80 protein-coding genes (1 of these 80 only partly in view) are annotated in these 109,385 nt (G+C 60.3%); 31 read left to right on the forward strand and 49 right to left on the reverse strand.

Going from position 1 to position 109,385, the window contains the following annotated elements; all coding sequences use genetic code 11:
• From IG168_RS03790 to IG168_RS03800, 3 genes are all read left to right on the forward strand, one after another.
• Positions 1 to 394 carry the final stretch of an alpha-amylase family glycosyl hydrolase gene (locus IG168_RS03790; protein ID WP_193161876.1) on the forward strand. Its footprint begins 1,265 nt before the window's first position, so the window shows 394 of its 1,659 coding nt (coding positions 1,266–1,659); its start codon lies off the left edge, out of view; the stop codon is at positions 392 to 394.
• Between the two features lie 174 nt (positions 395 to 568).
• The gene (locus tag IG168_RS03795; RefSeq protein ID WP_193161878.1) at positions 569 to 961 is read left to right on the forward strand and encodes a MerR family transcriptional regulator; all 393 of its coding nucleotides are present in this window, start codon (positions 569 to 571) and stop codon (positions 959 to 961) included.
• Positions 962 to 1,028: 67 nt separating this feature from the next.
• The gene (locus IG168_RS03800; protein ID WP_226876505.1) at positions 1,029 to 1,418 is read left to right on the forward strand and encodes a carboxymuconolactone decarboxylase family protein; all 390 of its coding nucleotides are present in this window, start codon (positions 1,029 to 1,031) and stop codon (positions 1,416 to 1,418) included.
• Between the two features lie 42 nt (positions 1,419 to 1,460).
• On the opposite strand, the gene IG168_RS03805 is transcribed toward IG168_RS03800, so the two are convergent.
• On the reverse strand, positions 1,461 to 2,741 hold the full coding sequence (locus IG168_RS03805; RefSeq protein ID WP_226876506.1) for an SGNH/GDSL hydrolase family protein: 1,281 nt from the start codon (positions 2,739 to 2,741) through the stop codon (positions 1,461 to 1,463).
• Positions 2,742 to 2,795: 54 nt separating this feature from the next.
• Positions 2,796 to 3,587, reverse strand: coding sequence for an SDR family NAD(P)-dependent oxidoreductase (locus IG168_RS03810; protein ID WP_193161883.1), 792 nt, complete (start codon positions 3,585 to 3,587; stop codon positions 2,796 to 2,798).
• 177 nt (positions 3,588 to 3,764) lie between these two features.
• On the opposite strand from IG168_RS03810, the gene IG168_RS03815 reads away from it, so the two are divergent.
• A complete protein-coding gene (locus IG168_RS03815) occupies positions 3,765 to 4,652 on the forward strand; it encodes a LysR family transcriptional regulator (protein WP_193161885.1) in 888 nt (295 codons plus the stop codon).
• 50 nt (positions 4,653 to 4,702) lie between these two features.
• On the opposite strand, the gene pdxR is transcribed toward IG168_RS03815, so the two are convergent.
• Complete coding sequence (pdxR, locus tag IG168_RS03820) at positions 4,703 to 6,157, reverse strand: MocR-like pyridoxine biosynthesis transcription factor PdxR (RefSeq protein WP_193161888.1); 1,455 nt, start codon at positions 6,155 to 6,157, stop codon at positions 4,703 to 4,705.
• A 134-nt stretch (positions 6,158 to 6,291) separates the two neighbouring features.
• Between pdxR and IG168_RS03825 the strand changes: the two genes are divergently transcribed.
• Together IG168_RS03825 and IG168_RS03830 are read left to right on the forward strand one after the other, a co-directional pair.
• A complete protein-coding gene (locus tag IG168_RS03825) occupies positions 6,292 to 7,227 on the forward strand; it encodes a redoxin domain-containing protein (protein ID WP_193161890.1) in 936 nt (311 codons plus the stop codon).
• Positions 7,228 to 7,246: 19 nt separating this feature from the next.
• Entirely contained in the window at positions 7,247 to 7,747 is a 501-nt protein-coding gene (locus tag IG168_RS03830) for a cupin domain-containing protein (RefSeq protein WP_193161892.1), read from the forward strand.
• 68 nt (positions 7,748 to 7,815) lie between these two features.
• Here the strand turns inward: IG168_RS03830 and IG168_RS03835 are convergent, their stop codons facing one another.
• The 13 genes from IG168_RS03835 to IG168_RS03895 all read right to left on the reverse strand — a co-directional run bounded on the left by IG168_RS03835 (position 7,816) and on the right by IG168_RS03895 (position 20,110).
• Complete coding sequence (locus IG168_RS03835) at positions 7,816 to 9,078, reverse strand: MFS transporter (protein WP_193161894.1); 1,263 nt, start codon at positions 9,076 to 9,078, stop codon at positions 7,816 to 7,818.
• 365 nt (positions 9,079 to 9,443) lie between these two features.
• A complete protein-coding gene (gene cyoE, locus IG168_RS03840; protein ID WP_193161896.1) occupies positions 9,444 to 10,340 on the reverse strand; it encodes a heme o synthase in 897 nt (298 codons plus the stop codon).
• A gap of 2 nt (positions 10,341 to 10,342) precedes the next feature.
• Positions 10,343 to 10,720 (reverse strand): cytochrome o ubiquinol oxidase subunit IV, encoded by a 378-nt coding sequence (cyoD, locus tag IG168_RS03845; RefSeq protein ID WP_193161898.1) that lies wholly within the window; start codon positions 10,718 to 10,720, stop codon positions 10,343 to 10,345.
• Positions 10,720 to 11,355, reverse strand: coding sequence for a cytochrome o ubiquinol oxidase subunit III (cyoC, locus tag IG168_RS03850; protein WP_193161900.1), 636 nt, complete (start codon positions 11,353 to 11,355; stop codon positions 10,720 to 10,722). Before cyoC ends, cyoD begins: the two co-directional genes overlap by 1 nt.
• Positions 11,352 to 13,337, reverse strand: coding sequence for a cytochrome o ubiquinol oxidase subunit I (gene cyoB / locus IG168_RS03855; protein WP_193161902.1), 1,986 nt, complete (start codon positions 13,335 to 13,337; stop codon positions 11,352 to 11,354). Before cyoB ends, cyoC begins: the two co-directional genes overlap by 4 nt.
• 8 nt (positions 13,338 to 13,345) lie before the next feature.
• Positions 13,346 to 14,281 carry a ubiquinol oxidase subunit II gene (gene cyoA, locus IG168_RS03860; protein WP_193161904.1) on the reverse strand — a complete coding sequence of 312 codons (936 nt, stop codon included), beginning with the start codon at positions 14,279 to 14,281 and terminating at the stop codon, positions 13,346 to 13,348.
• A 221-nt stretch (positions 14,282 to 14,502) separates the two neighbouring features.
• The gene (locus IG168_RS03865) at positions 14,503 to 14,922 is read right to left on the reverse strand and encodes a hypothetical protein (RefSeq protein ID WP_193161906.1); all 420 of its coding nucleotides are present in this window, start codon (positions 14,920 to 14,922) and stop codon (positions 14,503 to 14,505) included.
• Between the two features lie 1,127 nt (positions 14,923 to 16,049).
• Positions 16,050 to 16,484 (reverse strand): GNAT family N-acetyltransferase, encoded by a 435-nt coding sequence (locus tag IG168_RS03870; RefSeq protein WP_193161908.1) that lies wholly within the window; start codon positions 16,482 to 16,484, stop codon positions 16,050 to 16,052.
• An 88-nt stretch (positions 16,485 to 16,572) separates the two neighbouring features.
• Entirely contained in the window at positions 16,573 to 16,968 is a 396-nt protein-coding gene (locus IG168_RS03875) for a cupin domain-containing protein (RefSeq protein ID WP_193161910.1), read from the reverse strand.
• Between the two features lie 134 nt (positions 16,969 to 17,102).
• Positions 17,103 to 17,537 (reverse strand): GFA family protein, encoded by a 435-nt coding sequence (locus IG168_RS20960; RefSeq protein ID WP_404931986.1) that lies wholly within the window; start codon positions 17,535 to 17,537, stop codon positions 17,103 to 17,105.
• Between the two features lie 395 nt (positions 17,538 to 17,932).
• The gene (locus IG168_RS03885; RefSeq protein WP_193161912.1) at positions 17,933 to 18,661 is read right to left on the reverse strand and encodes a hypothetical protein; all 729 of its coding nucleotides are present in this window, start codon (positions 18,659 to 18,661) and stop codon (positions 17,933 to 17,935) included.
• Positions 18,662 to 18,922: 261 nt separating this feature from the next.
• On the reverse strand, positions 18,923 to 19,720 hold the full coding sequence (locus IG168_RS03890) for a flavin monoamine oxidase family protein (RefSeq protein WP_193161914.1): 798 nt from the start codon (positions 19,718 to 19,720) through the stop codon (positions 18,923 to 18,925).
• Between the two features lie 105 nt (positions 19,721 to 19,825).
• Positions 19,826 to 20,110 (reverse strand): hypothetical protein, encoded by a 285-nt coding sequence (locus IG168_RS03895; RefSeq protein WP_193161916.1) that lies wholly within the window; start codon positions 20,108 to 20,110, stop codon positions 19,826 to 19,828.
• Between IG168_RS03895 and IG168_RS03900 the strand changes: the two genes are divergently transcribed.
• Both IG168_RS03900 and IG168_RS03905 read left to right on the forward strand, forming a co-directional pair.
• Positions 20,110 to 20,427 carry a hypothetical protein gene (locus tag IG168_RS03900; RefSeq protein ID WP_193161918.1) on the forward strand — a complete coding sequence of 106 codons (318 nt, stop codon included), beginning with the start codon at positions 20,110 to 20,112 and terminating at the stop codon, positions 20,425 to 20,427. The two genes, IG168_RS03895 and IG168_RS03900, sit on opposite strands and share 1 nt — an antisense overlap.
• Before the next feature lie 179 nt (positions 20,428 to 20,606).
• Positions 20,607 to 21,215, forward strand: a complete 609-nt coding sequence (locus IG168_RS03905) for a L,D-transpeptidase family protein (protein WP_226876507.1) — start codon at positions 20,607 to 20,609, stop codon at positions 21,213 to 21,215.
• 68 nt (positions 21,216 to 21,283) lie between these two features.
• On the opposite strand, the gene IG168_RS03910 is transcribed toward IG168_RS03905, so the two are convergent.
• The 8 genes from IG168_RS03910 to IG168_RS03945 form a co-directional block, all read right to left on the reverse strand.
• A complete protein-coding gene (locus IG168_RS03910; protein ID WP_193161920.1) occupies positions 21,284 to 22,702 on the reverse strand; it encodes an alanine/glycine:cation symporter family protein in 1,419 nt (472 codons plus the stop codon).
• A gap of 85 nt (positions 22,703 to 22,787) precedes the next feature.
• Positions 22,788 to 23,879 carry a LacI family DNA-binding transcriptional regulator gene (locus tag IG168_RS03915; protein WP_193161922.1) on the reverse strand — a complete coding sequence of 364 codons (1,092 nt, stop codon included), beginning with the start codon at positions 23,877 to 23,879 and terminating at the stop codon, positions 22,788 to 22,790.
• Between the two features lie 87 nt (positions 23,880 to 23,966).
• On the reverse strand, positions 23,967 to 24,662 hold the full coding sequence (locus IG168_RS03920) for a DUF6445 family protein (protein ID WP_193161924.1): 696 nt from the start codon (positions 24,660 to 24,662) through the stop codon (positions 23,967 to 23,969).
• On the reverse strand, positions 24,662 to 26,170 hold the full coding sequence (locus IG168_RS03925; protein WP_193161926.1) for a tryptophan halogenase family protein: 1,509 nt from the start codon (positions 26,168 to 26,170) through the stop codon (positions 24,662 to 24,664). Before IG168_RS03925 ends, IG168_RS03920 begins: the two co-directional genes overlap by 1 nt.
• Positions 26,171 to 26,273: 103 nt before the next feature.
• The gene (locus IG168_RS03930; protein ID WP_193161928.1) at positions 26,274 to 27,305 is read right to left on the reverse strand and encodes a cupin-like domain-containing protein; all 1,032 of its coding nucleotides are present in this window, start codon (positions 27,303 to 27,305) and stop codon (positions 26,274 to 26,276) included.
• 15 nt (positions 27,306 to 27,320) lie between these two features.
• Entirely contained in the window at positions 27,321 to 28,073 is a 753-nt protein-coding gene (locus IG168_RS03935) for a SapC family protein (protein WP_193161930.1), read from the reverse strand.
• Positions 28,074 to 28,314: 241 nt separating this feature from the next.
• Complete coding sequence (locus tag IG168_RS03940) at positions 28,315 to 31,326, reverse strand: TonB-dependent receptor (protein WP_193161931.1); 3,012 nt, start codon at positions 31,324 to 31,326, stop codon at positions 28,315 to 28,317.
• Positions 31,327 to 31,667: 341 nt separating this feature from the next.
• Positions 31,668 to 33,812 (reverse strand): alpha-glucuronidase family glycosyl hydrolase, encoded by a 2,145-nt coding sequence (locus IG168_RS03945; RefSeq protein ID WP_319024655.1) that lies wholly within the window; start codon positions 33,810 to 33,812, stop codon positions 31,668 to 31,670.
• Positions 33,813 to 34,076: 264 nt separating this feature from the next.
• Between IG168_RS03945 and IG168_RS03950 the strand changes: the two genes are divergently transcribed.
• The 7 genes from IG168_RS03950 (at position 34,077) to IG168_RS03980 (ending at position 46,700) form a co-directional block, all read left to right on the forward strand.
• Positions 34,077 to 36,473: a glycoside hydrolase family 3 N-terminal domain-containing protein gene (locus IG168_RS03950; RefSeq protein ID WP_319024656.1), complete on the forward strand. Its 2,397-nt coding sequence runs from the start codon at positions 34,077 to 34,079 to the stop codon at positions 36,471 to 36,473.
• Between the two features lie 88 nt (positions 36,474 to 36,561).
• A complete protein-coding gene (locus tag IG168_RS03955; RefSeq protein ID WP_193161935.1) occupies positions 36,562 to 37,647 on the forward strand; it encodes a glycoside hydrolase family 43 protein in 1,086 nt (361 codons plus the stop codon).
• Between the two features lie 46 nt (positions 37,648 to 37,693).
• Complete coding sequence (gene manD, locus IG168_RS03960) at positions 37,694 to 38,905, forward strand: D-mannonate dehydratase ManD (protein ID WP_193161937.1); 1,212 nt, start codon at positions 37,694 to 37,696, stop codon at positions 38,903 to 38,905.
• Between the two features lie 393 nt (positions 38,906 to 39,298).
• Entirely contained in the window at positions 39,299 to 41,905 is a 2,607-nt protein-coding gene (locus IG168_RS03965) for a glycoside hydrolase family 9 protein (RefSeq protein WP_193161939.1), read from the forward strand.
• Positions 41,906 to 42,014: 109 nt separating this feature from the next.
• The gene (locus IG168_RS03970) at positions 42,015 to 44,012 is read left to right on the forward strand and encodes a sialate O-acetylesterase (RefSeq protein ID WP_193161941.1); all 1,998 of its coding nucleotides are present in this window, start codon (positions 42,015 to 42,017) and stop codon (positions 44,010 to 44,012) included.
• Positions 44,013 to 44,109: 97 nt separating this feature from the next.
• A complete protein-coding gene (locus tag IG168_RS03975) occupies positions 44,110 to 45,087 on the forward strand; it encodes an aldo/keto reductase (protein ID WP_193161943.1) in 978 nt (325 codons plus the stop codon).
• A complete protein-coding gene (locus tag IG168_RS03980) occupies positions 45,087 to 46,700 on the forward strand; it encodes a GH35 family beta-galactosidase (protein ID WP_193161945.1) in 1,614 nt (537 codons plus the stop codon). Before IG168_RS03975 ends, IG168_RS03980 begins: the two co-directional genes overlap by 1 nt.
• Positions 46,701 to 46,793: 93 nt before the next feature.
• Here IG168_RS03980 and IG168_RS20900 read toward each other — a convergent pair whose 3' ends face one another.
• The gene (locus tag IG168_RS20900; protein WP_193161947.1) at positions 46,794 to 47,546 is read right to left on the reverse strand and encodes a FadR/GntR family transcriptional regulator; all 753 of its coding nucleotides are present in this window, start codon (positions 47,544 to 47,546) and stop codon (positions 46,794 to 46,796) included.
• Between the two features lie 300 nt (positions 47,547 to 47,846).
• Between IG168_RS20900 and IG168_RS03990 the strand changes: the two genes are divergently transcribed.
• The 12 genes from IG168_RS03990 to IG168_RS04045 all read left to right on the forward strand — a co-directional run bounded on the left by IG168_RS03990 (position 47,847) and on the right by IG168_RS04045 (position 68,650).
• Entirely contained in the window at positions 47,847 to 50,339 is a 2,493-nt protein-coding gene (locus tag IG168_RS03990; protein WP_193161949.1) for a glycoside hydrolase family 95 protein, read from the forward strand.
• Between the two features lie 66 nt (positions 50,340 to 50,405).
• On the forward strand, positions 50,406 to 53,309 hold the full coding sequence (locus tag IG168_RS03995; protein ID WP_193161951.1) for a TonB-dependent receptor: 2,904 nt from the start codon (positions 50,406 to 50,408) through the stop codon (positions 53,307 to 53,309).
• A gap of 99 nt (positions 53,310 to 53,408) precedes the next feature.
• Positions 53,409 to 55,097, forward strand: a complete 1,689-nt coding sequence (locus IG168_RS04000) for a DUF5597 domain-containing protein (protein WP_193161953.1) — start codon at positions 53,409 to 53,411, stop codon at positions 55,095 to 55,097.
• 30 nt (positions 55,098 to 55,127) lie between these two features.
• Positions 55,128 to 58,049: a TIM-barrel domain-containing protein gene (locus IG168_RS04005; RefSeq protein ID WP_193161955.1), complete on the forward strand. Its 2,922-nt coding sequence runs from the start codon at positions 55,128 to 55,130 to the stop codon at positions 58,047 to 58,049.
• A 111-nt stretch (positions 58,050 to 58,160) separates the two neighbouring features.
• On the forward strand, positions 58,161 to 59,675 hold the full coding sequence (locus tag IG168_RS04010; RefSeq protein WP_193161957.1) for a tryptophan halogenase family protein: 1,515 nt from the start codon (positions 58,161 to 58,163) through the stop codon (positions 59,673 to 59,675).
• A 31-nt stretch (positions 59,676 to 59,706) separates the two neighbouring features.
• Complete coding sequence (locus IG168_RS04015) at positions 59,707 to 62,007, forward strand: beta propeller repeat protein (protein WP_226876508.1); 2,301 nt, start codon at positions 59,707 to 59,709, stop codon at positions 62,005 to 62,007.
• On the forward strand, positions 62,004 to 62,768 hold the full coding sequence (locus IG168_RS04020) for an SDR family NAD(P)-dependent oxidoreductase (RefSeq protein ID WP_193161959.1): 765 nt from the start codon (positions 62,004 to 62,006) through the stop codon (positions 62,766 to 62,768). The genes IG168_RS04015 and IG168_RS04020 overlap by 4 nt, the downstream gene beginning before the upstream one ends.
• Entirely contained in the window at positions 62,768 to 63,712 is a 945-nt protein-coding gene (locus IG168_RS04025; RefSeq protein WP_193161961.1) for a 2-dehydro-3-deoxygalactonokinase, read from the forward strand. Before IG168_RS04020 ends, IG168_RS04025 begins: the two co-directional genes overlap by 1 nt.
• Positions 63,693 to 64,337, forward strand: coding sequence for a 2-dehydro-3-deoxy-6-phosphogalactonate aldolase (locus tag IG168_RS04030; protein WP_193161963.1), 645 nt, complete (start codon positions 63,693 to 63,695; stop codon positions 64,335 to 64,337). The genes IG168_RS04025 and IG168_RS04030 overlap by 20 nt, the downstream gene beginning before the upstream one ends.
• 55 nt (positions 64,338 to 64,392) lie before the next feature.
• Positions 64,393 to 65,970 carry a sodium/sugar symporter gene (locus IG168_RS04035; protein WP_193161965.1) on the forward strand — a complete coding sequence of 526 codons (1,578 nt, stop codon included), beginning with the start codon at positions 64,393 to 64,395 and terminating at the stop codon, positions 65,968 to 65,970.
• An 87-nt stretch (positions 65,971 to 66,057) separates the two neighbouring features.
• Positions 66,058 to 67,629, forward strand: a complete 1,572-nt coding sequence (locus IG168_RS04040; protein WP_193161967.1) for a GH39 family glycosyl hydrolase — start codon at positions 66,058 to 66,060, stop codon at positions 67,627 to 67,629.
• Between the two features lie 10 nt (positions 67,630 to 67,639).
• Positions 67,640 to 68,650: a DUF4380 domain-containing protein gene (locus IG168_RS04045; protein ID WP_193161969.1), complete on the forward strand. Its 1,011-nt coding sequence runs from the start codon at positions 67,640 to 67,642 to the stop codon at positions 68,648 to 68,650.
• A gap of 100 nt (positions 68,651 to 68,750) precedes the next feature.
• Here the strand turns inward: IG168_RS04045 and IG168_RS04050 are convergent, their stop codons facing one another.
• The 12 genes from IG168_RS04050 to IG168_RS04105 form a co-directional block, all read right to left on the reverse strand.
• Entirely contained in the window at positions 68,751 to 70,385 is a 1,635-nt protein-coding gene (locus IG168_RS04050) for a family 43 glycosylhydrolase (RefSeq protein WP_193161971.1), read from the reverse strand.
• A 6-nt stretch (positions 70,386 to 70,391) separates the two neighbouring features.
• On the reverse strand, positions 70,392 to 72,944 hold the full coding sequence (locus IG168_RS04055; protein WP_193161973.1) for a glycoside hydrolase family 3 protein: 2,553 nt from the start codon (positions 72,942 to 72,944) through the stop codon (positions 70,392 to 70,394).
• A gap of 52 nt (positions 72,945 to 72,996) precedes the next feature.
• Entirely contained in the window at positions 72,997 to 76,182 is a 3,186-nt protein-coding gene (locus IG168_RS04060; protein WP_193161975.1) for a glycoside hydrolase family 3 N-terminal domain-containing protein, read from the reverse strand.
• Between the two features lie 92 nt (positions 76,183 to 76,274).
• Positions 76,275 to 78,071, reverse strand: coding sequence for an IlvD/Edd family dehydratase (locus IG168_RS04065; protein ID WP_193161977.1), 1,797 nt, complete (start codon positions 78,069 to 78,071; stop codon positions 76,275 to 76,277).
• A 232-nt stretch (positions 78,072 to 78,303) separates the two neighbouring features.
• Positions 78,304 to 79,341 carry a glycoside hydrolase family 43 protein gene (locus IG168_RS04070; protein ID WP_226876509.1) on the reverse strand — a complete coding sequence of 346 codons (1,038 nt, stop codon included), beginning with the start codon at positions 79,339 to 79,341 and terminating at the stop codon, positions 78,304 to 78,306.
• 14 nt (positions 79,342 to 79,355) lie between these two features.
• A complete protein-coding gene (locus tag IG168_RS04075; RefSeq protein WP_193161981.1) occupies positions 79,356 to 80,831 on the reverse strand; it encodes an MFS transporter in 1,476 nt (491 codons plus the stop codon).
• Between the two features lie 97 nt (positions 80,832 to 80,928).
• Positions 80,929 to 82,716: an IlvD/Edd family dehydratase gene (locus tag IG168_RS04080; RefSeq protein WP_193161983.1), complete on the reverse strand. Its 1,788-nt coding sequence runs from the start codon at positions 82,714 to 82,716 to the stop codon at positions 80,929 to 80,931.
• A gap of 62 nt (positions 82,717 to 82,778) precedes the next feature.
• Entirely contained in the window at positions 82,779 to 84,215 is a 1,437-nt protein-coding gene (locus IG168_RS04085) for an aldehyde dehydrogenase family protein (protein WP_193161985.1), read from the reverse strand.
• 81 nt (positions 84,216 to 84,296) lie between these two features.
• The gene (locus IG168_RS04090) at positions 84,297 to 85,487 is read right to left on the reverse strand and encodes a fumarylacetoacetate hydrolase family protein (RefSeq protein WP_193161987.1); all 1,191 of its coding nucleotides are present in this window, start codon (positions 85,485 to 85,487) and stop codon (positions 84,297 to 84,299) included.
• 90 nt (positions 85,488 to 85,577) lie between these two features.
• Positions 85,578 to 86,465: an SMP-30/gluconolactonase/LRE family protein gene (locus IG168_RS04095; RefSeq protein WP_193161989.1), complete on the reverse strand. Its 888-nt coding sequence runs from the start codon at positions 86,463 to 86,465 to the stop codon at positions 85,578 to 85,580.
• Between the two features lie 11 nt (positions 86,466 to 86,476).
• Positions 86,477 to 87,898, reverse strand: a complete 1,422-nt coding sequence (locus IG168_RS04100) for a sugar porter family MFS transporter (RefSeq protein ID WP_404931987.1) — start codon at positions 87,896 to 87,898, stop codon at positions 86,477 to 86,479.
• A 178-nt stretch (positions 87,899 to 88,076) separates the two neighbouring features.
• Positions 88,077 to 89,105: a LacI family DNA-binding transcriptional regulator gene (locus IG168_RS04105; RefSeq protein ID WP_193161993.1), complete on the reverse strand. Its 1,029-nt coding sequence runs from the start codon at positions 89,103 to 89,105 to the stop codon at positions 88,077 to 88,079.
• Between the two features lie 187 nt (positions 89,106 to 89,292).
• On the opposite strand from IG168_RS04105, the gene IG168_RS04110 reads away from it, so the two are divergent.
• Entirely contained in the window at positions 89,293 to 90,120 is an 828-nt protein-coding gene (locus IG168_RS04110; RefSeq protein ID WP_193161995.1) for an SDR family NAD(P)-dependent oxidoreductase, read from the forward strand.
• 92 nt (positions 90,121 to 90,212) lie between these two features.
• Here the strand turns inward: IG168_RS04110 and IG168_RS04115 are convergent, their stop codons facing one another.
• The gene (locus IG168_RS04115) at positions 90,213 to 91,733 is read right to left on the reverse strand and encodes an MFS transporter (RefSeq protein ID WP_193161997.1); all 1,521 of its coding nucleotides are present in this window, start codon (positions 91,731 to 91,733) and stop codon (positions 90,213 to 90,215) included.
• A 229-nt stretch (positions 91,734 to 91,962) separates the two neighbouring features.
• The gene (locus IG168_RS04120; protein WP_193161999.1) at positions 91,963 to 94,107 is read right to left on the reverse strand and encodes an alpha-amylase family glycosyl hydrolase; all 2,145 of its coding nucleotides are present in this window, start codon (positions 94,105 to 94,107) and stop codon (positions 91,963 to 91,965) included.
• A gap of 244 nt (positions 94,108 to 94,351) precedes the next feature.
• On the opposite strand from IG168_RS04120, the gene IG168_RS04125 reads away from it, so the two are divergent.
• The 3 genes from IG168_RS04125 to IG168_RS04135 all read left to right on the forward strand — a co-directional run bounded on the left by IG168_RS04125 (position 94,352) and on the right by IG168_RS04135 (position 100,753).
• A complete protein-coding gene (locus IG168_RS04125) occupies positions 94,352 to 96,208 on the forward strand; it encodes a glycoside hydrolase family 13 protein (RefSeq protein ID WP_193162001.1) in 1,857 nt (618 codons plus the stop codon).
• 147 nt (positions 96,209 to 96,355) lie between these two features.
• A complete protein-coding gene (locus tag IG168_RS04130; RefSeq protein WP_193162002.1) occupies positions 96,356 to 98,806 on the forward strand; it encodes a glycoside hydrolase family 31 protein in 2,451 nt (816 codons plus the stop codon).
• 27 nt (positions 98,807 to 98,833) lie between these two features.
• Positions 98,834 to 100,753: an alpha-amylase family protein gene (locus IG168_RS04135; RefSeq protein WP_193162004.1), complete on the forward strand. Its 1,920-nt coding sequence runs from the start codon at positions 98,834 to 98,836 to the stop codon at positions 100,751 to 100,753.
• A 66-nt stretch (positions 100,754 to 100,819) separates the two neighbouring features.
• Here the strand turns inward: IG168_RS04135 and IG168_RS04140 are convergent, their stop codons facing one another.
• From IG168_RS04140 to IG168_RS04185, 10 genes are read right to left on the reverse strand one after another with little or no spacing between them, the layout of a single operon-like run.
• Positions 100,820 to 101,593, reverse strand: a complete 774-nt coding sequence (locus IG168_RS04140) for a hypothetical protein (protein WP_226876510.1) — start codon at positions 101,591 to 101,593, stop codon at positions 100,820 to 100,822.
• On the reverse strand, positions 101,544 to 102,356 hold the full coding sequence (locus tag IG168_RS04145) for an FTR1 family protein (RefSeq protein ID WP_193162006.1): 813 nt from the start codon (positions 102,354 to 102,356) through the stop codon (positions 101,544 to 101,546). Before IG168_RS04145 ends, IG168_RS04140 begins: the two co-directional genes overlap by 50 nt.
• A 15-nt stretch (positions 102,357 to 102,371) precedes the next feature.
• Entirely contained in the window at positions 102,372 to 102,713 is a 342-nt protein-coding gene (locus tag IG168_RS04150) for a cupredoxin domain-containing protein (RefSeq protein WP_193162008.1), read from the reverse strand.
• Entirely contained in the window at positions 102,706 to 104,082 is a 1,377-nt protein-coding gene (locus IG168_RS04155) for a sensor histidine kinase (RefSeq protein WP_193162010.1), read from the reverse strand. The genes IG168_RS04150 and IG168_RS04155 overlap by 8 nt, the downstream gene beginning before the upstream one ends.
• Positions 104,079 to 104,738 carry a response regulator gene (locus tag IG168_RS04160; RefSeq protein ID WP_193162012.1) on the reverse strand — a complete coding sequence of 220 codons (660 nt, stop codon included), beginning with the start codon at positions 104,736 to 104,738 and terminating at the stop codon, positions 104,079 to 104,081. Before IG168_RS04160 ends, IG168_RS04155 begins: the two co-directional genes overlap by 4 nt.
• 13 nt (positions 104,739 to 104,751) lie before the next feature.
• Positions 104,752 to 105,420 (reverse strand): tetratricopeptide repeat protein, encoded by a 669-nt coding sequence (locus IG168_RS04165; RefSeq protein ID WP_226876511.1) that lies wholly within the window; start codon positions 105,418 to 105,420, stop codon positions 104,752 to 104,754.
• A gap of 10 nt (positions 105,421 to 105,430) precedes the next feature.
• Entirely contained in the window at positions 105,431 to 106,252 is an 822-nt protein-coding gene (locus IG168_RS04170; protein ID WP_226876512.1) for an SDR family oxidoreductase, read from the reverse strand.
• A complete protein-coding gene (locus tag IG168_RS04175; protein ID WP_193162014.1) occupies positions 106,252 to 106,926 on the reverse strand; it encodes a TenA family transcriptional regulator in 675 nt (224 codons plus the stop codon). Before IG168_RS04175 ends, IG168_RS04170 begins: the two co-directional genes overlap by 1 nt.
• Entirely contained in the window at positions 106,923 to 108,413 is a 1,491-nt protein-coding gene (locus tag IG168_RS04180; protein ID WP_193162016.1) for an AMP-binding protein, read from the reverse strand. The genes IG168_RS04175 and IG168_RS04180 overlap by 4 nt, the downstream gene beginning before the upstream one ends.
• Positions 108,404 to 109,111, reverse strand: a complete 708-nt coding sequence (locus IG168_RS04185; RefSeq protein ID WP_193162018.1) for a thermostable hemolysin — start codon at positions 109,109 to 109,111, stop codon at positions 108,404 to 108,406. Before IG168_RS04185 ends, IG168_RS04180 begins: the two co-directional genes overlap by 10 nt.
• Positions 109,112 to 109,385 lie beyond the last annotated feature (274 nt).

Raw genomic sequence — 109,385 nt, forward strand, 5'->3', positions numbered from 1 at the left:
CAACGCTGGCTTCTCCAAGGTCAAACCCTGGCTGCCGGTACCGCAGGAACATCATTCCAAGGCCGTCAGCGTGCAGCAGGACAACCCGCACTCCACGCTGAACCAGTTCCGCGCGCTGATCGATTGGCACAAGGGCCTGTCTGCGGAAATCGCCAGCGCGCAACAGGAAGTGCTGGAAACCGGAAACGACCTGCTGGCGTTTTATCGCCGCGGGGCCAGCGAACAGTTACTGGTGGTATTGAATATGGGATCCGGCGAAGAAACGTTTGCACTGCCCGCGGAATTTGCCGAGGCAGAAGACATTACGCCGTCGCTGTTCCCAGGTGAAGTAGCCGCAGACAAGATCAAGTTGCCGGTCGCCGGCGCCCGCGTCCTGCGCATCACCAAGAATTAAACCGGAGCATTCAGTCAGTTTCAGTTTAAGAGGCGCCCCGGCCCAGAACCGCCATTCGTCAGCCGGGGCGCTTCGCCTTTTCTTTCTGCTCTCTCTTCCTGAGCTTAAGCTTGTTGCCGGCCTCGCGCCGGCTTTTTTATTGCCGTATGCTCGGGAAAACTCCGGAAGCATCCAATGAATATCCAGGCATTTTCCGCACGCACCGGTATCAGCGCACACACCCTGCGTTACTACGAGAAAATCGGCCTGCTGCGCCGCGTGCAGCGCCTGCCCAATGGGCACCGGAACTTCTCCGAAGCCGACCTGCGCTGGATCGAGTTTGTACAGCGCCTGAAAGACACCGGCATGCCGCTGGAACAGATCCACCACTACGCCGACCTGCGCGAAGCCGGTGACAACACGCTTGCCGAGCGCCAGCAACTGCTCGAAGACCACGCCAACCACCTGCGGGAATCCATCGCGCAGCAACAGCAACACCTCGACAAGCTGAACGACAAGATTGCCCTGTACCGCAGCGCCGTCAAACGCGGCCGACTGTCCTGCCCCCGTCTGCCCCAACCCGCTTGACTTAGAGTCGACTCCAACGGCTAACCTGTTCCCCGACGACATATCAATCATGCAGGGGGAACAACCAATGAGCGAAATTCAGAGCGAACGCTTCCAGCGCGGCTGGGAAAAACTGCGGGAGATCGACGGCGAAGCCGGGGAGAAGGTCATCGAATCCCTGCGCGAAATTGCCCCGGACCTGGCCCGCTTTACGATCGAATTCCCGTTCGGGGATATCTACAGCCGCCCGGCACTGGACCTGAAGTCGCGGGAAATCGCTACGGTTGCGGCGCTGACCGCAATGGGCAATGCGGCGCCGCAACTCAAGGTGCATATTCACGGCGCACTGAACGTCGGCTGTTCGCCGGAAGAAGTGATCGAGGTCATTATCCAGATGGCAGTCTACGCCGGCTTTCCCGCCGCGCTGAACGGCGCCTTTGCAGCGCAGGAGGTTTTTTCCGAGCGCGGTCTACTCTAATTAACCCGGCAATAGTTAATTGCCGGGTTAATAAATACGGAGCTAACGCGCGATCAACGCATCAATGGCAATCGCATCGGCCATGGCGCGGTTGCCCGCGTCGCCCGGGTGCAGGTGGTCGCCGGAATCGTACTCGGCGCGTATACGCCGCGGCTGCTGCGGATCGCGTACCACCTGATCGAAATCCACTACCGCGTCAAATTCACCGCTCTCGCGTATCCAGCGATTGACCTGCTGTCGCAGTTTTTCCTTGTCTGCGCTGTAATAGCCGTGCACGGGGGATTCCTGCAAGGCGCCGGCAAATGGCGTCAGGGTGGCTCCCAGGATACGTACGCCGTGCAGGTGCGCACGCGCAATCAACTGGCGATAGAGCGCGATCAGCTGTTGCGCTGTCGGCAGTGATTTTTGCGGCGCCAGTGCGGAGCCGGGCCAGCCGATGTCATTGATTCCCATCAGCACAATTGCGCTCTCGACACCCGGCTGTGCGAGAACATCGCGCTGGAACCGCGCCAGCGCATTTTCCCCCATGCCGTTATCGAGCAGGCGCGCGCCGGAAATCCCCGCATTCACTACCGCGATATTCTGCGGCGCCAGCCGCGCGGCGAGATAATCCGGCCAGCGGTGATCGGCATCCAGCGTGGCACCGTTGCCATCGGTAATCGAGTCACCGAACGCCACCACAACCTTGCCGGGCGCCGCGGTATTCACCAGAACACCGCTCAGGAATACCCGCGTATCGGTAGTCGACTGCACTTTCAGGTCCGGCGCCTTCACCTGATTGCCGGCCGCGATATAGGCGGTCTGGCGGCCATCCCAGTGAAAGGTTTCCGGTGGCGTCGGCTCCGGTAGATACAAACTGACCGATAGCCGCTGCAGCGCCTCAACCGGAAGCACAACGGGATCGCTGAGCAGAGTTGCCCCGGCGGCGATACGCGGCGATTTTTCACCGGAAAACGTCAGCTGTTGGTCCGATCCCGCCAGTGTCTGCGCGCCGTCGCCAGCCAGTGCCAAGTGTGCGGCCCCGATATACAGCGGATGGCTGCCGTATTTATTCGACAACTCCACGCGCACCTGCTTGCCGCCAACACTCACCCGCACCACCTGCCGCAGTGTCTGGTCCCAGAAGTGAAAAGGGGTTTTGGTCGGCAGTGCGAAGTCACCGTTCCAGCGCGGCTGCGGGCTCGCGGTCCAGGTCGCCACCCAGTGATTGCCGGTCACCGCTGTATCGGCGGCGGCCAGCGGTGACAGCGCGATCAACAAGGCCAGCAAAAACTGCCGCGCCGGGTGCCAGCCAACGCTGGAAAAGCTCATTATTGTTTCCATGAAAAATCTCCTGATGTGCAGCTCCGCTGCACTCGACTAAAGTCCTACTGTTTTTTACAGGCTATCCACCACACCGCCATCCACCCGCAGCGCCGCACCGGTCGTGGCTGAAGCCAGGGGGGAGGCCACATAGACCACCATGTGCGCAACCTCCTCCACGGTGGCGGGGCGCTGGATGATCGAGCTGGGGCGGTTCTCCTGCACGAAGGCTGTGCCCGCCGCCTCCAGCGAAAGACCGGACGCTTCCACCTCCTCGCGCAGCATTTCTTCCACCCCTTCCGACAGGGTCGGTCCCGGCAACACGGCGTTTACAGTCACTCCGGTCCCGCTCGCCCGCTTGGCCAGACCGCGGGAAATCGCGAGGTTCGCCGTCTTGGTCATGCCGTAGTGGATCATGTCGGCGGGAATATTGAGCGCGGATTCCGAGGACAGGAAAATGATCCGCCCCCAGTTTTTTGCCAGCATCCCCGGCAGATAGGCGCGCGACAATCTCACCCCGGACAACACGTTCACCTCATAGAATCGCGTCCACTCCGCATCCGGAATTTCGAAAAAATCCTGCGGACCGAAAATGCCCAGATTGTTGACCAGGATATCCGCCTCCGGCTCAGCGGCGATCAGCGCCGCACAGCCTTCCGCGGTACCGAGATCCTCAGCCACACCGCGCACCTCTGCGCCGGGAAAGGCCGCGCGCAATGTATCCAGCCCCTCGTCTACGGCGGCCTGGCTGCGGCCATTGATGACCACGGTGGCACCGCACCCCGCCAGTCCGCGGGCGATCGCAAAACCGATACCTTTGGTCGAACCGCTGATCACGGCGTTTTTACCGGAAAGATCAATCTGCATGGCTATCTCCTGAATTTCGCCAGTTGCACAGTTGGAGCCGGGCCCCACCCGCCGCCCGCTCCGGCACAATTTGCCAAGCGTAAGCTGGGCCGGGCGGCAATGGTCGCTATTGTGGCGCCGCGCCTGCCCGTTGATAATTCAGGTAACCGATAAAACACCTTCAAAAATTATTTGAAAATGCCCAATCTCAACGATCTGCAACTCTTCGTGGAAGCCGCGCGCCTGGGTTCATTGAGCGCCGCCGCGCGACAGCTGGAACGCACCCCGGCCGTCGCCAGCGCCGGCCTGAAAAGACTGGAAGAAGAGCTGCGGGTGCGGCTGGTGGAGCGCAATACACGCAGCCTGCGCCTGACACCGGAGGGACTGCTGTTTCACGAACGGGTGAAACAGGCATTACAGCTGCTGGATGAGGCACAACACGCCATCCACAATGACTGCGCGGAGATCATCGGCGAGATTCGCCTGACGGCGCCGGTAGACTTCGCCCGGCAGTGGTTGCGCCCACTGATGGATGCCTTCCAGGCCGATCACCCGCAGGTGCACTTTACGCTCTTCGCCGGGGACTCCCTGCGCGACCTGGTCTCGGAACCACTGGACCTGGCGCTGCGCTACGGCGAGCTACCGGATTCCGCGCTGGTGGCCCGGCGACTGATCAACAACCGCCGCCTGGTGGTGGGCTCCCCGGACTACTTCGCCCGCTGCGGCCGCCCCCGGCACCCGCGGGATCTCGCGCAACACAACTGCCTGGTCTACCTGAATCGCGGCATCGCCTACCGCCGCTGGCCCTTCCAGCGCCGCGGCGAATCGGTGGTGGTAGAAGTCAACGGCGACCGGGTGTGCAATGACGGCGCCATAGTGCGCGATTGGATCCTGGACGGCGCTGGCCTCGCCTACAAAAGCGAGCTGGACGTGCGCAGCGACATCGCCGCCGGGAAATTGGAGCCGGCGTTTGGCGACTGGCAGGGCAGCCCGGCGCCGCTGAGCGCCGTCTACCCGGGCAGCGGCCCCCGACCGATCCGGGTCCGCAAGTTTGTCGAGTTTCTGCGCCAGGAGCTGCGTGTCTAACAGAACCCCGAGCAGAACCTCGAGAGCAGAACGCCGGTAGTCGAAAAAAATTAGGAGGAACTGCTGCCACAGGCTGCTAACGAGTGCTGAAGAATGTCCCCCAGAGTGTCGGCGAAGTCGGCAAAATCTTCATCGCTGGCGTTGGTAAAGCCCACCACCAGCCCCTGCTCGGTGGAGGATTCCTCCAGGTAGTGCTTGCTTAACGCCAGCGCTTCAAATCCGCGCGCGACCATCTGTCGCGCCACTTCCCGATCGCAGTAGTGGTTTTCCAGCTTCAGCGTTATATGCATGCCGTGCGGCGGTGTGCTTACCGTCACCGGCAGTGAGCGCCGTTGCAGCGCCCGCAGGAAGCGGTCGCGCTTGTCGCGATAGAGTTCGCGCATGTGGCGCAGGTGCGCCAGGAAATAGCCACCGCGAATAAAATCAGCAATCGCGCGCTGTACCAGCCCCGCACCGGCGCCACTGCAGTAGGCTTTGGCGGCGCGGAACTGCGGCAGCAGAGACTCCGGCACCACGGCGTAACCGACGCACAACTCCGGCGACAGCACCTTGGAAAACGTGCCCACGTAAATCACCCGCTGGGCGCGGTCCAGACCGGCCAGTGCCGTGAGTGGTTCGCCGCGGTAGCGATATTCCGCATCGTAGTCGTCCTCAATAATCCAGCCGTTCCGCTCCACCGCCCAATCGAGAATTTCCAGCCGCCGCTCGAGGCTGAGCGCCACACCCAGCGGAAACTGGTGCGACGGCGTCAGGTACACGGCGCGGGTGTCGCCTTCCGGCGCAGCCAGCGCGTCGGCAAACCGGATACCATTTTCATCCACCGGCAGCGGCAGCAGCCGGAATCCGCACGCGGTGAAGGCCTGTCGCGCGCCCAGGTATCCGGGATCCTCCACATAAATCTGTGCACTCAGCTGACGCAACACCGCGGCCGCCAGGTAGAGCCCCTGCTGGCCACCGCTGGTGATCAGCACCTGCTTCGCACTACAGCGCACACCGCGATAGGCCCCCAGGTAGGCGCTGACCAATTTGCGCAGCTGCAGATCGCCCGCCAGCGGCGGGCGCCGGTTGGCCGGCTGCGCCTGCCGCACGGCGGCGCGCAGTACCCGCAGCCAATCGGGGGACGGAAAATGCTCCGCATCCGGCAGCGCGAAACCCATGCGTAGCGGCGTTTCCGCTTCTGCGGCGACTGCCGTCTCCACCCGCGGCGCAGCACTATTGCGAATCGCGCGCGCGCCCATTGCCGTATTGCGCACGACGGTGCCGCGCCCCACTGCGGACTCGGCAAACTGCTCGTCCACCAACATCTCGTAGGCCGCGATCACCGTGTTGCGCGACACCGCGAGCTCCGCTGCAAGTTCCCGCGACGACGGCAGGCGCACGCCCGCGGGCAGGGTGCCGTTCAGGACCAGATCGCGGATAAACGCGTACAGCTGCCGATACCGCGGTGTTTCACTGTGGCTATCGAAAACAACGGCACTGAAAGGAATACCCGAAACGGATTTCATCGATCAATAGTCCCTGTGTTGTACCGCCGCTGAGCGGCGCCGGGGGAATTGGCCCTGTCCTAGTGCCGGTAATGGATCTACCACCCTACTCCGCGCCCACCTACGCTGCTCGCAATTCGACGGAGGGACAACGGATGAAAACCTTGCAACTAAAAACCTTATTACTGGCAGCCGCATTCTGGCTGCTGCCGTTGACGGCCACAAGCGCCACCGCCAAAGCACCGGACTTTACCGCTGCGCTGATTGATGGCGGCACTTTTTCGCTGCGCGAGTTTCGCGACAAAAAGCCGGTGCTGCTGAAATTCTGGGCCACCTGGTGCCACGCCTGCCGCAAACAGATGCCGGCATACCGCGCCCTCCACGCCAGGTATGGCGCGCAGGTGCAGTTCCTGTCAGTCAATGTGGCCGTCAACGACCCGGTGGAAGAAGTACGAGCGACCGCGCGCGAGTACGGCCTGCAGATGCCGGTGGCCTACGATCAGTCCGGTGAATTGTGGCGGGGTTTTGGTGTGATGGGCACGCCCATGTACCTGCTGATCGATAGTAGCGGCAACGTTACCTTCCGCGGTTATCGCGAGGATGAAAAATTGCAGGCCGCGCTGGAACAGGCAATAGCCATCCCGACACAAGGGGCCGGTCGCCCGCCCGTATTCACTCCGCCAAAACACCTCGCCGATATCGACGGCCACCCGCTATCTCTGGATACCGGCAGCGGCCAAACACTTGTCGCCTACCAGTTTGCTCCCTGGTGCGAAAGCTACCTGCAGGAGACGGACCCGGGCCGTGTGCAGCAATGCCGTGATTTCCGCGAGGGCCTGGAGCGCCTGGGGCAAAACCGCGCTATCCGCCTGGTGGGATTCGCCAGCCGCTACAGCACCGACAGGGACAGCGTGCTGCGCTACCGCAGCGAGCACCAAATCCAGCATCCGCTGGTGTTCGACCGCGAGGGATATTTCGCCGAGCGCTTCGGTGTGCGGGATTTCCCATACCTTGTGGTCCTGCGCAACAACCGCATCGTGCTGCGCTCCGCGCGGCTGGATGCCGAACTGATCAATCAACTGACCCGCTAACCTGACCGAGGAAATCACCATGCCCAACGATTCCATCCATACCAACAGCACCACACGCAATCCCGCCATTGCCGGCTACGCACGTACCGTCGCCGATCTGTGTATTCCCTGGGTGCCGCTCGGCGAGGGCAAGAGTTTCAAACCACTGCGCTTCATGGGCGGCGAGCGCGGATTCGTGGAGCTGCTGCGACTGGAACCGGGAGTGGAAATTGGCTGGCACCGCCATACCGGCGAAGTGCACGCGTTCAACCTGCAGGGCAGTCGCGAACTGCACAGCGGCGAGATCATCGGCCCCGGCGACTATGTGTACGAACCCGCCGGCAATACCGACAAGTGGTGGGCGATAGGTGACGAGCAGCTGGTGGTACTGGTGATAGCGATGGGCGCGGTGGAGTATCTGGACGAGCACGGCGGAGTGAGCGCCCGCTATACGTCGGAAACGCTGCACTACCTGTACCGGCGCCACTGCGAACAGCAGCAACTGGAATTGCTCGACCTGGTGGAGACAGAGCCGCAGTAACCACCGCGGCCCTGCGGCGCAGAACGGCCCTGCAGCCCCCAAAAGGACAGTTAAGCGGGCAATCGGGTTTAAAGCGGTTGTGCCAGTGCCGCGGCCGCCTCATCGCGGCGCTCCACCGCGCGCCCGGCGAAGAATACCAGCAGACCGCCGAACGCCAGCAGCGTGCCCACCGGGCCGGTCACCGACCAATCCAGGCCGGCCTCGACCGCCACTCCGGCCAACCAGGCTCCCAGAGCGTTGGCCAAATTGAAGGCGGCGTGGTTGAGGGACGCCGCCATGGTCTGGCCGCCCTCGGCCACATCCATCAACCTCGTCTGCAATGCCGGCCCCAGCGCCATACTGGTACCCACCAGGCCGACAAAGAGGATGCCGGGCCAGACGTAATTCGCAGCGAAATAGAAGCCTCCCTGCACCAATGCACACCAGATCAGAATCAGCGGCACTGCGCGCAACAGGTTCCAGTCCGCCGCCCTCGCCCCCAGCAGATTGCCAGCAATTGCGCCTATGCCAAACACCATCAGTACGAGCGGCCCCAGCGATTCAGCCATCCCCGCCTGCTCGGTCAGCGTCGGCATCACATAACTGAACACCGAGAACATGCCACCGAAGCCGACCGCGGCGATGCCGAGAGTAAATAGTACCCGGTGCTTGGCCAGGGCGGACAGTTCGCGCATCGAGTTGGCCTCCGGGTCCCGCGGCTGCACCGGCACAAAACGCCATACCATCAATGCCGTCAGCAGCGCGGCGAAGCCGACTGCCACAAACGCCAGCCGCCAACCGAACAGGTTACCGACCCAGGTGGCGAGCGGAGCACCGAGCAAAATCGCCACCGTCAGCCCGCTCATCACCCGCGCCACAGCCCTGGCCCGCTGCTGTGGCGCCACCGCCGCCGCGGCGACCAGCGCGGCCACGCCGAAATAGGCCCCGTGAGGCAGGCCGGCAAGAAAGCGCAGCGCGATAAAAGACCCGAAACCGGGGGCGAAGGCGCTGGCGATATTGCCCACGGCAAACACCAGCATCAGTGCGATCAACAGTGCCCGTCGCGGCGCCCGCGCGGCCAGCACGGCAATAATCGGCGCTCCTACCACCACACCCAGGGCGTAGCTGCTGATTGCATAGCCCACGTCCGGCGCGGTGACATTCAGATCCGTCGCCACCCGGTTCATCAGCCCCATAATGACGAACTCGGTGGTACCGATGGCGAAGCCGCCGAGGGCCATGGCAAACTCGGCGAGCGCGGAATGGGCGGGAATGGTGGCATCAGCGTCCGGCACCGCTCCTACGGACGACGAGGATGGGGATGGGGATGGGGATGCTGGGGAAGAAGACATCGGAACTCCTTACTTCGGAGAAGAGAACAGCACTTCGCCGGTTGCCAGCGAAGCGAACTGTTTTGTTCATGCGAGATTCATGCCGACGGCGCCGACCGTACGAGCGACTATCTACCTGCCCCGTGCAGCAGATACCAGCCCACTGCGCCGCCACACCCAGGCCACGGCAATACAGTTTTTAACCGGGATAAGCGCAGCCAAAGTGCAACTACCAGGGATGGTGCATCCACTCAGTTGAGCAAGGAAAGCGGAGCCATTTATTAGCAGGGGTATTAAAACTGAAAACGGCCACGGCCACGGCAACGACAGGCACGGGCCGCTTCCGGCCAGCGCCCATCAGTTGCGCCGCCAATGGGTGCCGGGTATTACGGACTCACCACCAGCAGGTTCGGCGCAACGGCATTGAAGTCCAGCGCCATGGTGATACTGAGCAGCGTGATCGTGACGATCGAGAAAGCAAATACCTGGCGCGCCCAGCTGGTGACATCGATGCCGCGGCGATAACCGCGCAACGCCATTGCCAGCCACCACAGACTGGTGGCACAGGCCACCACCATAAAGGCCGCGCCGGTGTAACCACTCAGCGGCAGCAGCACCGTCACCAAGCTGAATACGGCGATATACAGCACGATCTGCCGCTTGGCCTTGGCTATGCCCTCCGCTACCGGCAACACCGGAATGCCGGCCGCCTCGTAATCCTTGTAGCGGAAAATCGCAATGGCGTAGGAGTGCGGCATCTGCCACAGGCAGAACATCAGTAACAGAATCAGCGCTGCGGCATCACACTGGCCGGTCACCGCACAGTAACCGACGACCGGCGGCACCGCACCCGACAACGCGCCCACCAGGGTTCCATAGACGGAGTGCCGCTTCATGTACAGGCTGTAGATGCCGACATAAACCACATAACCCAGCGCTGCGAAGGCGACACTGACCGGATTGGTATAAACCACCAGCAGCGCAAACCCCACAATGCCCAGCAGCAGGCCATGTGCCAGTGCCGCGCGAACAGACAACTTCCCGGTCACCGTCACCCGGTTGCGGGTGCGCTGCATCTTGGCGTCAATGTCGCGATCGATACAGTTATTGATCGCGCAGCCGGATGCCACCACCAGCGACAGGCCGATCACTGTTGCAAAAAACAGCGGCCAGTCGATCTCGCCACGGGCGGCAAGAAAAAAACCGCCCGCAACAGAGATCAGGTTGCCGGCAATGATGCCGGGCTTGGTGACCTTGAAATAATGTCCGAACTTACTGCTCATGGTCAGTGCATCATCATCGCGTTGGAGCTGTAGATGATCCACACCGACAACCCCACGACCATGACAATGATCAGCGCAGTGAACAGGAAGGCAAACGTATTGGCACGCCCCTCTACGGAGAAGTTCAGGTGCAGGAAGTACTTCAGGTGAACGACCACCTGCACCACCGCCATGATCAGTACCAGCGGGATCGCCGTGGACTTCGGAAAGTAGCCGGTCATTGCCGCCCAGAACGGGATCGCGGTCAGGATAACGGACAGCACAAAGCCGACCAGGTACGACTTGACGCTGCCGTGGTCCGCACCGTGATCAGCGCTGTGATCGACACTATGTGCCGCACCGTGGTCAACACCCTGTGCAATAGCAGATTGTGAGCTCATTACATTACTCCCAACAGGTAAACAACGGTAAACACACAAATCCAGACGATGTCGAGGAAGTGCCAGAAGAGGCTCAGGCAGCTGAGGCGGGTAACCGTCTTGCTGCCCAGGCCGCGCTTCACGACCTCGATCATCATTACCACCATCCAGATCAGGCCGGCGGTCACGTGCATGCCGTGCATACCCACCAGCGTGAAGAAGGAGGACAGGAAGGCGCTGCGCGAAGGACCGTTACCCTCGACAACCAGGTGGTGGAACTCATTGACTTCCATGCCGATAAACACGGCACCGAGTGCAAAAGTCACCATCAGCCATGCAAGCGTGGCGCTCTTGTTCTGCTTGTGCGCAGAGATCATCGCAAAGCCGTAAGTGATACTACTGAACAGCAGTGCAGCAGTTTCAATGGCGACGTAATCCAGCTCGAAGATATCCCGGCCGGACACACCGCCAGCGGTGTTCATAAACAACACCGCGTAGGTGGCGAATACCGATGCAAACAAAATGCAGTCGGTCATCAGGTAGATCCAGAAACCGAATACCGTAGTGTCACCGGTATCGTGGTGCTCGTGATCGTGCGCGTCTTCCTGCCTGATGGAATCGTCGGCCAGGTACGCAGCCTCCGTCATGATCGTCATGCCGTGGCCTCCTTAACTTGATTCAGATGGAGAGATTCAATGCGCTCGACCTCGTCGGGCTGCACGTAGTAATCCACATCGTTGTCGTAGGCCCGCAACAGCAGGAATACGACGGTGCCAACCAGGCCCACCACGGCCAGCCAGGTGATATGCCAGATGGCGGCAAAACCGAACAGGGTGGCGGCACCGGCCATCAGCACACCGCTCGCGGTATTCTTCGGCATATGGATCGGCGCATAGCTGTCTGGCTTCTTGTAGGCAGTACCCTGCTCCTTCATATCGGTGAAGGCATCGAGATCACGTACCTGTGGCACCTTGGCGAAGTTATAGAACTGCGGCGGAGATGCGGTGGACCACTCCAGGGTGTGGCCGTTCCAGGGGTCACCGGTCAGGTCGCGGTTTTTCTCGCGATCGCGGAACGCCAGGTACAGCTGGACAAACTGCAGCACGATACCCACCAGGATGATGAAGGCACCGATACAGGCCAGGTACAGCCAGATGTTCCAGTCCGGGTTGTTGGTGTGGTTCAGGCGACGGGTCATGCCCAGGAAGCCCAGCACATACAGCGGCATGAAGGCGACGTAGAAGCCGATCAGCCAGCACCAGAAGGATGCCTTGCCGATACGCTCATTGAGGTGGAAGCCCATGGCTTTCGGGAACCAGTAGGCGAAGCCCGCCATGTAACCGAATACCGCACCACCGATGATGGTGTTGTGGAAGTGGGCGATCAGGAACAGGCTGTTGTGCAGCACATAGTCGGCACCGGGCACCGCCAGCAGAACGCCGGTCATGCCGCCGATGGTGAAGGTCACCATAAAGCCGAGGGTCCACAGCACCGGGACGGTGATACGCAAACGCCCGCGATACATGGTGAACAACCAGCTGAACAATTTCACCCCGGTGGGCACGGCGATAATCATCGTCATGACGCCGAAGAAGGCATTGACGTTGGCGCTGGAGCCCATGGTGAAGAAATGGTGCAGCCAGACGATAAAGCCGAGAATGGAAATCGCACCGCTGGCCAAAACCGTCGACTTATAGCCGAACAGGCGCTTGCCGGTAAAGGTGGAGATCACCTCAGAGAAAACCCCAAACGCCGGCAGAACCAGGATGTATACCTCGGGATGACCCCAGGCCCAGAACAGGTTGATATACATCATGGCGTTGCCGCCAGCCGCATTGGTGAAGAAGTGGAAGTCGAAGTAGCGGTCCAGCGCCAGCAGGCCCAGTACCGCGGTCAGGATCGGGAAGGATGCCACGATCAGGACGTTCGCCCAGGTGCAGGCCCAGGTGAAGATCGGCATGTCCATCAGCTTCATGCCCGGCGCGCGCATCTTGAATACGGTCACCAGGAAGTTGACCCCGGTCAACAGGGTACCGACCCCCGATATCTGTAGCGCCCAGATATAGTAATCGACCCCGACTCCGGGACTGAACGACTGCTCCGACAACGGCGGATACGCCAGCCAGCCGGTCTTGGCAAATTCACCCAGGCCAAGCGACAGGTTGATCAGCACAGCGCCGCCGGCAGTCAGCCAGAAACTCAGGTTGTTCATGAACGGGAAAGCCACATCGCGCGCGCCGATCTGCAGGGGCAGCGCAATGTTCATCAGACCGATCATAAACGGCATCGCCATAAAGATGATCATGATCACACCGTGGGCGGTGAAGATCTGGTCGTAGTGTTCCGGCGGCAGGTAGCCCTCAGCGCCGTTGGTGGCCAGGGCCAGCTGGGTACGCATCATGATGGCGTCGGAGAAACCGCGCACCAGCATGATCAGCGCCAGCAGGATGTACATCACACCGAGGCGTTTGTGGTCTACCGAGGTAATCCAATCGTTCCAGAGGACTCCCCACTGTTTGTGACGGGTGATGGCGATCGCAATCGCGATACCGGCAATACCAACCACCGCCAGCGTACCCATGATGATGGGCTCGTGGTAGGGGATGGCATCGAGAGATAATTTACCGAGCAAAGACATGGTAACTGCTAGCTCCTCTCAGCATCCGCTGCATCGTGATCAGCAGCTGAGTTTTCAGAAATTGAATGTTCGGATTCCGCCTTCGGGGAATTCTTATTCCAGTCGTTATAGTTCTTCATGTACTTGTACATGATGTCGTGGAACAGACTCCCACTCACCGAACCAAAATGTTCCACCGGATGGTTTTCACTCGGTTTCGCCAGCTCTGCGTAAGTAGCGCTGTCGAGTTTGTCATCGTCCTGTTTGACCGAGTCGATCCAGTGCTGGAAGCCAGCCTTGTCGGTCGCCACAGTCTTGAACTTCATCCCGGTAAAGCCCGCGCCGCTGTAGTTGGCAGAGTAGCCATCATAGGTACCCGGCTCATTGGCGATCAGGTGCAGCGTGGTTTCCATGCCCGCCATGGAGTAGATCTGGCTACCCAGCTGCGGAATGAAGAAAGAGTTCATCGTGGATTCGGAAGTAATCTTGAACTTCACCGGCACATCGGCGGGAATCACCAGCTCGTTCACAGAGGCAACGCCCTGCTCCGGATAGATGAATAGCCACTTCCAGTTGAGAGACACAACCTCGACGGTCAGGTGTTTCTCCTTGTGAGCGAGCGGCTTGTACGGATCCAGTGCTTGGGTCGAACGCCAGGTAATCACACCGAGAACCAGAATGATCGCCACCGGCACCAGCCAGACGATCGCTTCGATCTTGGTGGAATGCGCCCACTTGGGTGCGTAGATTTCGTGGTCCCGACTTTCCCGGTATTTCCAGGCGAAGTACAACGTCATGACGATGACCGGGATCACCACCAACAACATCAACACAGTCGAGATAATTATGAGGTTCTTCTCATCGAGGCCCACTTGGCCTTTGGGGTCGAGCACACCGCCCTGACAGCCCGCCAGTGCGAACACGGCGGCAGCCAGTACAGCGTTTTTTAGGCTACGAACTAACACGAGGACACATCCTCTTATCACAGAGGTTTACAACGACTGCCATCCAGAAGCGAAAGGCAGGGCGAACATCACAATGCAGATGCGCGCAGATCTGAGGCCGAGCTATAGCAGTTCGGTCACATCACCGGAGCGGGAGCGTAATCACAGAGCAAACAGCCCTGCGGGCCGACACCCGATCGAATGCGATCTACAGTGCGAAAGGTCTGGAAAGACCGGCGGAATCAGCCGGCGAAGGGGGGAGCGCGGCAGCCATGTGCCGTACGCGGCGCTGCACACAGTGCCGGAACCCGCGGCAGCAAGCCGCGCAGGTGCCGGAGAATGGCAGAGCGAAATGTCTTGATGGAGGTAAGTAGCAGCAGATAATGCCGGTAAAGAATGAAATTCGATACCAGCAATCCCGCCAGGCAAATACCTGCGAGGACATCCAGGGCAAGGTTATCTTCCAGGGCCTGAAGTAGTTCAGCCACATTGGAGATGAGTCCGAAGTTGACCACCACGCAGGCCAGCCCGATGAAGATACTGATCAGTACCGCAAAGGCGAACACCAGCTTCTGCTCCATCCGGGGATCGAGCGAGGCGGTTTTGTTCATCGATACGGGGGGACTGATCGCTTTCAAAAACTCATCCAGCAGATAACTCATGCAGAAAATACTGCGGGTGCAACAGGGGAGGTACAATTTTTGAACATCCCCAGCTGTCCGGGGCGCGCAGATTATCAAAGTTTGCCGAGACGCACAAAGCCTATTTGGGATTCCGACTGGCTCTCGCAGTGCTGGAGAGATAATAAAAAGGCCCTGCAAGTCCGCGCTGACAGGCACAACGAGGGCCGGCAAGGCCAGTGAATTCCAACGGATAATGAAGACATGGAAAAAGAAAGAGCACAGCTCCGAAGCGCATGACTTTACGGTCAAATTGCGATGAATCCACGGCAGAGCACGGTCACCGTGTTACGCATTTTCTGCCGGAGTGCTGCGCCTCCCGTAAGGCCGGCCCCAGAGGCGCGGAGGCATCGATCAGCCGCAGCTGCCGATAATGCAGAATCCATGGACGAAAGGATCACTGCAGAACGTAACTGGCGGATAGCCCGCGCCCCAGTGTATCGCCTCGAATCTGCCACCCGCCGCTTGCACCTTTTGCAAAAACGTGGTCGAAGTCGTCACGCTAAAGTCGAGATGCAAAGCTGTCCAATGCCGGTCGTACAAGCGAACATCAAGCCTATCCTTCGCCGGATATGCCCCTGCTGGCTTGACCAAGAGACCAGGCCCGGCGACCCGCAAATTGCCTACGCTATCGACCGGCCAATTGGCTGATAGCCCCAAAGCTCCAATACAACAACCAACAGACGATTAGAAAATTTAATATCACAACGATTTTGTAGGTTACCGGGTCTTCATCCAGATGCTTCCCCAGGTGCCACATGCCACTAAGCCTTCGCTTTGTCTTCAACTGGATCAGCAATGGTGCGATACCACCTATCGGCATAACCAGCGCAAATAGATACAGCATTGGCCGCACCTTCGCTGCGTATGCAATAAACGCAATTACTATTAGGCAGGCTATCCATAGGAAAAAAACCCATGCGTAGCTCGTCCCCTTTTCTGACTTCATTTCTACCCACACAAAAAGCCAGGCACAACGCGTCGATACAATTGAACGCCTGCTGGCACTATTCGTTAGCTATTTCTAAAAATTAAACCCTGTGAGTTTAGTACAGCAACTTACAACTGGACTCGATTAAACATCTTGAGCCAATGCATCCTGACTGCGTTTACTGGTCGCTTTTCAAATTCACAATGGAGAAATGGTGACTCGCGATGTTAAAGCCTTCCCGCAGGTAAAACTTATGTGCCGGGAAACGCTGTACACCGGAATCCAAATGGATTTGTTCACAGCCAATTTCCAGTGCGTAGTCTTTGAGCCAGCGTATCAAGAACTCACCAACCCCACTAGAACGGTGGCTGGCGCTGGTCACCAGGTCATCGATGTAGATATGCTTCCCCCATGCCAGCTTCTCGCCAACAACAAAACCGGCAACCGCCAGCACTCCTGCGGATGACTTCACATAAATCACCTGGTACCCATTGGATTCTTGCTTTTTAATCTGCGCCGACAGAGATTCGGCATCATAGCCTGTACGTAATTGCAGCAATACTTCGAGTACCGCCAGATAATCAGAGTTATCCTCCAAAAACCTTACTTCCATTTCTCCCCCATTGACCAATAAAGCCGTAACAACCTCTCAAACTATCAAACCTTCCAGCTTACTGCAGCAAAGACGCCTAGCTATTCTCTTACGCGCCAACCGGACGGTCGACACTATGCGAAGTCGGTTGAGGCGTTATCGTCATCACTTTAACTCCATCAGGAGATTCAAAGCGATGCCAGATACCTTGTGGAATAACTAACATTTGACCAGCTGCTAGATGGTTACGCTGTTCCTGGCCATCCATTAGAAGTATTAATGTGGTCTCACCGCCCAAAACATGGACGAATTCATCACCGTTAGGATGTTGCTCCCATTCACTGAAGCCGGAATAGTGCGAAACATAGATACCGCCATCTCGATATTCAGATAACAAAGCAAAGGCGTCCCGAGCCTCCTCATCTGTAGTTTCAGGAGTTCTCCCATTCAGGAATTTTACTCTGGAAAATTCATCACCAATTGTAATGGCTACTGACTTTGACATTAACAGGTTTCCCATAGACAAATAGTACTGTAATCAGACACGAACAATCTGCGACTAACCGTGTACAGACTCACACTCTTAGGAAGGCGACAGCGGTAAAATTTACACATATAGCCATCGATTCAATCGCCGGGCTACGCCTCTGTTTCCCGTACTCTCTCTTCACTTCCTGGCCAGGACTCATATTGTGGTAGCCCATCATTGATTTCATACCAGGAGGCTTTTGAAGCAGTGAATATATTTGCCTCCGGCTTTGAATCAACCCCCTCCAGAGCACCCAGCGCAACACCTAATACATTGGGCTTATCCTCATAGGTACTGTGCAACGGAGATCCACATACTCTGCAAAAGTATTTTGTGACATTATCTGAAGACTTGAATGAACTCAGAAGTTCCCGGCCAGTAAGCAGTTCAAATTGAGAAACATCAATTGAAGCACGCGTACGGAAAGGAGCCCCATGCCATCGACGGCATTTTGAGCAGTGGCAATTATATACCGGACCGAGCCCTCCGGAAATTCTGTATTTTACGCCCTCGCATAGGCATTTTCCGTGAATACTTTTCATCATCTTTCCCAATAGGTGTAACGCCCCTATAGGGGACGATCAATACTGTGCATTGTTTACGCAAAACCTGTAATGAAGTGACTCACACAAAACTTGTACCGCGTTAGAGGTTCTTCTTCACCCACAGAAACCAGCCAAAAAGCAATGACCCTTTACGACAGATCAACTTCAACGTCACTGAAAACCATCTCTCTCGAACTTTCGATATTATTTTTTTATGAATGAAAATGATAGCTCACCCAAAAAATAGTGACACGAAGACAACAACTGCCAGAACGCAAGAGCATTTTTTCATTGCTAGACTTTACCGTTTGGCGCCCACTTCAAGGCACATATGTCTCGATATGGCGGCGAGGTTGCACAGCCTCTCAAAGCTAGCCCGCAACGCCCTTTCTGGCTCATTCAGCGCCATAAGTAGCCTTATATTCTCCGGGAATATCAACAGGATATAACGAGCCTGACAAAGCCAAAATAATGATCAGCGATACCGCAGCTCCGCATGAAATAATGGCGCAGCCTATCCAGTTTCTTCCCTTCTGCGTCAATCGTGCGCGCGTCAGCCAGTGGGCGGCACACGCTAAATGACTAAATACGGCCACCACCGCGAGGAAATAGTATGGAACAAAGTAGAATTGGAAAGGCGGCACGTGAATACCAGCTGCCGCAAAATAGAAATTTGTATCGAGGTGCAACAGGCTTCTTCCGTACAACACGGCACCCACATGGTTCAGGAGAAAAAACGCGAGATATCCGCCGGAGATAGCCTGCAGCCGATCATAGAACCCCCGTCGCTGGCCCCACCGATTCTTGATGAACAGGACACCTGAGCAAATCTGGAATAAAACACAACCAAGAAGCAATGCCTCGATCGCCGGTTGGCGGTACAGGTGCCGGAAGGACTCCATAAAATCAATATGCGCATCGATACCCTGAACGGCCAACAAGTGATTGAACACATGGACAATCACGAACGCTCCGATAACGCAAGCGGATAGCCGGTGTAAGGTATGGATAATCTGGGTGTCCCCGGTAGCTCCTTCGTTAGCAACAGCGGCCGAAGCGTATCCCAGGCTCTCCGGCCCATGCTTTTCGCGCGAAAATTTGACGAGTTTGCTAAATGGTACCATTTCGGAATCCTTTCCTTGTGACGCATGCGGCAGTGAGTGCCTTACGGCAACAATTGAAGCAGATGATTCCTACAACTTTATTGCCATAGCTTTGTCTTGTCGAACCACAATCACGGTATTCGTTATTGGACAAAACCACTCCAACCAGTAAATTCGCCCTCGACACCACATCCATCAGCGCAGCCTGTAGCGCAGTCAACCATCAATAAAAAAGGTGCGCACCGTTTCCGGTACGCGCCTATCGTTTTCGCCCCAGGCGAATTAGGCCTGGTGAATCTCCTGCGCTGCGCGTTCGCCGGTGGAGATATTGTCCGCAATCGACAGGAAGTGGTTGATATCCTCGCTGCTCAGCGCGGCGAATGGTTTGTCGCCGCCGATTTCGCGGCCATAGTTCGCGCCAAAGAAATCCACCAGCACACCGTCGGTGGTGCCGGTAACCGAGGTGCAGTCCAAGGTATCCAGCATTTCCGGGCGGCCGACGTAGCTGACACCGTTGGGGGGAAAGGTATCGCCATCGATAACCTGCAGCTGCGTCCACGGGCGGGTGGCGCAGTGGTTCGCCAGCTTGCCGTTGCTGCCAAACGCCATACGCTCGATCGCCATGCGCCTTTCTGCGCGGAAGGCATTGTACCGGCGCGGCTCAATGTCCACGTCGCGGAGCATTGAGAAAGGAATGGCCAGTACCTGGCGATCGCAGGTGTACTCGTAGCCGTCGGCGAACGAGAGCCGGTATGGGCCGTTGATATCGCCCTTGATTGCGGAAAGTTTGCGCCCGGTCTCGATACAGCCCTCCGGCAGCTCCTCAACCATGCGACTGACCAGCAGGTCGTTACCACCGACGATGGGGAAGCGCTCGTCGGTACTGACCAATGGCAGTGCAGTATTGATCGGGTTCCAGGCCAACAGGTAAATCAGGTTCAGGGCGGTCTGGTCCTCCGGCTGCAGGCCGTACTCGGCCACAATATCCGACCGGAAGACCTGTCCCATAATGGAGTTAGCGCCGATACCCACGTGATCCAGCCAGGTATTCACATCGACATAATCCAGCTCGCGGTGCATCGCATTGTTGTTGTCATATGTCAGCAGCCACGGCGCATCAGACCCGCAAGGGGGGAGAGAGATTTACGGCTTCTCATTTTGTCGTTTATCTAAAGCCTGGTGAGTTTAGAGAAGCGCTAACCCCGTTTCGAAACTGCCCTGAAAATCCCGCTGAGAAGCCATGGACTGACTTAACGCCTCCGGAAGACCCAATAACCGCAGGGCCGCGGTAAAAGCGCAATGGCTGAAACCCCATGTTCGCACCGCGCCGCTGGTCGCGTTGCCCGGTAGTGTCGCCCGAGCATAACCGCCCAGCTTATTATTCAAAATCGAAATAATATTTGCGCCACTGTACAGATACGTGCCGAAGGCTGAATGAAAATTCGCCTTTTTGAGGAGTTTTTTGCACATTGCGCGAATCAACTTTGTGGGCCCGCAAAGAGAGCGAACCAACCTGGTGCATTTGCGCAGACACCGGCGGTGCAGCCGGGATCCTTGAAGGCCGGATAACCAAACTCGTGTGTCAAACACGCACCGGCAATATCGCGCGGGACGCGGAGCAGGCCTGCCCGCAGCCACAGCTCTCCGCGCCGATTCATCCCATCGCGCGCGCCCGCCAATTTATCGTTTCGATCTATCGGTTTTTTCAGTCATACCCAATTGATGTAATGGTGATTTTTTCAGCACCCTACCATCGTTGGCACTTGCTGCGGTTGCGACCGCCGTGAGCCCATTCTGCGGCCAAGGCCGGGAAACACCGGCGAGCTGCTTTGGGGAAAGCCACAGCCTGTTGTCGCGTCGTAAAGACGTGAGGGAGTTTTTTACCCCGCGAGCGCACGCGCATCGGGCACAGCTTGCAAGTCGCTGTTATCGCAACAGTTGTCGTCTGCAAAATGAGAGGTGCGCAATGCAAAGCCATCGTTCGCTGCTGAAAAAATGTCTACTCACCGGTACGCTGCTGCTCAGCGGCGCCACCCTGTTTTCACCCTTTGCCCAGGCCCGGGACTATCGCAATCCCTACAGCCCACCGCCATACATGAACGAAGATCCCAGGGTCAACGCGAGGGCCTGGTGGCGCAGCGACGTTTATGGCGGCACGCCCTATATCAGGATCGACCTGAGCGAACAGATGGCCTATTTCTATAAGGGTGGAAGGCTCGCGGGGGTTTCTCCTGTTTCCACGGGAATGGCCGGACACCGGACACCGACCGGTAATTTCCGCATCTCGGAGAAGTCGTATAGCCACCGCTCCAATCTCTACGGCCACTACGTGGATCGCCGCGGCTATGTACTGCGTAGCAACGTCGACATACGCCGCGACCGCAGACCGCCGGGAGCCGTTTTCCGCGGCGCATCCATGGACTTCATGATGCGCGTGAATGGCGCCGTCACCATGCACGCTGGCCGCGTGCCGGGATATCCGGCCTCTCATGGCTGTATCCGCCTGCCGTGGCACATGGCCAAAATCTTTTTCTCCCACGCCACCGTCGGCACCAAGGTCTCCATCGTGCCTTAATGCCAACGAGTTTAATCAGACATAAAAAAAGCCGAAGCTTTCGCTTCGGCTTTTTTTATCACTGGCCATTACGCCTCGCGCTTTTGTACCGGCGGCGCCGCCGTTTTTTCCTCCCGGGCCAGCGCAGTGAAATAATCGTGCGCAGCGCGGTTGACCCGCTTAGCCAGCAGCAGTGTGGAAACCATGGTCGGCACCGCCATCACTGCGTACATGCCGATGATGATACTGTTCACCGCATTCAGTGAGGCCACGGCGCCGATAACAATCAACGCGATATAGGCCACAGTATAAAAACCCTGGAAACGGTTGCCGAACAGGAAGACAAAACACTTCACGCCGTAATACCAGAAGGTGACGATGGTGCTGAAGGCGAGCGGGATGACCATCAGCAGTAACAGCAGCGGACCGATGCCGCCGAACACCTGGGAGAAGGCGTCCGCCGTCAGGGAAACGCCCTCGATACCCTCGCCGTGCTGCCAGGCACCGGTGAGCAGGATCACCAGCGCTGTGCAGGTGCAGATCACCAGTGTATCGATGATCGGGCCCGTCATCGCGACCACACCTTCGCGAATCGGCTCGGTGGTTTTGGCCGCACCGTGCGCGAGGGACTCGGTGCCGATACCCGCCTCATTGGAAAATGCCCCGCGGCTGATACCGGTGGTAATCACTGCGCCGAGTGCGCCGCCGGCCACCGCCTGGCCGCTGAATGCATCGGAGAAAATCAGCGCGAATGCGCCGGGCACCTGCTGCCAGAAATATCCGATCACGATCAGCGTCAGCACCAGGTAAAAAAGCACCATGCCCGGCACAATGCGCACTGCGAATTTGCCGATGCGCTGAATGCGCCCGGCGATGACAATCGCGGCGAGCACCGCCAGTGCGCCGCCGACAAGGAAATTGAACAGCAGCGCATTGTCTTCGCTGACCCATCCCAGTGGCACGGCGAAGGATTCACGCAGCAGCTGTACCGTCTGGTTGGACTGGAACACCGGCAGCGCGCCACACAGACCCGCCACCGCAAACAGCAGTGCCAGCGGCATCCACTTGCGCCCCAGCCCCTCGCGGATGACATACATGGGGCCGCCCTGCAGTTCGCCCGCCGCATCGCGGCCGCGATACATCACCGCCAGCGATGCGGTATAGAACTTGGTCGCCACCCCCACCAGCGCCGTCACCCACATCCAGAAAATGGCGCCTGGCCCGCCGGTGCTGATGGCGATGGCCACGCCGGCGATATTGCCGAGCCCGAGGGTGCCCGATAATGCGGTGGACAACGCCTGCCGGTGCGGCACCTGGCCCGGGTCGTCGGGATTGTCGTACTTGCCCCGCAGCAGGTCGATGCTGTGGCCGAGGTGGCGGTAGGGACGCGCGCGGGAGCTAATCAGCAGGAAGAGCCCGCCCCCCACCAGCAGTACCAGCAATGGCGTGCCCCAGACGAAGGCGGCAAAAGCGGCGAGCGCGGAGTCGATAGCGGCAAAAACAGACATGAAACGGCAATCCGGCGGTTTTCAGTGGAACGAACCGGTTATGCTCGCTCAATGGAGGCAAAATCTCAAATGCGCGAGTGGCCGGTCAGACAGACGTCGTGCCACCTACGCGCCGCTTGCCGTCGCTCTCGGCCGGCGGCGGCGCATCGGACTGGCGCTGCACCAGGGTGAAATCCAGTAACTGGTGACGCCCTTCCAGCACCTCTCCGTCGCGCCGCGCGCGGACTTCTTCCACCAGCAGATCCACAGCGGCACGGGCCATCTCGATGATCGGCTGGTGAATAGTGGTAAGTTCGGGCCAGACGGTAGTGGCGAGCGCAGTGTCATCGAAACCGCACACCGTCAGGTCGCTGGGCACATCCAGTCCGCGCCGATGGGCAATTGCCACCGTAGCCGCCGCCATATCGTCGTTACTGGCAAAGATAGCCGTGGGCCTGTCTTCGACCGCGAGCAGCTGTTCAGCCGCCTGCAGTCCCGAGCGGTAAGTGAAGTGCCCCTGCGCCTCGAGTGCGTCGTCTACCGGCAGGCCCGCTTCGCGCAGGGCGTCGCGGTAGCCCGCCAGCCGGCGTCCGCTGGCGATCTGATTGGTATCGCCGATGACGAATCCGATGCGCCGGTGCCCCAGGGAGATGATGTGGCGGGTCATGGCAAATGCCGCCTGGTAATCGTCGATGCTGACCGCCGAAGTATTGTTGTACGCATTCTCCGAAGCGATCGCCGCCGCCGGCGTATCGCTCGCTCGCAACAGTTCCTGCATGCGCGGCTGATCCGACAGCGGCGGTGTGATCAGCAGCCCCTCGACCCCACCGGCCATCAGCCGCGCGGCCACGGTTTCGGCGTCCTCCTCGGTATCGCACTTCTCGACCACCAGCTGGATATTGTGGCGGCTCGCCTGCTCCAGACCGCCGACCAGCACCTCGCTCAGGTAGGCGGCACTGGGGTTGCTGTACAGCAGGCCGATGATGATCTGGTCGGCGCTGGCCAGGCTGCGCGCGGCCCTGTTCGGCGTATAGCCGAGGGACTCGATCGCCGCCAGCACCGCATCGCGCGTCTTTGCCCGCACGTTGCTCTCACCGTTGATGACACGGGATACCGTCATCGGCGATACGCCGGCACTGCGGGCGACGTCGCTGATGGTGGGGGCATTCCGCTGACGGCGGCTCTGTCTCTGTTTCACGGTTACTGATGCCTGGGCGAATTGAATTCAACGTCTAATGATCTATCCAAACATTGCATCAACGCAATATCTGGCACAATGCCGGAACTAGATCACATCAATGAAACTGTTGATGGAAAGCCTGCCCGTACGCGGGTCGGCGTCCGGCACGAAGTCGCTGGCGATGGAACCGGAATGCAGTGAATTGCGCCGGTAAATCAGCACGCGGTTGAACACGCCATCCTGCGCGGCAATGCGTTCGAAGTAGGGATTGTCGCCATCGATATAGCCACTGCGGGGGAAATTCTCCGCAGCGCTCTCCCGCTGCAATTGCACCAAATAGGGTTCGCGCCGTCCCGTATCAATGGTCTCATACCCCGTAGCGCGATGCCGGTAAAATGCGGTGCCGCCGAATGGCCGGTCAAACAGGTAGAGGATCGAAGCCAGCCCGCGCGGTTCTGTGGAGTCGACATGGGGCACCCACTGGATTGGCGACAGCTGCTCCGGCGGGGTCGTCACCAGCGAGTAATGACACATGGAGAAAGCCAGTTTGGCGGCCCGCAACTGGAAATGCTCGATCAGCAGATCCTGCAACTGCTGCAGGAAAAACTGTCGATACTGCAATGGCGCCCGCGCACGCACGCCGGGGTAGTAGCGACTGCTGGCGGAAAAGGATTTTCCGGCGGCGGACTCCCTGAGCTGCCGCGCATCGTCGATGAAGTTATCCACCACCAATAGCGGCGCACGCTCCCGCCCGATGGTCAGTTCCTTTATGTGAAATTCCGGGTGGCGCTGCAGTCGCATCAGGCACCGACCTCACTGCACCCGGCCCCGCAGTAACGTTCGATAAACACCTCGTGCGCTGGTAGCTGCGCAACGGCATCGCGGATCTGCTGGCGAATGCTAGCCAGAAAGTTGTCGAGCTCGCTCTCGCTCATCATGCGCGCGAGGTGGTGACTGCGCTGGGGAATCAGTCCCTGCCCCACCATGACCTGGACCCAGGAGTCCACGCGGAACAGCTCGCCCTCTGCCTGAAAGGCGTGGCCGTTTTCGCGGAACAGCGCCATGCGATGAGCCAGTGTTTCCGGAACCGACATACTGCGGCAGTGCCGCCAGAAGGCGCTGTCGCGCCGCTCCGTCAGGTGGTAGTGCAGCACGATGAAATCGCGGATTTTCTCCAGCTCCTCGCGGGTCTTGCGATTGTATTCCTCTTCCAGTGACGGGGTGATCCCAGCGAAGGGGAACAGCTGCATCAGCCTCGTGATACCGGTCATGATCAGGTGGATACTGGTGGATTCCAACGGCTCGATAAAACCGCTGGCCAGTCCCAGCGCGATACAGTTGCGGTTCCACGCTTTTCTGCGGCGGCCTGTGCGAAAACGCAGCACGCGCGGATCGGTCAGCGCCTCACCCTCGACATTTGCCAGCAGCTCCCGCTGTGCGTCTTCATCGGTCATGTAGCGGCTGCAATAGACAAGGCCATTGCCTGTACGCTGCTGTAGCGGTATGCGCCACTGCCAGCCCGCCTCCCGGGCGATCGAGCGGGTATAGGGCAGAGCCTCGCCGCAGCGCTTCGTCTGTACGGCAACGGCGCTGTCGCAGGGCAGCCAGTGGGACCAGTCCTCATAGCCGCTGTGCAGCGTCTGCTCGATCAGCAGGCCGCGAAAGCCGGTGCAGTCGATAAACAGGTCGCCCTCGAGCACCTGGCCGTCTTCGAGTAGCAGTGACTGGATGTCGCCGCTGTCGGCACACTGGTTGACGTGGGCAATCTTGCCCTCGACGCGTCGGACTCCGAGCTTTTCACTGAAGGCCCGCAGGAATTTTGCGTAGAGCCCCGCGTCAAGATGATAGGCGAAGTTGATATTCGACTGTGGCGACGTGGCAAAGCACCCCGCCTTCGCCGCCTGCAATTCGAAGCAGTAATCGCCGATTTCTGATTCGATCCCCAGTTCCAGACCGCGCAACCAGAAGTGGTGGAACTCTGCCAGCCAACTCTCGCGGCCGTTTTTGCCAAAGGCATGGATATAGCGATCGCCGACCCGTCCCCAGTTTTCAAACTCGATACCCAGCTTGAAAGTAGCCTGCGTCGCGCGCATAAACTGCGCCTCGTCTATCCCCAGCAATTTGTGAAACACCCGCATTGGTGGAATGGTGGCCTCGCCGACGCCGACCGTTCCGATCGCTTCGGATTCCACCAGGGTAATATCGAGCAGTTCCCCAAGTTTCTTCGACAGCGCTGCAGCAGCAATCCAGCCGGCGGTACCGCCGCCGGCAATAACGACCTTCGAGACCTTCTCTTTATTGTTCTGCATCTCTCACCTCTTATCGCGACTATCGCCCCGGCATTACGCCTGTGCGGGATTTCCACTCGCCTCACACAGAGCCATCGCAATACATTCTCGCGGTCCGTGTCCGTCAACGATTCAATTTGTTGATCAGCATCGCCCGCAGCCGACGCCCGGCAGTTTCGTCCAGCGGGCCGAGCAGGCCCCGGGCCTGTTCCGGCAGGTGTTCCCGCGGTTGTTCCCGCGCGCCGAAAATGTAGTAGTCAAAAATGTGCTTCCACGCCGCCCGCTCCTGTCCCGGGCGATCCCGCAGACTGAGCAGCGCGTGGAACACCGCGTTCATTGGTGTGCCCATGAACTTCGGCGATGTATTCCACCAGTAATTGATCAGCACGTTGAACGGCGCCAGCGCCTCGACCTGGTGCCACCAGAGACTGGGGTAGAAAATCGCATCACCCGCTTCCATATCCGCCACCTGCCCCGCCGCCAGCGCCTCGCGGAAACGCGGGTAGCGCTCGAAGTCCGGATTGGCAAAATCCACCATACTCACCGCCTGTCCGCCGGGTGTCGGCTCGAGCGGACCCGGATAGAGGTTGGCAATCTGCTCCGGTGGAAACAGCGTAAAGCGACGCCGCCCCACCGCGCAGCAGGCGATATTGTTCGGTGCATCGTAGTGCGCCGATGCCAGCGAACGATTGCCGATCCAGATACTCATCAGCGGATCGTTGCCGGCAAACATGGGGTCATCGAATTCCAGATCGTTGTGTTCCCGCAGCCCCGGCAGGCAGGCATCGGCGGTCGTCGAACCGACGTAGATCGACGGCGGCGCCGCGTCATCCAGGTACTCGGACAACTGGTCCAGCACCTGGTCGAGCGGCAGTCGCCGCAACTCGAAATTCATGCCGCCCAGGTCTTCGGTATAGAAGTAGCGCCCGCGGATTTCCGGCGGGCCGAGATAGGTACCGACGGTGCGGCCGTTGTAGAAAGACTTCAGGTAGTCCATCGCCGCCGCACTGGTACGATTGCCCAGCTCGACCAGCGCCCAGTCTTTCACCAGCCCTTTCAGGAGCACCGGCTCTCCGGCCTCCATCAATTCCGCAAAGGGAATCGCGTCGGGAGTGATACCACGCAGTTCTCTAACCCGATTGGCTGCTTCGCTCATGGCCACGCCCCCGACTCAGGCCTCGACCACACGGGCCGTTTCAGCTTGACGGGCAACGCGCCTGCGCTTCATCTCGATCAGCTTCTTGATGTTATGGAGAGAGGCCGCAAGCAGGAAGGCTTCGCGGAGATATCCGGCGCGGTTCAGTTTCTCCAGGCTGGCGCCGTCCAGGGCCGCGAGCTTCTCCTCGTTCACGGTGTAGTAGCCACCGAGTTCGATATGCTCGTCGCGGTGTATCTCCACGCTGATGCTGACCGACTCGATCAGCCCGCACGCATCGAGTGCACTGTACAGACCGCCGGCAATCTCCATCCCGGCGTGAATCTTGCGCAGCGTCGAAGCAATGCCATCAAGGTAAGGCGAGTTGCCCCCGTGGGGCAGGAATACAGCCTGGCCGCGGCTTTCGTTGACCCGCGGATTGTCCATGTCCACATGGATCACCGTCTCGCGGCGCAACTCGCCGTCCACCTCCTGCTCCTGAAAACCGATCAGGAAAGGACCGCGGGCGACAATGGCCGGAACATAGCTGGCATTCCAGTCACCATTTTCCAGAAACAGGTTTTCAGCCCGGCGGAACCCGAGCAGTGCCACGGCCTGGAACTGATCGCCATCGCGGTGTAACAGGATCGGGTATTCCCGCTGAATATCGCCAAACTCGGTCGGGAAAGTGACCACAGCACCGACATCATCACCATAGCTGGCGGAGTAATCGGTAATGATTTTCAGGTCTTTGTGAGAGACATTGTTCAACAGCACATGATTGGTCATGGCTCCCCCATCACTTGTAGTTTTTATCGTTTTTCGCATTACATCCGGCGGCAAAACTAGCCGGGGACATACGCTCAGCTCGCAGCTTTGCACCGATGAAAGCACAGTTTTTTGGCATTCCAGTATTGCGTTCAAATACCCTTGGCGCAACGGTTTTTTCGGAGAAATGGCCATAAAAAAGGGCCGCTGAAAGTAGCGGCCCAAGCTTAACAACAAACTCACCCAGGTGAGGTTCGAGCAATCAGAAAGCGTAACGTGCGCCCAGTTGGTAGCGCGCGCCCTGGTCTTCCAGGTACCACAGCTGGCTGTAAGAGCGGCCGTACTGACGCACATTTTCTTCAGTCAAGTTCAACCCTTCAAAGAACACATTCAGGTTATCGTTGACCTCGTAATTGACGTTCAGGTCCAGCTGGTAGTAATCATCCACAAAAACCGGGTTCTTGGAGTTACCCTTGTTGACTTCGTTCAGGTAGTTGTCGCGCCAGTTGTAGGCAAGGCGCGCCTGGAAGCCGTAGTTTTCGTAAATCCCCACCAGGTTAGCGGTGTCGCTGAGGCCGGTCAGGGCAAACTGGGCAACGCTCGGATTCGCGTTCACATCAAAACCCACATCGCCGCGCACAATCGTGTAGTTCGCCTGCACACCGAAACCGGTATCACCGAAGAAGTGCTGTACCGCGAATTCGGCACCGTAAATCTTCGCCTCCTTGTTGTTGTCCGGCTTGGACGTGCGGAACATCATCAGCGGATCGTCACCGTTCGGCGCCAGATCGTAGGCCGTGGCCACGTCGATGGCGAACTGCGCATCGTCGGTATAGTCCGCCGCACCGTTGGGATAGGCTTCCGGGTGCTCGAGTACCGACATCATCACAAACAGCGATGTATCGTTGAGCGCCCAACCATTATCCGCCAGTGCCTGGGCCGCCGCCTCCGCGCGCGGGCCATTGGTCACGTCGCGCATGCCGAAATGGTTTTCATCCACTTGCGCAGTACCGATAAAGTTGTCGACGCGCTTCTCGAAGAAGCCGACCGAGGCATAACTGGTATCGCTGTAATACCACTCCAGAGACAAATCCAGGTTGTTGGAATCCAGCGGCAGCAGTGCCGGGTTGGAGGCCTGTGCCGTGGGCATAGTGCCATTGTAGGTGGAGCCTACGGTGCCGAAGTTGCTCACCGACGGTGACAGGCTGCCGTAACCGGCGCGGGCCAGCGTCTTGCTGTAGGAGAAACGGCCTTTCAGGTCTTCGCGGAAGTTGATCGAGAAGTCGAAGCTCGGCAGCAGGTTGTCGTAGCTGGCATCGGCACTGATCAGCTGCGGATCACCGTCGGCGTACTTGGTCATAAAGTCGTTGTTGTCCTGCCACAACAGGTATTGCGGCAGCTGCTGCAGGGAAGACGACTTCACGTCGGTGGATTCGTAGCGGACACCGGCCAACATATGTGTGGGCATTTCGCCGAGCTGACTGTCGATGGCCACCTGGAAGTAGACCGCGGAGGAATCCTCTTCCACATCGTTGTTGGTGGTGAAGTTATCGGCGATCGCACACTGGTAGCCGTTGCCGGCAGTAGCGTATTGGGTCATGGCCCAGTTACACAGAGCCACGGGATCGCCGTGGAAACCGGTTCCCAGCGCATTCGACGTATTGTAGTCGTCGAACTGCCCGGTGAGGCTGAACTGATTCCACAGCTCATCGGGAATCTCACCGGGGTTGGCAATACCCCAGTCACCCAGGCCCATATAGCGGTTGGACGCCTGCTGGTTCATATCCACGGCCATGGATTCGACGCCGAAATCAAAACGGCCGTTATCGAATTCCAGTGACCCGTCCAGTTTCGCCTGGGTAATTTCGGTGGACTGGCCGGCATACCAGATACGCGCCACCTGGGTACCGAAATCGCCGGTATCAAACTGGCCATTGTTATTGCCGCGCACAGAATCATCGAAAGTAACGTTGGCAATGGGCAAGTCGCCACCGTAGTTCACCACCTGCGAAGTCAGGATCGGCGCGGCGATACTGACATCGATAGAGCCGGCATTGCCAGGTCCGCTCGGCAGACTGTCCATGGTGGAATTGTGCGCGTCGAATTTCAGACTGAAGGCATCGCTCACCTGCCAGTCCGCATTGAAGCCCACAGATTTCAGTGTGTTGGTCTGCTCGCGCCACTGCTGCTCGAAGCCGGCGTCTTTGCCGCTGAGCACTTCGGAATAGAGAATCGGCGATGCCACGCTGGAGTTGTCGAAGGCAACGTGATCGGCGCTGTTACCGTTGGCAAACCAGAAGGTCTGTTCGCCGCGGTGTTCCTGCAGGTAGTTTTCCGCGTAGGTGTAATCGCCGGTCAGGGTCATGCTGTCCATCGGGCGGAATTGCAGAGTCAGCTGGCCGTTGGTCCGCTCGCGGTGGCGATCGGACCAGGCGTAGCGCAGGTCATTCGGACGCGCGTAAAGCTGGCCGTCAGCCGGAGCGTTTTCGATCACGGCATCGTCGGTGAAGGAATAGAGATTATCTTCGCCCCAGGTGCCGATATTCCAGTCGTTGACCGCGGATGCCGCCGCACCGGAATCGCGTTCCTGATAGCTGCCACTCAGGGAGACACCGTATTTTTCGCTGTCGTCAGTCCAGCTGAAGATACCGGAAATTTCGGGGGTGAAATCGTCTCCGGCAACATTGGTGGTGTCGTTGACCAACTTGCCGCCGAATGTTGCCTGCATGCCCGGGTTGTCGAACGGCTTGGCGGTATCGATATTCACCGTCGCACCGATACCACCGCTGGTGATATCAGCGCGGCCGGTCTTGTACACCTGCACGCCGCTGACACTCTCCGAAGCCAGGTTGGCAAAGTCGAAAGCACGGGAGCCACCGCCGCGGGTGATACCGGCACCACTGCCACCGCCATAGGCAATACCGCCCGGCAGGGTACGACCGTTCAAGGTGACCATGTTGTTGCTGCCGGTAAAGCCGCGCACGGTAATCTCAGAGCCTTCGCCATTGACGCGGTTGATCGACACACCGGAGATGCGCTGCAGAGATTCCGCGAGGTTGGTATCCGGAAATTTACCGATATCTTCGGAGGAAATGGCGTCCACGACGCCGGACGAGTCGCGCTTGATATCCATCGAGCGCTCGAGTGATGCGCGGATACCGGTAACGCTGACCTCTTCGATTTGGCTGGATTCCTGTCCCATGGCCGTCTGTGCACAGGCCATGGTTGCCATTACCGTGATAATGACATCCGACAACTTCTTGCGTTGAAACATAGGACTCTCCCTTCATTCGCGATTTGCCGCCGTACCTTTCCCGACTGCACAACTCCAGGAGTGCTTTGGTGGCTTTTTTTTATTGGTTATTGTTCGGTATTTATCGTTTTATGATACCGCTACCATTTTTAGAATTACGCCTCCCTTTTGGCGTTGTCAAGCGGTTTTATTCCCGTATGGAAAATTCATGGGGTATTTTGTCGCGATACGCTTCCGCGATGCTGCCGGAGGGACAGTTTGCAAACTTCCGCTGCCGTACTCCATCGTCCGGCCGGGCGAATCGTGCAGGTCCATGTCGAGACGCAAATCCGGACGCGAAATTGAACCAGGATGCACGCTTGTCAGTGTCCCGGAGCCCAGGGAAACTTCTGCGCCCGGTAGTACGCCAGTGCGTGCTCCGGCGGCCGCACACCACGGGGCAGCTCGCGGCCGGAAACGGAGCGAAAATAAGCGATACAGGCGTCGCGCCACCAGCGCGCTTCGCGTTGTTGAATCGCGAGAAAATCCGCTGTTTTGGCAAAGCGTTCGCGATCGACGTACCTGTGCAGCGCCGACCACTGCCGGCGCATGGCGGCTACTTCATCCGCGCCCCGATCGTAGCGGTAGACGAGTTCCCCCCACAGGTCGCGACCGGTCGACATGGGGTAGTTCCACGGTAAGTGGTGAAACCAGAGCAGATACTTCTCCGGCACACTGCTGCGCCCGGCAAACTTCGCGGCGATTGGCGGCGCGTACTGTGCGACTGCGTCGCTCCCCTCAGCCGTGCGGTCAAAGCCGATGCCGCGCGCGTCGGCGCGGTGGTAATACACCGGGTTCCATTCCGGTCGCGCCAGTGTGTCGACCCAGGGCGCCGGACCGTAGTGGTGGCCGGTACCCATCAGGTGCGCCAGCCCCAGCGGCGTCATGTAATCCACCACCGCCTCCCGCGAAGCCATCATCATGTCCGCTGCAGGCCCGACGAAACTCCCGTCGGGCACAAACGTCATCGAAAGCCAATCCTCGGCAATGGCGCGCGCAGAGTCGCGCGGATCCCAGGCCAGGCGACCGAAGACATACCAGTTGGCCTGGTTGAAAATGGAGCCGCTCCAGTCCCGATCCGTGCCGATATTGGCCACGCCGGCAATCCCCGTCGTGCGATAGCCGTGTAAGCTGCCGTCCACCACGCTCGCGACCGTCGCACTGCCATCACAGCGACCGCTGGCAGAGCGGCAGGTATCCGCGTCGAGTACTTCCTCGAACAGGGGCCCGAGGTAAGCCAGGTGCGTGGCGAAACCCAGGTATTCCTTGGTGATCTGGAACTCCATCATCAGCGGCGTATGCGGCATGGCGCCGAACAGCGGGTGGAAAGGTTCCCGCGGCTGGAAATCGATTGGGCCGTTTTTCACCTGCAGCACTACGTTGTCGGCAAATTCACCGTCGAGGGATTTGAACTCGCTGTAGGCCTGTTTGGCGCGGTCTTCGGGATTGTCGTGCGCGTAAACAAAGGCCCGCCACATCACCACCCCCCCGTGGGGTTCCAGCGCTGCAGCCAGCATGTTGGCGCCGTCCGCATGGCTGCGCCCGTAATCCTGCGGCCCCGGCTGGCCCTCGGAATTTGCCTTCACCAGGAAACCGCCGAAATCGGGAATCGCCGCGTAGATCTCATCCGCCTTGTCACGCCACCAGTGGCGCACGTCCGAGTCCAAAGGATCCGCGGTCCCCAGCCCGCCGATTTCCATCGGCGCATTGAAGCGCGCCGACAGATAGACGCGAATGCCATAGGGACGGAATACATCCGCCAGCGCCGCCGCCTTGGCAATGTAGCGCGGGGTCAGGCTGTCGGACTTGGCGTTGACGTTGTTGAGCACCGTACCGTTGATGCCGATGGAGGCGTTGGCGCGCGCGTAATCGGTGTAGCGCGGATCGCGGAAATCCGGCAGGCGCCACCAGTCCCACAGCGACTGGCCGGCGTAGCCGCGCTCCACGGTGCGATCCAGGTTGTCCCAGTGGTTGAGCAGGCGCAGCTGTATCTGCGGAGAGGAAGCCAGGTCGAGCTGCGCGATCGGTTGCCGGGTCTGCAGCAGGCGCAGGAATCGGTAACTGCCGTAGAGCACGCCGATATCGTCGTTGGCGGCAATGGCGGTGGCCCGGTGCCCGTCGACGACGACACTGCGAATCAGGTAGCCGCCGGGCCGCAGTTGCGCCAGCGGCAGATCGAGCCGGGCGATGGTGGGCGACGAAGCCGGTGTGCCGAGCAGCAGCGTGCCGTCGCGGCGCACGCTACCTGCCTGTTGGGGTTCCGCACCGAGCAGGCCGGCGAGGCCGCGGCGCAGCTCGCGCTCGGCGGCGCGTATTGTCGGCGACGGCGCGCGCGGCAGCAGCAGCGCCTGGGCCAGCGGCCGGTACTCTCTGCGCCACTCGGCCGATACCGGCTTGTAGCGCAGCCACAGGTCGTAACCGTCTTCGGCGACTGCGGGCAGGGCCGCTGTCGCAATCGATATAAGCACTGCACTCCGCGCCGCAAGACGGGAGAACCAATCACACCATCGCATAAACCCAATCCTCTATTTTTATGTTTTTGGGTTTTCGTAATCTCTAACGCCAGCGGTATTTCCGCGCACTTTCCGCGCTCCCGACCAGGCAATAAAGCCGAGTCAGTCGCACAGAATGTCGCAAAAAGCCCTTTTCCAACCGGGCCTTGCCACCTATGATGGTACCGCTAACATTTCCTCAAAAGATAACACAATAACGATGATGAAGGAGATACCACCGTGCAATTCCGCAAAAAAGCACTGCTGATCGGCCTCGGCGCCGGCAGCTGCCTGGCCATCGCTGCCTTCTTCACGGCAACCGGTGAAAAAAGCCCTACTGCTTCCACCACAGCCAACGGCGAACAGACACCGCTGTACCGCGATGCCAGCGCACCGGTCGAGCAGCGCGTGGAGGATCTGTTGTCGCGCATGACCCTGGATGAAAAGGTCGCGCAGCTGGTTACCGTGTGGGAGGACAAGCCGTCCATCATGGACGACAACCTGAATTTCGACGCGGCCAAAGCACACGACGCCTTCCCCAACGGCATCGGCCAGATCGCACGGCCATCCGACCGCCGCGGCGCGCCGGCGGGCGGCCCGCGCTGGCGCAGTCAGGAAGACACCATCGCATTTATCAATGCGGTACAGGATTACGCGGTGCGCGAAACCCGCCTGGGTATCCCCGTGCTGTTCCACGAGGAGGCCCTGCACGGCTACGCCACCGAGGGCGCCACCAGTTTCCCCCAGGCCATTGCCCTGGCCAGCAGCTGGGATACCGATCTGGCGCAGCGGATTAATTCGGTCATCGCCCGCGAAGTGCGCACCCGCGGTGTATCGCTGGTGCTGTCGCCGGTCGTGGATATCGCGCGGGATCCACGCTGGGGGCGCATCGAGGAAACCTTCGGCGAGGACCCATACCTGGTCGGTGAAATGGGTGTGGCCGCGGTGCGCGGCCTGCAGGGTGACACGCTGCCACTGGCGGACGACAAGGTATTCGCCACGCTGAAACACATGACCGGTCACGGCCAGCCGGAGAGCGGCACCAATGTCGGCGCGGCACCTTTCGGTGAACGCACACTGCGCGAATATTTTTTCCCGCCGTTTGAACAGGTGGTCAAGCGCACCCATATCGGCGCACTGATGCCGTCCTACAACGAAATCGATGGAGTACCCAGCCACGTCAACAAATGGATGCTGCACGACGTATTGCGGGGCGAATGGGGTTACAAGGGCGCGATCGTCAGCGACTACGAAGCAATTCCACAGTTGATGAACCTGCACCATATGGTGCCGGATATGGAGTCGGCCGCCGCCGCTGCACTGGATACGGGTGTGGATTCCGACATGCCCGACGGCCGCGCCTTTCACCTGCTGACCGATGCCGTGCGCAGCGGCCTGGTGCCGGAATCCCAGATCGACCGGGCCGCCGGCAGAATGCTGGCAATGAAGTTCAACGCCGGCCTGTTTGAAAACCCCTTCGGCGATGCCGCGGTCGCGCGGGCAGTTACCGACTATACAGAGGCGCGCGAGCTCGCCCTGGAAGCTGCGCGCAAATCCATCGTCCTGCTGAAGAACGACGGCACCCTGCCCCTCGACGCCGGCGCCCTGAAGACACTGGCCGTGATCGGTCCCAACGCCGCAGTGGCGCGGCTCGGCGGTTACTCCGGCGGCCCGCGCCACCGGGTCAGCATTCTCGACGGTATCCGCGAAAAACTCGGCAATGCGGTGAAAGTTGTGCATGCCGAAGGCGTGCGCATTACAGAAAATGACGACTGGTGGGCGGACGAAGTAAAGCTCGCCGATCCGCAGGAAAACCGCGCGCGCATTCAGCAGGCTGTGGCCATCGCCAAAGGTGCCGACGCTATCGTGCTGGCGGTGGGCGACACCGCGCAGACCAGCCGCGAAGGTTGGGCCAACAACCACCTGGGAGACCGCGCCAGCCTGAAGCTGGTGGGCCAGCAGGGCGAACTGGCAGATGCCATGTTCGCGCTGGGCAAGCCGGTGATCGTAGTGTTGATCAACGGCCGCCCACCGGCAGTGGGACATATCGCCAGCCGCGCCAACGCGCTGATCGAGGGCTGGTACCTGGGACAGGAGGGCGGCACCGCCATGGCCGATACCCTGTTCGGCGACAGTAATCCCGGTGGCAAACTGCCGGTTACTTTCGTCCGCGATGTTGGCCAGCTGCCGCTCTACTACAACCACAAACCAAGTTCACGGCGCGGTTACCTGTTCGAAGACAAATCGCCGCTGTTCCCGTTCGGCTTCGGTCTCAGTTACACCACTTTCGACATCGGCACCCCGCAACTGTCGACTCCGGCTATAGCGCCAGACGGCACCGTACAGGTTGCCGTCAAGGTGAAAAACACCGGCGCGCGCACCGGTGATGAAGTGGTGCAGCTGTATGTTCACGACAAGGTAGCTTCGGTCACCCAACCGGTGAAAAGACTGCGGAAATTCCAGCGCGTCAGCCTGGCGCCGGGCGAGGAGCGCACCGTCAAATTCACGCTGGGCCAGGACGACCTGTCGCTGTGGAACCTGCGCATGCAACAGGTAGTGGAGCCGGGAGAATTCGACATCATGGCCGGCGGCAACTCAGCCGAACTGAAATCCACTACGCTGACGGTGCGGGGTTGACGGCGCTCCCCGGTAATCGGGCGGGGCTTCGCAGCCCGCTCGATTGCCGCAGTAATTGCCGCAAAAAAATAACGAAACGGAAACAGCGATGTTCAAAATAAACAGGTGCATGCTGGCGCTAATGCTTGCCGCCGGTGCTTCACTCCAGCAAACCGTCGCGGTCGCCGATGGCAAACCTGTGACATCGCCGCGAAATTTTGCCTCGGCGCCGCTGGTTACGGATATCTACACCGCCGACCCCTCCGCCCACGCCTGGGATGGAAAACTGTTTATCTATCCCTCCCACGATATCGCCACCGATTCCAGCGAGAACAACAGCGGCGAACAGTTCGCTATGCGCGACTACCATGTCCTGTCCATGGATAAAGTCGGCGGCCGGGTGCGGGACAATGGCGTGGCCCTGTCGGTCGACGACGTACCCTGGGCAAAACGACAGATGTGGGCACCGGACGCCGCACGCAAGAACGGAAAGTACTTTCTCTATTTCCCCGCCAAGGATGAGCAGAATATTTTCCGGATCGGTGTCGCGGTCAGCGACTCACCGACTGGCCCTTTCGTCGCGCAGCCGCGGCCCATTCCCGGCAGTTACAGTATCGATCCCGCGGTCTTTGCCGATGAAGACGGAGAGCATTTCCTCTATCTCGGTGGTATCTGGGGCGGGCAACTGCAGCGCTGGCAAACCGGAAAATACACTGAGGAAGACCGCTATCCCACTGACGACCAAGCGGCGATCGCACCAATGGTGGCGAAGCTTTCCAGCGATATGCTGGGTTTTGCCGAAACGCCGCGAAAAATTGAGCTACTGAATCCCGATGGCACGCCGATTCGCGCCGGGCAAACCGACCGGCGTTTCTTCGAGGCCGCCTGGATGCACAAGTACAACGATACCTATTACTTCTCCTACTCCACCGGCGACACGCACAATATTGTTTACGCAACCGGAGACAGTCCTTACGGCCCGTTCACCTACCGCGGCGTGTTGTTAAAGCCGGTTTTGGGTTGGACCAATCACCACTCAATCGCAAAGTTTAACGGCCAGTGGTATCTCTTTTACCACGATGCGCAGCTCTCCGGCGGACAGACACACCTGCGCAACGTGAAGATGTTGCCACTGACTTACAACGCCGACGGCAGCATCCAGACGCTGAGCGCCTTTGCCGAAAACCGGGGCTAATATAACTGCCCCGCCCCTGAGACCATTGACCGACGGACTGTAACCCATGCCAAAAATCACCGCCGCCCGGGTAATCGTCACCTGTCCCGGCCGCAATTTCATCACCCTTAAAATCGAAACCGAATCTGATGTCCACGGCGTCGGCGACGCGACGCTGAACGGCCGCGAGCTCGCCGTGGCGAGCTATCTGCAGGATCACGTGATTCCCTGCTTGATCGGTCGCGATGCGCACAATATCGAGGACACCTGGCAATACCTCTACCGCGGCGCTTACTGGCGGCGCGGACCGGTAACCATGAGCGCCATTGCCGCGGTGGATATGGCGTTGTGGGATATCAAAGCCAAGCTCGCCGGCCTGCCGCTCTACCAGCTGCTCGGTGGCGCCTGTCGCCAGGGCTGTATGGTCTACGCCCACGCCAACGGCGAAACCATTGAGGAAACCCTGCGCGAAGCGCATAAATATATCGATATGGGTTACCGCGCGGTGCGCCTGCAGAGTGGCGTACCTGGGCTCGCCTCCACCTACGGTGTTTCCAAGGACAAGGAACGCTACGAGCCGGCAGATGCCGACCTGCCCACAGAGAATGTCTGGTCGACGGAAAAATACCTCCGCAGCACGTCGGAGCTGTTCGCCTGCGCCAGGGAAACACTCGGCTGGGATATTCACCTGCTGCACGACGCCCACCACCGCATGACCCCCATCGAGGCGGCGCGACTGGCAAAAGACCTGGAACCCTTTCGACTCTTCTGGCTCGAGGACGCGGTACCGGCGGAAAACCAGGACAACTTCCGCCTGATCCGCAGCCACAGCACCACGCCGCTGGCAGTTGGCGAAGTGTTCAACAGTATCTGGGATTGCAAACAGCTGATTGAGGAGCAACTGATCGACTATATCCGCGCGACGGTTGTGCATGCCGGCGGCATTACCCACCTGCGCCGCATCGCCAACCTCGCCGCCCTTTACAACGTGCGCACCGGTTGCCACGGTGCCACCGATCTTTCGCCGATAACGATGGCCGCGGCACTGCATTTTGGCCTGTCGATTCCGAATTTCGGCATTCAGGAATATATGCATCACACCGACGAGACCAATGCGGTTTTTCCGCACGGTTACACTTTCAGCGACGGCTATCTGCGCCCCGGAGAACAAGCCGGCCTCGGCGTGGATATCGATGAGGAGTTGGCGAAGGAATTTCCCTACCAGCGCGCCTACTTGCCAGTGAACCGGCTGGAAGATGGCGGGATGCACGACTGGTAATAAGAATCCCGGAAAAACAGCCCGGCACCGCAGCGGACCAGCAAGCTGAACGGGCGTGAGCACCGATTGGCGCACCATTCATTTGTAAACGTTTACATCGAATGGTAGCGTTATTCCAGAACAAATACACCGGGCCTGTCGCTGCGACATCCGTACCGGTGAAAACGATAAAAATAACTCGGCGAAAACGGCGATGATTCCCTTCGACACCAGTGCGACTTCATCTCCGCTCTGCGCCCGCAAATCCCACAGGATGGCGGAAGCGCGCGGAGCCGGCACAGCGGTACCTGCCGGCATCCGCCTCTCTCCCCATTGCAAACCCCGCGGGATCCCGCTGTCACCGGTGAACAGCTGGTGCATTGCCTACACCCGCAGCGATCGATGGAATCCCCAATGCACATCCAACTCACCAATCGCCGCGCAAGCGCCCTGCTCGCGGCGCTGATCTCCTGCGCCACGCTGCCGGCAACCGCACAGCAGCTGGCACTGAACGACAGCGATTATTTCGCCGCCCGCGGCGCCAATGTGCTCGTATTCAGCAACCCGCCCGGTGGAACTTTTAACGATGCCAAGACCAGCGGTGTGGAAATCATCCAGCACGGTGTGCGCGTCGCCACCAATGGAGACGTGCGCCTGCAGCCGACGCCGGAGCAGTGGGACCCACTCGGGGAAATGGTAAAGCGCAACGTGCAGCGGGAGGGCCGGCGCATCGACGTGACAATGCGCTACCGGGACGAGAATTTTTCCTACCGCATCGAGAGCGCCGCCCGGAAAGACGGCATCGCGCTGCGGGTTTACCTGGACAAGCCGCTGCCAGAAAAACTGGCCGGGCGCGCCGGCCTGAACCTGGAATTTCTGCCAGCGGAATACTTTGGCCGCGGCTACCTCGCCGACGGCAACAGCGGACTCTTACCACGCTATCCTGCAGGTCCGATGCGATTGCGCGCAGATGGCGAGAGCGAGCCACAAGCCCTGGCGCGGGGCCGGCAACTGGTTCTGGCTCCGGAGGATCCGCAGCGGCGTATCCGTATTGCCGCCGCCGACGGTACTGCCGACCTGCAGTTGTTCGACGGCCGCAACAAGGCGCAAAACGGCTGGTATGTCGTGCGCAGCCTGCTGCCCGCACACGCCACCGGTAAAGTGGCCGAGTGGTTTATCCACATCAACACCGAGCCCGGCTGGACCCGGGCGCCGGTGATCGAGCATTCACAGCTCGGTTACCACCCCGCGCAACAGAAGCGCGCCCTGATCGAACTGGATCCGCACGACAGCACACGGCCGCAGGCCAGGCTGCTGCAGGTAACTGCCGACGGCAAACTGGAAGAGCGCTTTCACAGCGATGTGCACGACTGGGGCCACTATCTGCGCTACGACTATGCGACGTTTGATTTCAGCAGCATCACTGCGCCGGGCCTCTACGTGATCGAATACGGCGAGCAGCGCAGCGCGCCCTTCCGTATCGCCGACGACATCTATGCCGACAGCTGGCAGCTGACGCTGGACCTGTATTTCCCGGTGCAGATGGACCATATGCGCGTGCGCGAAGCTTACCGGGTCTGGCACGGCGCCTCGCACCTGGACGACGCACTGCAGGCACCGGTGAATTACGAACATTTCGACCTCTACGCCCAGGGGCCACAGACAGAGACCCGCTTCAAGCCGCTGCAACATATTCCCGGTCTCGACACAGGCGGCTGGTATGACGCCGGCGACTACGACATCCGCACCCAGTCCCAGTACGCCACCGTGCGCCAGCTGGTCCATGCCTGGGAAGATTTTGGTATCGACCGCGACAACACGACGGTCAGCCAGGCCAAGCGCTATACGCAGATTCACCTGCCCGACGGCAAATCGGACATTGTGCAGCAGATCGAACACGGCAGCCTGGCGCTACTCGCCCAGTTCCGCGCCGTGGGTCACGCGATTCCCGGTATCGTCGCCGCACACCTGTACCAGTACCCGCACCTGGGTGACGGCTCTACCAAGACCGACAACCTGGTCTACGACCCGCAGCTGGATCCGTTTGCCGGCGAGCGCAAAACCGGAAGTATGTTTGCCGCCGACACCGATGCGCCGCGCCCGGCGCAACGGGTGCTGAACGAGCGCGGCCGCAACAGCGGCGCCTTCGATGACCGCTGGGCCTTTACCAATCGCTCGTCGGCGCTGAACTACGGCTCTGCGGCCGGACTCGCCGCCGCCAGCCGTGCCCTGCGCGGCTACAACGACAAGCTGGCAGCCGAAAGTCTGCACACGGCGCAACAGGTGTGGGATTACGAAAATGCCCACAGCCCTGTGCTTTACCACTACGGCAACACCACCGGTGGCCGCCTGGAGGAAGAGCGTTTGAAGGCGGCGGTGGAGTTGCTGAAATCCACCGGCGAACGGCGCTATGCCGACGCGGTGCGCGCACTGTTGCCGCAGGTGCGCGAAAACTTCGCGTTCAATATTCCCGAACTGCTGCAGGCGATGCCGCAGATGGACGACACCTATCGCAAGCAGATCCGCGCGCTGGCGGAAAAACAGGTGGCGCAGCAGCGCACGATCGACAGCGAAACCCCGTTCGACGTACCCATCACCCGTTTCGGCTGGGCGGGCAACAGCGCCGTGGTCCACAACGCGATCGCCAACTACTACCTGCACCGGGCCTTCCCCGATCTGGTAGATACGGAGCGTGTTTACGCCGGTCTCAACTACCTGTTCGGTACCCGCCCCGGTTCCAGCACCTCGTTTGTCTCCGGTGTCGGCGCCCATTCGCAGACAGTGGCCTATGGCAACAATCGCGCCGACTTCTCGTTTATTCCCGGCGGAGTGGTACCCGGCGTGCTGGTACTGCCACCGGACTTCCCCGAGAACAAGGAAAACTGGCCGTTTTTCTGGGGCCAGAACGAATATGTGATCACTCTGGCAGCGGCCTATCTGTATCTCGCCAATGCCGGCAACGCCTTGCTCGCAGGCGAGCAGGTTTCTGCACACAGTGATCGACTCGAGCGCCGCCGATAGAGCATCGCCCGCAATCGCTTTACTAACAGTGCCTCCCAACACAGTGCGCTGTAACCCTGCCCTCTCTCGCAGCACCGGAGAGGGCCTTTTTTTTACGGGGAACAACACAATGGCAATCTTTCAAAATACACAGTGCCGCATCCTGCGCAGGGCGCTACTGCCGATCCTCGCCGGCCTTCTGTTCTCCGCACCACTGCAGGCCGAAGTGCGGCTTCCGCGACTGGTCGGGGATGGCATGGTGCTGCAGCGCAATACACCGCTGAAAATCTGGGGCTGGGCTGATCCCGGTGAAAAGGTCACATTGCAATTCCGGCAAAAGCGCTACAGCGCAACGGCGGACGCCAAAGGCGACTGGCAGGTTACATTGCCACAACAGGCAACCGGCGGCCCCGACAAAATGGAAATCCGCGGCGAGAACTCTATCCGGCTCAACGATATTCTCGTCGGCGACGTGTGGCTGTGTTCCGGCCAGTCAAACATGGAATACCCCTTGGGGCGAATCATGCCGCCCTATGGCGAACCGCTGCACCTGCAGGACAACCCGCTGATCCGCCAGTTCCTCGTACCGCAGCACTACGATTTCAATACCCCGCAAAAGGATCTCGCCGACGGCAGCTGGAAAACTGCGATCAAGGACAACCTGCCGGAATTCTCCGCCGTGGCCTATTTTTTTGCCGACGAAACCTTCCGGCGGGAAGCGGTACCCATCGGCCTGATCAACGCCAGCCTCGGCGGCTCTCCGGCAGAATCCTGGCTGAGTGAATCCGCACTGAAGAAATTTCCGCAGCTCTACGCGGAATTGCAGCGTTTCAAGGATGCAGCGCTGATCGAAAAAATCCAGCAACAGGATCAGTCGCGCATCCAGGCCTGGTACGACACTGCGGACAAACGTGATCGCGGCAATGCGGAATACCCGTGGAGCAGCGCACAGCTGCAGACCGACGGCTGGCACCAGATGACCGTACCCGGATACTGGGCCGATACAGCCGTCGGCGAACAGCAGGGCGTTGTCTGGTTCCGCAGGACCTTCGACGTACCGGAAGACCTCGCAGGCAAGGCAGGTATTCTCGCTCTCGGCCGCATCGTCGATGCCGACACTACCTTTATCAACGGCACCAAAGTCGGCAACACCACCTATCTCTATCCGCGCCGCCGCTACCCGGTGCCCGAGGGACTGCTGAAAGCCGGTAAAAACACCATCGCCATCCGCGTCACCAATGAGCGCGGCCGCGGCGGTTTCGTGGCCGACAAACCCTACCGCATAACCTTTGCCGCCCCCGACGAACAGCGGAGTATCGACCTGCGCGGCAGCTGGCAATTCAAGGTGGGCGCCAAAATGGAACCGCTTGCCGGTCAGACTTTTGTCCGCTGGAAACCCACCGGCCTCTACAACGGCATGATCCATCCGCTGGAAAATTACGCCATCAAAGGCGCCATCTGGTATCAGGGCGAATCCAACGTGGGACGCGCGGAGGAATACCGCCAGCTGTTCCCGGCGATGATCCGCGACTGGCGCAATCGTCGCGGCAATAACTTTCCCTTTGTCTTCATACAGCTGGCCAATTTTCTCGAACCCAGCACAAAGCCAACCGACAGCGACTGGGCGCGGCTGCGCGAAGCCCAGGCCAGCGCCCTGACGCTGCCGGCAACGACGATGGCCACCGCCATCGATATCGGCGAATGGAACGATATCCACCCGCTGAACAAGCGGGAGGCCGGGCGGCGTTTCGCCCTGGCCGCGCAGACGGTCGCCTACCGCAAAAGCGCGGTTGTCGGCAGCGGGCCGCAATTCAAGTCGCTGGACATCGACGGTGACCAGGTCACCCTGAAATTCGATCATACCGCCGGCGGCCTTGTAGCTCGCGGCGGGCAGTTGCAACGCTTTGCCATCGCCGGAAAAGACCGGCACTTCCACTGGGCCGATGCGCGCATTGAAGGAAACCGCGTGATCCTGCATAGCGATCGGGTAGCGCGGCCGATCGCCGTACGCTACGCATGGGCCGACAATCCCGCCGGCGCCAACCTGTACAACAGCGCAGGTCTGCCGGCGGTGCCCTTCCGCACGGATAGCTGGGGCAAGACCGTACTACAGGTTTCGCGCAATTAGTTTTTACGCATTTTTCCGCGCAAAGTTTCAAGGGCCCGCGTCCAGTGCAAGATGATCGCGACTCGGCTCACCAGACCCGACCAATAGAGGTATTAGTATGCAAACACGCACACTCGGCAAGACCGGCTATAAGGTCAGCGAGATCGGCCTCGGCTGCTGGCAACTCGGTGGAGACTTCGGTCCCCTGGCCGAGGAAACCGCAAAAACCATTCTGGATGCGGCCACAGAAAACCACATCACTTTCTGGGATACCGCCGATGTCTACGGCGGTGGGCTGAGTGAACAGCGTATCGGCTGTTTTGCACAAAAGCCCGCCGGGCTTTATGTCGCCACCAAAGTCGGGCGCTCGCCGTCACTCTTCCCCGACCAGTACAGCAAAAAGGGTGTGCGTGAGAGCCTGCTGGCGTCTGCCGCGCGCCTGGGCGTGGAAACCATTGACCTCGCCCAGCTCCACTGCGTACCGCCGGCCGTACTGCGCGACGGCGAAATATTTGCCTGGCTGGACGACCTGAAAGGCGAAGGGCTGATCCGTCACTACGGCGCCAGCGTGGAAACCATCGACGAAGCTTTTGTGTGCCTGCAACAGCCACAACTGGCGACTCTGCAGATTATTTTCAACCTGTACCGCCAGGATGCGATCGAATCGCTGCTGGATTTAGCGGCGGCAAACAATGTAGGCATCATCGTACGCCTGCCGCTGGCTTCCGGCCTGCTGTCGGGAAAATTCAGCCGCAAAACCCGTTTCGATGTCAGCGACCACCGCCACTATAACCGCGACGGCAAAGCCTTTTCCGTTGGCGAGACCTTCGGCGGAATCCCGTTTGAAAAGGGCGTGGAACTGACCGAGGGCCTGCGCACCCTGTTGCCAGAGGGTTTCGATATGGCCCAGCTCGCCCTGCGCTGGATCCTGGATCACGACGCCGTATCGACAGTAATCGCTGGCGCCTCCAGCCCGGCGCAGATTGACAGCAACGCGGGTGCCGCAGCACTGCCGCGATTGGATAGCGCCCTGCACGACAAGCTCGCAACCTATTACACCCAGCAGGTAAAACCCTTTATTCGCGGAGAAATTTGATGTTTGCCAAGGCCCTGATTCGCGCGCTGCTCGCCGGCAGTCTGCTCGGACTGCTCGCGACACCGGCTGCGGCAATTCCGCAATTGCACCGGGATAACGGCGTTAGCCGGCTGCTGGTCAACGGCAAGCCTTTCCTGATGCTCGGCGGCGAGCTGGGCAACTCCAGTGCATCCAGCCTCGACTACATGGAAGAGATCTGGCCCAAGGCCGGGGTCATGCACCTGAACACACTGCTGGTGCCGATCTACTGGGAATTGATCGAACCCCGGGAAGGTACATTTGATTTCTCTCTGGTGGACGGCCTGATCAAGCGCGCGCGGCGTGAAGACCTGAAACTGGTCTTTCTATGGTTCGGCAGCTGGAAAAACAGCATGTCCACTTACGCGCCCTCGTGGGTCAAACGGGACAGCCAGCGTTTTCCTCGCAGCCGTTCGGTATCCGGTGAAGCGCAGGATATTCTCACCGCTTTCAGCCCCGCCAATCTCAATGCAGATCGCCGCGCCTTCCGCGCACTGCTGCAATTTATCGGCGATGTCGACAGGCGCCGCGAAACGGTACTGATGGTGCAGGTAGAAAACGAAATCGGCATGTTGCCCAGTGCCCGCGACCATCACCCACTGGCAGATGCAGCCTACGCCGGGGAGGTGCCCGACAAACTGATGGCCTATCTGCGCGAACACAAAGCCACACTGCAGCCGGAGCTGCGCGACACCTGGGCGGACAGCAACTTCCGCACATCCGGCAACTGGCGTCAGGTGTTTGGCGACGGTACCGCCGGTGAGGAAATCTTCACCGCCTGGCACTACGCACAATACGCCGACGCCGTGGCCACTGCCGGCAAGGAAGCCTATCCGCTGCCGATGTATGTCAACGCCGCGCTGAACCGTCCCGGCAGGAAACCCGGTGAATACCCCAGCGGCGGGCCACTGCCGCACCTGCTGGATATCTGGAAAGCGGCCGCACCGTCGATCGACCTGCTGTCGCCGGATTTCTACAATCCGCGCTTCCGCTACTGGAACGATCGCTACACCGGCGGGGGCGAAGCACTGTTTATTCCGGAGATGCGCTTCGACAGTGACGTCGGTGCCAAGGCGCTCTTTGCGTTCGGCCACTATAAGGCGCTGGGCTTTTCGCCGTTTTCCGTCGAGACCGGGCGGGCACCGGCGACGGACAACCTGCGCCGCAGTTACGCCCTGCTGAACCAACTGGCACCACAACTCTCCGCCAGCGACAGCGCACACCGCGCCGGCGTCTGGCTCACCCGGGAAAAACCGCAGATGGAATTTTCCCTCGGCGACTACCACTTCACCGCGCGCCACGAGCTCACCCTCGGCTGGTCCGACGGCGCGGACGCGGATAACTGGCCCGAGGCCGGCGCCCTGATAGTACAGACCGGGCCCGAAGACTTTATCGTCGCCGGCACCGGCGTGGTGCTGACATTCGACAGCGACCAGGCGCGTGTGGGTATCGATAAATTGAGCGAAGGGGAATACCGCAACGGCGAGTGGCAAGCGGGTCGATGGCTGAATGGCGACCAGAGCCACCAGGGACGCCACCTGCGCATTCCCGACGGCGAATGGCAGATCCAGAAATTGCGCCTGTATCTCTATTAGTAGCCGAGCGTTGGCCGACAAAGCAGTCGGGCCGGTGGTCGAAAAATAGTAGGGCGCAGTATCGTGCAGTCCATTGCCTCTATGGCGCGGAATTCAGGCGGTACCGGCCATTTCTTCTGCGGGGGCGGGGGCGAGGGCCCGCGCGGCGAGTTCGCTTTCGATCAGGGCCAGCGCCTCGGCCTGCATGGTCGCTGAGGCACTTCGCGCCCCCTCGGTATCTCCTCGGTCGATGGCATCGAACAGTTTGCGGTGATTGGCGTAGCTCGCCGTCTCCACCCCTTTGATCCGATTGGTAAAACGGATACTGACGCGCAGTGCGGTTTCGATAAAACTGCCGAGCTGGATATAAAAAGGGTTGTTGGTCGCGTTGAGGATATTGATATGGAAGGCAATATCCGCTTCCACCGGATCGCTGAAGCCCTCTTCGGCCTCTTTCATGCGCTGTAACGCCAGGCCGATTTCCATCACCTTGCCGATGTCCCGACAGGAAGCCGCCAGCGCGGCGGCATCGTTTTCAATCGCCATTCGCAACTGCAGAAACTCGCGCAGCATTTCCAGCGAGGGACCGGAGCGCAGAATCCAGTCCAGTACATCCGGGTCGAACAGATTCCACTGTTCCCGCTGCTGCACACGAATACCCTGGCGCGGCCGCGAGCTCACCAGCCCCTTTGCCGTCAACATCTTGATCGCCTCGCGGGTAGCGCTGCGGCTGATGCCATACTCCTCGCAGAGGACGGCTTCAGAAGGCAGGCCCTCTCCACAGCGGTAGCGACCACCGGCAATCTCAGCGCCCAGGGTGTGCACGAGCTGTTGGGTGAGGTTGCGCCCGTTGTTCTGTCTGTCCACGACTGTCGATCCTTATAATTTGATAAATATGATAAATGGCCCGACAGCTCCCAGTCATCCCTTTTCGGGGACAGGCCAATCCGTTCAGCGATCTCCCAATCCCGCCCGCTGCAACTCCGCCAGGCACCGGTTTCCGCCGACCACAGCCATTTAGCATATAATTGTTATAAATATTGTAAACGTTTACATTGGGTGGTAACTTGACCCTCAAATAAGGTGGTGCCGATTCCGCACACAGCGGAAATCGAATCAAAAACAACCACCACAACGAATAAATAATCAATAACACCTGATACAGCGATGAACCGAACTGCCGCCAACAAAAGTGCGCGTGTCCCCGGACTGGCTCGTCTGGCGCCGCTGTATTTGTGCGCTGCCCTGGCGTCTGCCGCCTCGGCACAGGCGCCGCAGCAGTTGTGGTTCGATCACCCGGCACAGGACTGGGAGCGCGAAAGCCTGCCCATCGGCAACGGCTCCATGGGCGCAGCCGTCACCGGCGGTGTTGCGACCGACCTGCTGCAATTCAATGAAAAAACCCTGTGGACCGGCGGACCGGGTGCGGAAGGTTACGACTACGGTATTCCAGCTGCGGCGCAGACTGCCGCGTTGACGCATGTGCGCGGGGTACTGCGGCGGGACGGCAGTCTCTCTCCCGAAGAGGCCGCCGCACACCTCGGCCGCAAAACCCGGGCCTACGGTAACTACCAGAGCTTCGGTGCCCTGCGACTCGAATTCCCCCAACCTGAAAAAGTCAGCGACTACCGCCGCGCGCTGGATATCCACAGGGCTCTCGCGGAGGTCAGTTATACCGCCGGCGGCGTGCGCTACCGGCGCGAGTATCTCGCCAGCCACCCGGACGGCGTGATCGCCGTGCACCTGAGTGCTGACCGCCGCGGCAGTATCAGTTTCCAGGCCAGTCTCGATATCCCCGCCAACCGCAGTGCCCACGTCAGTATGGAGGGTGGGCGCATCACCGTTCGCGGCGCCCTGCAGGACAATGGCCTGCGCTACGAGACTCAATTGCAGGTGATTGCCGAGGGCGGCACCGTAATCGAACAGAAAGACGGCAAGCTGCTCATACGCGACGCCGACAGCGCAACCCTGCTGCTGACCGCCGGCACTGATTACGCTGAACGCTATCCGGACTACCGCGGCCGCGATCCGCACGCGCTCCTGCAGACGCGGATGGACAGAGCCAGCGCCAGGGGATACCCGGCTTTACGCGCGGATCACGTTGCCGATTACCAGTCACTGTTCGACCGGGTTGCACTCGACCTGAACGGCAACCGCTGCCGGCAGCCGGAGACGGATGAAAAAATCGATGGCAACAGCAGCGGTAACAGCGACTGCCCGCAAAATCCGCCCATCGATCGCTGGCTCAACGTCTACGGCAAGGGCGACGAAGTTGCCGACCGCCGCCTGGAGGCCCTGTATTTCCAGTACGGGCGCTACCTGCTGATCGCAAGTTCCCGCGCCGGCTCCCTGCCGGCAAACCTGCAGGGCGTGTGGAATCATTCCGCCACACCACCGTGGAATGCCGACTATCACGCGAATATTAATTTGCAGATGAACTACTGGCCGGCAGAAGTCACAAATCTGTCCGAGACCACGGCGCCGCTGTTCGACTTCGTCGACAGTCTGCAGAAACCCGGCGCCCTCGCCGCGCAGAAACTGCTCGGCGCTCGCGGCTGGACACTGTTCCTGAATACCAACCCCTGGGGATTTGCCGGCGTCATCGACTGGCCCACCGCCTTCTGGCAACCGGAAGCCGGTGCCTGGCTAGCGAGCCACTACTACCAGCACTACCTCTTTTCCCTCGACCAGAAATTTCTGCGCGAGCGCGCATATCCTGTCATGAAGGGCGCAGCGCAACTGTGGCTCGATACCCTGGTGACGGACCCGCGCGACGGACGGCTGGTGGTTTCACCCAGTTATTCGCCGGAACAGGGCAACTTTACCGCCGGCGCCGCGATGTCCCAGCAGATTGTCTATGCGCTGCTGCGCGATACCCGCGACGCAGCGCTGCGCCTGGGCGACTCTACTTTTGCCGAGCAGCTCGGCGATACCCTGGAAAAGCTTGACCCTGGTTTGCGCATCGGTTCCTGGGGACAACTGCAGGAATGGAAGGAAGACCTGGACGATCCGCACAATCACCACCGCCACGTCTCGCACCTGTTCGCCCTCTACCCCGACGACCGCATCAATTCCGATGCCCCGGAACTACTCGACGCCGCACGCACCTCCCTCGAGGCGCGCGGCGATGCCGGCACCGGCTGGAGCCGCGCGTGGAAAATCAGCCTGTGGGCACGCCTGCACGACGGCAGCCACGCCCACAGCATCCTCGCCGCGCAGCTGCGCGACAGCACTCTGCCCAACCTGTGGAGCAGTCATCCGCCCTTCCAGATAGACGGTAACTTTGGCGCGACGGCCGCTGTCGCTGAGATGCTGTTGCAGTCCCAGAACGGCGTAGTGCGGCTTTTGCCGGCACTCCCGCGGGTGTGGCGCGACGGCACCGTCACCGGCCTGCGCGCTCGCGGTGACATTACCGTGGACATGCACTGGCGCGACGGACAGCTGCTCAGTGCGCGCCTCCACACCGGCAGCGACGGAGAGGTGCACCTGCAATTACCGGCGGCGGGCAACTACATTTTGCGCCGCGCGTCGGATAAAAAAATTCTCAACCTGCGCGAAAAAAGCCGATCCCTGTTCTTTACCGCGCAGGCAAGGGAAAACTATCTCCTGACCAGAGACAATTCTGCAGTTCTGGAAAAAGCCGAGGTCGCGCGGAGATAAAAATACAGCGGTAACCCTGAGGATCTTTGGGATAAATTGACCAAATAAAAATGATGGGAGAAGAAGATGAGAAATAGAGAGAGACGAGTTTTTACCAGAAAAAGGCTGCCCCACTATATTCGCGTCGCCTCGGGCATTTCCCTGATGGCCATGGGCGCTGCAATGCCTGCCCTCGCCCAGGAAGAAGAGCAGCAGACCGACAATACAACCCTCGAGGAAGTCAGTGTCACTGGCCAGCGTGCCAGTATCCTCTCCGCGCAGTCGATCAAACGGGATGCGACAACCATTGTCGATTCCATCGTCGCCTCGGATATCGGCAAATTGCCGGACCGCAGTATTTCCGAGGCGCTGCAACGTGTACCCGGTGTGACCGTTTCCCGCTACGACAACATGAGCGATCCGGAACACTTTGCCGGTGAAGGCGCCGGCGTAGCGGTGCGCGGCCTGAGCCAGGTGCGCGCCGAACTGAACGGCCGCGATATCTTCTCCGCCAGCGGCGGCCGCAGTCTCAGTTTCGACGACGTACCGGCAGAACTGATGGGCGGCGTCGACACCTACAAGAGCCCGTCCGCGGATATGATCGAGGGCGGTCTCGGCGGTACCGTAAACCTGCGCACGCGCATGCCGTTCGATAGCCAGGAACAGCTGATCAGCTTCACCGCCAAGGCCAATTACGGCGATATGATCGGCGAGGCCAACGGCGAGTACTCGGGCCTTTACAGCGATCGCTGGGACACCAGCATCGGCGAAATAGGCCTGCTGGTAGATGTCTCCTCCTCGGATCTTTCCAGCCGTGCCGACAACGTCTACACCCGCGCCTACTTCGCCCGCGACGATATCGAAGACGGCAAGACCGTCTACGTGCCCCGCGGTGTCGACTGGCGCCGCAACGACTATCAGCGCGAGCGCAATGGCCAGTACCTGGCCCTGCAGTGGGCGCCCAATGACGATATCGAGGCCTTCGCCACAGCCTTCCGCTCCGAGCACAAGCAGCGCTGGGACGAGGCCGGCTTCTTCACCGATACCGGCGGCGGCCTGGGCCTGTTCCTGCCCACCAAGGGTGCGGATGACTGGACTTACAACAGCAATGGCGTGATGACCTCCGGTACCCTCACCACCGCCCAGGGCAACGGCGTACCTTTCGGTACCAGTACCCGCTACTCTGAAAATAATTCGGTCACCAGCGACTTCTCCGCCGGTTTCGAATGGCAGGCCACCGACCGCCTGGCAATCAAGAGTGATTTTCAGTATGTGAAGTCCACTTCGACCACCGAGGACTACACCCTGGGTCTGGTCACCTACCCGGACGCCCTGTCGGTCTCCGACCTGGGCGGCACGCCGTCCATTTATGTGGATGACAGCTTCCTCACCGATTACACCAACTACAGCTACGGCCAGATGCAGTCACTGCCTTCGGACAACGAAGCGGAGTCCAAGGCGCTGCGCGTCGACGCCAAGTACGACTTCATCGATAGTTTGGTGACCTCGGTGCAGGCCGGTGCGCGCTTCAGCGACAAGTCCACCGACAACCGCGAGAGTTCCAGCTGGGCGGCGCGCTACCAGCCGTGGCAGCTGGGCTGGCTGTTCCCCACCGCAGCGGACGTCCCCACCATCAGCGATCCGTCTGACCTGGTGAATTTCTCCTATGGCGACTTCCAGCGCGGCGATGTCAACGTGCCGGGGATGGCCTACGTGATCGACCCGTCACTGCTGCAAAACTTCCGTGCCGCCACCGACCGTATCACCGCCAATACTCCCAACGGCTGCTGCGGCCTGGACTGGGACAATGCCCTGAACCTGGGCCTGGCGGACAACATCAACACCCAGGATGAGTCCACCCAGGCCGCCTACGTGCGCGTGAATTTCGCCATGGACGACCTGGCGATGCCCATCGACGGTAATATCGGCGTGCGCTATGTCCGCACCGACAATACCGCCCACGGTCAACTGCGCTTCCCGACATTTACGGTGCCCGGAACCAGTGAAGAGCCCTACTACCAGCCGGATACTCCCTACGATGCGGACAATAGCTACGACAATGTACTGCCGAGCCTGAACCTGCGCCTGCATGCCAGCGACAACCTGATCGTGCGTTTCGCCGCTTCCCAGGCGATCTGGCGCCCTGCCTTTACCGACATGAAGGCGCTGATGAGTATTTCCGCCAACTGGAAAGACGGCGTGACTCCGCCGACGGATGCCACCGGTTTTGATCCGAGCATGCTGTACTTCTCGCTCACTTCTGACGGCAACCCCTACCTGGAGCCGATGAAGGCCAACCAGTTCGACCTGTCCGCCGAATACTACTTCGACGACCAGGGCGGCATGGCCCACGTGGCACTGTTCCGCAAGGATGTATCGGACTTCTTCCGCACCGCCACCGGCACCGCTACCGTCGATGGCTTCGACGTGGTCACCAGCCGTACGGAAAATGTCGGCAGTGCCGATATCAACGGTGCGGAGATCGGCGTTACCAAGTTCTTCGACTTCCTGCCGGCACCCTGGGACGGCCTCGGCGTACAGGCCAACTACACCTACATCGACAGCAGTACCGATGTGCCGGACGAGGTGAGCCCGGTCAATACCGATGGCTCCAGCTACAGCAATCTGCCGTTCGAGGGCCTGTCGAAAGACAGCTACAACCTGGTGGGCATGTACGAGAAGGACCGCTTCTATGCGCGCCTGGCCTGGAACTGGCGCAGCAAGTACTTGGTCGCCGTCGGCCCCAACGGCTGGAACGGTACCGACAACGACATCACCTGGCGCCTGCCGGTGTACAACGATGACTACGGGCAGCTGGATTTGTCCCTCGGTTACGACATTAACGAAAAGGTTTCCGTCAATTTCGAGGCGGCCAACCTGACCCAGGAAAACACCGAGGGCCTGATCGACCAGGGCAAGATGGGCATGCTGCACGCCTACACCTATTCGCAGGACGTGCGTTATGCCGCCAGCGTCAGGGTGACTTTCTAACCCAGTCAGGTTGGGCACGAATTCCGGAGTTTACGGATAGTGCCCACGTGCGCTTGAGGGGCTCGCAAGAGCCCCATTTTTCCAGGATGTACAGCATCGATGAAGAAACTACTCCGCAAAACAGTCCCAGTGGCCACAGCACTGCTGTTCGCCACCCACCTGCCCGGCGCCCTGGCCGAATCGATTCCGCAGCTCGTGCAGAAAGACGGTCGCTACGCACTGATGGTCGACGACGCGCCCTACCTGATTCTCGGCGCCCAGACCAATAACTCCTCCAACTACCCGGCGGCGCTGCCAAGCGTGTGGCCGGCAGTGGAAAAGATGCAGGCCAATACCCTGGTCATTCCAGTAGCCTGGGAACAGGTCGAACCAACAGAAGGCGAGTTTGATTTCTCCTTCGTCGACACCCTGTTAAAACAGGCCCGTACGCGGGACAAACGCCTGGTACTACTGTGGTTCGCCTCTTGGAAAAATAACGCTCCCCATTACGCGCCGGAGTGGGTCAAGCTGGACAATCAGCGCTTTCCGCGCGTTATCACCGCCGAAGGCAAAACCCTGAATTCCCTTTCGCCACTTTTTCAACGCACGCTGGATGCAGACAAGCGGGCTTTCGTGGCGTTTATGCAACACCTGAAAAAAATCGACCACCAGCGCACCGTCATCATGGTGCAGGTGGAAAACGAGGTGGGCACCTACGGCTCCGCGCGCGACTTTTCCGCGACGGCCGAAAAAGTATTCCAGCAGCCGGTACCGGATCGGCTGCTCGCCGACCTGGGCCACAAAGAGGGCGGCGACTGGGCCGAAGTATTCGGCAATGACGCTGACGAAACTTTCCACGCCTGGCATATCGCCCGCTACGTAAACGAGATTGCCGCAGCCGGCAAAGCGGTTTACCCGCTGCCGATGTACGTCAATGTGGCGCTGCGCAATCCGTTCAGTCCGGGTAAAGCCGGCCAGTATTCCAGCGGCGGCGCCACCGACAATATGATCCCGGTGTGGAAATCCGCCGCCCCGGACATCGACCTGATCGCACCGGATATCTATTTCCGCGACCACAAGACCGCCACTCGTGTGATGGACCTGTACAGTCGCGACGACAATCCGCTGTATATCGCCGAGATCGGTAACGACCAGCCCTACGCACGCTATTTCTTCGACACCCTCGGCCACGGCGGTCTCGGCTTCACTCCCTTCGGCATGGATTACACCGACTACTCCAACTACCCGCTGGGCGCGAAAAAAACTGACGACGAAATTGCCAACTTCACCGAGCTCTACAGCCTATTCGGCCCCATGGCCAGGGAGTGGGCGCGCATCAGTTTCGAACACCCGGTGTGGGGCGTATCCGAACCGGTGGACACAGAGGGTTCGGACAAGAAACTGTGGAATGCCGAGGGCAGCGAGAGCGACGCCGGTGAGAAAAACCCCGAAGACTACACCCAACGCATTGACCTGGGTGACTGGACTGCGGAAGTCACCTACGGCCGGCCGGCCTTCTGGATACACCCGCCCAAGGGCAACAACCCGTCCTCCGGCGGCGCCGTGATCGCCGAGCTGGCAAAAGATGAATACCTGGTGACCGGCCTGCGCGCCCGTGTGACCTTCCTCCCGGCGCGCGAAGTCGAGGGCGAACAGACGCTGATCGACCGCGTCGAGGAAGGCCATTTCGAAGACGGGAAATGGGTTTTCGAACGGGTCTGGAACGGCGACCAGACCGACTGGGGGCTGAATTTCTCCAGCAATCCCCACGTACTGAAGATCAAGCTGGCCAGCTACAAGACCGAATAACGTTCAAGACATCGAGAACCGGACAGAATCATGCACAAGACACGATTTAAACTAACGCTGCTGAAACCCACGCTGCTCGCCGCGGCGCTCTTCCCCTGGCTCAGCGGCTGCGGCGGCAGCAACGAGCAGGCCGCCCAGACTCATGCCAGCTGGCAGAAGACCGCTCACGGCGCCGTGGTGACCCTTAACGATGGCGACTTCCACAAGGTGCGCCTGCAGGTGATCGACGAAGACATCATCCGCGTAACCGCCACCGCGCAGCAGGATTTCAGCAACCTGCCCAGACCGCTGATGGTCGTGGCCCAGCCGCAGGCGACCGAATTTTCTGTCGAGCAACAGGGCGACATGCTGCAGGTGAAAACCGCAGATGTATCCGCACTGGTATCGCTCGAAACCGGCAAGGTACAGTTCGCGAACGCCGCCGGCGAAACCCTGCTGGCCGAGACTTCGCGCAGCCTCGCGCCGGTCACCGCGGACACGGGCAAAGTGGACCTGGATTCCTTCGCGCTGCGCCAGCAGTTCGAGCGCCAGCCCGACGAGGCCTTCTACGGTCTCGGCCAGCACCAGGACGGCCGCGTCAACTACGCCGGTGAGAACGTCGAGCTGACCACCTACAACCTGGAAATCAGCATTCCCTACCTGGTGTCCAGCCGCAACTACGGCCTGCTGTGGAACAACACTTCCATCACCCGCCTCGGCGATCCGGAAGCGGCCAAACCGCTGGCAGCGGAATACGATCTGTATAACGCCGACGGCGAAAAGGGCGGCCTCACCGCGCGCTACTACGACGGCGACCAGCTGAAACTGACCCGCACCGAGACGGACCTGGACTACCAGTTCCTGTCCCACGCCAGCGTGCGCGAAGTCCCCTTTCCGGAGGAAGTGCAGGACGCGAAAAACCTGCGCATCGAGTGGAGCGGCAGCATAGCGCCGAAGCACAGCGGCGAGCACGAATTCAAAATGTACTCCAGCGGCTACGCCAACCTGTCCCTGGACGGCGACCAGCTGCTGGACCGCTGGCGCATGAACTGGAACCCCTGGTTCCACAACGCCAAGGTCGATCTCGAAGCCGGTCACCAATACCAGCTGGACCTGGACTGGACCCCACAGGGGGGCTACTTCCACCTGCTGCAGCACCCGCCGCAGCCGAATGCGGATAAAAAGCTGTCAATCGCCTCCGAGAGCGGCAAGGCCGTCGACTACTACTTCGTCGCTGGCGACAACAAGGACGAAGTAATTTCCGGCTACCGCGAACTGACCGGCAAGGCAGTAATGCTGCCGAAATGGGCCTTCGGTTTCTGGCAGAGCCGCGAGCGCTACAAGTCCCAGGACGAACTTGTGGATGCACTGCAGGAGTACCGCGACCGCAAAATCCCCATCGACAATATTGTGCTCGATTGGTCCTACTGGCCGGAGGATGCCTGGGGCAGCCACGACTTCGACAAGCAGTATTTCCCCGATGCCAAGGCCATGGTCAGCAAGGTGCACGACCTGGACGCACACATCATGATTTCCGTGTGGCCCAAGTTCTACCCGACCACGGACAACTACAAGGAACTGAATGCCGCCGGCTGTATGTTCAACAAGAACATCGAGGAGAAAAACCTCGACTGGATCGGCTCAGGCTACCTGAACGCTTTCTATGACCCGTTCAAACCCGAGTGCACCAAAATCTATTGGAGTCAGGTCCGCGACAAACTCAACGTGCTTGGCTTCGACGCCTGGTGGATGGACGCCTCGGAACCGGATATTCACTCGAATCTTTCGTTCGAGCACCGCAAGGACCTGATCACACCGAACGCACTCGGCACCGGTACCGAGATGTTCAACGCCTACGCCCTGCCCCACGCCGAAGGTGTGTACCAGGGCGAACGGGAAACCGATCCCGACAAGCGCAGCTTTATCCTGACCCGCTCCGGCTTCGGCGGCATCCAGCGCACCAGTGCCGCCATCTGGAGTGGCGATGTGGTATCGCGCTGGTCAAACCTGAAAGACCAGATCGCCGCAGGCATCGGTGTCGGCATGTCCGGCATGCCCTACTGGACCTTCGATATCGGCGGCTTCACCCCCGAGGACCGCTACCGTTACAACGGCGATACCGTTGTCGGCAACACCGACCAGATGGCCCAGAGCGAACAGGAAGAGTGGCGCGAACTGAATCTGCGCTGGTTCCAGTTCGGCGCCTTCGTACCGTTGTTCCGCTCCCACGGCCAGAACCCCTACCGCGAGATTTACAACCTCGCCGACGAGGGCAGCGACACCTACAACAGCCTGGTGTGGTACACCAAGCTGCGCTACCGCCTGCTGCCCTACATTTACACCCTGGCCGGCGACTCCGCGCAGAAAGACAGCACCATGATGCGCGGCCTGGCGATGGACTTCGGTAGCGACCCGAATGTGAGCGATATCACCACTCAGTACATGTTCGGCCCCTCCCTGCTGGTCAACCCGGTGTACGAGTTCGGTGCGCGCTCCCGCGACGTCTACCTGCCGGCCGGCGCCGACTGGTACGACTTCTATAGCGGCAAGAAGTACAGCGGTGGCCAGCATATCGATGCACCAGCGCCGTATACGCGCATGCCGCTGTTCGTCAAATCCGGCAGCATCCTGCCCACCGGCCCGGCGATCCAGAGCACCGCGGAGAGCCTGAACGAACCTCTGACTATCAACGTCTACACCGGCGCCGACGGCCACTTCGAAATCTACGAGGACGACGGCCAGAGCTACGGCTATGAACAGGGCCAGTGGTCGCGCATTCCGCTCAGCTACGACGACGCCAGTGGCCAGCTGACGATCGGCGAGCGCAGCGGCAGCTTCCCGGGCATGGCGGAGACACGCCGCATCAGCGTGCGCTGGCTCGGCAGCGGCGACAGCGCCACCGACTTCGACGCCAAGCCGGCGCAGACCGTCGAGTACAGCGGCGACAAGCTGGTACTGAAAAAACCGGCCTAAGCACGTCCCTGTAGGAGCGGCCAATGGCCGCTCCTACAGGGACAAATTTCTACGGAAAAGTGCCGGCAAAAAGCGCCGATAAGAAATTGCCGCGACAATAAGAGCTAAATAATGGCAGCGACACCAATCAAAAAAATCGTGATTGTCGGCGGCGGCACCGCGGGTTGGATGGCCGCTGCCACGCTCGCCCAACACTATCTGGGGACCGACCGAAATCGCGAGCTCTCAATACAGCTGGTCGAGTCCGAACAGATAGGCACCGTCGGCGTCGGCGAGGCTACTGTCCCCGGCATCATCAACCTCAACAGTTATCTCGGTATCCGCGAGCGGGATTTTATCGCTGCTACTGGCGCCACCTTCAAATTGGGTATCGAGTTTATCGGCTGGCGGCAACGCGGTGAGAGTTTCTTTCACCCGTTTGCCGACTTCGGCGCGCCCATCGGCGAGCTGCCATTTTTTCCCTGCTGGCTGAAACTGCACCAGCAGGGTCGCGCTGCACCGCTGCAAGACTACTGCCTGTCCGCGGCCATGGCCAAGGCCGGGCGCTTCGCCCAGCCGGATGAAAAAGCCAGCAATCCACTGGCGCTGTACAGCTACGCCTACCACTTCGACGCCTCGCGCTATGCGCGCCTGCTGCGCGATTATTCTGAAGCGCGCAGTGTCGAGCGCATCGAAGGCAAAGTCAGCGAGGTAAAACTGGATGCCCACAGCGGCGATATCGAACAGCTGCTGTTGGAGGATGGCCGCCAGCTGCGCGGCGATCTGTATATCGACTGTTCCGGTTTCCGCGGACTGCTGATCGAGCAGGCACTGCACACCGGCTACGAGGACTGGCGTCACTGGTTGCCGGTAGACAGTGCCGTGGCGGTACAGAGCGAACGCGGTAGCGAACCGCTGCCCTACACCCGCGCCACCGCCCTCGACGCCGGCTGGCGCTGGCAGATCCCGCTACAGCACCGCAGCGGCAACGGCTATGTCTACGCCAGCGAATATCTGGACCGCGACCGCGCGCAGCGAGCGCTGCTCGACGGACTCGACGGCGAGCCGGTCAACGAACCGCGCCTGCTGCGCTTTACCGCCGGCATGCGCAAAAAGTTCTGGCATAAAAACTGTGTCGCGCTGGGTCTCGCCTCCGGTTTTATCGAACCACTGGAGAGCACCAGTATCTCCCTGATCCAGACCGGTATCGAGAAGCTGCTGCAATTCCTGCCCGACCTGGTGCCGGACCCGGAAAAAATCGAACAGGCCAACCGCCTGAACCGGCAGGAATACGAGCGCATCCGCGACTTCATCATCCTGCACTACAAGCTCAATCGCCGCGACGACACCGACTTCTGGCGGCGCATGCGCGATATGCCGATACCGGACACATTGCAAGCCAAGATCGAGGCCTTCCGCGACGATGGCCGTCTGCTCAGCTACGCCAACGAATCCTTCCGCGAGGCGAGCTGGCTGGCGATCTACAACGGCCTCGGTTTGCGCCCGCAGCGGTATCTGGCGAATGTCGACAACATGGACAGCGATCAGCTGGCGCAGCTGCTGGAAAGGATGCGCGGCGCCGTGACCTCAGCGGCCTCGCACGCACCGCGCCACGGGGAATTCCTCGCCCAGCTGCAGATTGATTGAAAAGCACCAATAAAACGAATGGCGATTTGTGATGTTCAAACAATTGTTCACCTCGGCACTACTTAGCTTCACCACCTGCGCCACCTTCAGTGCCTGTGCCGCAAGCGCTGCGCCTGCCAGTGACGATTACCACTGGCGCAGTGTCACCGTCGGCGCCGGCGGCTTCGCGCCGGATATTATCTTCAGCCGTGCGGAAAAGGGCCTCGCCTACCTGCGCACCGATATGGGCGGCGCCTATCGCTGGGACAGCGGCCAGCAACGCTGGCTGCCGCTGCAGGACCAGATGGCGGAATCCAGCTATTTCGGTATAGAGAGTATCGCCGCCGATCCGCGCAACCCGGAGCGGGTCTATATGGCCGCGGGCATGTACAAGGGTGCACCCGCGGCAATACTCCGCTCCGATGACCGCGGCGAGCACTGGCAGGTGACCCCGGTGCCGTTTCGCATGGGCGGCAATGAAGACGGTCGCGGCCTGGGCGAACGCCTGGCGATCAACCCGCAGAATACTGACATTCTCTATTTCGGCTCGCGCCACGACGGCCTGTGGCGCAGCCGCGACCGCGGCGCCAGCTGGCACAAGGTAACGGCTTTTCCCCACGCCGGACTCGGCCTGCCCGAGGGCCGCCGCAGTACCCACGCCGGTATCAGTTTCGTACTCTTCGCTGAACAATCGCTTTTTGCCGGCGTCGCCGACAGGAATGGAACCGGCCTTTACCGCTCGGACGACAGCGGTGAACACTGGAAGAAAATTGCCGGTGGCCCGGACAAACTACTGCCGGTACAGGCGGCCGCTGCCGGCGGTCAGCTGTATATCGCCTACAGCGATAATATCGGCCCCAACGGCGTCACCGGTGGCGCTGTCTACAAACTGGATATCGCCAGCCAGCAGTGGAGCGATATCACTCCGCCGCCGCAAGGTGACGGACCCGCGGAAGGCGGTTTTATGGGCATCAGCGCCAGCGCGCAGCACCCGGGCACTGTCGCCGTGGCGACGATGAATCGCTGGCACCCGCACGATACGATTTACCTGTCCCACGACGGCGGCGATAGCTGGCGCGAACTGGAAAAACGCAGCCGCCGCGATGTCAGCGCAACGCCCTATCTCTACTGGGGTAATGACGAGGCGGATTTCGGCTGGTGGATCGCGGGCCTCGCCATGAACCCTTTCCAGGATGACGAGCTGGTGTACACCACCGGGGCCACCGTCTACCGCACCGGCGATGCCGATGCGCAGCAGCTGCTGTGGAAACCCTGGGTCGAGGGTATTGAGCAGACCGCCATCATCACCCTGCTGAGCCCCGCCGCCGGCCCGCAGCTGATCAGCGGCTTCGGCGATATCAGCGGTTTTGTACACAGTGACTTTGATCGCTCGCCGCAACTGATGCTGACCGGCCCCGTATTCGCCAATACCAACACCATCATCGACGCCGGCAGCGCACCGCAAATCCTGGTGCGCAGCGGCACGCCGCCGCACCGGGCAGAAGGCCCGGTACCGACGCTGGCCTGGTCCAATAACGCCGGCAAAAGCTGGCGACCGCTGACAGTTCCGGCGCTCAAAATCCCTGGCGAAAAAACCGCGCAGCGCTACGACCTGACCGGCGACAACGCGATTACCGTCTCCGCCGATGGTGACGCCTTCGTGTTTATGGCGCCGGTACCGCAGCTGAGCCGCGACCGCGGCCGCAGTTGGCAGCCGGTAAAAGGCCTGCCGCTGCACGCGCACCCGGTGGCGGACCGGGTCGATGGCAAAAAATTCTACGCGCTGGATTTCAACCGCGGCGAACTCTATGCAAGTACCGACGGCGCGGCCAGCTTCACCGCACTCGAATCGCGCGGACTGCCATCCGACCTCAGCGCCGACCGGCCGCACAACCGCGAAAAGCCCTGGCCGCTGCACGCGGCCCCCGGCCGCGAGGGCGAACTGTGGCTGGTTTCCCGCCAGGGCCTGTTTCACTCCACCGACGGCGGTCAACAGTTCGCGCGCGTCGACAGTGATATCACCGTCGAGCAACTGACCTTCGGCAAGCCGGCCGCGGGCAAACAGGAAGCAACGCTGTTTGCCATCGGCCAGCGCGGCAGTGAACGCGGCTCTGAACACAGCTCTGAACGCAGCACTGAGCGCGCTATCTGGCGCTCCGACGACAGCGGCCGCCACTGGCTGCGCGTCAACGACAGCCGCCACGAATACGGCCAGCGCTTTCGCGTGATCGCGGGCGACCCGCGTCACTACGGCCGCGTCTATATCGGCACCGACGGCCGCGGCATCGTCATGGGCGAACCCGCTGCCGCCACAGTGCAAGCAGAACTTTCCGCACAGGATTCCCGACAATGATTACAGCCAGTTATCCCGACCTGATCGACACACCAATTTTTATCACCGGTGGTGGCTCCGGCATCGGCGCGGCCTTTGTGCGCGCCTTCTGCGCGCAGGGCGCGCGCGTCGCCTTCGTATCCCTGGATGAAGACAAGGCGCAGCAGCTGTGCGCTTCCGTGGAAGAGGAGACCGGTGTGCTGCCGCTGTTCCAGCGCTGCGATATCACCGATGTCGAGCACCTGCAGCAGTGTATCGCCAGCGCCGCCGAGCAGCTGGGACAGTTCCGTGTACTGATCAACAATGCCGCGCGCGATACCCGCCACTCGCTGGAAAAATTCAGTGCTGATGAATGGGATGCATCCCTGAATACCAATTTGCGCCCGCACTTTTTTACCGCGCAAACAGTAGCCGCCGGTATGCGCGCACAGGGCGGCGGCAGCATTATCAATGTGGGCTCCAATTCCGCCCTGCTCGGATTGGCCGGCTATCCAGCCTACGTCACCGCCAAGGCCGGTATCGTCGGCCTGAGCAAGGCGCTGGCGCGGGAACTTGGCCCGGACAATATTCGCGTGAATGCGCTGATTCCCGGCTGGGTCATGACCGAGCGGCAGAAGGAACTGTGGGTAACCGAAGAGGCGCTCAGAGAATGCCTGGATCAGCAATGCCTGAAGCGCACCATTTCCGAACAGGACTGTGCCAACAGCGCACTGTTCCTCGCCTCCGGAGCTTCGGCCATGATCAGCGGCCAGTCCCTGATTATTGACGGCGGACGCGTGTGATGCGCTGTATCGTCATCGACTGGGGCTCCAGCAATTTTCGCGCGCACCTGGTAGACGAAAGCGGGCACGTGGTGTGTACGCGCAGCGACGACTGCGGCGTGCTGAGCTGCGGGGAAAATTACCAGGCGCTGTTGCTGGAGCGCTGTGGCGACTGGCTGCAGCGCTGGCCCGGCATCCCGTTGTACCTGTGCGGCATGATCGGCAGTCGCAACGGCTGGCGCGAGGCCCCTTACGCGCCCTGCCCGGCGAACGCCGCGGCAATCGCGCAGCAACTGCTGCCCCTGGGTGAACAACCCAACGCCTGGGTAGTGCCGGGGGTGAGCTGTATGTCGCCCGGCGGCGCGCCGGACGTAATGCGCGGTGAGGAGAGCCAGGTACTTGGTGCACTGCAGATCAGCGGCAGGGACAGCGCACTGCTGTTGCTGCCCGGCACTCACAGCAAGTGGGTGCAGGTGGACAGCGGCCGCGTGATCAATTTCGCCACATTTTTTACCGGTGAACTGTTTGCGCTGTTGCACAAGCACAGTTCCATCGGCGCCGTTCTCGGTGACGCCGATAGCGATCCACACAGTTTTGTCGAAGGCCTGCGCCACAGCCGCCAAGCAGGCGGCCCGCTGCACCAGATGTTTGCGGCCCGCGCCCTAGCCCTGTGTGAGCCGCACAGCGGCCTGGCCATGTCCGCGTTTCTGTCCGGTATTCTCGTCGGTAACGAGTTGGGCGAAGCCCTGGCGATGTTTCCGGCAGCGGATGAAATCCTGCTGGTGGGCAGCGAAAAACTGCAAAATCTCTACCGACTGGCGGCGGACGAATTCGGCATCCGTCTCAATGCGGTAGATCCGTCGCTCGCAGTGGTCAAGGGCGTGACCGCCATCTGCGACGCACAACAGCAGACACTCCAATACCAGAGTTCAGAGGAGAACGACCGTGCTGCAAACCAATCTTGAACGCTGCCCTCTGGTGGCGATATTGCGGGGAATCACTCCGGATGAAGTCATCGCGGTCAGCCAGGCGCTGATCGACAGTGGCTTCACCATTATCGAGGTGCCACTGAATTCACCGCGCGCACTGGACTCGATCCGCCTGCTCAGCCAGCACTTCGGCGATCGCGCCCTGGTCGGCGCCGGCACGGTCACCGACGTCGCGCAAGTGGACGCTGTTGCCAGCGCCGGCGGGCGCTTGATTGTGTCCCCCAACTGCGACACCGAAGTGATTCGCCGCAGTGTGGCGCTCGACCTGGTCTCCCTGCCCGGCTGCTGCACGCCCACGGAAGCCTTCGCTGCACTGGCAGCCGGTGCCCACGGTATCAAGCTGTTCCCGGCCACAATGATCTCACCGGCCACGGTCAGCGCGCTGCGCACCGTGCTGCCGCCGGTGCCGGTCCTCGCGGTGGGTGGTATCGACACCGCGGATTTTGCCCGCTACCTAGCCGCCGGTGCCGACGGCTTCGGTACCGGCGGCAGCCTGTACCGCCCCGGGCGCAGTGCTGACGAAGTGCGCGCGCGCGCCGAGGCCTCGGTTAAGGCAGTGGTGCAGGCGCTGGCTCCCACTGAAACCAAAATATACGAATAACGATTCCGAAATAAATAACTTCGATATAAGAATAACTTCGAGAGAGGTGAGAGATATGGAACTGGCAACCACCGACCTGGCGATTTTTATCGCCTATGTCGCCGCGCTGATCGCCATCGGCTACCTGGTGTCGCGGGAGAAAAGCGGTCACCAGAAAAACACCCAGGACTATTTTCTCGCCGGCAACGGCCTGCCCTGGTGGGCGGTGGGCGCATCGCTGATCGCGGCGAATATCTCTGCCGAGCAGATTATCGGCATGTCCGGTTCCGGCTACGCAATCGGTCTCGGTATCGCGTCCTATGAATGGATGGGTGCAATCACACTTATCCTGGTGGGCAAGTACTTCCTGCCGGTATTCGTGCGCAAAAAAATCTATACCATGCCGCAGTTCCTCGAACAGCGTTACGACCACCGCGTGAAGGTGGTTCTGGCGACCTTCTGGCTCGGGGTTTATACCTTCGTCAACCTGACCGCGGTACTTTGGCTTGGTGCGCTTGCGATTAATGCCATCGCAGGGGTGGAACTCTTATCCGGGCTTCTTTTTCTCGGGATGTTCTCTGCCGCTTATTCCCTCTATGGCGGGCTCAAGGCCGTCGCCCTGACGGATATTATCCAGGTTGTATTGCTGGTCATCGGCGGTCTGGTGCTGTCCTATCTGGCCCTCGACCTGATTTCCGGTGGCGCCGGCCCGGTAGCCGGATTCAGCGAACTGGTGCAGCGGGTACCGGAAAAGTTCGACATGATCCTGACGCCGGATAACCCCAATTACGCCAGTCTGCCCGGCCTGTCGGTGCTCGTGGGCGGCCTGTGGGTAATGAACTTTTCCTATTGGGGGTTCAACCAATACATCATCCAGCGTGCCCTGGCCGCCAAGAGTATCGACGAGGGACAGAAAGGCATCGCCTTCGCCGCCTACCTGAAATTGCTGATGCCGATCATTGTCGTGCTGCCGGGTATCGCCGCCGTGGTGTTGCTGCCTGACCTGGCACGCCCGGATGAGGCCTATCCGCAGCTGATGAACCTGATGCCGGTGGGCTTCAAGGGGCTGGTTTTCGCCGCGCTGGTCGCTGCCATCGTCTCATCGCTGGCTTCCATGACGAACAGTATCGCCACCATTTTCACAATGGATATTTACGCTCGCTACCAGCCGCAGAAAACTGAAAGGCACTACGTCACGGTGGGCCGCGCGGCCAGCCTGATTTCCCTGTTACTGGCAATGGTCTGCGCCCAGCCGCTGCTCGGCCAGTTCGAACAGGCCTTCCAGTACATCCAGGAATTTACCGGTTTCTTTACACCCGGCATCGTGGTCCTGTTCATGCTCGGTGTTTTCTGGCCGCGGGCCACTGCCAATTCGGCACTGGCTGCGGCTATTGGTTCGGCCGTTCTGTCTCTGGCGCTAAAACTCTGGTGGCCGACACTGCCCTTTATGGATCGGGTGGGCCTGGTATTCCTGTTGTGCCTGGGACTCGCGGTGGGTGTTTCACTGCTGCAGGGCCGCGGTCAGGCATTGGCTGCTGGCAGTGATGGCCGCCTGGCGCTGAGAGAAATCGGCTTCGACACAAGCAGCGGATTCAATCTGGCTGCAGTCGGCGTCACGCTGATATTGATCGCGCTCTACACCACTTGGTGGTGAACAATCCGCCGGTTGCGGTGGACGGCGCTCGCACCGTCCACCGCAACCGTACTGCAAATACAAATTACAATAGACGGATAGATATTCATGGATCTGCAAACCCCGTCGCGACTTCTGCTCGCCGCATTACTTTGCCTTTCTCTGGCCGCACGCGCTGATGCGCCCAGGGTCATTGATGTGGACACCCGTCATACGACGGGCAAATTCGCTACGTTGTTCAAAACCAGCATTGGCGCCGGCCGCGCCAACGAGGGCCTGCGCGCTGACTGGCAGCAGCAGCTGGCCGAAATCAAGCACGACGCGGGCTTCAAGTACATCCGCATGCACGGCCTGCTGACCGACGATATGGCCGTGTACAAGGAAGATGCCGACGGCAACCCGCAATACAACTTCCAGTATATCGATGCGCTCTACGACTACCTGCTCAGCATCGATATAAAACCGTTTGTCGAACTGGGCTTTATGCCCAGTGCGCTGGCGAGCGGTGACCAGACCATTTTCTGGTGGCGCGGCAATGTGACTCCGCCGAAAAGCTATGCAAAGTGGGGCGACCTGATCCGCCACCTGGTTCAACACTTCACCGAGCGCTACGGTGCCGACGAGGTGAAGACCTGGTACTTCGAGGTTTGGAACGAGCCCAACCTGGATGGTTTCTGGGCGGGCAGCCAGGCAGATTATTTCAAGCTCTATGCCACCAGCGCCGCAGCGATCAAAAGCGTCAACCCGGACTACCGCGTGGGCGGTCCTGCCACCGCCGGCGCCGCCTGGGTACCGGAGATGATCCACTACTGCAACGAGCACAAGGTACCGCTGGACTTTGTCAGCACCCACGCCTACGGCGTCAAGCAGGGCTTCCTGGATGAATTCGGCCGCACCGGCACGGTGCTGGCCAAGGATGAATGGGCGGTGAGCGGCGACGTGCGCAAAAGTCGCCAGCAGATCGCCGATTCCCCGATGCCGGGCCTGGAACTCCACTACACCGAGTGGTCCTCGTCCTATACACCGGCGGATCCGATCCACGACAGCTACCACGAGGCCGCCTATATCCTGCAGAAGTTGAAGCAGGTGGGCGATGCTGCGAACTCCATGTCCTACTGGGTATTTACTGATATCTTCGAGGAAGCCGGCCCGCGCTTTACGCCCTTCCATGGCGGTTTCGGCCTGATGAATACCCAGGGCATCAAGAAGCCCGCCTACTTTGCCTACCAGTTCCTCAACCGACTGGGTGCCACAGAGCTGAAAAATGCAGACCAAAAGTCCTGGGCCACCGTCGACAAAAATGGCGATGTGCAGCTGCTGCTGTGGGACTACAGCTATACCCTGCCCGAGGACACTAACAATCAGCAGTACTATATCCGCGATCTGCCCGCCGCCGACAAGGGCAGAACCGCAGTCCGTATCTCCGGGCTGCAGGGTGGCGACTACCGGTTGAAAATCTTCCGGGTCGGCTATCGGCAGAATGATGCCTACTCCGCTTACATTGCCATGGGTTCGCCCAGACAGCTGAGCAGGGAGCAGGTACAAAAACTGAAAGCCGAAGCCAGCGGTACCCCTGCGCAGGAGGAGACCATCAAGATTTCGGCGAGCGGCGAATTCTCCACCGAACTGCCGCTGCGGGAGAACGATGTGTATCTGTTGGAATTGGCCAGGGAAAATTGAGGGAAGGCGTATGCGAGGAAACGGCATCAAACACTGGTTGTTGCTGGGGCTGCTGGCTGTGGGGCCGGCCAGCGCAGAGCCGCAGATTTACCAGCTCGAAAACAACCAGCTGCATTTCAGTTTCACCCCACAGCTGGGCGGCCGCGGCCTGGCCTTTGCCGCTGCAGGACAAGAGAACCTGCTGAAAGTCGGCGCGGCGGTGCAGCAACAGCCACAGCCACAGCCACCAATCAGCGCCGATGGCGACAACATCCCCTACCTCGGCCATATCGTCTGGCTGGGACCACAGAAGGCCTGGTGGCGCCATCAGTCCCTGAATACCGCACGCCGCGACGCCGGTGCGGACTGGCCGCCGGATCCCTTTACCGTGTTGGCCGGTAATACCCTGACCAAACTGAGCGACACCGAGGTGGAAATGATCGCCCCGGCCAGTCCGGTAAGCGGTCTCAGCCTGCACAAACAATTCGTCCTGGACGGCGACCGGTTGGTGCAGAGAGTAGAGGCGACCAATCAGCGCGAGACGCCGGTGAGCTGGGACCTCTGGTTCAATACACGGGTGCCGGCGGATACGCGCGTCTATGTGCCGGTGAAAGATTTCGACAACGACCTGCGCATTGTGCCGATGAGTGAATCTGTAGCAGGGCCCGATGAATCTCGGCAGGCCGGGGGCTTTTTCGACTTTGCCCGTATCGGCTCGAACAAGGCCAAGGCCTATATCCAGCCTGCCGCCGGCTGGCTGGCAGCTTTTAACAAGGGTCAGGTATTTATTATCGAGTTCCCGCTACAACCGCGCGCTGCGATTCACCCGGACCAGGGCCAGGTGGAACTGTACCTGGAGTACGCGGATGGCGAGATGGCGGAGGGGCTGCTGGAACTGGAAGTCCACGCCCCGTTTAAAACCCTCGAATCCGGCGGTTCCATGTCCGCACAGGAAACCTGGCGCGCACTGCCCTACTCCGGAAACAGCGACATGGCGAGCCAGACGGCTTTTCTGCAGGAACTGGGCTACACAGCACCGTAACTTCTGCGCTGCGCTGACTTCGCACAAAGAGCACTATTGCGCGATCACCCGCGGCTTTAGCGGGTGGTTCGCCAATCAAAAGGGGGAAAGGGCAGTGCTTTCACACTGCCCGATAGGTAAAGTCTCGCACACGAATACTGCCTGTACCGGCGCTGTAGATACCGACTTTCAAGCTCAGGAACCCGCCGAATACATTGTGGTGGATACCGGAGACTTCCATGCGATGATCCAGCAGCGTCCAGGTTTTCCCGTCATCGTGGGAATAATGGTATGTCACGACATTATCCCGATTGGTTAGCCTTATACGCACGCTCTTCGTGGCCAATGCCGCACGCATCCACTCCAGCTCACCTGCACACTGGAATGTCTTTCTCTGCCCGACCGAAAAACCCAGGCCCACAAACGCCTTGTGGTTATAAAACAACAACACGCCACCTTCCGCTGTTTCATCCAGCAGGTCGATGGTGACTTCCACCTCGTAGGATCGGTCACCCACGGGACAGGTCAGCGGGGTACTGTTTTGTGGTGACGACCCACTCGCGGCGATACGCAGTCCACCGGGCTCGTATTCGATCCGCGTCATTTCGTCCGGCGCTGGATCGTGGAACGCCCACTGTACGCCCATACGGTTGCTGGCGAAATTATCCGAAAGGGCGAAGCCCGCAGGTCCGCTTTTTCCACCGGCAGGCTTGCGCATAGGCTGACTGAGATCGCCGCCGCGCGCACGAAACCAGCCGTCTTCGGTCCATTCGATCGGCTCCAGCAATGTCTGCCGGCCGAGGGTGCGAAAACCATTTTCATAGCCGTGATAGACCATCCACCAGTCGCCGGCTGGCCCCTCCACCAGCGTCGCGTGGCCACGCGACCACCAGGGTTCAGAGTCGCTGGTGGTGCGCACCAGCGGATTGTGCGGACAGTGCTCCCAGGGACCGTGAATGGATTTCGAGCGCGCGGCAATCACCATATGCCCGGTGACCGGACCCGCGGTCCCACCCACCGCAGTGATCAGGTAAAACCAGTCTCCACGCCGCAGCAACTTGGGCCCCTCCGGCGCGAAGTTTTCCACTACCCAGTCCTCCGGATACTGCCACGGCTGGTAAGCCGGCTGCAGATCACCGTCGGCAGCGAGGCCATCATCGGTCAGGCGGATTTTGCGTATACCGTTGACGAACAGGTAGCGCTTGCCGTCCTCACCCACCACGTGCCCCGGGTCGATACAACCATGGATATTCAGATCGACGGGCTGGCTCCAGGGCCCGCGGATATCATCTGCCCAGATAGCATAGATAGACCAGCCGCCGCCGTCCGGGTTGGCGGGGATATAGATATAATAGCGGTCTCCATGTTTACACAGGTCCACCGCCCAGATACTGCCAAGCGGCTCGTACAGCGCCGGGCCCAGGGGGGCCCAGTTCACCAGATCGGTCGAGTGCCAGATGATCAGGCCCGGATAGGAGTAGAACGACGAAAACGTCATGTAGTAGTCGTCACCGTCCTTCAGGATCGTCGGGTCCGGGTGATCCCCCGGCACGATTGGGTTCAGGAAAGTGCCATCGCCCAGGTCGGCGTTGCGCTGCCCTTCAATGCCCTGCCCCCAGCGCGCGGGCGGCACCGCAGAAGGTGTGCAAGCGGGTATCTCACGCGGAAGTTCCGCTGCTGAGATTCGTGCAGACAACGGTGCTGCCGCCGCACCCGCGAGTAGAGTCTTGAACAGATTCCGGCGAGAATTATCCATTGCAGTTTACCCTCCGCACTGCACTGTCGCGCTGTCAGCAGCACCAATCTGATATTTGATGTTTGCCAGAGCCAGGGAAAGCGCGCCCTCGCTGTCGAGCGCGAAGCTGGTGTCGACCTGAGCGAAGTCCGCACCCCGATCGGCAAAGCAGCGCAGATCAATGGAGAAATGCGTCCACTGTCCCTGCGGCAGCTTGTGCAGGGCGTCGGCCAGTGGCAACGCAACGCTGCAGTCGGGGCCGCACTGTAGGCCGGCGTACACCTTTCCGTTCGGTTCCCGGTCGACCCGTATATCCATGCTGAGTGCGGCTCCGGAGTCCAGGTAGCGATGCATATCCTGAGGGCTTTCTGCGCGCAGACTCACGCTGCCGCGACGCAGTCCTTTCCACTCGAGTAGCCGGGCATCCTCCTGGTTGACCATGTCTATGGCAGCGACGGTAATGTTGTCATCGTCACCGCTGCTGCCGAGATTACCGCTCACGGCAAGTGGGGCATTGCCCTCTTCATCAATGGACAATTGCCACGGCGGACGCGCGCGCCAAACCATCAGCAGGGCATCGCGCAACGGCCCATCGGCGTAACTCTCGCCGTTTTCCGGCAGGTTATCGGCAATCTGCACACTGTCTTCATCGGCGAGACCGTAACCGTAGGCAAACAGTGGGTCGTAAAGATCTTCGCCGACATTGAGCGGTGTCTGGTGGACTTCTTTGGGCCAGCTGAAGGCGAGCTTTCCGGTAAAGTCGTAGCGCGGTTTACCGTCTGCGTCGGCTACGATCACATCGGCAACACCTTCGCCCTCTGAGCCCGGCAGCCAGGCGGCGACAAAGGCATCGGACGCATTCATTTCCCGGTTCACCCACAGCGGCCGCCCCGACAGGAAAATGCTGACCACCGGAATACCTTGGGATTTGAGGTTTTTCAGCAGTGCCAGGTCGCGCTTGTTGCCAAACTGATATTCGAGACTGGTGATATCACCGTGCCATTCTGCATAGGGATTTTCACCGAACACGACGACCGCCACATCCGGCTTGCCGCCACTGCTGAAGGTATTCGTGGAGAAATCACCATTTTCGCTCAGCACCGCTTCACCGCCTCCGGCCGATACTGCCGCCTTGATGCCGTCGTAAATCGATGTGGCACCTGGAAAGTCGGCGCGGGTGTTGCCGGTTCCCTGCCAGGAAATAGTCCAGCCGCCGCTTTGTTTGCCGATATTGTCGGCCCCATCGCCAGCGACCAGAATTTTCTGCTGCGGGTTCAGCGGCAACAGCTGATCGTTGTTTTTCAGCAGTACCAGGGATTTGCGCACGGCTTCGCGCGCAATGGCGCGGTGCTCGGCGCTGCCGAGGATTCCCTTTTTCCCCGCCAGCGGCTGATTGCGATCGAACAGACCCGCGCGCATTTTTACCCGCAGGATACGCCGAACCGCATCGTCGACCCGGGTTATCGGAATCTCGCCGCTGCGTGCCTGGGCGAGGGTATTTTTGTACAGCGGTTTCCAGTCCGACGGCACCATAAACATATCCAGCCCGGCATTGATCGCCTGGGGACAGCTATCCAGGGAGCAGCCTTTCACAAAGCGATGGCCATTCCAGTCGCCGACGACAAAGCCATCAAAGCCGAGCCGGTCTTTCAGTACATCGGTGAGCAGGTGGTGATTGCCGTGCAGGCGCTTGCCGTTCCAGCTGTTGAATGACGCCATGACAGTCTGCACGCCGGACTGCAGCGCAGCGATATAGCCGGCGGCGTGAACGCGGGCGAGTTCTTCCTCGCTGATCCGGGTATCGCCGCGATCGACACCATCGCGGGTACCGCCGTCACCGATGAAATGCTTGGTAGCGGAAACCACGTGGCGACCGTCGAGGAAAGCGTCCGTGCCTGCGACGCCCTGAATACCCTCCACCATTGCGCGGGCGTATTCGCCGACGATGCGCGGGTCTTCGGAATAACTCTCAAAGGTACGCCCCCAGCGGTCGTCGCGCACCACTGCAACGGTGGGGGCAAAGGTCCAGTTGATCCCGGTCACGGCCACTTCCTCGGCGGTGGCCCGGCCAATACGCCGGATCAATTCCGGATCGTGGGCTGCACCGAGGCCGATATTGTGCGGAAACAGTGTCGCGCCGATGACATTGTTGTGACCGTGAACGGCGTCAGAACCCCAGATCACCGGTATTCCGACACCACCAACGGAGGTGTCAGTGGATGCCTGGTAATAGGCGTTGGCCAGCTTCAGCCAGTCCTGCGGTGTGGCGTACTTGTCGTTATTGGGGTAGGTGCCGCCACCATTGAGGACTCCGCCGAGATGATATTTTTTCACATCTTCCGGTGTGGCGTACTTGATCTCGGCCTGGATCAGCTGGCCGACTTTTTCCTCCAGCGTCATCTTTGCGAGCAGGTCGCTGACACGCTGCTCCAGGGCCGGATCCCGGGGCAGTGCTGGCTCCAGTTTCGGCCAGGGGCTCTGGTCCTTCTCCTGCGCCGCCGACACTGCAGTCTTGTCCTCTGCACCACAGGCGCTGAGCAGTATTACCATGGCTGAGGTAATTACTTTTTTATTCAACATTGGCTTCCCCACGTTTTCTTCGTTTTCCGCCTTATTTCTGATTTCGTACCGCTCACTGCAACAGCCTGGCCAGTGTCGGCTCCATTGACTCCGCCCAGATTTTGTAACCACGCGCATTCGGATGCAGGTGATCCGGCATTATTTCCGCACTCAGTACGCCATTTTCGTCCAGGAACTTGTCGCCAATATTCAGGTAGAAAACGTGCTGGTTATCGGCGTAACCGGAGATGATCCGGTTGATTGTCGCGTTTACTTTGCGCATCGGTGCGTCCGGCTGCTCCTCTCGCGGGAATACCCCCAGCAGCAGTATTTTGGTCGCCGGCAGCCGCTCACGCACTTCGTCGAGCACCTTGCGCACACCAGCCGCAGTTAGCTGCGGCTCGGTGAGCGACAGGCCGGTGTTGTTGGTACCGATCATCACTACCGCCACCTTGGGGTCGATACCGTCCAGTTCACCGTGTTCGATGCGCCACAGCAGGTGTTCGGTGCGGTCGCCACCGTAGCCCAGGTTCACCGCATTGCGGTCGCCGTAATACTGTTCCCAAACCGGTTTGCCGCTCTTTTCCCAGCCCTCAATAATCGAGTCACCCAGCCACAACAGATCCACATTACCCTGGGCAAGGCGCTGTTGCTTTTGCTTGAAGCGCTCGTACCACCAACCCTTGGACCAGTACTCGTGGCGCGAAACCGGCGTGGTCGTCAATTTGTGGTAATCGGGACAGGTCTCGTTGGCGTCGCCTTTGCGGTCGAAACGGACATTGGCCACTTCCAGTTCACCCACACCACCGGCAAGCAGTTCAAATGGCACGTTTATCGACTTGAAATCGTCCCCGTCGTGGACAAAGCAGCTCAGGTTGAAGCTTTTGTGCTGCCAGCCCTTGCTGGCCATAGCGCGGGCCGGCAACGTGTAGTCGAGGCGCCGCTCGCAGTTCTCCCCACATTTCATGACCAGGGCCAGGTCCGCCTTGGCCAGATCCTCCACCTTGAGGTCGAACGACAGGGTGCCCTTATCGATAAAGCGCGACAGGTCCAGCGGCTCGCCGTACTGGATACTCAGCCCCGCCAGCCAGGTGTCGTGCCAGCGCATGCGCAGCGCGTCCTCCTGGCGGTCCTTGTCGGTGGCCTCAACTGTGACCCGACCACTCGGCAACTTGGCGAAAGCACCGCTCAACATCTGGTTCTGTTCGAAGTCGCGCAGGCTTACGCCCCAGGGCTGCAGTGGACGGCCCGCATACAGGTCGATCCGCTCCGGCTGGCCGCGAGTCACACCGGGCACTTTTTCCGCGAGCCTGGCCGGGCCCTGTTGAGTGGATGCGTAATTCAGTCCGTAACCGTAAACAAATAGCGGCTGGTAATCCTGCTGTCCAATATTGAGTTTTGCCTGCAGTGGTAATTTCGGCCAGGAAAACGAAAGCTTGCCGTGGAAGTCGTGATTTGGCTTTCCATCGGTGCCGGCCAGAAGCACATCGGCAATACCCTCGCCCTCAGTACCCGGCAGCCAGGCTGCGACAAAGGCATCGGACGCATTCAACTCCGGATTGACCCACAGCGGGCGACCGGAGAGAAAGACTGAAACTACCGGAATACCCCTGGCCTTGAGTGATTTGAGCAGAGTAAGACTCTTCTTGTTACCGGCTTCGAATTCCAGCGTGTTGCGATCACCCATACCTTCTGCGTAGGGCTGTTCGCCGAACACCACCACGGCGACATCCGGCTTGTGCTTGAAATTGCCATCGGGTGCGAGTTCGACACTGCCGCCCGCTTTTGCAACTGCACGCCTGATCCCCGCATAAATGGACGTTGCGTTGGGAAACTTGTCGTTGGGAATACCGGCACCCTGCCAGCTGACACTCCAGCCACCGGACTGCATGGCAATACTGTCGGCACCGGGGCCGGCAACGAGGATATTCTGCCTGGGATTGAGTGGCAGCAAGCCGTGACGGTTTTTTAACAGAACCAGGCTTTCGCGCACGGCGCGCCGCGCGAGTGCGCGGTGTTCGGCACCGCCGACGATCTTTGCTTGTCCTGATAAAACCCGCTCGGAAGGTTTGCTGTCGAACAGGCCCGCGCGCAGCTTGACGCGCAAAATGCGACCCACGGCGTCGTCCAGCCGCGCCATGGAAATTTCACCGGCGCGCACCTGTGCCAGGGTGTTCCTGATCATCGCCTTCCAGTCGTAGGTAACCATCAATAGATCGATGCCGGCGTTAATTGCCTGCGCACAACTATCGTTGGTGCAGCCTGGCACCTGACCGTGGCCGTTCCAGTCGCCCACGACGAGGCCGTCAAATCCCATGCGCTTTTTCAATACATCGGTGAGCAGGTATTGATTACCGTGATTTTTTTCGCCGTTCCAGGACGAAAAGCTGGCCATGACCGTCTGCACACCGGCCTTGATGGCGGGGGGGTAGCCAGCATTGTGGATGCCGACCAGCGTATGCTCGTCAATCTGCGCATTTCCCTGGTCGTCGCCACCGGCCGTACCACCATCGGCGAGAAAGTGTTTCGCGGTGGCAATCACGTGATGCTGATCGAGAAATCCCACATCACCCGGCCGGCCGCCTTGCAGCCCTTCTACCATGGCGCTGGCATATTCGCGTACCAGGTCAGGATTTTCGCTGTAGCTTTCGTAGGTTCGCCCCCAGCGATCGTCCCGGGCTACGGCCAGTGTCGGCGCAAACACCCACTCAACGCCGGTGGTACGCACTTCCTCAGCGGTAGCGCCGCCGATAGCCTGCACCAGCTGCGGGTCTCGTGCAGCGCCGAGACCGATATTGTGCGGGAACAGCGTGGCACCGATGAGGTTACCGTTACCGTGAACTGCATCGGTCCCCCAGAATACCGGTATCGGTGTACGGCCACCGCTGCCGTCCATCGATGCATCGTAGAAGGCATCGGCCAGCGCAACCCAGTCCGCCGCAGTCGCATCGGCCTTGCGTTTCGGCATGGAACCGCCACCGTTCAGTACCGATCCGATGTGATATTTTCGCACCTCCTCAGGCGTAATCGACTGGATTTCCGCCTGCATGATCTGCCCGACTTTTTCTTCCAGCGTCATCTTGCTAAGCAGTGTCTGTACGCGCTGTTCGATGTTCGGATTTTCGGCGGGGCTGGAAACCTGCGGCCACAGCTCTATCTGGTGGTCTGGCGCTGCGGCGAATGACACTGCCGCAGGCAGTAACAGTACGACGGTGAAAATTGCGGAGAGTTTTCCGGTTGCCCGAATTGTTTTTTTCATGACGATGATCTTTTAATTGTCAGCTTCGCTGATTCCGTTCAAGTCTTTATCGTTTATCTGGCTGGCGCGATTCTTCGGTGCGTCCGCCGGGGTCAATGTGAGTTGCGCGGTGTACCGTGGTGCTCGACGATACGCAGGTGCTGTGCCTCGGTGGCCATGTCACCGCCATCGGCAAGCTGTGTCACCGTATTGCGGTAGATTTCCTGCCAGGGTGTCTGGTTCACCAGCTGCTGTGGGTGCAGCTGGGCGCGGCGCTGCTGCAGCTGATCCGCGTCGATCAGTACGTCGACACGGTTGGCGTTCAGATCGATTTCCACCGGGTCATTCATTTGCAGCAACGCCAAGCCACCGCCAGCGGCAGCCTCCGGCGATGCATTGAGAATCGACGGGCTGGCAGACGTGCCGCTCTGCCGGCCGTCACCGATACAGGGCAGGCAGTTAATGCCGCGTTTGATCAGGTATTCAGGCGGGCGCATGTTCACCACTTCTGCCGAACCCGGGTAACCGAGCGGTCCACAATTGCGGATTACCAGAATGCAGTTCTCATCCACATCCAGTGCCGGATCATCGATCCGATGGTGATAATCCTCCGGGCCGTCGAACACTATGGCGCGGCCGCGCAACACATTGGGGTGTGCCGGATTCAGCAGGTATTTATTGCGGAAGTCGTCACCGATCACCGATTTTTTCATGATCGCGGAGTCAAACAGATTGCCGCGCATCACTGCGAAGCCCGCGTTTTCCATCATCGGTGCGGTAACGGGGAAAATCACTTTCTTATTGAGAGAGACCTGGTCGCTGTAGTTTTCACCGATGGACTTCCCGCTGACGCTGCGACAGTCCCCGCTGGCAATGCCCGCGCGCAGCAGTTCGCCCATCACGGCCGGCACACCGCCGGCCCGGTAAAACTCTTCGCCCAGGTATTCACCGGCCGGCTGGCAGTTGACCAGCAGGGGGATCTTTTCTCCGTACTGCTGCCAGTCATCGATCGACAGTGCTACTCCCATATGATTGGCGATGGCCTGCAGGTGCGGCGGCGCATTGGTGGAACCGCCAATGGCAGAGCAGACGCGGATGGCGTTGAGAAAGGCTTCCCGGGTCATGATGTCCGACGGTTTCAGATCCTCATAAACCATATCGACGATGCGCAGTCCGGTGTAATAGGAGATCTGCGAGCGCTCCTTGTAGGGAGCGGGAATGGCAGCGCAACCGGGCAGCGACATACCCAGCGCTTCGGCGAGGCTGTTCATGGTCAGGGCGGTGCCCATGGTATTGCAGTGGCCCGTGCTCGGCGCCGCAGCGGTGACATTGCGCATGAACTGCTCGTAATCGATATCACCGCGCGCGTAATCTTCCCGCGAACGCCAGATAATGGAACCCGAACCCACTCGCGTTTCTTTATTGTCTTTGCTGTCCCAGCCATTCAGCATCGGGCCGCCAGACAACACGATTGCCGGAATGTTGACCGCAGCGGCAGCCATCAGGGTCGCCGGTGTTGTCTTGTCGCATCCGGTGGTGAGCACGACGCCATCCAGTGGATATCCGTAGAGAATTTCTACCAGCCCGAGATAGGCGAGGTTGCGATCCAGAGCCGCGGTGGGCCGCTTGCCCATTTCGTGAATCGCGTGCACAGGAAATTCGAACGGCACGCCGCCGGCGTCGCGAATGCCATCGCGCACGCGCTGCGCCAGATCCATATGGTGGCGATTACACGGTGCCAGGTCACTTCCAGTCTGCGCAATGCCGATAATCGGTTTTCCCGACTGCAGTTCCTCGCGGGTGAGGCCGTAGTTGAGATAGCGCTCGATATAGATTGCAGTCTGGTCCGGCTGGCTCGGATCATTGAACCAGTCGGTGCTGCGGAGTTTACGCTTGGTATTTCGACTCATAACAGAAACTTCCCACCCCCGATCAACGGCGCGTCCGGAAGCGGACGCAACACCATCCATTAATCGGTTAAATCATACAAATAAATTCTACGTACACTAATGCCGCTAGATCCGCAGAGACCATTACTGCAAATCCATGTGGCCACCCTGCTCTTCACCCGGGCCGCGACAAGCTTTCGCGGGCAGCGAAATTCTTTCAAAGCGGGCGGACAGCTTCCCTGCACTTTTCACGTTATAAAGGCACGCTTTCTCCGGTTGCGGCGACACCGTGCCCATAGGGATCAATGGTGCGGATGCTGCCATCCGCGTTGTGCGTCAACGGTGTCATCTTCACCGAGCGCAAATGGGTCACACCGCCGGACAATATCGAATCGTGGTAGAAGAGATACCACTGCCCTTCCACTTCGCAAATGGAATGGTGTGTTGTCCAGCCGACCACCGGTTTGAGAATGACGCCGCGGTGGACAAAGGGTCCGTAGGGACTGTCTCCGGTCGCGTAACAAAGAAGATGGCTATCACCGGTGGAATAGGACAGGTAATAGGTGCCGCGATACTTGTGCATCCACGGACCTTCGAAATAGCGGCGCTCGCTATCGCCGGCGAGCAGCGGCTCGCCGTGCTCATCGAGGATTAACACTTCCCGCGGCGCCTCGCAGAACTCCGTCATATCCCCGGTCATGCGGGCTATGCGCGGACCCAGCGCCGGTTCGTTCGCGGCGGGCTCCCCGTGTTCTTCGGCATAACCGTTGTCGCGGTACTTCTGCAGCTGCCCGCCCCAAATGCCACCGAAATACATGTAGAACTCGCCATCATCGTCGCCGAAGACGGCCGGGTCGATGGAATAACTACCTTCAATCGGCTGCGGTTGCGGCACAAAGGGACCAACCGGGGAATCGCCGATCGCCACGCCGATCTGAAAAATGTCGTCGCTGCGCTTGGCGGGAAAATAGAAATAATATTTGCCGTTTTTACACGCCGCATCCGGCGCCCACATCTGCCGCTCCGCCCAGGGTACATCGCGGACATGCAATGCCGGGCCGTGATCCACCGCTGCGCTCCCCGGCGACTCCATCGAAAACACGTGATAGTCCTCCATCGCGAAGTGATCGCCGTTGTCGTTGAAGGCGATACCCGCCTCGATATCGTGGGAGGGGTAGATATAGATTTTTCCGTCGAACACATGGGCCGATGGATCGGCGATATAGATGTGCGTAACCAGCGGCTCGGATATTGCCTTGCGCGCCAGTATTTCAAGATCCTGATTATCCATTATTAACTTCACCATCAAGCCGCTGCGCCCCGGCGCAGGCCGAGGTCAGATTCGATGCGGAATTCCAATTTTTTATTGATTTCATAGGCGAATAGCAACGCAATACCAAACAGGAAGGGCAGAGCTGCATAGACGCTGATCGACAGACGAATTCCATTAACGGCGTCCGCATTCTGTACGGGCAACTGTGCATCGTAACCGTAGAGCGCGAGAATCCCCGCCACCAGGGCGCCCCCGACACTCAGCCCGACTTTAAGGCCGATGATCATCGCGGAGAAAATAATGGCGGTGGCACGACGCCCATTCTTCCACTCGGAGTAATCCGCCACGTCCGCAATCATCGCCCAGAGTAGCGGGATGGTGATGCCGTAGAAAAATCCATGCAGTATCTGCGCAATGAACACCAGCGCGATGGCCTGTGGGGAAAGAAAATAAAACGCGAGGATAAACAGAGTAGAAACGAACAGGGCAAAGCCGAAGACATCGCGCTTGCCGAAGCGGTCGGCGAGTGGCCGAGACAGTCCGATACCGACAATCATCATCAGGATACCGCCGGCATTGAACAGACTAAATGCAGAAGTCGTCGGATCTTCCGGCCACTGGAAACCGCTCAGCCCCATGCCCTGAAGCGTGCTATTGAGTGCATGTATCGCGCCATTGAATCCGACACTATCCAGAAAGTCGACGATCTGACTGGTGTCCAGGTAATTCTCGAAGTAGTAAACGTACATCCCCCCCTTCAGTGCCAGAGTGACAAATACCAGCACGGTCAGCACCAGCATAATGATCCAGGGGCGGTTCTTAAGCAGGTCACCGACATCTTCGAAGATACTCGAGCGCTGTTCCGGTGACGGCACAATCCGTTCGCGCGTCACCGCAAAAGTGATCAGCAGAAAAATCATACCGACCAGTGCAAACAGGGTCATGACGCGTTCGAAGCCTACCGCTTTGTCACCGTCACCAAACAACAGGACCAACGGCAGCAGCAGCGCCTGAATAATAAACTGCGCGATCATCACCGCGACGAAGCGGTAGGAAGACAGGCTGTTACGCTCGGACATGCTACCGGTAAGGACTCCGCTCAACGAAGCGTAGGGGAGGTTGTTCGCACAGTAGATAACCACCAACAGCACATAGGTAACGAAGGCGTAAACCAGCTTGCCGCCCGGTGCCAGATCAGGAGTGCTGAACGCCAGCAGGGTCACCGCACCAAAGGGTACAGAAGTCCAGAGTATCCACGGGCGGAATTTCCCCCAGCGGGTGTGCGTGCGGTCGGCCAGCACACCCATCAGCGGCGTAAACAATGCGCCGACCATGCCACCGGCAAAAATGATGGTAGATGCCTGCGCTGCAGGTATCTGGTAGACGTCGGTATAGAAAAAGGCCAGAAAGGTCATCAGTGTCTGGAAGATCAGGTTGGCAGCCAGATCACCCAGGCTGTATCCGACTTTTTCCAGTACTGATAGTTTTCCTGCGGTAATCGTGTTCATTATTATTTTCCGCCTCGTAATTACATCATCGCTGTCGGGCCGTCGGTGGGAAAGGTCATCGAATCCGGCCCAACAGAACCCTTTTACTCTGTGCCCACTAGTGCGAGTTGCGTGGCGTACCGTGTCGCTCGACGATACGCACATGCTCCTCATCCAGTGCCATATCCGCCCCCTGCTCCAGCTGGGTGACGGTTTTTCGGTAAATTTCCTGCCACGGTGTCTGATTGACGATATTGGCCGGCTGTCTTTGAGCGCGTCGGCGGACCAGCTCCTCGTCATCGAGTATTGCGTCCACACGATTGCGATTCAGGTCGATCTCGATCTGGTCACCGCTTTGCAGCAGTGCCAGGTCGCCACCGGCTGCGGCTTCCGGTGAAATATTCAGGATCGAGGGGCTGGCCGAGGTACCGCTCTGTCGGCCGTCGCCGAGACACGGCAGGCCGGTGATACCCTGCTTGAGCAGATAATTTGGCGGGCGCATATTGACGACTTCGGCGGAGCCCGGATAACCGAGGGGACCGCAGTTGCGGATCACCAGCACACAGTGGGCGTCGATTGCCAGGGCCGGATCGTCGATACGCTGGTGGTAATCTTCCGGGCCCTCGAAAACGATCGCGCGACCCCGGAAAACATTCGGCGACTGCGGATCGGAGAGATACTGCCGGCGAAAATCATCACCGATCACGGACTTTTTCATGATTGCGGTATCGAACAGGTTACCGCGCATGACTGCAAAGCCGGCATTTTCGCGCAGCGGTGCGTCGCAGCTGCGAATAACCTTGTCACTGCGCGGCCGAACGGCGCCGACATTTTCCATAATAGTTCGTCCATTGGCAGTCATGCAATTCCCGTCGAGCATATCCGTGCGCAGCAGCTCGCCCATGACCGCCGGCACACCACCGGCGCGATAGAAATCTTCACCCAGGTATTCGCCGGCGGGCTGGCAGTTCACCAGCAATGGAATCTTCTCGCCGTAATCCTGCCAGTCGTCGATCGAGAAATTGACGCCGACGCGGTTGGCGATGGCCTGCAAATGCGGCGGCGCGTTGGTTGACCCGCCAATAGCCGAACAGACGCGCACCGCGTTGATAAACGCCGCGCGCGTCATGATGTCGGAGGGTTTCAGGTCTTCGAACACCATATCGACGATACGACGACCGGTGCGGTAGGCCATCTGCGCGCGCTCGCGGTAGGTGGCGGGGATCGCGGCACAGCCGGGCAGCGACATGCCGAGCGCCTCGGCGATCGAGTTCATGGTCAAGGCCGTGCCCATGGTGTTGCAGTGGCCGCTGGACGGTGACGAGTCGGTGACCTGCTGCATGAAACCTTCGTAATCGATATCGCCGCGGGCCAACTGCTCCCGCGATTTCCAGATGATCGAGCCGGAACCCAAGCGCGTCTCGCCGTCGTCGCCACCCCAGCCGTTCAGCATTGGGCCGCCGGACAGGACAATTGCCGGGATGTTGACACTGGCCGCAGCCATCAGAGTGGCCGGAGTGGTCTTGTCGCAGCCTGTCGTCAATACCACGCCGTCGAGTGGATAGCCGTGCAGAATTTCCACCAGCCCGAGATATGCCAGGTTGCGATCCAGCGCTGCGGTCGGGCGGCGTCCCTGCTCGGCAATGGGATGCACCGGGAACTCGAAAGGTATGCCACCGACATCCCGGATACCCTCACGCACGCGTTTGGCGAGCTCGATGTGGTGGCGATTGCACGGTGTCAGGTCACTGCCGGTCTGGGCGATGCCGATAATCGGTTTGCCGGACTGCAATTCCTCGCGGGTCAGGCCGTAGTTCAGATAGCGCTCGAGATATATTGCCGTCTGATCCGGCTGCGATGGATCGTTGAACCAGTCTTCACTGCGCAGCCTGCGTTTTTTGTTCATTCGGTTAACCGCCATTTTTCACGGCGGGCCCGCAGCCCGCCGTCCGTCAGTACAATCCGCTCTCAGGCCAGGGTGTAGGCCGTCTTTACCGTGGTGTAGAACTCCCGCGCGTAGCTTCCCTGTTCGCGCGCACCGTAACTGGAACCCTTACGGCCGCCGAACGGCACGTGATAGTCGACCCCGGCAGTGGGCACATTGACCATCACCATGCCCGCCTGGGAAAAACGCTTGAAGTGTGTTGCATGCTTCAACGATTGGGTGACGATCCCGGCGGACAAGCCGAACACCGTATCGTTGGCCAGTGCCAGCGCGTGGTCGTAGTCATCGGCACGGATCACCGAGGCCACCGGGCCGAAAATCTCCTCGCGGTTGATGCGCATTTCAGAATGGGTTTCGGTAAACAGGGCCGGTGTCAGGAAGAATCCGGGTGTTTCCCGCTCGATGCGTTCGCCACCACATAACAGGTGCGCACCCTCTTCACTGCCAATGCGAATGTAGTCGAGATCCTGATTCAGCTGCCGCTCGTCCACCACTGGGCCAATATGGGTACCGTCTTTCAGGGCGTGGTCCACGACCAGTTGCTTCATGCGTTCGCTGACCGCTTCGACAAAGCGGTCGTGCATGCCGGCGGTCACGATCAGGCGGCTGGAAGCGGTGCAGCGCTGACCGGTAGAAAAGAAAGCGCCATTCACCGCGCATTCAACCGCAGTGTTCAGGTCGGCGTCGTCGAGCACCACCAGCGGATTTTTACCGCCCATTTCCAGCTGGATCTTGGCCATGCGCGCCGTAGCCGCAGCGGCAATATTCCTGCCGGTATTCTGTGAGCCGGTAAAGCTGATCGCATCCACTTGCGGATGGTTAACCAGCGCGTCGCCGACAACCCGGCCCGGGCCCATCACCAGGTTGAAGACACCCGCCGGCACACCCGCCTCGACAATGATTTCCGCCAGCGCGTGCGCGGAACCCGGCACCAGTTCCGCGGGCTTGAACACGACGCAGTTGCCGTAGGCCAGCGCCGGGGCAATTTTCCACGCGGGAATGGCAATGGGAAAATTCCACGGTGTAATCAGGCCGATCACGCCGAGGGGTTCGCGGGTAACCGAGACATCCAGCCCGGGCCGCACCGACGGCTGCAATTCGCCGCGCAACTGCAGCACTTCGCCCGCAAAGTATTTGAAGATCTGTCCGGCGCGGGCGACCTCGCCAATAGCCTCTGGCAGCGTCTTGCCCTCTTCGCGGGCGAGCAGCGCGCCGAGTTCCGCGCGTCGATCGAGGATTGCCTGGCCGATGCGATCGAGTATTTCGCTGCGCGCCTGGATGGAACCGGTGGACCAGGCTGGGAAAGCCTGCCGCGCGGCCTGAACTGCATCTTCCAGCTGCGCGGGGCCGGCCTGCGCATATTCGGCAATCAGGTCGCTGGTGTCGGACGGGTTGATATTCGCAATACCGCCCTGGCCGTCAATCCATTCGCCGGCGATGAAATTCTTTTTCAGGGTCATGTTTTTTTGCCTCGAGTTCGTCAATGTTTATCCACGCCTTGCGTGGCAGGCCCGCGGTTTACGCCGAGCTTGAATCCGGATTTACAGCAGGCCCCGTTGCGCCAGATTGCGCATCAGCGCAGCAATACCAAATGTCCACGGCGGCGCCTTGTCGCTGAAGGTGACGGTATTGATCAGTGCGCCCAGCTTCGGTGAGCTGATGCACACGCGGTCACCGGTCTTGTGGGTAAAACCCATGGCGGCAGCATCGCGATCCTGGGTCGGCGCGAACAGCGTGCCGGTGAACAGGGCAATGCCATCCGGGTACTGGTGGTTGGCACCGATGGTCTGTTCGACGAGATCCAGCGGATCGCGGCTGATCTCGGTCATCGGGCTGACCTCGCGCAGCCTGAAGCCGTCCTGCCCTTCGATTTCCAGGGTCACTTCGGCGGCGCGCACGTCGTCGATGGAAAAGGATTTGTCGAACAGGCGCACGAATGGGCCGATAGCACAGGAGGCGTTGTTGTCCTTGGCCTTGCCCAGCAGCAGCGCACTGCGGCCCTCGATGTCGCGCAGGTTCACGTCGTTGCCGAGAGTGGCACCGACGGTATTGCCGCGGCTGTCGACGATCAGAACCACTTCCGGCTCGGGATTGTTCCAAGACGAGATCGGATGCACGCCCACCTGGTCTCCGGGGCCGACCGCAGACAGGCACTGCGCCTTGGTAAACACTTCCGCCAGCGGGCCAATGCCAACTTCGAGATACTGGGACCAGATACCCGCTTCCTGCAGCGCTGCTTTCAGAGCTTCCGCTTCATCGGAACCCGGCACTACAGAGGTGATATCACCGCCGATCTTTTCCATCAGCTGAGCGCGAATTTCCTGCGCCCTGGTCGGATCACCGCCGGCGCGCTCTTCGATAACACGCTCCAGCATGCTGCACACAAAAGTCACCCCGCAGGCTTTAACCGCCTGCAGATCCACTGGCGCGAGGAAGTGCGGCAGTTTCGGATCGCGGGTTTCGCCCAGTGTGTTTTTCAGGATTTCGTCGACACTGCCGATGCGACGCGTGCGGTCGAGATCTGCACTGTCCGCCGCAAAACCTGCTTCGATCAATTCCGACAGCGTCGGCGCCAGTGGACTCAGATCAAAGACGCCGTCTTCACACAGCCACACCGGGCTGGGGCCGGCCACGCCGGATTCATTCTGGTTCCCCGGCACCCAGGCGCGGCCGAGCAAAGTGCCGGCCAGGCCGTCCACAGGCAGTATCCGGTTGAGTTCACTTGGCGTCATGACTTACATCCATCCCATAGCAGATTTAAAGTAAACGTTTACATCAAATGTCCGAAAAAAGGCCGCGCGCGACCTTCTTTTTCCAACACTTCAGCCGCGAAACAGCGGCTGTTGTATGCCCCGCACGCCCGGGCTGCAGCGGAACAGGCCGCCGGCGAGCGGCTGCGCCTCCAGCTCCTCGTCGTCCAGACCCTTGCGCGCGGTGGTGATAAACAGCGTGTCCAGTTCCGAGCCGGCAAAGGTGCAGCTGGTAACATTGGCCACCGGTAACTCGATGCGGCCAATCGCTTCACCATCGGGAGATAAGCGGGTGATTCCCCAACCGCTCCAGTGACACAGCCAGATACAACCCTCGCTATCGACGGTCAGGCCGTCCGGATAGCCGGTAGTCTCTGGCAGCTGCACAAACACACGCTTGTTGCGCGGGCGCCCCTGCTCGTCCAGGTCGAAGGCGTAAACGGTGCGCTGCAGCGTGTCGTTGTGGTACAGGGTGCAGCCGTCGGGACTGAAAGCCGGACCGTTGGTGATCACGTAACCGTCGTCCACTGGCTGCCACTGCAGGTCGGCAGCGAGGCGGTAAAGCACTCCGCTGGAACGCTCCTCGCCATCATCCATACTGCCGGCCCAGAAATTGCCCCGGGCGTCTACCTTGCCGTCGTTGAACCGGTTGCCGGGTACATCCGCTTCGGGGCCACCCAGCGGCTGCACGAACGCCTCGTCTCCGCGCAGGTCGATGGTGGCAAAGCCCTCGCGAAACGTGCCGATAAAGCCACCGCTGGCGCGCGGCGCCAGCGCACTGAGCGGGCTTTCGAACTGCCAGCTACGCTGTTCGCCGCCCGCAAGACCGTAGCGGTGCAGCTGCATCTTCTTGATATCCACCCAGTAGAGCGCCCGCTCACGCTCCACCCACAGCGGCCCTTCACCAAGGGTCGCCGCGGCCGGCCAGACGCAATGCAGATCGGTTCCGTACTGTTGCATCTGCAGCTTCCTCAGCCTTCCATCTGTTCCAGCTCGCGGCCGCGGGTCTCGTGCACGTATTTGCCCACGAAGAAAATCGAAACGGCCGCCGCCAGTGCGTAGAGGGCATAACTGCCTGACAGCTGGATGCTGGCCAGCAGTACCGGGAAGGACAGAGTGATACCGAAGTTCGCCAGCCACTGAGCCAGGCCGCTGACGGCGAGGCCGGAACCGCGCACCTGGTTGGGGAACATCTCACCCAGCATGACCCACATTACCGGGCCCCAGGAGGCGTTAAAGAAAACCACGTAGGCGTTCGCCGCGAGCAGCGCGATGGTGCCGATACCGTCCGGCAGACTCACTGCGCCGGAGGCGTCAACGGTAGCGCGAGAAAAAGCACCGGCCATGATGGCGAGCGTGATGGCCATGCCGATAGAACCGAACCACAGCAGTGGCTTGCGCCCGATTCTGTCGACCAGCAGCAGCGCCGCGATCACCGCGCCGATGCTGACCGCACCGGACACCACATTGATCAGCAGCGCGTCGCTCTCGGTGAAGCCCACCGATTGCCACAGCACCGCGCCGTAATAAAAGACCACGTTGATGCCCACCAGCTGCTGGAAGACCGCCAGGCCGATGCCGACCCAGACGATGCGACGCAGCTTGCCAGTGGCCGGGTCGAGCAGGTCCGCCAGGCGCGGCTTGTGATCGTCCGCCAGGGAAGCGCGGATCTCGCGCACCTTTTCACTGCCGGCGTTTTCGCCGAACAGGCGGCCGAGCACCCGTTGTGCCGACTCGCCGTCACCGCTGGCGACGAGGAAGCGCGGGCTCTCGGGAATGAAGATCAGGCCGACCAGGAATACCGCTGCTGGCACCAGCTCCATCCAGAACATCCAGCGCCAGGCCGCATGACCGAGCCAGAACTCAGAGGTGGAGGCGCCGGCAAACTGGGCAATGACGTAGTTGCTGACAAAGGCGCAGAAGAGGCCGCTGATGATCGCCACCTGCTGTACGGTGGCCAGGCGCCCGCGGTAGGCCGCCGGCGCCACTTCGCTGATATAGGCCGGCGTCATGACACTGGCGGCACCCACGGCGAGGCCGCCGAGAATACGATAGATCACAAATTCCAGCGAGCCGCTGGCAACACCGGAGCCCCAAGCGGAGACAATGAAGAGGACCGCCGATACCACCAGCAGCGCTTTGCGCCCAAAACGGTCGGCCAGCGTACCCGCAAAGAAGGCACCGAAAGCACAGCCGAGCAGCATCGAGGCCACGTTGAAACCGGTACCCGCGGTATCCGAGTGGAAAGCTGCCTGCAGGCCATCCACGGTGCCGTTGATCACGCCACTGTCGAAGCCAAACAGGAAGCCGCCGATGGTCGCCACGACACTGATTGCGATGACCAGGGTGTGATTCGTTTCGGAGGCGCGTGCCCCCGACGCAGCATCCAGCACTGCGCTGTCTAGGGTGGGATTCACTTTATTATTCCCTCACTCGCTGTAAGGCCCGCTGGGCCATTTATTGTTTTGCTTATCGTAACCGCCGTACGACCTGTCGCCGAGCGGTTTTACACCACATTAATGTAATCGTTTACATTCAGTCAAGCGGGCATTTATCCGGGCGAGCACCCCGTCAGCTTTCGTCGGCGGGGGGTGCGGCCGTGGACTCCCGCACCACCAGGCGGTGAGGCACGATTTCCGGCTCAGCGCCGATATCGCCGCCATCGATGGCCCGGCACAGCCGGCGCATGGTGTGCTCGCCGATCTCTTCGGTGGGCTGCGCCACAGTGGTCAGCGGCGGATCGAGAATTTCGGCGTAGCGGATATCGTCGAAACCGATCACGGAGATATCCTGTGGAATGCGCAAGCCCGCCCGGCGGATCTCGTGCATGGCGCCCATCGCCATCTCGTCGTTGGCACAGAAAATTGCCGTGGGACGGGGACTCAGCGCCAGCAATTGGCGCGCGGCGGCGCGCGCGCCATCGAGCGTCTGGCGGCCCTCGACAATCCATTCGTCGGCGACAGGCAGGCCGGCCTCCGCCATGGCCTGGCGATAGCCCTGCTCGCGGTCGCGCGTCAACAGCGAAGCCTGCAGGCCGGCAATAAATCCGATACGCCGATGCCCCAGCTGCACCAGGTGCGCAGTGGCCTCGGCGGCGGCGGCCGCGTTGTCGACCCGGACACTGGGAAACTGGCTCAGCTGCGGTGCCACGGTTTCACAGCCGATCACGATCGGCGGCAGGCGGTCGCCGTGCCCAGCCCGCTCCGCCGGGCCGGACGTGAAGGGCGAAGTACTCGCCAGCAGGATGATGCCGTCCGCCTGCTTGGAGAAAACAATCTCGCTGTAATCGTCGAATTCGTGGGTATTGAACTGAGTCTCGCGGATCAGGATGCTGTAGCCCTCGGCATCCGCCACGCGCCAGATGCCGCGCATCACGCCCTCGAAGAACGGATCGCCTACAGACGGCAGCACCACCACGACCAGACTGGTCTTGCCGCGGCGGAAATTGCGCGCCAGCGTATTCGGCGCATAGCCGGTAGAACGGATCGCCTCCTGCACCTTCTTGCGGGTCTTTTCACGCACGTGTTCGGGGCTGTTGAGATAGCGCGATACGGTGGCGGTGGAGACGCCGGCAATCCTGGCCACTTCTTTAATCGACACCTGAGTCTGTCCTGCAATTGCGGATGGAAGCGCCGATGTTAACGTTTTCACCGTGTAAATTCCTCCCTCCCCCCATCGGCCGGGGAGTCGCCCACCGCGAATTGTAAACGTTTACATAACGTGTTAGCGTAAACTGCAAAACAAAGAATGATCGGTCGGCAACTGCCGCACTCGCAGAGAAGTAAGTATGGAAAACAGCAAACTGGCGGTGGTTACCGGGGGAACAACAGGTATCGGCCGCGGCATTGCATTGCGCCTGGCGCGTGCCGGATGGGATCTCGCCGTCAACAACCTGGATATCAACGACAGCGCCGCACAATCGCTGCGATCGGAAGTGGCCGCCCTCGGCCAGCAAATTTTCCTGGCCCCCTGCGATGTCGGCGAAAGCGGTTCGGTGGACCAGTTCTACCAGGGGGTCATGAACCACTTCCAGCGGGCACCGAGCCTGCTGGTGAACAATGCCGGTGTGCAGACCTGGGCGCCGCTGCTGGAACTGGCAGAAGAGGACTGGGACAGGGTCATCCGCACCAACCTCAAGGGCGCCTTTCTCAATATCCAGCGCGCCGCGCGCCTGATGGTGGAGGCCAGTATTCCCGGCGCCATCGTCAACATCGGCTCCGGCTGCAACAAGCTTGCCTTCCCCTGCCTGGTGGATTATGCGGCCAGCAAGGGCGGCATCGAAATGTTGACCAAGACTTCGGCCATCGAGCTGGGCGAATACGGCATTCGTGTTAACTGCGTGGCGCCTGGCGGCGTACTGGTAGAGCGCACGGAGCAGGAAGCGCCGGATTACGCTGCGGTATGGTCGGCGATCACACCACTCGGACGTGTCGGCTATGCCGAGGATATCGCCAACGCAGTACTGTTTCTCGCGGAAAGCGAGTCCTCGTTTATCAGCGGCCAGACCCTTTGGGTCGACGGCGGCGCCTTCAGCAAGGCCAACTGGCCCTACCCTTCCCAGGAGAATGTCAGCGCCAGCGGCAGTACCCTGCCCGCCGCCGCGACTGGCGAATAAGGACCGGAGCGACGACTGGCGCCCCATCGGCAAGCCACCGCAACCGTACCGGCAACCATAAAAAAAGCCCCTCACAGAGGGGCTTTTTCGATTCAGGCAGTGACTGCCTCTGTCCCCACACTGTCCGGTGCCACCTGCGGCTCCCTGACAAAGATGACGGAGAGCGCACCGAGAAACATAAACACACCGGCCAGCACGATGATGTTGATGGCCTCGTTGTGGAAAATTCCGGCCAGAATCGGCCCCGCCACCAGCGCCGAAATGATCTGCGGGGCGGCGATGGTGAAATTGAAAATACCCATGTAGACACCGGTTTTGTTGGCCGGCAGCGAATCGGAAAGGATCGCATAAGGCATCGCCAGAATGGCCGCCCAGGCGATACCCACGCCGACCATCGGCAACAGCAGGCCGAGCGCGCCGCTGGGCACGGTAACCTCGGTAATCAGCAGGTTGACCTGCGTCTGCTCGCCGCCCTGGAACAGCAGGAAGCTGACCAGTCCCAGGCCACCCAGCGCCAGGGACAGGGCGTAGGTGGGCTTGCGGCCGATCGTGCCGGCGACCTTGGCCAGCACGATGGAAAACAGCGCCGCAAACAGCGAGTAACCGGCGAAGATGATGCCAACCCAGTCACCGGCAGCGCCCTTGGCCGCGGCGATATGCGCCGGGATTTCGCCGACAGAGTGCAGGTAATCCGGATCGAACCACTTGGCATCCACACCCCAGACGTACTGGGTGATCGCCGGTGTGGTGTACACCCACATGATGAACAGCGCGAACCAGGAGAAGAACTGCACCACCGCCAGCTGGCGCATGGTCTTGGGCATATTGAACAGCAACTTGAAGAAACCGCCCAGGCGCTCGCCCAGTGACTTGCGTTCGGCCTGCTCGCGCGCCAGCTGCTCGCTATCAAGGCCCTTGTAGGCGTTGTACTCGGCCGGTGCATACTCCTTGGTGCGGAACACGGTCCACAGCACCGAGCCCAGCAGCACGGTCGCGCCCAGGTAGAAGGCCCAGATCACCGACGGCGCCACCTCCCCGGCTTTTGAGGTGTTTTCCAGACCGATCACATTGGTAAGGATAAACGGCAGCATCGAGCCGCACACGGCGCCGATATTGATCAGCAGCGACTGAATGGAGTAACCCAGGGTGCGCTGTTCGGAGGGCACCATGTCGGAAACCAGCGCGCGGAAGGGCTGCATGGTCACATTGAAGGCCGCATCCATCAGCGCCAGCATGACACCGCCAAACAGGATGGGAGCCACGATGGCCACCACGATGCCGGCGTTGGGCATAAAGGCCATGCCCAGGGCAGCGGCAATCGCGCCGAAAAGGATATAGGGATTGCGGCGGCCGAAGCGGTTCCAGGTGCGGTCCGACGCGGAGCCGACGATCGGCTGCACGATCAGGCCCATCAGCGGGGCCACGATCCAGAACAGCGACAGGGAATGCAGGTCCGCACCCAGGTCGGAGAGGATCCGGCTGGCATTGGCATTCTGCAGGGCAAAGCCGAACTGCACCCCCAGGAAGCCGAGGCTGACGTTCCAGACCTGCCAGAAGGGCAATTTGGGCTGCTTGGGAGACCGCGCTGTCGCGCTGGAAACTGGTTCGGACATGGGATCACCGCTGTTTGCTGGTTATGGTTATGCGGCGATTGTCGCAAGAGCCTCGACAGGGGCCCTCCTCCCCTGTGGGGGCGGAGGAACAGGATACGCGCACATAAAAACGAACCCCGGCACAGCTCACCGAACCGCCAGGGTTTGCAAGCACTCACATACGAGCGCGAAAGCGCGCATTATAACGGCGTATCGACGCAGCGGATAGCCGCCGCGCCGGGACGCATACTCAGTGCAACACGATCACTTCATTGGCATCCAGGTTCAGCACCGCAGAGCCACCGCTGACACTGACGACGTCAGAGCCCACCAGGCTGGCGTAGCTGCCATCGGCCAGTGCCAGGCTACTGACAGTGATCGAGGTGCTGCCGCCGCGGTTGACCGCCACCAGCACCACATCGCTGCCGGACTGGCGCTCGAACACCAGGATGTCGCCGTTGACCCAGCGCTGGTTATAGCTGCCGCTGGCAAGTGCCGGGCTCTGGGCGCGCAGTTCGGCCAGGGCGCTGATCTCCTGGAAGGCGGCCGAGGTCTGTGCGAACGAAGGCATCGCCTCGCGATTGTACGGGTCGTGCCCCACTTGGCCATCGCCGTTGGCGGTGAACCAGGTGGAGTTCTGCTCGGTGCCGTAGTAGATGGTCGGGATGCCCGGCAGGGTCATCACCAGCGCCATGCCCAGGTTCTGGCGCGCGTCCGCCAGCGCCTTGCTGAAGCCCTTGCCGGTGCGGCCGTTGTCCACCGGACCCGTGGTCTGCAGGTAGACGCTGGTGCGCGTGGCATCGTGGTTGTCGAGAAAGATCGGCTGCCAGGACTCGCGGCCGCCCATGGCGCCCGGGCGCGACTGGATATGGCTGTCCAGCGCGGTCATGGTGATATCGCCGGCAATGGCCGCCTCGATCTGGTTGCGCAACTGGAAGTCCAGCAGCTCGGAGCCGTGGTTCTCGTTGAGGAAGGTCATGGAGTTGCTGTCACCGGCACCGGCGCCATACCACTCGCCGAAGATATACACATCCGGGTTCTGCGCGCGCATGGCGGCACTGAAACGGTCGATAAAGCCCGGCTCGATATGCTTGATCGCATCGATACGGAAGGCGTCGACACCGTGACTCATCCACTTGCTGGCCGCGTCGATCAGGTACTGGTCGGCGGCGCTGTTGCTGCCGCTGGTGCCGTGATTGAAGTCGGTCAGGTTGAACAGCGTCTTGTTGCGGTAGGCCCAGGGGTCGTCCCATTCAGCTGGACAGCTGGTGGATGGATCGCTGTCGTAGCAGTCGGCGATGGCGCCGTTGTGGTGATACCAGGTGCCGTTGTCGCTGGCATTGTCGGTGACGAATACGCCCTCCTTATACAGGGCGCCGAACTCGTACTGATCGTCCTGGTTGGAGTGATTCAGGGCAATATCCAGCACCAGCTTCATGCCGCGCGCCTCCATGGCTGCATCCAGCTGGTCCACCAGCGCCCAGTCGCCCAGGTGCTCATCCACTTCGTAGAAATCCCGCCCCCAGTAGCCGTGGTAGGCGCCCTCGCTACCAGAATTGTCGATATTGTTCACCAGTGGCGTGACCCAGATGGCGGTGACGCCGAGCGCCTGCAGGTAGTCCAGTTTGTCGATCAGGCCCTGGATATCGCCGCCCCAGTACTTCTTCCACTCGGAAATATCGCCGCTCTGCTTGGTGGTCGAAGTGGCCGCAGCGTTGTTGCCGTTGTCGTTGCTGGTGTCACCGTTGTTGAAACGGTCCACGAAGGCAAAGTAGATGGTGCGGTTGCGGAAATCCTGGCTCACCTGCGGTGTGCCGCAGTCGGTGCCCAAGTCGGTGGTCACGCTGACCAGCGTATTGGTGCCGCCGTCGACGACGATGTGGGTCCAGCCACTGGCGGCCTGGTCTGCAGCCGGGAAGGCATCGGTGCCCCAGCCCCCGTCCGGGTCCACCTTGAAGCGCGGGCCGCCGTTGGCGTCGCCGCTGGTGAAATTGCGGCAGGCCTCGTACTGGCTGGTGCCGGCGACCGGGGCCATCAGGTCGCCCTCGGCCCAGCTGTTGTGGGTACCACGCAGGTGGTAGGTGGTGCCGGCCGCGGTAATTTTGTAATCGTGGGTGTCGGTGTAGAACTCTATATCCCAGGTGCCGGCGCTGACGGGAATATTGGCTCCATCCCGGGCGCCGTTGAGACCGTAGTTTTCACTCCAGTCCCCGTAGCGGTCGAACTTGATTTCGCCGTCCGCGGCGAAGACGACGGCACCAGCAATCACGGTATTGCTGCCGATGTCCTGCATCGGGTCCGCCTGCCAGTTGTTGTGGGTACCGCGCAGGTACCACTCGGCGTGGGCACTGAGGCTGAACACCAGCAGCGCTGCCACGATGGATATCTTCTTCATCGTAGGTGGTCTCTCTTACTTATTGTTTTCATCGCTGTCATACAGCGGAGCGCTCTGTTCCGCTGCAGCCACCAACAGGTATAAACCGACCCAAAAGCCTGAACATCCTCCCCCCGGGGGTCGTGGAGAATTTAGGCGCCATCCCGCCCGGCGGGGCTCCCCCTCGGCAAAGGGGGAGCCGGGGCGACACCTATCCGTGCACAATGACGATTGGGGCATTGCGAATAAATAAAGGGAGCCCGTTATGAAACGCTTTTCCGCGCTGATCCTGGCACTGTGCTGCGCCGCACCGGTGGCGGCAGAAACCGGTGCCGTAGAGAGAGTAGAGCCACCCAACTGGTGGACCGGCATGGCCGTGCCGGACCTGCAACTAATGGTGCACGGTGAAGACATCGCCGGATTGCAGGCGAGCCTCGACTACCCGGGAGTGAAACTGGTGGGTACCGAACGCGAGGAGAATCCCAACTACCTGTTCCTCGACCTGCAGGTAACGCCGGAAACCGAGCCGGGCACATTGGATATCGCCCTACGTGACGGCGACAACACGCGCGCGGTTATCCACTATCAGCTGCAGGCCCGCAAACCCGGCTCCGCCCAGCGCCACGGCTTCGATTCCAGTGATGCCATCTATCTGCTGACGCCGGACCGCTTCGCCAACGGCAATCCCGGCAACGACAGTACCGCAGACACCATTGAGGGCGCCGATCGCCAACACCCCGGCGGCCGCCACGGTGGCGACCTGACGGGCATGCGCCAACATCTGGACTATGTGGCGGACCTGGGCTTTACCCAGATCTGGCCGACGCCGCTGGTCGAGAACGACCAGCCCAGCTACTCCTATCACGGCTACGCCGCCACCGACCTGTACAAAATCGATCCGCGCTTCGGCAGCAACGACGATTACCGTGCATTCGTGCAGGACGCCCGTAAAAACGGCATCGGCGTGATCCAGGATATCGTGTTGAACCATCTCGGTAGCCACCACTGGTGGCTGGGCGACCTGCCTTCCGGCGACTGGCTGAATGGCGACGGTATCAAGAAAGGGGAATTCCCCATCACCAGCCATATGCGCACCACCCTGGCGGACCCATACGCCGCCGACGTGGATCGCGAGGCCTTCTCCAGCGGCTGGTTTGTCGACTCCATGCCCGACATGAACCAGCGCAACCCACATGTGGCCAACTACCTGATCCAGAATTCCCTCTGGTGGGTGGAGTCCGCCGACCTTTCCGGCATTCGCGCCGACACCTACGGTTATTCGGATCCGGAATTCCTGCACCGCTGGTCGGCGCGCATTCATCGCGAGTACCCCAACTTCAGCGTTGTCGGCGAGGAGTGGAGCCGCAACCCGGTAGTGGTATCCCACTGGCAGATCGATAAAAAGAACCCGGACGGCTACCAATCCTATCTGCAGAGCCTGATGGATTTCCCGCTGTTCTACGCACTGCGCGAAAGCCTGGCGGAAGAAGACACGCTGCACAGTGGCCTCACCGACCTGTACGAGGCACTGGTCAACGATATCCTCTACCCGCACCCGCAGCGGATGGTAATCCTGGGTGGCAACCACGACACCAGCCGCCTGTACAGTGCACTCGACGATGATTACGGGCTGTACAAGATGGCGGTGACTTACCTCGCCACCATGCGCGGCATACCGCAGTTTTTCTACGGCGACGAGCTGCTGATGCAGAGCCCCAAGGAGCGCGACGACGGGATAGTGCGCAGCGACTTTCCCGGCGGCTGGCACGGTGACAGTGCCAACGGCTTTACCGGCAAAGGACTCTCGCGGGACCAGCAGCGCGCGCAGGACTATGTCCGCGCGCTGTTCAACTGGCGCCGCCAAACCCCGGCGGTACAGAACGGAGCACTGAAGCACTTCGCCCCGCTGGATGGCCCCTATGTCTATTTCCGCTACGACGATCGCAACAAGGTCATGGTGGCGATGAACAAGTCCGACCAGCCGTACAAGCTGGATATGGCGCGTTACGCGGAAGCACTCGACGGCGAGACCCACGCCACCGATGTGATTTCCGGCAAACACCACAAACTGGATCAGTTGGTGGTACCGGCGCGGGATGTGCTGGTTGTGGATCTGAAATAACTGGAAAGGTTTATACCGGGCATTCAAATAGCGGTGACCGGGGCGGCCCTGTTGCCGTTGGCCGCTTGGGAAACAGCCTCTTCGGCAATGGTTTCCCACGAGGCCAACGGCATCAGGGCTTTCGCATTGAGAGTAGAGGCGATGAAGATGTCGAAGTTTTTTCTGCGCAGCTGTGCGGTTCTTTTGCTACTGTGCAGCACCTGCGTCAGCGCGAGCGCTGCGGCCAATAATAAGGCACCGCGGGTTTATCGCGGCCACCAGATCAGTGACCATTCACTGACGGTCTCCACCAGTGACGGCAGTGTCACCCTGACCCCGCTGAACAGTGCGTCAATGGAAGTCCACTACCAGCGCGACGGGCTGAAGCAGCTGCCCTCCTTTGCCATCGCTCCACACAGTGAGGTAAAGGTTCCCGCAGCCACGCTGAAAGAGGAAAAAGGCCGCTTGATCTACCGCACCGACGGCCTCTCTGCGGTGATCCACAAATCGCCCTTTTCCATCGACTACCTGCACAATGGCAAGCCGCTGGTCAGCGAGGAACTGGGGTTTTTCGCCAAAGAGACACTGCGGGGATTCCGCTTCGACCTGAGCCCCGATGAAAAGCTGCTCGGTGGCGGCGAGCGAGTTCTGGGCATGGATCGCCGCGGCCAGCGCTTCCCGCTGTACAACAAGGCGCACTACGGCTACACCACCGAATCCAGCCAGATGTATTTCAGCCTGCCGGCCGTGTTATCGAGCAACAAGTACATTCTGCTGTTCGACAACAGCGCCAGCGGTGCCATGGACCTGGGTGCCAGTGAAGCAAATGTCATGCAGTTCGAAGCGGTCGCCGGGCGCACTTCCTACATCATTGTCGCCGGCGACGATTATCCGCAACTGATCAACAATTATGTCGACGTCACCGGCAAGCAGCCGCTGCCACCTCGCTGGGCCCTGGGCAACTTCGCCTCGCGCTTCGGCTACCACACGGAAAAGGAAGTGCGGGAAACCATCGATAAATTTGCAGAGGAAGATTTCCCCCTCGACGCGGTGGTACTCGACCTCTACTGGTTCGGCCCGGATATCCAGGGCCATATGGGCAACCTGGCCTGGGACCGCAACGCCTTTCCGCAGCCGGAAAAAATGATGGCCGACTTCAAGCAGCGCGGCATCAATACGATTCTTGTGACCGAGCCGTTCATTCTCACCACCTCCAAGCGCTGGGACGACGCCGTCACGAACAATGCACTGGCAAAGAACCTGGCCGGCGATCCCAAGCGTTTCGATTTCTATTTCGGCAACACCGGTCTGGTCGATGTTTTCTCCAAAGACGGCCGCGACTGGTTCTGGAATATTTACGACGGCCTGCGCAAACAGGGCGTGGCCGGCTGGTGGGGAGACTTGGGCGAACCGGAAGTACATCCCTCCGATACCGTGCACGCGATCGGCATGGCAGATGAAATTCACAATGCCTACGGTCACCGCTGGGCGCAGATGCTGTACGACCGTCAGACCGCCGAACAGCCAGAGCGCCGCCCTTTCATCATGATGCGCGCCGGCTTCCCCGGCTCACAGCGTTTCGGCATGATTCCCTGGACCGGTGATGTCAGCCGCGAATGGGGTGGCCTGCAGCCGCAGGTGGAGCTGGCACTGCAGATGGGGCTGCTCGGATTCGGCTACACCCACTCCGACCTGGGCGGCTTTGCCGGGGGCGAGGAGTTCGATCGCGAGCTCTACCTGCGCTGGCTCGAGTACGGCGTCTTCCAGCCGGTCTACCGCCCGCACGCACAGGAAGAAATCGCACCGGAGCCGGTATTCCACGACCGCAAGACCCGCAACATCGCGCGCGAGTTCATCAAGCTGCGCTACCGCCTTCTGCCCTATAACTACACCCTCGCGTTCGAAAACAGCCAGACCGGCATGCCGCTGATGCGCCCGCTGTTTTTCGAAAATGAAAGCGACCCTGCGCTGATGGACTACAAGGATGCCTACCTGTGGGGCAACGACTTTCTCGTAGCACCGGTGACACAGCCGGATGTCGACAAGGTTGCGGTAAAACTACCCGGCGGAGTCTGGTTCAACTACTGGAACGACGACCAGTACAGCGGCAATGAAGCGCAGGTGGACGTGGACCTGGACACGATTCCGGTACTGGTGCGCGCCGGCGCTTTTATTCCCACTGCAGACGACATGGACACCACCCGCGACTACTCGAGCAAACACCTGACACTCGATTACTACGCCCACCCGACGGCAGTGAACTCAAGTAGCTATATCTACGAAGATGACGGGGTGACCGCCAACGCCTTCGCCAAGGGCCAGTATGAAAAACTGCATTTCAGTGCGGCGCGCAGTGCCGAGGGTGTCGAATTCGCGTTTACCCGAGATGGTAATGGCTACGCCGGCGCGCCCGAGAGCCGTGCTATCACCCTGAAACTACACAACTGGCAACAGGCTCCCTCCGCCATTGCCGCCGACGGCCAAGCACTGAAAGTATTCTCCCGCGAAGACGATTTCGCCGAGGCACAGACTGGAGCCTGGTACGACAAACGCAATCGCAAGCTGCTGGTTAAATTCAACTGGGGCAAATCGCCGCTGAATTTGATCGTAAAGCCGTGACCAAGTTTAAGATTTGAGAGACAGACGATGAAGAAGAAGTACTACTGGTTCAGCGCCGCTATCGCGCTCGCCGCCACCGGCCTCACCGGCTGCGGTCCCGAGGTCTCAGCGCCGGCCCAAGCAGCAACGGAAGAGACCTCCGCGAAGTCCACACAACAGCGCGCCCATGAAAACCCGGGAAAACCGGTGATCTACCAGGTCATGACGCGCCTGTTCGGCAACACCAACCCCACCAATAAACCCTGGGGTACCATCGAAGAAAACGGCGTGGGCAAGTTCAGCGATTTCACGCCGGAAGCGCTGGCGCAGGTCCACGACCTCGGCGCCACCTATATCTGGTACACCGGCGCACTGCACCATGCACTGGTGGGCGACTATACAAAATACGGCATCAGCAATGACGACCCGGATGTGGTCAAGGGGCGCGCCGGCTCTCCCTATGCGATCAAGGACTATTACAGCGTCGACCCGGATCTGGCCGACGACCCGGCCAAGCGCCAGCAGGAATTCCGCGCGCTGATCGAGCGCAGCCACGCCGCCGGCCTCAAGGTGATTATGGATATCGTCCCCAACCATGTGGCGCGCGCCTACGAGTCGGCGGCAAAGCCCGGGAATGTGCACGACTTCGGTGCCAACGACGACACCTCTGTCACCTATGCCCGCGACAACAACTTCTACTATGTGCCCGGCGAAGACTTCAAAGTCCCCGCTGCCGAGGGCGGTTACCGGCCGCTGGGTGGCGAGTCCAATCCGCTCGTCGATGGCAAGTTTGACGAGAGCCCGGCCAAGTGGACCGGCAATGGCGCCCGCGCGGCCCAACCCGCGTTCGACGACTGGTACGAGACGATAAAACTCAATTTTGGCGTGCGCCCGGACGGCAGCGAGGACTTCCCCAAGCTGCCTGCGGACTATGCCGATAAAGACTACCGCGCCCACGCCGCCTTCTGGGCAGACAAGGACGTACCGGACACCTGGAAAAAATTCCGCGATATCACCCGGTACTGGCTCGGCTTCGGCGTCGACGGATTCCGCTACGATATGGCCGGCATGGTACCGGTCGAGTTCTGGAGCTACCTGAACTCGTCGATCAAGATGCAAAACCCCGATGCGGTACTGATCGCCGAGATCTACACCCCGGAGCGCTACCGCGACTATATCCGCCTCGGCAAAATGGACTATCTCTACGATAAAGTCGGCACTTACGACGCGATCCGTGCCGTCATGGAGGGCAAGGGCAGCACCGATCAGATCGCCGCGGTTCAACAAGACCTGCAGGATATCGCCCCGTACCTGCTGCACTTTATGGAAAACCACGACGAGCAGCGCATCGCCAGCAAGGAATTCGCCGGCAGCGGCGCCGCCGGTAAACCGGCAATGCTGGTGTCCGCAACGATCGCAGCCTCTCCGACGCTGGTCTACTTCGGTCAGGAGCTGGGTGAGAAGGCCGAGGGCGATGCGGGCTTCGGCAAGGCCAGCCGCACCACAATCTTCGATTACTGGTCGGTGCCCAGCGTGCGCCGCTGGATCGACGGGGGCAAGTATGACGATGCGCAACTCAGTGCGGACGAAAAGCAGTTGCGCAGCTTTTACCGCACATTGCTGAATTTCTCAACAACCAGCAAGGCACTGCGGGGCAAGTATGCCGACCTGCACAGCTACAACCGCGCCCACTCACCCAACTACGGTGACAAGCAGTTCGCGTTTGCGCGCTGGTCCGGCGATGAGAACCTGGTAATCGTGGCAAATTTTGCCGATCAAGCGAACAGCCTGAAACTGCAGCTCCCAGAAGCGCTGCTGCAGCAGTGGCAGCTATCCGACGGCAAATATGAGCTGAACGATCAGCTCGATGGTGCACAGAAGGCGACATTGCGGGTTAAAAACGGGAAGGGTGAGATCGCGCTACAGCTGCAGCCTTTCGCCAGCCATATCTTCCGGGTGGACAGCTGATCCCCGCTCTACTGCATCTGCTGCTGGCGCGGTCTCGGACCGCGCCAGCAGCAACAGCAAAGCAACTCAATAAAATTCGTACTCCAGCGACAGGCGCAGCGTCTGATCGGGGCTCTCGTCGGTAACCCCCAGAATCACGCCCACTTCCCACAGCAGTTGTCGCGCGCGCTCAAACTTGAAGGCGCCGCGCGCTACCGGGCCGATACCGAGCGTGTTCTGCCCCGCGTAGAGTTCCACCATGGGTTCGAACGCCGGCGACAGACGGTAGCGCGCCTGTAACCGCAGCTGTGTCTCCCATTCGTTTACCAGGTCATCACGCCATTCGTAGATAACGGCAAAGTTGGCGGTGCCGGTCCAGCGCCCCCACTCCCGCGCACTGAGCAGTGTCGCCGCGGCTTCCCATTGCTTGTCTTCACGTTCACGCTCAAGCTCGAACAACATGCCCCAGTCGGCCGCATACTCGCCCTGCTCGGTGATTTGCCACTTGGCTTCCAGCTCCGCGCCTTCCACACTGAGGTTTTTGTCCTCGTGGTTGCCCGCCACCAGATACACCTCGCCAAACCAGCGGTCGGAAAAGCTGCGGCCGACGCCGAGACGATGGAGCTGGCGGTCGTCGAGCGCATCACTATTCTCATCGTTCAGCGCCACACTGCGCCATTCGATTTCCTTTTCCAACGGCTGTACATAGGGATCGTATACACGGTCGACCACGATGCCGTCAGCCCACGCGGGGGACAGCCACAAAGTGGCAGCGCTGCACAACGCCGGCACCAGCCAGCTGCGCGCATCATCAGTGTGCGCGTGCTTCGGGCAGATTCTGGCGGTACGAGCGAGAGACATAGTGTGTAAATCCGAGCAGTAAAACCATCAGCGAGATGCTGACACTGTAAACAATAACTTCAATCGGTGTCGGTGTCGCTTCGTAGCTTACCAGAGCATACAGCAGCTGCCCTGGCAGCGACCCTTCCGGCAGCAGGGCGGAAGTATCCCACAGGGGCGCCTGCGCCGGCAGCCAGTCCGCCTGTATCAGCATTTGCGCCGCCTGTGCGCACATCCCCGCCCCCACCAGTGTCAGCAAAATACCGGCGAGCAACAGTGTGTAGTGTCGCGATAGGCCCAACAGCAGATAGTAAAAAAGCGCACCGATACTGAAACCGATACCGGCACCGAGCAGCGCCCCGGTCATGACACTGCTGTACAGATCGGGCTGGGTACGGAAGGCGGAGAGATAGACATAAACTTCCGAACCTTCGCGCAGTACTGCAAAGGCCACGGCAACCAGCATGGCTCCCTGCAACAAATTACGCTTGTATGCCCCGCGGTGGTGGTTGATCACCATCAGCGGCACGATCAGCAGCAGCAAAAGGTAAATTGCGAACTGTAAGAATGCGTCGAGCAGCTCCTGGCCGGTGCCATCAAACGCATTGGAGATTGCGGTGAGGTTATTGCCGTAGGCGACCGCCCCCACAACACCGAACGCCAGCGACGCGTAAAACCAGCGCGTGCGCAACTGCATGAACCGGCTTGTCGCCAGCAGTATGCTGAGTAACAGCGCCGCTTCAAGCACTTCACGCAGGACGATAATGACGCTGGTCAAAAGCATGGACAGTGACCTGTACTATTGCGCAATGATTTTACCCTGAGCGGTTTTCGGATTGAACTCGCCAAAAAAAGGATATTCCCCCGGCGCCAGGGGGCCGATAAAGATGATCGCTCGCTGCCCGCCCATAATGACTTTTTCGCGATTGAGTTCATAGCTTTCGAATTCTTCCGGGGTCGGATCGCGGTTGTAGACGATCAGCTTGACTTTGGTGTTGGCCGGAACCGTCAACTCCGACGGCATAAACAGGTGATCGCGGATTTCAAGAGTCACCTCCGGGCGGCCAGCGGCGACGGCCATCCAGCCCAGCAAAATGACGATTACAGTTTTGTACCATTTTTTATGCCAGTGGCTAGTCATCGCCCTCTCCCGCGACGTTCGGCAGGGGCGCCTGCTGCGGAAAATCAATCCGCACCGACAAACCCTGCCCCGATGCCGATTGCCCCAGTTCGATCTGTGCATGATGTAACTGGGCAATATGTTGCACGATAGACAAGCCCAGGCCGCAGCCCTCGACGGAAGTATCGTGGCGGTCGCCACCAACCCGGTAGAAGCGCTCGAAAATACGCGGGTATTCCGCCTCCGGAATGCCCGGTCCCGAGTCTTCCACGCGCAGGGTCACGCGCTCCCCCTCCGTCCTCGCCCACACTTCGATATGTCCGGCCTCCGGGGTGTATTTATTGGCATTGCCAAGCAGGTTTTTTAACAGAATGGCCAGTGCAAAGCGATCCCCTAAGAGCGGGGCTGCACCGCCGCGCAGCTCGACAGACTGGTTTTTCGCCGCAAACGCGGCATAGCTCTCGGCGATCTCTTCGCGGGCCAACTGATATAGGTCCAGGGGTTCGAAACGGGCCGGATAGTGATCCGGTGTGGTGCGGTAGAGATCGAGAATCTGTTCCACCAGGTGGGTCATGCGCTCGACACTGCCCTTGAGCTTCCCCAGCGAATCCGGCACTTCCTCGATGGAACGGTGCTGATGCTGCAGGTCGCGCAGTTCCAGCTCGAGGTTATGTGCGTGTACCCTGATTGCACTGATCGGGGTGCGCAACTCGTGGGCCGCGTCGGCGGAAAAGCGCCGCTCGCGATCGAAAGAGGCCTGCAGTCGCGCCAACAAGGCGTTGGTGGATTTCACCACTGGCAGCAATTCTTCCGGGGGTTCCTCCAGCGGCAGCGGAGTGAGGTCCTCAGCGCGCTTCTTCTGCAGCGCCCCTGCCAGTTGGCGCAGGCTGCTGAGCCCGCGCCCCACAACCAGCCAGATCAGCAGTCCGGCGACGGGGATCCCCAGTAGAATCGGCAAAACCGATTCGAGGATCATCTTGTCTGCCAGGCGGTAGCGCAGGTCGATGCGCTCGGCGACCTGAACCCAACCGCGGCGCTCCGGAGCAAAATGGGTAAACACCCGCCAGCGATATCCGGAAAAATTGATCTCGCGATAACCTTCCTCGAAGGGTGCGATCGACTCCTGTGGCGCATTGGATGAGCGCATCAACAGTCGCTCTTTGCCGGCCCAGACCTGAAATGCCAGATCCTCGGTCTGCCTGACAACGATCGCCGCGGTCTCCGGCTGCGGCATTGCCGTAAGCAGCTGCGCGGTTGCGGCAAGCTGGCGATCGAACAGCTGCTGCGCCTCCGCCATACTGGCGCGGTAGCCGTGCAGGGCAGAAACGAAGTTCACCAGGATGATGGTCGACAGCAGCGCGACCAGCAGGAAGACGCGAATCGACTTCATTTTGCTCCCAGTTTGTAGCCGACGCCGCGAATGGTCTGAATAAATTCCGGATAGATTTTCTTGCGCAGATTGTGGATATGCACATCCACGGTATTGCTCGAAACCTCTTCGCCCCAGCTGTAGAGTTTGTCTTCCAGCTGTTCCCGGCTGAGGATATGGCCGGGCCGCTCGGCGAGTGCGCGCAACAGGGTGAATTCACGCCGCGACAATTTCACCGGCTCGCCGGCGCGGGTCACCTCGTGGCTGGCGAGATTGATGGTGACATCGCCGATGGTGAGCTCGGCGCTGACACTGAGCCCCGCGCGACGCTCCAGTGCACGCAGCCGCGCAAGTAGTTCATCCACTTCGAAGGGCTTGGTCAGGTAATCGTCGGCGCCGGCATCGAGGCCACGAACCTTGGAAGTCAGGTCGTCTCTCGCCGTCAGGATCAGCACTGACGATGTCAGGCCCCCGCTGCGCAGCTGCCGCAACACTTCGATGCCGTCTATATCCGGCAGCCCCAGATCCAGCAGGATGACATCCGGCTGCGCCGCGTGGGCCAGAGCGACCCCCTCGCGGCCCTGAACGGCCAGGTCGACGGCATAGCCCCCGTGGCGCAGGGCAGTAGCGATGCCGTCGGCCAGCGACCGGTCATCTTCGATCAGCAGGACTCTCATCCAAGCGGTATTCCTAGCGCATTTTTTCCTGAACTTTCATCTCGAGGCGCTTAATCTCACCGAGCCGACCTTCACTGGCCAGCGGTCGCTGCGGGTCCGCAGGTGCCGCTTCTGCCCGTTGCAGGTAGGTAAGAGCCTGAGCATAGTCTTTCTGCTGAAAGAGGTAATCGGCGTAAAAATAGTTGGCATCGACATCGTCGGCACCGTATTCGAGCCCCTTGCGCAGATATTCTGCTGCTTTTTTATCATCGCCAAAGCCAATTGGCCAGCCGGGTACCTGGTAGTAGAGGGAACCGAGGCTGGTGTAGGCGGCGCCGCCGAGGACGCTACCGTCGATGGCGATGGCGTGTTCCAGGTCCGTTTTGGCCTCCTTTACCGCGGACAGGGCGCCGAGGCCGCCTTTGGCGCCGGCGTAGGAGGCGCGGACAATACCGCTCCACACCCACACCGGAGCACTGTCTGGATACTGGGCGGTGGCTGCGCGCGCTTTTTCCGCCAGTGCGGCAAACTGGTCAGCCTGCTGCTTTTCCGGCGAGCGGTATTTGATCTGCGCCCAGGATTTCTGCAACGCGGTCACCGCGTCTCCTGCCGCATCCGCCCACAGCAGTGGTGAGAACAGCATGGCGAACGCGACCGGTGCCGCCGCGGCGATTTTCTTCAATGTCGTTATTTGGGATTTCACAGTGCCTCTCCTATTTTGACGCCTGAATATTCTGAAGCGCGAACTGACGGATTACCGGCAGTTTCTTGGCCAGCGCGGAATCGACCACCGCCGGGAAAAGCGCATTCACTTTGATAAACAACCGCTCCGGCCAGCCGATAAAGCGGCGCCCACTGGCGCGACTCTGCAGCAGCCGCAGACATTGCTCCGCTACTCTCTGTGGCGAATCCGACTGATTGCCGAGACTGCGATTCAGCTCGTTAACCGCGGTGGTATTGAACTCAGTATCCACGGCCCGCGGCGCCAGGTAATGCACTCGCACACCGGTATCGGCGAGTTCGCGGCGCAGCGACTCGGTAAAGCCGTGCAGCCCCGACTTGCTCGCACTGTAGGCGGCAAACCCCGGATGGCCGATATGGCCGAAGGCGGAACCGATATTGACGATCGCCGGCCGTTCGCTCCGCTGCAACAGCGGCAACAGATCGCGGGTCAGCGCCATCGGAACCAGCAGGTTGGTCTGCAGCATACGCGCCAGGGTCTCGTCACTCATGTCGGCAAGCAGGGCGAACTGGGAGACACCGGCATTGTTGATCAGTACATCCACACCACCGGGAATGGTCGCGCAGCGCTCTACCAGCTGGCGGCGCTGATCGGCATCGAGCAGATCCGCGGCCAGGACCAGGTGATCATCGCTGTGCGGGAGCGACGCGCGCAGCGCCTGCAGGCGCTCGGCATTGCGGCCCTGCAACAGCAGCCGGTGGCCATCGGCGGCGAGAAGCTGTGCGATGGCGCTGCCGATGCCGCCGCTGGCCCCGGTGATCAGGACCGTCATGGTGTTTTTTGCCGGTTTCATCAGGCTACCTCCGCCGCTGCAGCTGCGCGGCTCTCGACTTCGCGGAAGATATCGCCGTAGAGGCGGAAGATGGCTCGCGCGCTGTGCACGATCGCCCGCTTGTCGGCCTCGTCTTCGATGCGGTTCATCAGCCCCTTGAAGAAATCGATATGGCCGATATCCAGGTCGCCGTGGGACAACAGATAGCTGAAAGCCTTGTTCGGCAGGTCCAGGGATTTCTGGATCGCGCGCGCGGCGTTGGTGGCCAGCGCGATGCTGGTGCCCTCGAGTACATTGACCATGCCGAAGAAGCCCAGCGGATTGCCGCGGGCAATGGTGTCGTAGGCGTAGGCAACCATCAGCTCGGTGGAGAGATTCGGCTGGCCATTGCGTACCGCATCGACATCGCCGCCGCAGGCCGCGATGTCATTGAGAATCCACTCCTGGTGGCCGGTTTCCTCCTCGATATATTCGGCGAGCGCCTCGCGCAGCCATTCCTGTTTATCGGTCAGGCGGCTGCCGCAGGCCATCATCAGCGGCACCGTGTGTTTGACGTGATAATAGGCCTGGGTCAGGAAGCCGATATATTCCTCCAGGCGGATATCCCCGCGGGCGCCACGCTGGATCAGAGGCGCACTCAGCAGGGAGTGGCGGGCATCTTCGGTTTGCTGTTGCAGCTGGTCATAAAAATTCATGCAGAGACTCCGCTGTAAAGGCTTTCAATCGTTTCGTCGTAGCGCGCGGCAATGGCGTCGCGCCGCGGGCGGCCGTTGGCAGTGAGCAAGCCATCGGCAAAAGTGAGCGGCGCCGGCAGGGGCGCCCAGTTGTGTACCCGGGCGTAGTCAGGCAGCTTTTCGTTGACCTGCTTCAGCCAGCCCTCGACCTGTTCGCGATCGGTACCCGGCCGCGCGAAGATCAGCGCACAACAATGCGGGCGGGCATCGCCGAGGACGACGCACTGCAAAACGCCCGGCTCCAGTAAAATTTCACTCTCGATCCACTCCGGCGAAATATTGCGGCCGAATGAACTGATCAGCAGGTTCTTCTTGCGTCCGGTGATATGCAGAAAGCCATCGCTATCGAATTCACCCAGGTCACCGGTCGCCAGCCATTCGTCCTGCGCACTGGCCGGATCGTTCAGGTAGCCCAGGTAGCGGGGACCGCGCACCATGACTTCACCATCGCGCACGCTGATATCGCAATGCGGTAGCGGCCGTCCGGCAGCGCCGGGGCGATCGGCACACGGCAGGTTCAGGGCAACGACCGAACCGCACTCCGACAGACCGTAGCCCTCGTAGACCGGCAGGCCGCAACTGCGTGCCTGCCGCAGCAGGTCCGGTGCCACCTTGCCGCCACCGACGGCGACAAAACGCAGCGAGCGGGCGGGCCGCCACTGGCCATTCTGAATCTGCTCGAGCAGGAGTTTCAGGATCTGCGGCAGCAGGATCAGGCTGTCGGGACGGTATTCATCGATACAGCGACACAACTGCGCAACATCCAGCTGGGAGCTGCCGGACAGCCCCAGCCGAGCCAGTCCCGGCGCCATCACGGTGCCGCCGAGCAGCCAGCTGGTGTAGGCACCGGCGACGTTTTCCAGCAGCGTGGCGAGGGGCAGCAGACACATATGCCGCTGGCACTGCAGTAGCTCCAGCCGCTGCGCCAGTGCCGCGGCGGTGTCGAACTGCGTCTCGTTGGAGAGGCAGACGCCGCGCGGGGTACCGGTGGAGCCGGAGGTGAAGGTGATTTTTGCGGTGTCGGCAGGCAGCGCCACCGCGCCTGCCGCGGGGATATCGATCAGGGCCAGACCGGCCATTTCCGCCTGCGCCTCGCCGACCTGGTCGAGCGCGGTAAAGCGTTCGCAGTCGTCGGTCAGCAGTGCGCTCATGCCGCTGGTCTCTATCGTGTGGGCCAGCTGTTGCTGGGAAAAGAATACCGGTAGCGGCACAAGGGTAACGCCCGCAACCTGGCAGGCAAGGTCGACCAACAGCCAGGCGGGACCGTTGTCGGCATAGAGCCCGAGAACGGTGACTTCGCACTGGCGCAAAGCGTCTGCGGTTTCCTCTACCGCACGCGCCAGTGTTCCGTAGCTGTATCCGGGAATAGATTCGCCGGGCTCGCCGATCAGTGCCGCGCGCTCGGGCTCAATGCGCGCGAGTTCGTAGATCCGTTCGATCAGTTGCATGCGGGAACCTCTTTCAGCGCTACCGCCATCTCCTGCGCCTGCGCGGTGCAACCGAGCAGCAGTTCGCGGATCAGCGGCCGATTGAGTAGTGCGCGGCGCTCTTCGGTGACGTTAATCGCCGTGACCGCCGGGCGCGTATCGTAGTAACTGCCCCAGTCGGCGATCTTATCGCCGAGGCGCGAGCCGTCGGCCTGACACAGCACCACCTGGTTACCGGTGAGTTTCTGCAGCAGGCGGTGGACTTCCGGCGTCGCGGTGAAGATGGCCCAGGTCACGCCGGCTGCGGCAAAGAGCTCCGCCAGCATCAGGAACAGCAGGCGGCTACTGCCGCGGGATGTGGATACCAGGTTGCCGATCTCGACGATGTCCGCGCGGGTCACCGGGCTGCCACTGGCCTCCGCCAGGCGCTGCTCCACCGGCTTGTCGAGGTACTGCTCCAGGAACAGCGGCCCGCTGTCGGCACGGCGCAGGCCCAGGGCAGCATTGATACGGTCGCCGTCGCCCTGCGACAGCAGCAGCGGCAGGAAACTGTAGAGCCTGGCCCCATAGGTAGCGGCGAAAACCGCGGAGATATACTGCTCCACGCCAATGCGACCGGGATCGCGGGCAGCGGCCAGGGAAAAACCGGGCCAGCTGGTCACGACCGGCGGCTGGGAAATGACGGCATCGGTGGGTGTCACGGATTGAAAGCCTTCCACTGCAAACCCTCGTGGGGAATTTCGATGCAGTGAGTCTACGGGGGCTAAATTAAGGCAGACTTAAGGTTGGCTAAAGTTGGCGCGGGAATCGGGATTTTGTGACCGGGTCGACGATATGCGGCACCTGCAAGAGCGGTCCGCGGCCGCTCCTGCATTAGGGCCTGTTCACACTAAATTCGATGGCCGCGACGACGGCCGTTTTTTCGCAAGGCAAGGCGTAGTGAGCGCCGTGTGGCCAGTCACATAAGCGAACTTCAACGCAGCATTGCAGAAA

It is taken from the genome of Microbulbifer hainanensis, from assembly GCF_014904735.1.
GTDB classification, from domain to species: Bacteria; Pseudomonadota; Gammaproteobacteria; order Pseudomonadales; family Cellvibrionaceae; genus Microbulbifer; species Microbulbifer hainanensis.

Excerpts from the sequence above, each read along its gene's own strand:
- IG168_RS03795 (WP_193161878.1), top strand. The coding sequence starts at position 569 with ATGAATATCCAGGCATTTTCCGCACGCACCGGTATCAGCGCACACACC.
- IG168_RS03800 (WP_226876505.1), top strand. The coding sequence starts at position 1,029 with ATGAGCGAAATTCAGAGCGAACGCTTCCAGCGCGGCTGGGAAAAACTG.
- IG168_RS03805 (WP_226876506.1), bottom strand. The coding sequence starts at position 2,741 with ATGGAAACAATAATGAGCTTTTCCAGCGTTGGCTGGCACCCGGCGCGG.
- IG168_RS03810 (WP_193161883.1), bottom strand. The coding sequence starts at position 3,587 with ATGCAGATTGATCTTTCCGGTAAAAACGCCGTGATCAGCGGTTCGACC.
- IG168_RS03815 (WP_193161885.1), top strand. The coding sequence starts at position 3,765 with ATGCCCAATCTCAACGATCTGCAACTCTTCGTGGAAGCCGCGCGCCTG.
- pdxR (WP_193161888.1), bottom strand. The coding sequence starts at position 6,157 with ATGAAATCCGTTTCGGGTATTCCTTTCAGTGCCGTTGTTTTCGATAGC.
- IG168_RS03825 (WP_193161890.1), top strand. The coding sequence starts at position 6,292 with ATGAAAACCTTGCAACTAAAAACCTTATTACTGGCAGCCGCATTCTGG.
- IG168_RS03830 (WP_193161892.1), top strand. The coding sequence starts at position 7,247 with ATGCCCAACGATTCCATCCATACCAACAGCACCACACGCAATCCCGCC.
- IG168_RS03835 (WP_193161894.1), bottom strand. The coding sequence starts at position 9,078 with ATGTCTTCTTCCCCAGCATCCCCATCCCCATCCCCATCCTCGTCGTCC.
- cyoE (WP_193161896.1), bottom strand. The coding sequence starts at position 10,340 with ATGAGCAGTAAGTTCGGACATTATTTCAAGGTCACCAAGCCCGGCATC.
- cyoD (WP_193161898.1), bottom strand. The coding sequence starts at position 10,720 with ATGAGCTCACAATCTGCTATTGCACAGGGTGTTGACCACGGTGCGGCA.
- cyoC (WP_193161900.1), bottom strand. The coding sequence starts at position 11,355 with ATGACGATCATGACGGAGGCTGCGTACCTGGCCGACGATTCCATCAGG.
- cyoB (WP_193161902.1), bottom strand. The coding sequence starts at position 13,337 with ATGTCTTTGCTCGGTAAATTATCTCTCGATGCCATCCCCTACCACGAG.
- IG168_RS03865 (WP_193161906.1), bottom strand. The coding sequence starts at position 14,922 with ATGAGTTATCTGCTGGATGAGTTTTTGAAAGCGATCAGTCCCCCCGTA.
- IG168_RS03870 (WP_193161908.1), bottom strand. The coding sequence starts at position 16,484 with ATGGAAGTAAGGTTTTTGGAGGATAACTCTGATTATCTGGCGGTACTC.
- IG168_RS03875 (WP_193161910.1), bottom strand. The coding sequence starts at position 16,968 with ATGTCAAAGTCAGTAGCCATTACAATTGGTGATGAATTTTCCAGAGTA.
- IG168_RS20960 (WP_404931986.1), bottom strand. The coding sequence starts at position 17,537 with ATGATGAAAAGTATTCACGGAAAATGCCTATGCGAGGGCGTAAAATAC.
- IG168_RS03885 (WP_193161912.1), bottom strand. The coding sequence starts at position 18,661 with ATGGTACCATTTAGCAAACTCGTCAAATTTTCGCGCGAAAAGCATGGG.
- IG168_RS03890 (WP_193161914.1), bottom strand. The coding sequence starts at position 19,720 with ATGCACCGCGAGCTGGATTATGTCGATGTGAATACCTGGCTGGATCAC.
- IG168_RS03895 (WP_193161916.1), bottom strand. The coding sequence starts at position 20,110 with ATGTGCAAAAAACTCCTCAAAAAGGCGAATTTTCATTCAGCCTTCGGC.
- IG168_RS03905 (WP_226876507.1), top strand. The coding sequence starts at position 20,607 with ATGCAAAGCCATCGTTCGCTGCTGAAAAAATGTCTACTCACCGGTACG.
- IG168_RS03910 (WP_193161920.1), bottom strand. The coding sequence starts at position 22,702 with ATGTCTGTTTTTGCCGCTATCGACTCCGCGCTCGCCGCTTTTGCCGCC.
- IG168_RS03920 (WP_193161924.1), bottom strand. The coding sequence starts at position 24,662 with ATGCGACTGCAGCGCCACCCGGAATTTCACATAAAGGAACTGACCATC.
- IG168_RS03925 (WP_193161926.1), bottom strand. The coding sequence starts at position 26,170 with ATGCAGAACAATAAAGAGAAGGTCTCGAAGGTCGTTATTGCCGGCGGC.
- IG168_RS03930 (WP_193161928.1), bottom strand. The coding sequence starts at position 27,305 with ATGAGCGAAGCAGCCAATCGGGTTAGAGAACTGCGTGGTATCACTCCC.
- IG168_RS03935 (WP_193161930.1), bottom strand. The coding sequence starts at position 28,073 with ATGACCAATCATGTGCTGTTGAACAATGTCTCTCACAAAGACCTGAAA.
- IG168_RS03940 (WP_193161931.1), bottom strand. The coding sequence starts at position 31,326 with ATGTTTCAACGCAAGAAGTTGTCGGATGTCATTATCACGGTAATGGCA.
- IG168_RS03955 (WP_193161935.1), top strand. The coding sequence starts at position 36,562 with ATGTTCAAAATAAACAGGTGCATGCTGGCGCTAATGCTTGCCGCCGGT.
- manD (WP_193161937.1), top strand. The coding sequence starts at position 37,694 with ATGCCAAAAATCACCGCCGCCCGGGTAATCGTCACCTGTCCCGGCCGC.
- IG168_RS03965 (WP_193161939.1), top strand. The coding sequence starts at position 39,299 with ATGCACATCCAACTCACCAATCGCCGCGCAAGCGCCCTGCTCGCGGCG.
- IG168_RS03970 (WP_193161941.1), top strand. The coding sequence starts at position 42,015 with ATGGCAATCTTTCAAAATACACAGTGCCGCATCCTGCGCAGGGCGCTA.
- IG168_RS03975 (WP_193161943.1), top strand. The coding sequence starts at position 44,110 with ATGCAAACACGCACACTCGGCAAGACCGGCTATAAGGTCAGCGAGATC.
- IG168_RS03980 (WP_193161945.1), top strand. The coding sequence starts at position 45,087 with ATGTTTGCCAAGGCCCTGATTCGCGCGCTGCTCGCCGGCAGTCTGCTC.
- IG168_RS03990 (WP_193161949.1), top strand. The coding sequence starts at position 47,847 with ATGAACCGAACTGCCGCCAACAAAAGTGCGCGTGTCCCCGGACTGGCT.
- IG168_RS03995 (WP_193161951.1), top strand. The coding sequence starts at position 50,406 with ATGAGAAATAGAGAGAGACGAGTTTTTACCAGAAAAAGGCTGCCCCAC.
- IG168_RS04000 (WP_193161953.1), top strand. The coding sequence starts at position 53,409 with ATGAAGAAACTACTCCGCAAAACAGTCCCAGTGGCCACAGCACTGCTG.
- IG168_RS04005 (WP_193161955.1), top strand. The coding sequence starts at position 55,128 with ATGCACAAGACACGATTTAAACTAACGCTGCTGAAACCCACGCTGCTC.
- IG168_RS04010 (WP_193161957.1), top strand. The coding sequence starts at position 58,161 with ATGGCAGCGACACCAATCAAAAAAATCGTGATTGTCGGCGGCGGCACC.
- IG168_RS04015 (WP_226876508.1), top strand. The coding sequence starts at position 59,707 with ATGTTCAAACAATTGTTCACCTCGGCACTACTTAGCTTCACCACCTGC.
- IG168_RS04020 (WP_193161959.1), top strand. The coding sequence starts at position 62,004 with ATGATTACAGCCAGTTATCCCGACCTGATCGACACACCAATTTTTATC.
- IG168_RS04025 (WP_193161961.1), top strand. The coding sequence starts at position 62,768 with ATGCGCTGTATCGTCATCGACTGGGGCTCCAGCAATTTTCGCGCGCAC.
- IG168_RS04035 (WP_193161965.1), top strand. The coding sequence starts at position 64,393 with ATGGAACTGGCAACCACCGACCTGGCGATTTTTATCGCCTATGTCGCC.
- IG168_RS04040 (WP_193161967.1), top strand. The coding sequence starts at position 66,058 with ATGGATCTGCAAACCCCGTCGCGACTTCTGCTCGCCGCATTACTTTGC.
- IG168_RS04045 (WP_193161969.1), top strand. The coding sequence starts at position 67,640 with ATGCGAGGAAACGGCATCAAACACTGGTTGTTGCTGGGGCTGCTGGCT.
- IG168_RS04050 (WP_193161971.1), bottom strand. The coding sequence starts at position 70,385 with ATGGATAATTCTCGCCGGAATCTGTTCAAGACTCTACTCGCGGGTGCG.
- IG168_RS04055 (WP_193161973.1), bottom strand. The coding sequence starts at position 72,944 with ATGTTGAATAAAAAAGTAATTACCTCAGCCATGGTAATACTGCTCAGC.
- IG168_RS04060 (WP_193161975.1), bottom strand. The coding sequence starts at position 76,182 with ATGAAAAAAACAATTCGGGCAACCGGAAAACTCTCCGCAATTTTCACC.
- IG168_RS04065 (WP_193161977.1), bottom strand. The coding sequence starts at position 78,071 with ATGAGTCGAAATACCAAGCGTAAACTCCGCAGCACCGACTGGTTCAAT.
- IG168_RS04070 (WP_226876509.1), bottom strand. The coding sequence starts at position 79,341 with ATGGATAATCAGGATCTTGAAATACTGGCGCGCAAGGCAATATCCGAG.
- IG168_RS04075 (WP_193161981.1), bottom strand. The coding sequence starts at position 80,831 with ATGAACACGATTACCGCAGGAAAACTATCAGTACTGGAAAAAGTCGGA.
- IG168_RS04080 (WP_193161983.1), bottom strand. The coding sequence starts at position 82,716 with ATGAACAAAAAACGCAGGCTGCGCAGTGAAGACTGGTTCAACGATCCA.
- IG168_RS04085 (WP_193161985.1), bottom strand. The coding sequence starts at position 84,215 with ATGACCCTGAAAAAGAATTTCATCGCCGGCGAATGGATTGACGGCCAG.
- IG168_RS04090 (WP_193161987.1), bottom strand. The coding sequence starts at position 85,487 with ATGACGCCAAGTGAACTCAACCGGATACTGCCTGTGGACGGCCTGGCC.
- IG168_RS04095 (WP_193161989.1), bottom strand. The coding sequence starts at position 86,465 with ATGCAACAGTACGGAACCGATCTGCATTGCGTCTGGCCGGCCGCGGCG.
- IG168_RS04110 (WP_193161995.1), top strand. The coding sequence starts at position 89,293 with ATGGAAAACAGCAAACTGGCGGTGGTTACCGGGGGAACAACAGGTATC.
- IG168_RS04115 (WP_193161997.1), bottom strand. The coding sequence starts at position 91,733 with ATGTCCGAACCAGTTTCCAGCGCGACAGCGCGGTCTCCCAAGCAGCCC.
- IG168_RS04120 (WP_193161999.1), bottom strand. The coding sequence starts at position 94,107 with ATGAAGAAGATATCCATCGTGGCAGCGCTGCTGGTGTTCAGCCTCAGT.
- IG168_RS04125 (WP_193162001.1), top strand. The coding sequence starts at position 94,352 with ATGAAACGCTTTTCCGCGCTGATCCTGGCACTGTGCTGCGCCGCACCG.
- IG168_RS04130 (WP_193162002.1), top strand. The coding sequence starts at position 96,356 with ATGTCGAAGTTTTTTCTGCGCAGCTGTGCGGTTCTTTTGCTACTGTGC.
- IG168_RS04135 (WP_193162004.1), top strand. The coding sequence starts at position 98,834 with ATGAAGAAGAAGTACTACTGGTTCAGCGCCGCTATCGCGCTCGCCGCC.
- IG168_RS04140 (WP_226876510.1), bottom strand. The coding sequence starts at position 101,593 with ATGTCTCTCGCTCGTACCGCCAGAATCTGCCCGAAGCACGCGCACACT.
- IG168_RS04145 (WP_193162006.1), bottom strand. The coding sequence starts at position 102,356 with ATGCTTTTGACCAGCGTCATTATCGTCCTGCGTGAAGTGCTTGAAGCG.
- IG168_RS04150 (WP_193162008.1), bottom strand. The coding sequence starts at position 102,713 with ATGACTAGCCACTGGCATAAAAAATGGTACAAAACTGTAATCGTCATT.
- IG168_RS04155 (WP_193162010.1), bottom strand. The coding sequence starts at position 104,082 with ATGAAGTCGATTCGCGTCTTCCTGCTGGTCGCGCTGCTGTCGACCATC.
- IG168_RS04160 (WP_193162012.1), bottom strand. The coding sequence starts at position 104,738 with ATGAGAGTCCTGCTGATCGAAGATGACCGGTCGCTGGCCGACGGCATC.
- IG168_RS04170 (WP_226876512.1), bottom strand. The coding sequence starts at position 106,252 with ATGAAACCGGCAAAAAACACCATGACGGTCCTGATCACCGGGGCCAGC.
- IG168_RS04175 (WP_193162014.1), bottom strand. The coding sequence starts at position 106,926 with ATGAATTTTTATGACCAGCTGCAACAGCAAACCGAAGATGCCCGCCAC.
- IG168_RS04180 (WP_193162016.1), bottom strand. The coding sequence starts at position 108,413 with ATGCAACTGATCGAACGGATCTACGAACTCGCGCGCATTGAGCCCGAG.